The organism is Sphingomonas kaistensis (assembly GCF_036884275.1).
GTDB lineage: Bacteria > Pseudomonadota > Alphaproteobacteria > Sphingomonadales > Sphingomonadaceae > Sphingomicrobium > Sphingomicrobium kaistense_A.
The window spans coordinates 1023723-1137880 of sequence record NZ_CP145607.1 but is presented as its reverse complement, the minus strand read 5'-3'; the positions used below and the strand labels follow the sequence as shown (position 1 = coordinate 1137880).

General features: G+C 66.4%; 109 protein-coding genes, 2 tRNA genes and 1 pseudogene (2 of these 112 cut by a window edge). 78 read left to right on the top strand and 34 right to left on the bottom strand.

All coding sequences use genetic code 11. The annotated features are described in order from the left end of the window. From V6R86_RS05455 to V6R86_RS05415, 9 genes are all read left to right on the top strand, one after another. A protein-coding gene (locus tag V6R86_RS05455) for a pilus assembly protein TadG-related protein (protein ID WP_338502757.1) crosses the window boundary here: on the top strand, window positions 1-1105 show its 3' portion. Its footprint begins 479 nt before the window's first position; 1105 of the gene's 1584 nt are visible here — the last part of the coding sequence; its start codon lies beyond the left edge, outside the window; its stop codon occupies window positions 1103-1105. Further along, complete coding sequence (locus tag V6R86_RS05450; protein WP_338502756.1) at window positions 1105-1623, top strand: TadE/TadG family type IV pilus assembly protein; 519 nt, start codon at window positions 1105-1107, stop codon at window positions 1621-1623. Before V6R86_RS05455 ends, V6R86_RS05450 begins: the two co-directional genes overlap by 1 nt. Continuing rightward, a complete protein-coding gene (locus tag V6R86_RS05445) occupies window positions 1620-2222 on the top strand; it encodes a TadE/TadG family type IV pilus assembly protein (protein ID WP_338502755.1) in 603 nt (200 codons plus the stop codon). Before V6R86_RS05450 ends, V6R86_RS05445 begins: the two co-directional genes overlap by 4 nt. A gap of 96 nt (window positions 2223-2318) precedes the next feature. Then, window positions 2319-3524, top strand: a complete 1206-nt coding sequence (locus V6R86_RS05440) for a hypothetical protein (RefSeq protein WP_338502754.1) — start codon at window positions 2319-2321, stop codon at window positions 3522-3524. Between the two features lie 3 nt (window positions 3525-3527). Beyond that, window positions 3528-4940, top strand: coding sequence for a CpaF family protein (locus V6R86_RS05435; RefSeq protein ID WP_425335943.1), 1413 nt, complete (start codon window positions 3528-3530; stop codon window positions 4938-4940). Next, a complete protein-coding gene (locus V6R86_RS05430) occupies window positions 4937-5938 on the top strand; it encodes a type II secretion system F family protein (RefSeq protein ID WP_338502753.1) in 1002 nt (333 codons plus the stop codon). The genes V6R86_RS05435 and V6R86_RS05430 overlap by 4 nt, the downstream gene beginning before the upstream one ends. A 3-nt stretch (window positions 5939-5941) precedes the next feature. Beyond that, a complete protein-coding gene (locus V6R86_RS05425; protein ID WP_338502752.1) occupies window positions 5942-6922 on the top strand; it encodes a type II secretion system F family protein in 981 nt (326 codons plus the stop codon). Next, complete coding sequence (locus V6R86_RS05420; protein ID WP_338502751.1) at window positions 6922-7890, top strand: LytR C-terminal domain-containing protein; 969 nt, start codon at window positions 6922-6924, stop codon at window positions 7888-7890. Before V6R86_RS05425 ends, V6R86_RS05420 begins: the two co-directional genes overlap by 1 nt. After that, window positions 7890-8690 carry a hypothetical protein gene (locus tag V6R86_RS05415; protein ID WP_338502749.1) on the top strand — a complete coding sequence of 267 codons (801 nt, stop codon included), beginning with the start codon at window positions 7890-7892 and terminating at the stop codon, window positions 8688-8690. The genes V6R86_RS05420 and V6R86_RS05415 overlap by 1 nt, the downstream gene beginning before the upstream one ends. On the opposite strand, the gene V6R86_RS05410 is transcribed toward V6R86_RS05415, so the two are convergent. Further along, window positions 8676-9185, bottom strand: a complete 510-nt coding sequence (locus V6R86_RS05410; protein ID WP_338502748.1) for a D-Ala-D-Ala carboxypeptidase family metallohydrolase — start codon at window positions 9183-9185, stop codon at window positions 8676-8678. The two genes, V6R86_RS05415 and V6R86_RS05410, sit on opposite strands and share 15 nt — an antisense overlap. Window positions 9186-9423: 238 nt before the next feature. Beyond that, window positions 9424-10629, bottom strand: coding sequence for an FAD-dependent oxidoreductase (locus V6R86_RS05405; RefSeq protein WP_338502747.1), 1206 nt, complete (start codon window positions 10627-10629; stop codon window positions 9424-9426). 99 nt (window positions 10630-10728) lie between these two features. On the opposite strand from V6R86_RS05405, the gene V6R86_RS05400 reads away from it, so the two are divergent. Together V6R86_RS05400 and V6R86_RS05395 are read left to right on the top strand one after the other, a co-directional pair. After that, complete coding sequence (locus V6R86_RS05400; RefSeq protein WP_425335942.1) at window positions 10729-11763, top strand: S66 peptidase family protein; 1035 nt, start codon at window positions 10729-10731, stop codon at window positions 11761-11763. After that, window positions 11760-12965 carry a serine hydrolase gene (locus tag V6R86_RS05395; protein ID WP_338502746.1) on the top strand — a complete coding sequence of 402 codons (1206 nt, stop codon included), beginning with the start codon at window positions 11760-11762 and terminating at the stop codon, window positions 12963-12965. Before V6R86_RS05400 ends, V6R86_RS05395 begins: the two co-directional genes overlap by 4 nt. Window positions 12966-13020: 55 nt before the next feature. Here V6R86_RS05395 and V6R86_RS05390 read toward each other — a convergent pair whose 3' ends face one another. From V6R86_RS05390 to V6R86_RS05365, 6 genes are all read right to left on the bottom strand, one after another. Beyond that, window positions 13021-16023, bottom strand: a complete 3003-nt coding sequence (locus V6R86_RS05390; RefSeq protein ID WP_338502745.1) for a TonB-dependent receptor domain-containing protein — start codon at window positions 16021-16023, stop codon at window positions 13021-13023. Between the two features lie 154 nt (window positions 16024-16177). Further along, a complete protein-coding gene (gene dacB, locus V6R86_RS05385) occupies window positions 16178-17599 on the bottom strand; it encodes a D-alanyl-D-alanine carboxypeptidase/D-alanyl-D-alanine endopeptidase (RefSeq protein WP_338502744.1) in 1422 nt (473 codons plus the stop codon). Then, complete coding sequence (locus V6R86_RS05380; RefSeq protein WP_338502743.1) at window positions 17596-19005, bottom strand: M20/M25/M40 family metallo-hydrolase; 1410 nt, start codon at window positions 19003-19005, stop codon at window positions 17596-17598. Before V6R86_RS05380 ends, dacB begins: the two co-directional genes overlap by 4 nt. A gap of 58 nt (window positions 19006-19063) precedes the next feature. After that, window positions 19064-19831, bottom strand: coding sequence for a flagellin (locus V6R86_RS05375; protein ID WP_338502742.1), 768 nt, complete (start codon window positions 19829-19831; stop codon window positions 19064-19066). A 145-nt stretch (window positions 19832-19976) separates the two neighbouring features. Further along, window positions 19977-22070, bottom strand: coding sequence for a FlgK family flagellar hook-associated protein (locus V6R86_RS05370; protein ID WP_338502741.1), 2094 nt, complete (start codon window positions 22068-22070; stop codon window positions 19977-19979). 14 nt (window positions 22071-22084) lie between these two features. After that, window positions 22085-23383: a flagellar hook protein FlgE gene (locus tag V6R86_RS05365; RefSeq protein ID WP_338502740.1), complete on the bottom strand. Its 1299-nt coding sequence runs from the start codon at window positions 23381-23383 to the stop codon at window positions 22085-22087. 172 nt (window positions 23384-23555) lie between these two features. Between V6R86_RS05365 and V6R86_RS05360 the strand changes: the two genes are divergently transcribed. From V6R86_RS05360 to V6R86_RS05340, 5 genes are all read left to right on the top strand, one after another. Continuing rightward, the gene (locus V6R86_RS05360) at window positions 23556-23960 is read left to right on the top strand and encodes a flagellar biosynthesis repressor FlbT (protein WP_338502739.1); all 405 of its coding nucleotides are present in this window, start codon (window positions 23556-23558) and stop codon (window positions 23958-23960) included. Between the two features lie 5 nt (window positions 23961-23965). Next, window positions 23966-25282: a FliI/YscN family ATPase gene (locus V6R86_RS05355; RefSeq protein ID WP_425335980.1), complete on the top strand. Its 1317-nt coding sequence runs from the start codon at window positions 23966-23968 to the stop codon at window positions 25280-25282. Then, window positions 25279-25680, top strand: a complete 402-nt coding sequence (locus V6R86_RS05350; RefSeq protein ID WP_338502737.1) for a hypothetical protein — start codon at window positions 25279-25281, stop codon at window positions 25678-25680. The genes V6R86_RS05355 and V6R86_RS05350 overlap by 4 nt, the downstream gene beginning before the upstream one ends. Next, a complete protein-coding gene (locus V6R86_RS05345; RefSeq protein ID WP_338502736.1) occupies window positions 25677-26582 on the top strand; it encodes a peptidoglycan-binding protein in 906 nt (301 codons plus the stop codon). The genes V6R86_RS05350 and V6R86_RS05345 overlap by 4 nt, the downstream gene beginning before the upstream one ends. 186 nt (window positions 26583-26768) lie before the next feature. Beyond that, entirely contained in the window at window positions 26769-27755 is a 987-nt protein-coding gene (locus V6R86_RS05340; protein ID WP_338502735.1) for a sigma-70 family RNA polymerase sigma factor, read from the top strand. Between the two features lie 147 nt (window positions 27756-27902). Here V6R86_RS05340 and V6R86_RS05335 read toward each other — a convergent pair whose 3' ends face one another. Continuing rightward, on the bottom strand, window positions 27903-29318 hold the full coding sequence (locus tag V6R86_RS05335; RefSeq protein WP_338502734.1) for a methyl-accepting chemotaxis protein: 1416 nt from the start codon (window positions 29316-29318) through the stop codon (window positions 27903-27905). A 178-nt stretch (window positions 29319-29496) separates the two neighbouring features. Between V6R86_RS05335 and V6R86_RS05330 the strand changes: the two genes are divergently transcribed. Continuing rightward, window positions 29497-30582, top strand: a complete 1086-nt coding sequence (locus V6R86_RS05330; protein ID WP_338502733.1) for an SPL family radical SAM protein — start codon at window positions 29497-29499, stop codon at window positions 30580-30582. Window positions 30583-30757: 175 nt separating this feature from the next. Continuing rightward, the gene (locus tag V6R86_RS05325) at window positions 30758-31024 is read left to right on the top strand and encodes a hypothetical protein (RefSeq protein ID WP_338502732.1); all 267 of its coding nucleotides are present in this window, start codon (window positions 30758-30760) and stop codon (window positions 31022-31024) included. 173 nt (window positions 31025-31197) lie between these two features. Here the strand turns inward: V6R86_RS05325 and V6R86_RS05320 are convergent, their stop codons facing one another. Further along, a complete protein-coding gene (locus V6R86_RS05320; protein ID WP_338502731.1) occupies window positions 31198-31722 on the bottom strand; it encodes a hypothetical protein in 525 nt (174 codons plus the stop codon). Then, window positions 31680-32078: a hypothetical protein gene (locus tag V6R86_RS05315; protein ID WP_338502730.1), complete on the bottom strand. Its 399-nt coding sequence runs from the start codon at window positions 32076-32078 to the stop codon at window positions 31680-31682. Before V6R86_RS05315 ends, V6R86_RS05320 begins: the two co-directional genes overlap by 43 nt. Before the next feature lie 75 nt (window positions 32079-32153). On the opposite strand from V6R86_RS05315, the gene V6R86_RS05310 reads away from it, so the two are divergent. The 6 genes from V6R86_RS05310 (at window position 32154) to hslU (ending at window position 37556) form a co-directional block, all read left to right on the top strand. Further along, window positions 32154-32723 carry a glycoside hydrolase family 108 protein gene (locus tag V6R86_RS05310; protein WP_338502729.1) on the top strand — a complete coding sequence of 190 codons (570 nt, stop codon included), beginning with the start codon at window positions 32154-32156 and terminating at the stop codon, window positions 32721-32723. A gap of 64 nt (window positions 32724-32787) precedes the next feature. Then, entirely contained in the window at window positions 32788-33201 is a 414-nt protein-coding gene (locus V6R86_RS05305) for a holin family protein (RefSeq protein ID WP_338502728.1), read from the top strand. A gap of 115 nt (window positions 33202-33316) precedes the next feature. After that, window positions 33317-34780 (top strand): phospholipase D-like domain-containing protein, encoded by a 1464-nt coding sequence (locus V6R86_RS05300; RefSeq protein ID WP_338502727.1) that lies wholly within the window; start codon window positions 33317-33319, stop codon window positions 34778-34780. Continuing rightward, the gene (locus V6R86_RS05295; RefSeq protein WP_338502726.1) at window positions 34780-35700 is read left to right on the top strand and encodes an alpha/beta hydrolase; all 921 of its coding nucleotides are present in this window, start codon (window positions 34780-34782) and stop codon (window positions 35698-35700) included. The genes V6R86_RS05300 and V6R86_RS05295 overlap by 1 nt, the downstream gene beginning before the upstream one ends. Beyond that, a complete protein-coding gene (hslV, locus tag V6R86_RS05290) occupies window positions 35697-36245 on the top strand; it encodes an ATP-dependent protease subunit HslV (protein ID WP_338502725.1) in 549 nt (182 codons plus the stop codon). Before V6R86_RS05295 ends, hslV begins: the two co-directional genes overlap by 4 nt. 12 nt (window positions 36246-36257) lie before the next feature. Further along, window positions 36258-37556, top strand: a complete 1299-nt coding sequence (gene hslU / locus V6R86_RS05285) for an ATP-dependent protease ATPase subunit HslU (protein WP_338502724.1) — start codon at window positions 36258-36260, stop codon at window positions 37554-37556. Here hslU and V6R86_RS05280 read toward each other — a convergent pair. Next, window positions 37536-38192 (bottom strand): TIGR02117 family protein, encoded by a 657-nt coding sequence (locus V6R86_RS05280; protein WP_338502723.1) that lies wholly within the window; start codon window positions 38190-38192, stop codon window positions 37536-37538. The genes hslU and V6R86_RS05280 overlap by 21 nt on opposite strands. A 133-nt stretch (window positions 38193-38325) precedes the next feature. Between V6R86_RS05280 and V6R86_RS05275 the strand changes: the two genes are divergently transcribed. The 6 genes from V6R86_RS05275 (at window position 38326) to recN (ending at window position 43888) form a co-directional block, all read left to right on the top strand. Next, window positions 38326-38402, top strand: a tRNA-Pro gene (locus V6R86_RS05275). A 108-nt stretch (window positions 38403-38510) separates the two neighbouring features. Continuing rightward, window positions 38511-38783: a preprotein translocase subunit YajC gene (gene yajC / locus V6R86_RS05270; protein WP_425335979.1), complete on the top strand. Its 273-nt coding sequence runs from the start codon at window positions 38511-38513 to the stop codon at window positions 38781-38783. Beyond that, window positions 38783-40375 (top strand): protein translocase subunit SecD, encoded by a 1593-nt coding sequence (gene secD, locus V6R86_RS05265; protein WP_338502722.1) that lies wholly within the window; start codon window positions 38783-38785, stop codon window positions 40373-40375. Before yajC ends, secD begins: the two co-directional genes overlap by 1 nt. Window positions 40376-40387: 12 nt before the next feature. Continuing rightward, window positions 40388-41350 (top strand): protein translocase subunit SecF, encoded by a 963-nt coding sequence (secF, locus tag V6R86_RS05260; RefSeq protein WP_338502721.1) that lies wholly within the window; start codon window positions 40388-40390, stop codon window positions 41348-41350. Between the two features lie 68 nt (window positions 41351-41418). Next, complete coding sequence (locus V6R86_RS05255; RefSeq protein WP_338502720.1) at window positions 41419-42216, top strand: outer membrane protein assembly factor BamD; 798 nt, start codon at window positions 41419-41421, stop codon at window positions 42214-42216. A gap of 19 nt (window positions 42217-42235) precedes the next feature. After that, the gene (gene recN, locus V6R86_RS05250; protein ID WP_338502719.1) at window positions 42236-43888 is read left to right on the top strand and encodes a DNA repair protein RecN; all 1653 of its coding nucleotides are present in this window, start codon (window positions 42236-42238) and stop codon (window positions 43886-43888) included. 3 nt (window positions 43889-43891) lie between these two features. On the opposite strand, the gene V6R86_RS05245 is transcribed toward recN, so the two are convergent. From V6R86_RS05245 to V6R86_RS05235, 3 genes are read right to left on the bottom strand one after another with little or no spacing between them, the layout of a single operon-like run. After that, on the bottom strand, window positions 43892-45199 hold the full coding sequence (locus tag V6R86_RS05245; protein ID WP_338502718.1) for an amidohydrolase family protein: 1308 nt from the start codon (window positions 45197-45199) through the stop codon (window positions 43892-43894). Window positions 45200-45229: 30 nt separating this feature from the next. Continuing rightward, on the bottom strand, window positions 45230-45589 hold the full coding sequence (locus tag V6R86_RS05240) for a ribose-phosphate pyrophosphokinase (protein WP_338502717.1): 360 nt from the start codon (window positions 45587-45589) through the stop codon (window positions 45230-45232). After that, a complete protein-coding gene (locus V6R86_RS05235) occupies window positions 45586-46230 on the bottom strand; it encodes a DUF4893 domain-containing protein (RefSeq protein WP_338502715.1) in 645 nt (214 codons plus the stop codon). The genes V6R86_RS05240 and V6R86_RS05235 overlap by 4 nt, the downstream gene beginning before the upstream one ends. 133 nt (window positions 46231-46363) lie before the next feature. Here V6R86_RS05235 and rarD point away from each other — a divergent pair, with 133 nt between their 5' ends. Continuing rightward, window positions 46364-47263: an EamA family transporter RarD gene (gene rarD, locus V6R86_RS05230; protein WP_338502714.1), complete on the top strand. Its 900-nt coding sequence runs from the start codon at window positions 46364-46366 to the stop codon at window positions 47261-47263. Between the two features lie 43 nt (window positions 47264-47306). Further along, window positions 47307-47531 carry a hypothetical protein gene (locus V6R86_RS05225; protein WP_338502713.1) on the top strand — a complete coding sequence of 75 codons (225 nt, stop codon included), beginning with the start codon at window positions 47307-47309 and terminating at the stop codon, window positions 47529-47531. Here V6R86_RS05225 and V6R86_RS05220 read toward each other — a convergent pair. After that, window positions 47528-49264, bottom strand: coding sequence for a class I poly(R)-hydroxyalkanoic acid synthase (locus V6R86_RS05220; protein WP_338502712.1), 1737 nt, complete (start codon window positions 49262-49264; stop codon window positions 47528-47530). The genes V6R86_RS05225 and V6R86_RS05220 overlap by 4 nt on opposite strands. Window positions 49265-49611: 347 nt before the next feature. Here V6R86_RS05220 and V6R86_RS05215 point away from each other — a divergent pair, with 347 nt between their 5' ends. The 3 genes from V6R86_RS05215 (at window position 49612) to V6R86_RS05205 (ending at window position 51944) form a co-directional block, all read left to right on the top strand. After that, on the top strand, window positions 49612-50244 hold the full coding sequence (locus V6R86_RS05215; protein ID WP_338502711.1) for a trimeric intracellular cation channel family protein: 633 nt from the start codon (window positions 49612-49614) through the stop codon (window positions 50242-50244). 59 nt (window positions 50245-50303) lie between these two features. Continuing rightward, a complete protein-coding gene (locus tag V6R86_RS05210; protein ID WP_338502709.1) occupies window positions 50304-51053 on the top strand; it encodes a DsbA family protein in 750 nt (249 codons plus the stop codon). A gap of 75 nt (window positions 51054-51128) precedes the next feature. Then, window positions 51129-51944, top strand: coding sequence for a hypothetical protein (locus V6R86_RS05205; RefSeq protein ID WP_338502708.1), 816 nt, complete (start codon window positions 51129-51131; stop codon window positions 51942-51944). Window positions 51945-51948: 4 nt separating this feature from the next. On the opposite strand, the gene V6R86_RS05200 is transcribed toward V6R86_RS05205, so the two are convergent. Continuing rightward, window positions 51949-52644, bottom strand: coding sequence for a type 1 glutamine amidotransferase domain-containing protein (locus V6R86_RS05200; protein WP_338502707.1), 696 nt, complete (start codon window positions 52642-52644; stop codon window positions 51949-51951). Between the two features lie 104 nt (window positions 52645-52748). On the opposite strand from V6R86_RS05200, the gene V6R86_RS05195 reads away from it, so the two are divergent. The 4 genes from V6R86_RS05195 to V6R86_RS05180 are packed head-to-tail and all read left to right on the top strand — an operon-like array spanning window position 52749 to window position 55325. Continuing rightward, entirely contained in the window at window positions 52749-53927 is a 1179-nt protein-coding gene (locus V6R86_RS05195; RefSeq protein ID WP_338502706.1) for an LL-diaminopimelate aminotransferase, read from the top strand. A gap of 35 nt (window positions 53928-53962) precedes the next feature. Beyond that, a complete protein-coding gene (locus V6R86_RS05190) occupies window positions 53963-54646 on the top strand; it encodes an META domain-containing protein (RefSeq protein ID WP_338502705.1) in 684 nt (227 codons plus the stop codon). Between the two features lie 41 nt (window positions 54647-54687). After that, complete coding sequence (locus V6R86_RS05185) at window positions 54688-54840, top strand: DUF2256 domain-containing protein (protein ID WP_338502704.1); 153 nt, start codon at window positions 54688-54690, stop codon at window positions 54838-54840. Beyond that, window positions 54837-55325: a DUF2721 domain-containing protein gene (locus V6R86_RS05180; protein WP_338502703.1), complete on the top strand. Its 489-nt coding sequence runs from the start codon at window positions 54837-54839 to the stop codon at window positions 55323-55325. Before V6R86_RS05185 ends, V6R86_RS05180 begins: the two co-directional genes overlap by 4 nt. Before the next feature lies 1 nt (window position 55326). Here the strand turns inward: V6R86_RS05180 and V6R86_RS05175 are convergent, their stop codons facing one another. After that, on the bottom strand, window positions 55327-55746 hold the full coding sequence (locus tag V6R86_RS05175; protein WP_338502702.1) for a hypothetical protein: 420 nt from the start codon (window positions 55744-55746) through the stop codon (window positions 55327-55329). Window positions 55747-55855: 109 nt separating this feature from the next. Here V6R86_RS05175 and glpX point away from each other — a divergent pair, with 109 nt between their 5' ends. The 8 genes from glpX to V6R86_RS05135 all read left to right on the top strand — a co-directional run bounded on the left by glpX (window position 55856) and on the right by V6R86_RS05135 (window position 64038). Then, complete coding sequence (gene glpX, locus V6R86_RS05170; RefSeq protein WP_338502701.1) at window positions 55856-56830, top strand: class II fructose-bisphosphatase; 975 nt, start codon at window positions 55856-55858, stop codon at window positions 56828-56830. A gap of 42 nt (window positions 56831-56872) precedes the next feature. After that, window positions 56873-57382, top strand: coding sequence for a PH domain-containing protein (locus V6R86_RS05165; protein ID WP_338502700.1), 510 nt, complete (start codon window positions 56873-56875; stop codon window positions 57380-57382). A gap of 1 nt (window position 57383) precedes the next feature. Further along, window positions 57384-58928 (top strand): PH domain-containing protein, encoded by a 1545-nt coding sequence (locus V6R86_RS05160; protein WP_338502699.1) that lies wholly within the window; start codon window positions 57384-57386, stop codon window positions 58926-58928. Further along, a complete protein-coding gene (gene recJ, locus V6R86_RS05155; RefSeq protein ID WP_338502698.1) occupies window positions 58925-60676 on the top strand; it encodes a single-stranded-DNA-specific exonuclease RecJ in 1752 nt (583 codons plus the stop codon). The genes V6R86_RS05160 and recJ overlap by 4 nt, the downstream gene beginning before the upstream one ends. A 43-nt stretch (window positions 60677-60719) precedes the next feature. Beyond that, a tRNA-Glu gene (locus V6R86_RS05150) sits at window positions 60720-60794 on the top strand. 78 nt (window positions 60795-60872) lie between these two features. After that, window positions 60873-62402 (top strand): DUF6538 domain-containing protein, encoded by a 1530-nt coding sequence (locus tag V6R86_RS05145; protein WP_338502697.1) that lies wholly within the window; start codon window positions 60873-60875, stop codon window positions 62400-62402. Next, window positions 62351-62878, top strand: coding sequence for a WecB/TagA/CpsF family glycosyltransferase (locus V6R86_RS05140; RefSeq protein ID WP_338502696.1), 528 nt, complete (start codon window positions 62351-62353; stop codon window positions 62876-62878). Before V6R86_RS05145 ends, V6R86_RS05140 begins: the two co-directional genes overlap by 52 nt. Beyond that, the gene (locus V6R86_RS05135; RefSeq protein WP_338502695.1) at window positions 62875-64038 is read left to right on the top strand and encodes a cell wall hydrolase; all 1164 of its coding nucleotides are present in this window, start codon (window positions 62875-62877) and stop codon (window positions 64036-64038) included. The genes V6R86_RS05140 and V6R86_RS05135 overlap by 4 nt, the downstream gene beginning before the upstream one ends. A gap of 19 nt (window positions 64039-64057) precedes the next feature. On the opposite strand, the gene V6R86_RS05130 is transcribed toward V6R86_RS05135, so the two are convergent. Continuing rightward, on the bottom strand, window positions 64058-65512 hold the full coding sequence (locus V6R86_RS05130) for an oligosaccharide flippase family protein (RefSeq protein WP_338502694.1): 1455 nt from the start codon (window positions 65510-65512) through the stop codon (window positions 64058-64060). Between the two features lie 111 nt (window positions 65513-65623). Continuing rightward, entirely contained in the window at window positions 65624-66985 is a 1362-nt protein-coding gene (locus tag V6R86_RS05125; protein WP_338502693.1) for an O-antigen ligase family protein, read from the bottom strand. 177 nt (window positions 66986-67162) lie between these two features. Here V6R86_RS05125 and V6R86_RS05120 point away from each other — a divergent pair, with 177 nt between their 5' ends. The 3 genes from V6R86_RS05120 to V6R86_RS05110 all read left to right on the top strand — a co-directional run bounded on the left by V6R86_RS05120 (window position 67163) and on the right by V6R86_RS05110 (window position 70922). Then, complete coding sequence (locus V6R86_RS05120; protein WP_338502692.1) at window positions 67163-69487, top strand: hypothetical protein; 2325 nt, start codon at window positions 67163-67165, stop codon at window positions 69485-69487. 85 nt (window positions 69488-69572) lie between these two features. Continuing rightward, window positions 69573-70415 (top strand): DUF6492 family protein, encoded by an 843-nt coding sequence (locus V6R86_RS05115; protein WP_338502691.1) that lies wholly within the window; start codon window positions 69573-69575, stop codon window positions 70413-70415. Window positions 70416-70721: 306 nt separating this feature from the next. Further along, window positions 70722-70922, top strand: a complete 201-nt coding sequence (locus V6R86_RS05110) for a hypothetical protein (RefSeq protein ID WP_338502690.1) — start codon at window positions 70722-70724, stop codon at window positions 70920-70922. Here the strand turns inward: V6R86_RS05110 and V6R86_RS05105 are convergent. Beyond that, window positions 70919-71659, bottom strand: coding sequence for a hypothetical protein (locus V6R86_RS05105; protein WP_338502689.1), 741 nt, complete (start codon window positions 71657-71659; stop codon window positions 70919-70921). The genes V6R86_RS05110 and V6R86_RS05105 overlap by 4 nt on opposite strands. A gap of 751 nt (window positions 71660-72410) precedes the next feature. On the opposite strand from V6R86_RS05105, the gene V6R86_RS05100 reads away from it, so the two are divergent. The 5 genes from V6R86_RS05100 (at window position 72411) to pgl (ending at window position 81584) form a co-directional block, all read left to right on the top strand. Then, window positions 72411-75512 carry an Ig-like domain-containing protein gene (locus V6R86_RS05100; RefSeq protein WP_338502688.1) on the top strand — a complete coding sequence of 1034 codons (3102 nt, stop codon included), beginning with the start codon at window positions 72411-72413 and terminating at the stop codon, window positions 75510-75512. Window positions 75513-75762: 250 nt separating this feature from the next. Further along, on the top strand, window positions 75763-77484 hold the full coding sequence (locus V6R86_RS05095) for a type I secretion system permease/ATPase (protein WP_338502687.1): 1722 nt from the start codon (window positions 75763-75765) through the stop codon (window positions 77482-77484). A 9-nt stretch (window positions 77485-77493) separates the two neighbouring features. Then, on the top strand, window positions 77494-78885 hold the full coding sequence (locus V6R86_RS05090) for an HlyD family type I secretion periplasmic adaptor subunit (RefSeq protein WP_338505413.1): 1392 nt from the start codon (window positions 77494-77496) through the stop codon (window positions 78883-78885). A gap of 106 nt (window positions 78886-78991) precedes the next feature. Next, window positions 78992-80797 carry a TolC family outer membrane protein gene (locus V6R86_RS05085; RefSeq protein WP_338502686.1) on the top strand — a complete coding sequence of 602 codons (1806 nt, stop codon included), beginning with the start codon at window positions 78992-78994 and terminating at the stop codon, window positions 80795-80797. Window positions 80798-80882: 85 nt separating this feature from the next. After that, on the top strand, window positions 80883-81584 hold the full coding sequence (gene pgl, locus V6R86_RS05080) for a 6-phosphogluconolactonase (RefSeq protein ID WP_338502685.1): 702 nt from the start codon (window positions 80883-80885) through the stop codon (window positions 81582-81584). Between the two features lie 4 nt (window positions 81585-81588). Here the strand turns inward: pgl and fghA are convergent, their stop codons facing one another. The 3 genes from fghA to V6R86_RS05065 are packed head-to-tail and all read right to left on the bottom strand — an operon-like array spanning window position 81589 to window position 83926. Further along, window positions 81589-82428, bottom strand: coding sequence for an S-formylglutathione hydrolase (gene fghA / locus V6R86_RS05075; RefSeq protein WP_338502684.1), 840 nt, complete (start codon window positions 82426-82428; stop codon window positions 81589-81591). A 1-nt stretch (window position 82429) separates the two neighbouring features. Beyond that, window positions 82430-82801, bottom strand: a complete 372-nt coding sequence (locus tag V6R86_RS05070) for a VOC family protein (protein ID WP_338502683.1) — start codon at window positions 82799-82801, stop codon at window positions 82430-82432. A gap of 12 nt (window positions 82802-82813) precedes the next feature. Then, the gene (locus tag V6R86_RS05065) at window positions 82814-83926 is read right to left on the bottom strand and encodes an S-(hydroxymethyl)glutathione dehydrogenase/class III alcohol dehydrogenase (protein WP_338502682.1); all 1113 of its coding nucleotides are present in this window, start codon (window positions 83924-83926) and stop codon (window positions 82814-82816) included. Window positions 83927-84174: 248 nt separating this feature from the next. On the opposite strand from V6R86_RS05065, the gene V6R86_RS05060 reads away from it, so the two are divergent. From V6R86_RS05060 to V6R86_RS05050, 3 genes are all read left to right on the top strand, one after another. Then, the gene (locus V6R86_RS05060) at window positions 84175-85692 is read left to right on the top strand and encodes a type II secretion system protein GspD (RefSeq protein WP_338502681.1); all 1518 of its coding nucleotides are present in this window, start codon (window positions 84175-84177) and stop codon (window positions 85690-85692) included. Between the two features lie 199 nt (window positions 85693-85891). Further along, a complete protein-coding gene (locus tag V6R86_RS05055) occupies window positions 85892-87001 on the top strand; it encodes a S8 family serine peptidase (protein WP_338502680.1) in 1110 nt (369 codons plus the stop codon). 83 nt (window positions 87002-87084) lie between these two features. Continuing rightward, window positions 87085-87843 (top strand): SDR family oxidoreductase, encoded by a 759-nt coding sequence (locus V6R86_RS05050; RefSeq protein WP_338502679.1) that lies wholly within the window; start codon window positions 87085-87087, stop codon window positions 87841-87843. A gap of 3 nt (window positions 87844-87846) precedes the next feature. Here V6R86_RS05050 and V6R86_RS05045 read toward each other — a convergent pair whose 3' ends face one another. The 5 genes and pseudogenes from V6R86_RS05045 to V6R86_RS05025 form a co-directional block, all read right to left on the bottom strand. Continuing rightward, complete coding sequence (locus V6R86_RS05045) at window positions 87847-89874, bottom strand: acetyl/propionyl/methylcrotonyl-CoA carboxylase subunit alpha (RefSeq protein ID WP_338502678.1); 2028 nt, start codon at window positions 89872-89874, stop codon at window positions 87847-87849. 61 nt (window positions 89875-89935) lie between these two features. Next, a complete protein-coding gene (scpA, locus tag V6R86_RS05040) occupies window positions 89936-92065 on the bottom strand; it encodes a methylmalonyl-CoA mutase (protein WP_338502676.1) in 2130 nt (709 codons plus the stop codon). Between the two features lie 46 nt (window positions 92066-92111). Continuing rightward, window positions 92112-92360, bottom strand: coding sequence for a hypothetical protein (locus tag V6R86_RS05035; protein WP_338502675.1), 249 nt, complete (start codon window positions 92358-92360; stop codon window positions 92112-92114). Beyond that, window positions 92360-92779 carry a methylmalonyl-CoA epimerase gene (mce, locus tag V6R86_RS05030; RefSeq protein ID WP_338502674.1) on the bottom strand — a complete coding sequence of 140 codons (420 nt, stop codon included), beginning with the start codon at window positions 92777-92779 and terminating at the stop codon, window positions 92360-92362. Before mce ends, V6R86_RS05035 begins: the two co-directional genes overlap by 1 nt. Before the next feature lie 256 nt (window positions 92780-93035). Beyond that, window positions 93036-94506 (bottom strand): annotated as a pseudogene (locus tag V6R86_RS05025) (acyl-CoA carboxylase subunit beta). Between the two features lie 243 nt (window positions 94507-94749). Here V6R86_RS05025 and glf point away from each other — a divergent pair. Beyond that, window positions 94750-97125, top strand: coding sequence for a UDP-galactopyranose mutase (gene glf, locus V6R86_RS05020; RefSeq protein ID WP_338502673.1), 2376 nt, complete (start codon window positions 94750-94752; stop codon window positions 97123-97125). A 111-nt stretch (window positions 97126-97236) separates the two neighbouring features. Next, window positions 97237-98265 (top strand): glycoside hydrolase family 43 protein, encoded by a 1029-nt coding sequence (locus V6R86_RS05015; protein WP_338502672.1) that lies wholly within the window; start codon window positions 97237-97239, stop codon window positions 98263-98265. Here V6R86_RS05015 and V6R86_RS05010 read toward each other — a convergent pair. Beyond that, window positions 98262-99419 (bottom strand): hypothetical protein, encoded by a 1158-nt coding sequence (locus tag V6R86_RS05010; RefSeq protein WP_338502671.1) that lies wholly within the window; start codon window positions 99417-99419, stop codon window positions 98262-98264. The genes V6R86_RS05015 and V6R86_RS05010 overlap by 4 nt on opposite strands. A 111-nt stretch (window positions 99420-99530) precedes the next feature. On the opposite strand from V6R86_RS05010, the gene V6R86_RS05005 reads away from it, so the two are divergent. Then, a complete protein-coding gene (locus V6R86_RS05005) occupies window positions 99531-100298 on the top strand; it encodes a histidine phosphatase family protein (protein ID WP_338502670.1) in 768 nt (255 codons plus the stop codon). After that, window positions 100295-101188 carry an NAD(P)H-hydrate dehydratase gene (locus V6R86_RS05000; protein WP_338502669.1) on the top strand — a complete coding sequence of 298 codons (894 nt, stop codon included), beginning with the start codon at window positions 100295-100297 and terminating at the stop codon, window positions 101186-101188. The genes V6R86_RS05005 and V6R86_RS05000 overlap by 4 nt, the downstream gene beginning before the upstream one ends. Here the strand turns inward: V6R86_RS05000 and pyk are convergent. Further along, window positions 101173-102627, bottom strand: a complete 1455-nt coding sequence (pyk, locus tag V6R86_RS04995) for a pyruvate kinase (RefSeq protein WP_425335978.1) — start codon at window positions 102625-102627, stop codon at window positions 101173-101175. The two genes, V6R86_RS05000 and pyk, sit on opposite strands and share 16 nt — an antisense overlap. Window positions 102628-102769: 142 nt before the next feature. Here pyk and V6R86_RS04990 point away from each other — a divergent pair, with 142 nt between their 5' ends. The 10 genes from V6R86_RS04990 (at window position 102770) to V6R86_RS04945 (ending at window position 108774) form a co-directional block, all read left to right on the top strand. Beyond that, window positions 102770-103012, top strand: coding sequence for a DUF2312 domain-containing protein (locus V6R86_RS04990; RefSeq protein ID WP_338502667.1), 243 nt, complete (start codon window positions 102770-102772; stop codon window positions 103010-103012). A 31-nt stretch (window positions 103013-103043) separates the two neighbouring features. After that, a complete protein-coding gene (locus V6R86_RS04985; RefSeq protein ID WP_338502666.1) occupies window positions 103044-103361 on the top strand; it encodes a YbjQ family protein in 318 nt (105 codons plus the stop codon). Window positions 103362-103366: 5 nt separating this feature from the next. After that, a complete protein-coding gene (locus tag V6R86_RS04980; protein ID WP_338502665.1) occupies window positions 103367-103876 on the top strand; it encodes a DUF1003 domain-containing protein in 510 nt (169 codons plus the stop codon). Window positions 103877-103909: 33 nt separating this feature from the next. After that, a complete protein-coding gene (locus tag V6R86_RS04975) occupies window positions 103910-104653 on the top strand; it encodes a YebC/PmpR family DNA-binding transcriptional regulator (RefSeq protein WP_338502663.1) in 744 nt (247 codons plus the stop codon). Between the two features lies 1 nt (window position 104654). Then, entirely contained in the window at window positions 104655-105005 is a 351-nt protein-coding gene (locus tag V6R86_RS04970) for a DUF3147 family protein (protein WP_338502661.1), read from the top strand. Continuing rightward, window positions 105002-105490 (top strand): crossover junction endodeoxyribonuclease RuvC, encoded by a 489-nt coding sequence (gene ruvC, locus V6R86_RS04965; RefSeq protein WP_338502659.1) that lies wholly within the window; start codon window positions 105002-105004, stop codon window positions 105488-105490. The genes V6R86_RS04970 and ruvC overlap by 4 nt, the downstream gene beginning before the upstream one ends. A gap of 85 nt (window positions 105491-105575) precedes the next feature. After that, window positions 105576-106169, top strand: a complete 594-nt coding sequence (gene ruvA / locus V6R86_RS04960) for a Holliday junction branch migration protein RuvA (RefSeq protein ID WP_338502658.1) — start codon at window positions 105576-105578, stop codon at window positions 106167-106169. Window positions 106170-106221: 52 nt separating this feature from the next. Then, window positions 106222-106629: a DUF1622 domain-containing protein gene (locus V6R86_RS04955; protein WP_338502657.1), complete on the top strand. Its 408-nt coding sequence runs from the start codon at window positions 106222-106224 to the stop codon at window positions 106627-106629. After that, window positions 106626-107648, top strand: a complete 1023-nt coding sequence (gene ruvB, locus V6R86_RS04950; RefSeq protein WP_338502656.1) for a Holliday junction branch migration DNA helicase RuvB — start codon at window positions 106626-106628, stop codon at window positions 107646-107648. The genes V6R86_RS04955 and ruvB overlap by 4 nt, the downstream gene beginning before the upstream one ends. 13 nt (window positions 107649-107661) lie before the next feature. Then, a complete protein-coding gene (locus V6R86_RS04945) occupies window positions 107662-108774 on the top strand; it encodes a DUF3089 domain-containing protein (protein ID WP_338502655.1) in 1113 nt (370 codons plus the stop codon). On the opposite strand, the gene V6R86_RS04940 is transcribed toward V6R86_RS04945, so the two are convergent. Both V6R86_RS04940 and V6R86_RS04935 read right to left on the bottom strand, forming a co-directional pair. Beyond that, window positions 108771-108977: a helix-turn-helix transcriptional regulator gene (locus V6R86_RS04940; protein WP_338502654.1), complete on the bottom strand. Its 207-nt coding sequence runs from the start codon at window positions 108975-108977 to the stop codon at window positions 108771-108773. The two genes, V6R86_RS04945 and V6R86_RS04940, sit on opposite strands and share 4 nt — an antisense overlap. After that, window positions 108970-109428: a hypothetical protein gene (locus tag V6R86_RS04935; protein ID WP_338502653.1), complete on the bottom strand. Its 459-nt coding sequence runs from the start codon at window positions 109426-109428 to the stop codon at window positions 108970-108972. Before V6R86_RS04935 ends, V6R86_RS04940 begins: the two co-directional genes overlap by 8 nt. Before the next feature lie 102 nt (window positions 109429-109530). Between V6R86_RS04935 and V6R86_RS04930 the strand changes: the two genes are divergently transcribed. From V6R86_RS04930 to pal, 6 genes are read left to right on the top strand one after another with little or no spacing between them, the layout of a single operon-like run. After that, a complete protein-coding gene (locus V6R86_RS04930) occupies window positions 109531-109992 on the top strand; it encodes a YbgC/FadM family acyl-CoA thioesterase (protein ID WP_338502651.1) in 462 nt (153 codons plus the stop codon). Further along, complete coding sequence (tolQ, locus tag V6R86_RS04925) at window positions 109992-110672, top strand: protein TolQ (protein WP_338502649.1); 681 nt, start codon at window positions 109992-109994, stop codon at window positions 110670-110672. Before V6R86_RS04930 ends, tolQ begins: the two co-directional genes overlap by 1 nt. Window positions 110673-110719: 47 nt before the next feature. Next, the gene (gene tolR, locus V6R86_RS04920) at window positions 110720-111109 is read left to right on the top strand and encodes a protein TolR (protein ID WP_338502646.1); all 390 of its coding nucleotides are present in this window, start codon (window positions 110720-110722) and stop codon (window positions 111107-111109) included. Then, on the top strand, window positions 111106-111990 hold the full coding sequence (locus V6R86_RS04915) for a cell envelope biogenesis protein TolA (protein ID WP_338502643.1): 885 nt from the start codon (window positions 111106-111108) through the stop codon (window positions 111988-111990). Before tolR ends, V6R86_RS04915 begins: the two co-directional genes overlap by 4 nt. A gap of 9 nt (window positions 111991-111999) precedes the next feature. Next, window positions 112000-113307 (top strand): Tol-Pal system beta propeller repeat protein TolB, encoded by a 1308-nt coding sequence (gene tolB, locus V6R86_RS04910; RefSeq protein WP_338502640.1) that lies wholly within the window; start codon window positions 112000-112002, stop codon window positions 113305-113307. A gap of 14 nt (window positions 113308-113321) precedes the next feature. Next, entirely contained in the window at window positions 113322-113849 is a 528-nt protein-coding gene (gene pal, locus V6R86_RS04905; RefSeq protein ID WP_338502638.1) for a peptidoglycan-associated lipoprotein Pal, read from the top strand. Window positions 113850-113942: 93 nt separating this feature from the next. On the opposite strand, the gene V6R86_RS04900 is transcribed toward pal, so the two are convergent. Next, window positions 113943-114158, bottom strand: partial view of an SEL1-like repeat protein gene (locus tag V6R86_RS04900; protein ID WP_338502636.1) — the 3' portion only. It continues 93 nt past the right edge of the window; 216 of the gene's 309 nt are visible here — the last part of the coding sequence; its start codon lies beyond the right edge, outside the window; the stop codon is at window positions 113943-113945.

The window sequence follows — 114158 nt, the reverse complement described above, 5'->3', positions numbered from 1 at the left end:
TTCCGGGGACTTGTCGGCGCGGGCCCGCGCCGGGCTCGGTACCGCCTTGTGCAAGGTTCCGCCGCTGATGATATGCCCGCCCAGCGGAAGCGCCTCGACCGACTGGAACGCCCTTCGCGGCGTGGGTATCCGGGCGGTGTCGAACACCGGCCCGAACTGGGCACCGGGCGCTTTCGGCTTCATCGGTCCGAACGATGCCGGCTCGACACAGATCGGGATGGCGTTCGAAAATCCGGTCTTCCAATGCCAGGAAATCAACAGCGAGCAGCCGGTCGATGCGGGTCAACCGGCGCCGGCGATTGTCGCCCTGAATACCCGCTTCGACATGTACGGCATGAGCGGCGGTGCGGGGAACGTCCTGACGCCATGCCTGGGCAGTTCGTGCCCGCCCGCGCTCAACGTCACCAAGGATTATATCAAGAAGGACGGGGCGAGCTGCGGAGTTCGCAATGGCCACAACGATTCCAACGATGCGTGGCATCTTCCCGATGCGACCCAGCGCTTCTGGCCGCGCGCCAAGCTGGCGACCGACACCGCGCTGACCCCCATCCACGACACGTCGCGCTCGTCAGCGCCGCAGGCGATGGGCCTGCCGCGCGATAATTGCCATTACACCAGCTACAATTCGGCCTGCACCGGTGGCCGGTTCGGGAACGGTGCCTGGGCACGCGGCGACTATTTCAACAAGTATCACGCAGGCCGCATCCCGACGAGTTCGACCGATCCCAGCCGCAACGCCGCCACCATGACGCGCTACGAAACCTACCTGTGGGAGATCGAAAACAGCTATTTCGCGCCGGCGGGAAGCGCCACGGACAAGCAGCACAGCCAACCGGTCTGCAACATGACGACCCCCGATCCGGCGCGGGACCGTCGCGTGCTTCAGGTCGCCGTGGCCAGCAACTGCTCGTCGCTGCGCGGTTCGTCGCGGCCCGTCGAGGTCGGCAAATGGGTCAACATGTTCCTGGTCGAACCGGGATCGAGCCCGGCTCGCGGCAATGGCGACGGGGGCAATGAAATCTATCTCGAAGTCATCGGTGAAGTCGAAGCGGGCGGGGCGTCGGCACAGGTGATCCGGCGCGACACGCCGTTCCTGGTGCGCTGATGAAGGTTTTGGGGCGCTTTCTTGCGTGTGAGCGCGGCGCCGCCGCCGCCGAGATGGCGATGGTCACGCCCTTGCTGTTGATCCTGATGTTCGGCGCGCTGGAAACCGGCAAATTCTTTCTCGACGAACATGTGGTGGTGAAGGCCGTCCGCGATGGCGCGCGGTTTGCCGCCCGGCAGAACTTTGCCAGCATGCCGTGCGACGATGCGGCGGTGAACGAACAAGCGATCAAGAACCAGGTCCGACTGGGCGAACCCGCCGTCACCGACACCAGCCGCCCGCGCCTGTCCTACTGGACCGACGACAGCACCATCGCGGTCACCATCGAATGCCATGACAACGAGGCCGATGCGGACGGCGTTCGTACCTATGCCGGACTGTACAATGGCCGCGACGACGTCCCCTATGTCACCGTTTCCGCAACGGTACCGTATCAACCGCTGGCGAGGCTGATCGGGCTCGACTTCGCCGGATTGAGCGTCACGGCATCCAACCAGGCACCGGTGGTCGGGATATGAGCCGCGCCACCCTGTTCCGATCCGAAACCGGCGCCACGGCTGCCGAATTCGCGCTCGTTGTTCCGCTGCTGATCCTGTTCCTGTTCGGGATCATCGATGTCGGCCGGCTGATGTGGGAATTGAACCAGGCCGAGAAAGCAACGCAAATGGGCGTTCGCTATGCGGTGGTCAGCGATCCGGTGGCGAGCGTCATCAACACCGATTTCGTCGGCGACTTCTCCATTCCCGGCGGCGACCCGGTGCCATCCGATGTGTTCGAAAAGGCGGTCTGCGACAATGCCGCCTGCGAGGTCTCGGGCGAGGCCACCAGCGATCACGATTCGACCGCGTTCGGAAACATCGTGAGCTGGATGCAGCGCTTCGACGGGCGGGTCCAACCAGCCAATGTTACGGTGACCTACACCAATGTCGGTCTTGGCTATTCGGGCAATCCGACCGGTCCTGACGTCTCGCCGCTGACCACCGTTGAAGTGAGCGGGCTCAGCTTTTCGCCCATCATCCTGTTCGGAGGAACCCTGCCGCTGCCGTCGGTCCGGGCCTCGCTGACGATGGAAGATGGGGAATGCTCGGTCACCGGAGATTGCAATGGGTCAAACTAGAACAGCAGCCATCACGGCTGTTCCACGCCATTCCCCCGAGAGGCATGCTGCGACGGGCGCTGCGACCGCGGCGGCATCTTGGGCGAGGACGAAGACGTGACCGTCATGAACCAGCAGGAAACAGTCAGGGCCTGGCGGCTCCAGGGCCGAGAGGCTGAAGTCCACCTATATCTGAGCGCGGCTGAAGGCGACGTTGGCGCCTTGTTGGGCGCGCGCGTGCTTGGCCTGCCGCTAGCGCTCAGCATCGTTCCGGTGTCCGACTGGATCGACGCGGCCGATCTCAATCGCGCCGCGGTCGCCGTGGTCCAGGTCAATGCGGATTCGCCGGCATCGCTGAAACGGTTCGAGCGACTGGTCGCCACCGCCGGCGACACGCCGGTGATCGCCGCCGCCTTTGAGCCGCCGCTCGCCCTGGTCCGGTCGCTCCTTCGCAGCGGCGCCCACGACGTTCTTCCGCTCCCGTTGTCGCTAGGCGATCTTGAAGCGTCTCTCGCTCCGCTTGCCGCACAGGTTCAGCAAAAGGATGTGCAGTCGCTTGCCGGGTCGTCTCGCCTGATCACCTTCTGCAAGGCACGCGGCGGCAGCGGAGCGACGGCGATCGCGAGCCAGCTTGCCTGCCGTTTCGCTGCCCGCGAAGCTGCCGCCGGGCGCCATGCCTGTCTGATCGACCTCGACGTGCAGTTCGGTGATGTCGCCTTTCAGCTCGGCCTCAATCCAAAATTCAGTCTCACGGATGCGATCGGGGCGGGTGCCAGGCTCGACGGCGAACTGTTGCGCTCGATCGCGACACCGCATCCGAGCGGTCTGGCGGTGCTGTCGGCGCCCGAGGAAATGCTGCCCCTCGAAGCGCTTAACAATGACCAGATCCTGGGTGTCGTGGAGCGTGCCCAGCGCGCTTACGATACCGTTTTCGTCGATCTTCCCGCGAATTGGACGCATTGGTCCTTGTCGCTGGCGGCCCGGTCCGACCTCATCCTGATGATCGCCGATCTCAGCGTCGTCGGGTTGCGCCAGGCGCGTCGCCAGCTCGACCTGTTGCACGAACAGGATCTCGGTGACGTTCCGCTCGAAATCGTCATCAACCGCTATGAGAAGAGCCTGTTCGGGTCGGTCAAGCAGGCGGATGTCACCAAGGTGCTGAACCGCGACGCGCGCTTCACCGTGGCCAACGATCCGGCCACCGTGACCGGCGCGATCGAGCGCGGGGTCACGGTCGACGAAATCAAGCGCAAGAGTGCGTTCGGCAGCGATCTCGACCGCCTCGACAAGGCGCTTGTCTCCCTTCTCGGATTGGAGCGCTGAGCGATGTGGCAGATACGCAAAAGGGAACAGCAGGCCGCACCGGCGGAAGCGGCAGCGCTGGCGCCGGAAGAAGCGAGGGTTGCCCCGTTCGCCGAACGGCGGCTGATGAATGTCGGCGATGCCGGCGCGTTCGCGAACCGCGATTCCAACACCGAACTCAAGGTCGAGCTTCATCAGCGGCTGCTCGACCTCATCAACCTGGCCGCGCTCGAAAGCATGTCGCGCGCGCAGATCGAGGATGAGATCGGCGAGCTCATCCAGGAAGAAATCGCCAAGCAGAACCATGCGCTGAACCAGATCGAACGGCGGCAACTGGTTGATGACGTCCTTGATGAATTGCTGGGCCTGGGTCCGCTAGAACCCTTGCTCAAGGATCCGACGATTACCGACATCCTCGTCAACGGTCACAACCGTATCTTCGTGGAACGCTACGGTTCGCTCGAAGCGAGCTCTGCGCGATTCAAGGACGACCGGCATCTGATCCGGATCATCCAGAAGATCGTTTCGGCGGTCGGCCGGCGGGTGGATGAAAGCTCGCCGCTGGTGGACGCTCGGCTGGCGGACGGCAGCCGAGTCAATGCGGTGGTCCCGCCGCTCGCCATCGACGGCCCGCTGCTGTCCATCCGCAAGTTCGCCAAGGTGCCGATTTCGATGGACCGCTTGGTCGAGATCGGATCGGTTCCCCAGGCAATTGCCGAAGTGCTGCAGGCGATCGTCAAATCGCGCCGCAACGTGCTCATCTCAGGGGGCACGGGGTCCGGCAAGACGACCATGCTCAATGCGATGTCGGCCTATATCGACGGCCGCGAACGCATCGTGACCATCGAAGACAGCGCCGAACTGCAGCTTCAGCAGGCGCATGTGGCGCGGCTCGAAACGCGCCCGCCCAATACTGAAGGCAAGGGCGAGATTGCTCAGCGCGACCTCGTCAAGAACGCGCTTCGCATGCGGCCCGACCGGATCATCGTCGGCGAAGTCCGCGCAGGCGAAGCCTTCGACATGCTGCAGGCGATGAATACCGGCCATGACGGGTCGATGACGACCGTCCACGCCAACACCGCGCGCGACGCGGTATCCCGCATCGAACAGATGATCGGCATGTCGGGCATCGACATTCCGGCCCGCTCGGCCCGCGCGCAAATCGCCTCGGCGATCAATATCGTCCTGCAACTGGTGCGCCTGTCAGACGGCCGCCGCCGCCTCATCAGCGTGTCGGAGATCACCGGCATGGAAGGCGAGGTCGTGACCATGCAGGAAATCTTCCGCTTCCGGCAGACCGGTCGCGCGGCTGACGGCGAGGTTCTGGGGCGGTTCGAAGCGACGGGTATTCGCCCGCGGTTCCTCGACGATGCCATCAGCCACGGCATCATGCTGTCGCCCGATCTGTTCCGGCCCGAAGTGAGCTTCGAGCCATGACCGACGATCTGCTGCGCGTGCTGATCTTGGTGCTGGTGTTCGCCGCCGTGCTCCTCGTCGTCGAGGTGTTGCTTGGCGGTTATCTGCGGTCGCGCAGCAAGGACCGGTCGGTCAACCAGCGTCTGCGGATGATCAGCCACGGCGTGTCGCGCGCCGATACGATGAGCACGCTGCGGCGGCACAATCTGGATATGGTCGGCAAGGTCCCCGCCCCGTTCCAGGCGATCGTCCGCAAGCTCGAGCGGACATTGCTCGCCGCCGGGCTTCTCATCCCGACGGGCCGCCTCTTGGCCCTGATCGTGCTTGCACCGGTGCTGGTCATGGCCGTCATCATCTTGGCCATGCTTGCGGCCGGCGCGCCGATCGGTTTCGGACGGCTGATGCTGGTCGGCACGTTCGCTGCGGTCGTCGGCTCCCTGATCCCGCTGATGCTGCTGAGCCGCCGGGCCCAGGCGCGGCGCAAGAAGATGCAGGAGCAATTTCCCGTTGCGCTTGATGTGTTCGTTCGGGGTCTTCGTGCGGGGCATCCGGTCGCCGCCGCGCTCGACCTATTGACGGTGGAAATGCCCGATCCGATCGGATCGCAATTCGGGCTCGTGGTCGACGAAGTGACCTATGGCGCCGAGCTTCGCGATTCCCTCGCCGCGCTGGCCGAACGCTGGGACCTCGACGACATGCGCATGTTCGTGGTCAGCTTGTCGGTGCAGCATGAGACCGGCGGCAACCTGGCCGAAATCCTGGAAAATCTCTCACGCGTGATCCGCGATCGCCACTCCATGCTGATGAAAGTGCGCGCGCTGTCGAGCGAAGGGCGCATGACGGCGGTCATTCTGACCCTTCTGCCGGTCCTTACGTTCGGCGGGCTCTTCCTGCTCAATGCCAAATTCTACCTGCAGGTGGCCGACGATCCGATGTTCGTGCCGGGCTTCGCGGCGCTAGTCCTCCTGTATTGCATCGGGTTCGTCACGATCCGGCGCATGGTCGATCTGAAGGTCTAGGCGATGCTCGAACTTCTGGCGCAAAACCCGATCGCGCGCATCAGCCTGCTGGTGCTGCTGTTCTCCGCGGTGGGCACGGCCGCTTATGCGATGGTGAACTGGACATCGGCACGGCGTGATCTGCGCAGGCGGCTTGAACCCGCAGGAGGACCGCTGCCTTCCGTCCTGGCGCAAGGCCACAGCCTTCGCGGGGATCAGACGCGAAGCGCGTGGAACAAGATCATCGAAAGGGTCGAGCGCTCCGGTCTCAGCCTCGCCGACACCAACGACCGGGAGCTTCGCCAGAAACTCGCGGCGGCCGGCTTCAGCAATCCGGTCGCGCCGCGCGTTTACACGCTGGTCCGGCTGATGCTGGTGGTCCTCCTCCCTGCCCTCGTGCTGTTCGTGCACTGGATGGCCGCCGACGGGGCCGGCATGATCGCGCTGTACGTGCAGGCGATGATCGCGGCCTTGCTCGGGCTTTACGTCCCGGCCCTGGTGGTGCGGGCCAAAGGCGATCGCCGCCGGCAGGCCCTGGTGAACGGGTTTCCCGATGCCCTCGACCTCATGCTGGTGTGCGTCGAGGCCGGATTGGGGCTCGAAGCCGCTTTCACCAAGGTCGGTCAGGAAATGGTTCACTCCCATCCGCTGATCGCAGAACAATTGAGCCAGCTGGTGCTCGAACTCAGGGCCGGACGAAGCCGCGAGGATGCGCTTCGCCGTCTTGCCGACCGCGCCGGGGTGGACGAGATACGAGCCTTTTCGACCCTGTTGATCCAGTCGACCAAACTCGGCTCGTCGGTCGGCCAAACCCTGCGGATCTACGCCGCCGAGATGCGCGAAAAACGTCGCATGCGCGCTGAGGAGAAGGCGCATCGCCTTCCCGTTTTGCTGTCGATCCCGCTGGTCGCCTGCATGCTTCCGGTGATGATCGGCGTGCTGATGCTGCCGGCGGCCATTCGGGTCATTCGCACGATCATTCCAGCGATGCAGGGGGCAAGCTGATGAAGACACCGGCGCTACCGCTCGCCGCGGTTCTTCTTCTGCCGGCGTGCGGCGCGAACCGGACCGTGGCCGTCAGGCCGCTTCCGACCGCGCTCGCGGCGGGCGCTCATCCGGCTTCGTTTCGGATCGCCGAAGCCAACGGGCACCTCGCCCTCGGCAACGTCGCATTGGCGCTGGAGGGATTTCGCCGGGCCTTGCGCGAAGATCCGGAAAACGCCGCCTCGCTGGTCGGCATGGCGAATTGCTATGACCTGATGGGCCGCAACGACCTGTCGCGCTCGGCCTTTGAAAAGGCGCTGGCGCTGCAGCCGCGTGATCAGACGATCCTTGCCGCCTTTGCCCAGTCGCTAACTCGTGCCGGGGCAACCCAAGAAGCGGCGCAGGTGCGGCGCGAAGGAACTCTTCAGGCTGGCAAGGCCGCGGCCCCAGGACCGTCGCTGGCGGAAAGCATCCTGGCGGCAAGCAAGGCTGGCGCCTCCTTGCTGTCCGCTGGCGGCGTTTCCTTCGCGGCCTCGCACGCGCCCCTCGCACAGCGGCACTCGCCGCGCGGCGCCGCCTATCTGGAGCGGACCGCCCTTGGCGAGACCTTGCTGGTCACAGGCAAGGCGCCCCACTGGAAACCGCTGCCTGTGATGGCCGCAAAGGGTTCTGCGATGCCAGCGAAACCCTCTTCGCGTATGGCTGCCGCACCAGTCGTCAAACTCACCATCCACAACGCCGGCTCGACCGATGGCGCGGCGGCACGCGCCCGCCTGTACTTGCAGAAGCTCGGTTGGTCGAAGATCGCAATCGCCAATGGCACTCATGCGCTCGAGCGGACTGAGCTGCTCTACCCCGCCGCTTTGGCCAAGGCTGGCGAACGATTGGCGCGACAGCTGCGGATTCCGGTCGTGACGCGGCAAACGGAGACCCTTGATCGCATCGTCTTGCGGCTGGGCCGCGATGCGGCCTCCGCCAAGCGTAGCTGATGCTTGCCCTTGCCCTGTTGCTCGCGGTCTCGGCGCCCACCGTCGATGAGGTGGCGGAGGCGAGGCACGCCCTTCGGCAAGGCCGGCCCATCCAGGCGCGGGAGATGGTCCGCAAGGCCATGGGCGAAGGGGCCTCGGGACCAGCCCTCGATCACCTGCTTGCCGATCTTGCCTTTGCCGAAGGACGCTGGGCCGAAGCGACGGCGCGTTACCAGGCGCTCATCCTCGGCGGGAAGCGAAGCGGCAATCTCTTCGAGCAGGCTGCCATCGCCGCGTTGAAGCAAGGCCATGACAAGGAGGCCATGGCGTTGCTCGATTCCGGCGCCGCCTTGCCCGATGCGGGACCGCGCTTGTTCAGCCTTCGCGGCGTTCTTGCCGACCGGCGAGAGGATTGGTCGGCCGCGGACGCCGCCTATCGGCACGGCCTGAAGCTCGATCCGACCTCGCCGCAGCTTGTCAATAATTCTGGCTGGTCGCTGCTCTTGCGCGGCCAGTGGTCGGAAGCGCATCGGCTGATCGGCAAGGCGGCCGCGCTGGCCCCGGACGACAAGCGGATACAGGCGAACCTCGAACTCGCGGCCTCGGCGCTCGCTGCCGACCTTCCCCGCCGCCGCGAAGGGGAAAGCAGTTTGTCCTTTGCAGCACGGCTGAACGACGCGGGCGTTCTCGCACTTCAGGCTGGCCAGAACGAAAAAGCGCAAGCGGCCTTTGCAGGAGCTCTCGAACAGAGCGAATTCTGGTTTACGCGGGCCGCCAACAATCTCGCGCTTGCCGCGCCATCGACGTCAACGAAGCGCTGACTTGCGGCTTTGCTGGCGGGGGGAAGGCACCTCGATGAAGCGGAAATAGTCCGCCTCGCGCTTGATCTCGGCCATCTGCTCCGCGCCGCTCCGGCGGGGAGCCACGCGTAAGCCGTTACCGAACGCAAAGTGGCTGTGATCGCCTTCGTCGAGCGATTCGAGGAGATGATAGCCGCGCTGGCGAAGAGAGGCGGCAAGACTTGCATGGCTCACGCCTGAAGAGCGCACCACGTCCACGGCGCGGCCGTGCAGGTGCCAGCTGTTCGACGCCCCGCCGACCCGGCGATTGTGATCGGGCGACCGCTTCAGACTGGTGACCCGCCCGAACTGAGCGACAAAGCTGGCCGCCGAGGAAAGGCGGAAATCGCCCATGCTTTGCTCGGTATTCCTGATGACAGGCCGGACAGATAACACCTCGGCCCTGACCGGGCGAATACCGAAGTCGGTCTCGGGAACGGTGCTGATGATAAAAGCCAAGGCCGACAACAGAATCACTGTCACTCCCCCAAGCGAACCGGTCTGCCGGACTTTACATCATTAGCCGATTGCGCGCAGCATTAACCTGCATTGCCTTGAGAAGATTGAGCACTTTCTGCGCTATCGACACTATGCAAAAGAGAGAGGTGCATCTTCATCGCGTGAATAAGGGTCGCGCGAGAGAAATTGCCCAATGATGTGAGTGCCCATCTTTGTCGTCTGTGGAGCACCACGGCTGAGCTGGCCAACCCCATTTTCAATTGTCCTGCCCGACCAGCTTCCCGGCGCGCTCTGCCGTGGCGAGCGCATAGGTCCAGCCGAGGCCGCCGTGGCCGACATTGACGGTGATCGCACCGCGCCGCGCGACGATCGGCAGGCTGCCGGGGGTGACGGGTCGTAGGCCGGCCCACGCGTAGCCCCCAACCGCATAGTCGGCGGCTTCGGGCAGGCTCTGCCGGGCTGCCTCGCGCAATGCCGCTAGCCGAACAGGATCGACCGCGCGGCTCCCAAACCCGACATCGGCCAATCCGGCAATCCGGATCTTCTCGCCAAGCCGGCAGAAGACGAGCTTGCGGGCGACGTCGGTAATGCTGACCCGCGGCGCTCGCTCTCCCGGCGGCAGGGTCAGCGAGTGCCCTCGCACCGGCATGATCGGCACGCGCCAGCCGAGCGGGCGGAGGAGCGTTGCCGCTTGCGGACCCGCCGCGACGACGAGGTACCGTGCCGCGATGCGCTCGCCGCTTGTCAGGTGAAGCGCGGGCTCGGCTGACCCCTCAATCCGCTTGACGGTCGCGCCGAAACGGGTCTGTAATCCTTGCTGCTGCAGCTTCTCGACCAGCGCCAGGCAAAACAGATGCGGGTCGCCGACCGCATCGCCCGGCGCAAAGATGGCGCCGGCAAGTCGGCCTGCGACAGATGCCAGCGCCGGCTCCACCCCAACCGCCTCGTCCGGCGACAGCGCCCGCACCTCGATCCCGCGCTCCCGCTTCGCCGCGGCAATAGTGCTGGCAGCGCGAAAGGCGGCCGCCTCCTCGTGCAAGAGCAGCTTGCCCGGCACCTGATGCGCAAACTCAAGCGGCAGGCGACCGAGCAACTCTTCCATCAACGCCCGCGACCGAAGCGCGAGGGTCAAGCCGGCGAGGCTGTTGGCCGCAAACCGCCCGGCCCGGCCTTGCGCAAAGAAAGCGAGGCACCAGCGCAGATAATTGGGATCGAACCGCTTCGCGACGCGAAAGGCAGGATCGGTCGCGGCAAGGATACCGGGCAGGCGTTTCAGCAGGCTCGGTGAGGACAGGGCGTCGGTATAGGAATAGCTTAGCTGCCCGCCATTGGCGAAGCTCGCGCCCGCCCCCGGTCCGGTGGCGCGATCGACCAGCATCACCGACAGTCCGCGCCGCATCAGCGCTTCGGCGGTCGCCACGCCAACCACGCCCGCGCCCAGCACGAGGACGTCGGCGGTCATGCGCGGCGGACAGTCGGCAACATCACGCCGCCATCCTAGCAGCCCCGCGCTCGGTTGCACTCTCGGCCCGCCTGCTTATCCTCGCCGCCCATGATCAGCATGCAGCGACGTGAAGCCCTTGCAGCCCTCGGCGCGGTGGGAGCGGCGATGGCCCTCCCCGCCCGGCTGCCCGCCGCCGCAACCTCACGCGCCAAGCCCCCGCGCCTGCGCACCGGCGACCGGGTGGCGCTAGTCGCTCCGGCTGGCTTCTACGCCGACCAGCTCGATTTCCAGCTGGTCACCGAAGCGATGGTCGCGATGGGGCTGGTGCCCGTCCCCCAGCCGCACTGGAAAGACCGCTTCGGCTATCTCGCCGGAACCGACAAGAACCGCGCCGCCGACCTGAACGCCGCCTTTGCCGATCGCAGCGTCAACGCGGTCATGGCGCTGCGCGGCGGCTGGGGCTCGCAGCGGATGCTGCCCTATCTCAACTGGGCGACCATCCGCGCTAATCCCAAGCTGCTGGTCGGCTTCAGCGACATCACCGCACTGCACCTCGCGATCCAGGCCCGCGCCGGTTTCCCGACTATTCACGGACCGACTGCCGGGAGCAGCTGGAGCAAATACAGCTATGCCGCCTTTCGCGACCTGGCGTTCGACGGCAAGCTGCCGCTTTATCGCAACCCGATCGCCGAGCAGGACCGGCTGGTGCAGCGCCAAGGCCGAACCCAAACGCTGCGCCCGGGCAAGGCGAGCGGCAAGCTGCTCGGCGGCAATCTCACCGTGCTGACCAGCCTCGTCGGCACCCCCTGGCTGCCCGACTTCAGCGGCGCAATCCTGTTTCTCGAGGACACCGACGAAGCGCCCTACCGGATCGACCGCATGCTGACGCAGATCGGTCAGGCCGGAATCCTGCGCCGGGTCGCCGGCGTGGTGTTCGGGCAATGCACCAACTGCAAGCCGTCGGACGGCTCGACCAGCCTGTTCACGCTCGACGAAGTGCTCGCCCAGCACCTCACCCCGCTCGGCGTACCCGTCTACACCGGCGCGATGTTCGGCCACATCGACAATCAGTTCAGCCTGCCGGTCGGCTGCCGCGCCGAGATCGACGCCGACGCGGGCACCATCCGCCTGCTCGAAGCGCCGGTGGCGTGACCCGCCGTGCCCTCCTCGCGCTCGTGGCCTTGCCGCTGGCCGGCTGCATGACCGCCGAACGCTCCGCCCCTTACGCCCCGCCGCCCGAAGTCGCCTGGGCCTGGGCACGCTTCGATGCTGGCGCGATCCGCGCGTCGGGCGCCGGCGGGATCGCCGATCGCGTCACCGGGAGGCAGATCACGCCCGACGATCCGATCCGCGTCGCCTCGGTCTCCAAGATCGTCACCGCGCTCACCGTCCTAAGGCTGGTCGAGCAGGGCAAGCTCGACCTCGACCGCGACGTCTCGACCTGGCTCGGCTGGCGCCTGCGTAATTCCGCATTTCCCGATCGCCCGATCACCCTGCGCATGCTGCTCAGCCACACCGGCAGCGTGCAGGACAATGGCGAGAATTACGTCGTCCGCCTTGGCAAGGCGATCCGCCCCCAGGCCGAGGACGCCGGCTCATTCGATCCCGATCACGCGCCGGGCAGTTTCTTTCGCTATTCCAATCTCAACTTCGGTCTCGTCGGAACGGTGATCGAGCGCGCGACGGGCGAGCGCTTCGACCGCGTCGCCCGCGCGGAGGTGCTGGAGCCACTCGGCCTCGACGCCTGCTTCAACTGGGCGACCTGCAGCGATTCCGCCGCAGGCAAAGCGGTCGTGCTCTACGACCAGGACGGCTCGGCGATCCTCGACGATCTGCGCGGCAAGCGCCCGGCCTGTCCGGTGTTTGTCGAACCGGGCGTCGAATGCACCCTCGATGACTATGTACCCGGCACCAATGGCGCGCTCTTCTCGCCGCAAGGTGGCCTGCGCATCTCCGCCGCTGGGCTGACGGTGATCGGCCGGATGCTGCTGAACGACGGCAGGCATGCGGGGCGCGCATTCCTGTCGTCGGCAAGCATCCGCGCGATGACCAGCCCGGCGTGGACGTTCAACGGCAACAATGGGGCCACCGACGAAGGATTTTACTGCTCCTACGGCCTCGCCATTCAGCTTATCCCCGCGCCGGGCACCAACTGCCGCGACGACCTCAGTGGCACCGGGCGCCGCCTCCTCGGCCACGCCGGCGAAGCCTATCGCGTCCGCTCGGGCCTGTGGTTCGACCCCGTGCGCCGGACCGGCATCGCCTTTGTCGCCGCCAACAACGGCAAGGACCCGCCCGCCGGCCGCTCGGCCTTCAAGGCGATCGAGGAATGGTTCGCCGCCAACTTGCGCTAGACAAGAAAAAGGGCCCGGCCACCGGCCGAGCCCTCCTCCCCCTGCATCCGGTGACTTAGAACAGTTTCCAGTCGAGATTGAGCGTGAACGCCCGCCCGCGCGGGTCGGCCACGCGCGGCTCCCAGCTCGAGCCCGCGCCGGTGTTGCTGTCGTAGGTGATCGCGAACGGCGGATCCTTGTCGAACAGGTTCTTGACGCCCGCAGTCAGGCGCAGGTCCTTCCACGGCTCCCAGCTCACCGCCGCATTGTAGATCACGTAATCCTTGACCCGCGGATTGTAGAGCGGCCGCGCGGCGCTGCCCGGCAGCGCGAAGTTGCGATAACCGTTGCGGAAGATCTGCGAGAGGGTGAAATTCCACGCCCCGGTGCGGAAGCCGACAAAGGCATTGTGCTTCCACTTGAGACCGAGGTCGCCGGTCAGGCTGAACACCCCGACGAGATCGGTGTAGGCAAGGTTCGGAAGCAGCTTTTCCTTCTTGGTCAGGATCCGCGTGCCGTCGAGGCCCGCCGTCAGCTGACCGCCGAACAGGTCGGCACCCGCGCGGGCGGCGACTTCCAGGCCCTCGGTCCGGCGCGAGCCGAAGTTGCCGGTGCGAAGATCGACCCCGGTGATGATCCCGTTGGTCCGCGCAATGCGCGCCGGGAAGGCGTTGATGTTGGCGAGGAGCTGGGTCAGCGTGATCGACCCGATCGTGTCGTCGACGGCGATATTCCAGTAATCGAGCGCCAGGCTGAACTGCCGCGCCGGCTCGATCACTACACCCACGGTCCACTGCTTGCTGGTTTCCGGCCCGAGCGCGAGATTGCCGCCCGTCAGCGAATCCGGAGTGATCGGCGCACAGCCCGGTTGCGGACCGTTGACGGATCCTTGCGGGCAGAGCGTCGGGTCCACCAAAGTATTGCCCGGGTTGGGCGAGATGGTGGTGCCGTTGAAGATCTGGTTGAACGACGGCACCCGAAAGCCGGTGTTGTACGAGCCGCGGAACATCACCGGATCAATCGGGCGGAATTTGGCCGAGATCTTGGGATTGGTGGTGGTCCCGAAGCCGGTGTAATCGTCGACCCGCACCGCGCCGGTGATTTCGAACCGGTTTCCCAGCGGTACCAGCACTTCGGCATAGGCCGCCTTCACCGTCCGCTTCTTGGGCGTCAGCGCGTTGACGTTGTCGAACGCCGCCAGGAAGATGACGGGCGCGGTCGCGGCGCCTGCATCCGAGCCATTGAACGAATAGGTTTCGCGGCGATAATCGACACCGACCGCCGCCTGCACCCGGTTGCCGAATAGGTCGAACAGCGGACCCGACAGCGAGCCGTCGAACTGCTTCACCTCATACTGGCCGCCATAAAGCGTCGCGCCTTCGGCCGAAACCGATTCCAGCGCGGCAAGGCCGGCTTCGGTCTGGGTCAGGCTGAACGGATTGAGCAGGCCGCTATTGAGCGCCCCGACCAGGCCGCGGAAGCCTGCCGGTGCACCCGCGGCCTGCGGCGCCGCCGGATCGTAGGTGCCGTTGGCCAAGGTGCCGCGATAATAATAACCCGACCCCAACACCGATTTGCTTTCGCTCTTCGCATAGGACGCGCCGGCGCGATAATCCCAGCCGGTGAACAGCGGACCGTCGACGCCGACCGTGGCGCGGATGGTATCAGTGCTGGTCTGATATTCGCGCGGACCGCAGGCGATGCAGCGCCAGCGGAAGGCGATCGGCCGTCCGTAGCGTCCGTCGAGCGCGGCGGCGCTGGCCGGGAAGGCCGCTTTCAGCCGGTTGAAGACGTCGTTGTAGGTCGACGTGGTCAGCGCATTCAGCGGATAGAAGAACGGGCTGTTCGTGGTGTTGCCCGACACCTGCGCGTTGGAGAATTGCTTGGAGCTGTCGGCGCTCGACCCGGTGACTTCGGCGAAGATCTCGTGGCCGCCACCGACCCGCACCACGCCGCGGGTGTAATAGGTCAGCGTGTCGATCGGCTGCTGGATGACGGCGGCGCGGCCCGTGTCCCAGGCGCAGGCATATTGCGCGCTGGCATTGGCCCACAGCACTTCGTCATAGGCCATCCCGCCATCGACCGAGTCGCAGCCCGCGCCGCCCGGCAGGTCGAGGATGTTGATCCCGCCGCCGGCCCCGTTGGCACCGTTCGGAAGGGTCAGCGTCAGCCCTTGGGTCAGCGTGCCAGTCGGCGCCTGCAGGGCGGTGATGGCGGTGTTGAAGATGGTCGCGATCGGCGTTCCGCGCGTATCGATCGACAGGCCGCGCTCGGGTTGGTTGCCGTTGACGAAATCGCGCTGCGAGCCACGCAGGATGCGGTTGGAGCTATACGCCACCGCGCCCATAATATTGAAACCCTGCTCATTGAGGTCGCCGTAGCCGGCGATCCCCGAGACGCGGTAGATGTTGCCGCCGCCCGCTTCGGTCACATCGGCGAAGCCCTGGACGCCGAGGCCCTGATAATCCTTGCGCGTGATGAAGTTGATCACGCCGCCGATCGCATCGGTGCCGTAGATGGCCGACGCGCCGTCCTTGAGCACTTCGACCCGCTCGATCGCCGCGAAGGGGATCTGGTTGACGTCCACCGCCGAGCCCTGAAGCCCGTGGGCGGCGACGCGGCGGCCGTTCAGCAGCACCAGGGTCGAAGCGCTGCCCTGCCCGCGCAGGTTGGCCGACGACAGCCCGTTGGTACCGCGCTGCGCGCCCGACACGACGTCCGAGTTGGACGCGAGATTGTCGGCGCCGTTGCCGTTGGTGCTGAGGTAGCTGATCAACTGCTCGGGATTGGAAATGCCCTCGCGCGCCAGTTCCTGGGTGGTGATGATCTGCAGCGGCAGCGGGCTGTTGTTGGGATCGCGGCGAATGCGCGATCCGGTGACGACCACTTCGTTCGACCCATCGTCGCCGCTGCTGGTGTTGGCTGGCGCGACCGGGGTCTCGGCGCCCGTCGGTGTCGCCGCCGGATCAGTGGTATTGCCCGTCGTGCTTTGCGCCGCAGCCGGTGTCGCCAGCATTAGCGCTACTGCAAACGCGCTTCCCATCGACAGCAACCCTGCCCGTGCCCCCAATTGACCCATGTTCGTCGTCCGCCCCCGGTTATGATGTTGTTGCGGCGGAATAGGAGGCAAAAGCCCGGTTTCTGACTAGTCTTTTCTTTGTCACACAGGCCGCCGGGCCAGCGATTTTCCGCCAGCGTGGCGCGCTTGTTGCGCGGGTGCCACAGGGACACGCTCAGCGAGCGGCGGCGATCATCTCCAGCGCCCCGTCCATGATCGCGGTTGCCCGCACGTCCTCGGGCACGTCGCTGGCCAGCGCGGAGAAAACCAACGTCTCGCCACGCGCGGTGAGGAGATAGCCCGACAGTGCGCTTGCCGCGGTCAGCGAGCCGGTCTTGGCGAACACCCGCCCCTTAAGCCCGCCGTCGCGGAAGCGGTTGCGCAGCGTCCCATCGACCCCGCTGATCGGCAGGCTGGCGCGGAAGTCGGCGCCCCACGGCCGGCCCGCTGCCCAGCGCAGCATGGTCACCACGCCGCGGGGGCTGACGCGGTTGTAAGGCGACATGCCCGACCCGTCGGCCAGCGTTGCCGCGCGCTCGGGCACGCCGGCCTGCGTCAACATCGCCCGCACCGCCTCGAGCCCGCCGGCGACGCTCGGCTTGCCCCGCGCCGCGCCGATGCGCCGCAGCAGCAGCTCGGCATGAAGGTTCTGACTCGACTTGTTGATGGTGACGATGTCCTCGCCAAGCGGCGGCGGCGTAAGCGCGGCCAGATCGGCGCTTAGCGACGGAGGCGGCGGCAGGTTTGGAAAAGTGCGATAGCGGGCAACGCTGTAGCCGTTCACGCGAACACCGCGTTCTTTCAACATCTGATCGAAGCGCCAAGCCGCATAGTCGGCGGGGTCATCGACGCCGAGCCGGATCAGCTCCTCCGGCGCTCCCGCTTTGATGGTTCCGGTCAGCACGACCCGCTTACTGCCTGGAAGGCGCTGCACGCCGAGGTCGGTCTTCCCTTCGCTGACGGTCTTGGCGAAGTTTACCACCTGCACATAGGCCGGGGCCGCGACTGTCGGTGCCTGGTCCGACCCGCCTGGCGTGACGCGCAGGGCAATCTCATTGTCGTCGATTACGAGAGCCGCGATCGCTGTGCCGGAACGGGTCGGGATGTTGTTCCAGCTCATCCCGAAGCTCCACCGTTCATCGGCAAAGGCTTGAGCATTGCCGATGACGGTGCGAACGCGCTTGGTTCGAGCCGCTACGGCATCGGCGAGCGTTGATAGGCAATTCACCTTGCAGTCCGGCGCACTCGACAGCCGTGCGTCACCACCGCCCTCCAGCACGACGTTCGGCTCTCCGGGCAACCCCTCTTCCAGACGGACCCGCGCACCGCCGGCCGCATCCGGCTGATCAAGCCCCGGCAGAAGCTCATAGGCGGTGATGGTGGTGAACAGCTTGGTGTTGGACGCCGGGACAAAGCGGCCGTCCGGGTTGATCGTCAGCAGCTCGCGCCCGTCCAGCGTCGCGACCACCAGCCCGAACCGCACTCCCGGTCCCGCCTCGGCAAACTTGGCTTCGACCTGCTGCTGGAGCGTCGGCTGCACCTGTGCCGCAGCAGCCGGAGCGGCGGCAAGCAGCGCGGCGAGGAACGCGGCCTTCACTGGCCCGCTCCCGCATCGCCGCCGGCAAGCGTGCGCATCAGCCGCGGCCAGAAGTCGAAGGCGTCGTACAGCGCGCGCTCCGGAATGCGCTCGTTCAGGCCATGCACCCCCGCCACCTCGCCCCCCACGGTAAAGTCCGCGCTGAATCCGTAGGTCGGGATCCCGCGCGACCTGAAATGCTTTCCGTCGGTCGCGCCCGGGGTCATGTAGGGGACGATCGGAATGTCGCGCGCGGCGGGGTCGAGCGCCCGCCGGATCGCCGCGAACAGCGCCGGATTGCTGGGCGAAGCGGCAGCCCCGAACGGGTCGCCGTCGATCGTCCATTCCGCCGCCGGATTGCCGCCGACTTCCGCCAGCTTGGCGCGCACCGTTTCGATCTCGACCCCGGGAAAGATGCGGCAATTGATCGTCGCCGTCGCGCTTTGCGGCAGCGCATTGTCGGCGTGGCCGCCTTCCAGCAGCGTCGGCACGCAGGTCGTTCGCACCGCATAACCCAGCCGCGGCTCCTGCCCGATCTCGGCCAGCAGCGCCGCGTCGCCCGGGGCCGCCTCGAACGCCGCGACCTTGGCGCGGAACGTCTCGCTCGCGCTCGGCAGGGCCGCCGCATCGCGCAGCATCGTACGGGTCAGTTCGCCGTCGACCAACGGAAAGACATAGCCGCGCACCCGGCCCAGCACCTCGGCCAGTTCGTAGATCGCATTGTCGGCGCGCGGCCGGGCGCTGTGCCCGCCGGGGTTACGCAGGGTCACCTTGATGTTGGCGAAGGTCTTTTCCGCCACCTGCACCGCGAACGAGATCGGCTTGCCCGACGCGTTCGCGCGCCCGCCGCCCGAATCCGAATTGATCGCATAGTCGGGCTTCAGCGCCGCCAGCCGTTCGGCCAGCACGCGACTCGACGCCATGTCGGTTTCCTCGTCCCCGGTGAAGCCGAGGATCAGGTCGCGGTCGGGGCGGAAGCCCTGCTTTTTCAGCGTGATGAACGCGGCGACCAGATGCACGACGCCGAGCTTGTTGTCGCTCGTTCCCCGGCCGTAGAGAAAGCCGTCGGCCTCATACAGCTTGAACGGATCGCGCTCCCAGTCGGCGCGCTTGGCTTCGACCACGTCCATGTGGGCGAGGAACAGGAGCGGCGGTTTTGTGCCCGTGCCGCGATACCGCACGGTCATCGCCGCGGTCTCGCCCACCGGCACGATTTCGATGTCGCGTGCGGCGAACCCCGCTTGCCTGAGCTTCGCCGACAGTGCGCGCGCCATCTTCGGGACCTGCCCCCGCCCCTTGACGGTGGGGATCTCCACGCTGGTCTTGAACAGGTCGTGGAGCAGCCGGCCTTCGGCGCTGTCGCGGGGTGCGGCGGCAGCCGGCGCGGCAAGCGCAAGCAGCGCCAGGCCGCCTAGAAATTGCCTCAACATGGCCCCTTCAAGACAGGAGGGGGCGCGCAAAGTCCACCTCGGACGCGGCGGACGGTTAGCGCATGAAGTTGATCAGGCTGAGGTTCGAAAGCCGCGCGAACAGGGCGTAGCTTGCCTCCAAGGTGGTCTGGCGCTGGACCAACTGGCTCGCCACTTCGGCAAGGTCCGCATCCTCGTTCTTGGACACCATCTTTTCGAGGATCAACGTCCGCTCCGACGCCCGCGACGCCAAGTCCTCGACCTGCGCCTGCCGCCGCCCGTTTTCGGCATGGGCGGCACGCAGGGTCTTGAGCCCGTCGTTGAGCTGGCTCACCGCTTCGTTGATGGCGGTGATCTGCGCCGGGGTCGGCGCCGGGCCGATGGTGCCCGCCTCGGCCAGCGTCCGGAACGCGCCGAACAGCTCGGACCCGATCGCGCTGGCGGTAGTGCCGTAGGTGAGGTCGAGCCCGTCGGCGACCCGTGCTTCGGCGGTCACCCCGTCGTTGCGAAACGCATTGACGGTCGGCACCCCGGCGCAGGCGGCAAGGCTGGGCGGGGCGAACGGCGCGGTCGCGGTCTGCGATCCGGCGAACAGGAACTGCCCCGCCTCGTCGCTGTTGAGCCCAGTGCGAAAGCGCTGAAAGGCTTCCTCGATCACTTCCTGCAAGCCATCGGCGCGCCCGGTGCCGCTGGCCGACAGCAGCCCGTCGCGCAGCTTGGACAGCGACTCCTCCATGCCCGCCATCTGCGAATCCATGATCGACAAGGTGGTGCCGATCCGCGCTCCGACCACGGCATGCGCTTCCTGCCGGACCAGCATCGTGCGCGCCGACAGGTTGCGCATCGTCTCGATACCGAGCGAGGCGAAATCGGGCGCCTTCTTGCCGGTGCCATCTGCTGCTGGACCTCGCCCAGCTTGCGCTGCGAGACCGAGATGCTCTCGAACAGGCTGCGCTGCATCGGCACGGTCGCCACCCGGTTCCAGCCGCTCATCGTCCCACCATCCCGATCAGAGTGTCGTACATCTGCGTCGCCGTGCTCATCACCCGCGCTGCGGCCGAATAGCTGTTCTGCAAGGTGACGAGGCTCGCCAATTCCTCGTCGATGTTGACGCCCGAATAGCTGTCGCGGCGATTGACCGCATCCGAGCGGCGGGCTTCCATGTCGGCAAGGCGATCCTTCGCCCCGGCGGCGTCGAGCCCGGTCTGGCCGAGCACGAAGCTTGCATAGCTCTCCATGCCTGACACCCGCCCACGGCCAAGATCCACCGCGGCGCGCAGTTGGTCAACAAAGGCATTGGCGCCCCGGCTGTCGCCCGGACCGATCGCCCTGGCGCCGACCGCCGCCGCGGTGTCGATCCGGGCGAGGGGCAGCGCTCGGCCGCTCGCGGCGATGTCCGGCCGAATGGCGGCGCCCGCTAGCCCCGTCTCGTTGCCCAATGGCAGCAGCAGCGAGGACAAGGAGCGGCCGGTCCCGAACCGGCTGGTGGTGTCGGACACCACCGACAGGTTGGCGGTCGGCAGGTTAACGACGGGGGTGAAGGCGATGCGGCCGCGCGCGTCCAAAGACGCGGTCCCGAACGCGCTGAGCGGCCCCGCATTGAGTGCGGTGACGAGATCGCCGATCGTGCCGCCGGCGGCCGGCACGAGGCTGTCCTCGGCCAGCACCCGGCCGTCGGGCCCGCGCAGCACCATCTTCACCGCTTCGCCCGTTCCGCAGCCATGCGGATCGGCGGCGGTGAAGCCGGCCGGGCCAAAGGTCCGCGGGCCGCTGACGAGATCGTTGAGACCGAACAATTGCGCAAAGCCGATGCCGGCGCGGCTACTCGGTGCGGAGGGGTCCTGCGCCACCGCGACCCTCAGCCCGCCCGCGCCCGCGATACTGAGCTTGCCGTTGGTGAGACTGGCGCTCGCCGCGCCGCCCAGCCCGGCATTGATCGCGTCCACCGCGTCCAGGATCGTCGCGCCTGCGCCCAGCGCGCCGAAATCGAGCGTGAACTTGGCCGCCAGCGTGCCGTCCGTTTGCAGCGCGGCGAATACCGCCTTGCCGCTAAACCCCAGCCGGTCGCTCGCCGCAAAACCGGTCAGCGCGCCATCGAGCCGGGCCGGCGCGGGGACGGTGGTCCCGGCATTGCTGACCGCGTTCAGGCTTTCGGCAAGCCCGCCGAACAGGCTTCCGATCTCTTCGGCAAAGGCCGGCAGGCGGCGGTCGCGAAGGTCGATCAGGCCGCCCAGCCGCCCGCCCGCCGCCAAGCTGTCCAGCCGTTCGCCCGTTTCGGGGCCGAGGCTGCCATCGTCCGCGGCAAAGCGCAGTTTGACCGCCGGATAGAGCGGCTGCAGCGACCCCTCGCTCGGCGGGTAATCGAGCAGCCGCAACCGCCGGTCGAGCAGGGTCGCCCCGCCGGCAGTGTCGATCGACAGTCGCCCGTCCACACCCTGCCGCACCTCGATCTTGATCAGCCCGGCCAGCTCCTCGACCGCGGTCATTCGCTGGTCCACCGCGCCATTGGCGGCGCGCCCGCCGGCCGCCTGGCGGGCGACGCTGTCGTTGAGGCCGTCGATCCGGCGCAGCAGATTGTTGATGGTGTCGACCGTGTAGCTGACCTCGCGCTCGGCATCGATGCGTAGCGCGGCGACATCGCCATCTAGCGTCTGCAAGGCGGACAACGCCTGACCGACGGAGGTTACGAAGCCGCGCACGGTCGGCTCGCTTCCCGCCGCCCCGGTCATCGCCACTGCCGCCGCGCCGATCGCGTCGAGCCGTGCAGGGAGGCCGCTGTCGTCGCCGGGCGCGCCGAGCAGCGCCTGCAAGCGGTCGAGCGATCCCGCGACCGCTTCGGCCTGCCCCCAGTCGCTCGCCCGGCGATAAACGGTGGATTCGAGGAATCGGTCGGCGACCCGGATCGCTTCCAGGGCGCGAACCCCGCTGACCCGGCCGGCGGTGACCCCCGTTTCCAGCGGCACCCGCTCGCGGGCGTAACCGGGCGTATTGACGTTGGCGATGTTGTTCGACGCCGAACGCAGCCCTGCCTGGGCCGCGTTCAGCCCCGACAGGGCCGAACCGAGAATGTCGGACAGGCTCATCGCCTACGCGCGCCTCACCGCTTCAGGTTGGAGAGTTCCTGCAGCATGTCGTCGACCGTGGTGACGATCTTGGACGACGCGCTGTAGGCCCGCTGGAAGCGGATCATGTTGGTGAATTCCTGCGCCAGATCGACGTTCGATCCTTCGAGCGAGGAGCTGGCGATCATGCCCGACCCAAGCGCGCCCGGCGGATTGATCGCCACCGCGCCGCTGGCGTTCGACAAAGCATAGGCATTGCCGCTGAGGCGGGTCAGGCCGTCCGGGTTGAGGAAGGTCGCGACCGGCAGCTGGAACACCTTGCGCGAGGTGCCGTCGTCGAAGATCGCGCTGACCACGCCCTGCTCATCGACCTCGATCGAGGCAAGGTTGCCGGCAAGACCGCCGTTGACCGCCGAACTGATCACCGCGCTCGCACCGCTGAACTGGATCAAGCCGTCGAGCTTGCCGTCCGAGCCGAGCTGGAGATTGATCGGCTCCGACCCGGCGCCGTTGGTCCAAGTCGGGGTAAGGTCGGCGAAAAAGGCCGCGGTCGAGCCGGCAAGATCGAGGCTGCCGTCCGGATTGAACCGGACCGTTCCGCTGGTCAGCAGGCCATCGGCCGCGGTGACGTCGGTCGCCGGCACGGCGAAGATTTCAGCCTGCCATTCGTTGGGCGCGGTCTTGACGAAGCCCATGCTGATCCGGTGCGCCGACCCTTGCGCGTCATAGATGTCGAAGCTGCGCTGGAACTGCGGGGTGACCGTGCCGGTCGCCATGTCGCCGGCGGCATACGCCCCTGCCAGCACCGGCGCGTCCGACTGGAGATTGGCGCGCAGCTGAATCTGCGAGGTGGCGCTGGCCGAGCCGGTCAGGTCGCTAGCCCGCACCGCCTGCAGCGAGCCGAGCCCGGTGTCGGTGTAGTTGCCGGCGGCGTCGAGCTTCCAGCCTTGGAGATAATAGCCGCTGGTATTGCGGAGAAAGCCCATGACGTCGGGCTTGAACGCACCCGCCCGGGTGAAGGCGAGATCGCTGTCGCCGCCGGTGCCTGAGCGGACCACGAAGAAGCCCGCCCCGTCGATCGCGAGATCGGTCTGGCTGCTGCTCGCCTGGATCAGTCCCTGCTTGCTGATCAGCGCCTGCGGCGCCGCGGCAACCCCGCCCGCCGAATATTGGCTCTTGGTGCTGCCCGGGGTGACCAGCGTCCGGAACTCGGTCGACACCCCCTTGTAGCCGATGGTGTTGATGTTAGTGATATTGTCGGCAACCCCCGCCATGGCGGTCGATTGCGCGTTCAGGCCGGACGCGCCGGCATAAAGGGCGGAATAAAGGCTCAAGGGTCGCTTGCTCCACTTCGGACGCGGCCCGCTGCCGCTCCTTTCCCTCACCTTATAGGACGCCTCGGCCCACCGGCCCGGACACGGCAAGATTTGCCGCGCCGCGCCCCGCCCGGCCCGTCGTCCCTCTAGGAAGAAGGCAACAGCCAGCCAGGCAGAAGGAGTGGCATTGATGACGCTGAGGATTTCCCTTCGCGACGGCGAAAAGGTGGTGATCAACGGAGCGGTGATCCGCGCCTCAGGCCGCACCGACCTCGCGATCGAAAGCAAGGTCACCATCCTGCGCGGCCGCGAGATCATGACCCCGGCCGACGCCACCACCCCGGCCCGCGCGCTCTATTTCCACACCATGATGGCCTATCTCGATCCCGACGGCATTGCCGGCCACCACAGCGCCATCCTGGCGACGATCCCGGCGGTCGCGACCCTCTCCGCGTGCGAAAGCGGGCGCCAGGCCATCGCCAAGTTCGCGACGCGCGCGGCGAGCGCCGATTATTATCGCGCGCTGGGCGAATGCCGGACACTGATGCGGCTCGAAGAACAGGCTCTTGCTACTGTCGAGGAGCAGGCAGCCTGAGCGGGATCGCCGCCCTTGCCGCGCTCGGGGAACGGGTCCGCGCCGCCGATCCACATCGCCGCTTCGGCAAGCTGACGCGCGTCCAGGGTGCCTGCCTGTCGATCTCCGGCCTCGGCGGCGCGGCGCGGATCGGCGCGCGGCTGCACCTTGCGGGCAGCGACGGCCCCCTCGCCGCCGAAGTCACCGCATTGGACGGTGAGACGGCGACCGCCATGGCCTTTGCCCCGACCGAAAGCCTTGTCACCGGTACGCTCGCCGAACTGGTCGCCGCCGAAGCCGCCTTGCGCCCTTCGCCCGCCTGGCTCGGACGTGTCATCGACGGCCTCGGCGCACCGCTCGACGGCCTTGGCCCGCTTGAGCAGGGCCTCGCGCCAGCCCCCTTGCGCGCGCCGCCGCCGCCCGCCGCCGAACGCGCGCGTGTCGGGCCGCTCCTCGCCACCGGGGTCCGCGCGCTCGACCTGTTCGCGCCGCTCTGCGAAGGGCAGCGCCTGGGCCTGTTCGCCGGCTCGGGCGTCGGCAAGTCGGTGCTACTTTCCATGCTCGCGCGCTGGGCCGACTGCGACGTCGCGGTGATTGGCCTCATCGGCGAACGCGGCCGCGAAGTGCAGGAATTCATCACCGACGACCTCGGCCCCGATGGCCTCGCCCGCTCGGTGGTCGTGGTCGCGACCTCCGACGCCCCCGCGCTGATGCGACGCCAGGCCGCCTTCGCCACCCTTGCCGTCGCCGAGCATTTCCGAGCCCAGGGCCTGCGCGTCCTCTGCCTGATGGACAGCGTCACCCGCTTCGCCATGGCCGCGCGCGAGATCGGGCTGGCCGCCGGCGAGCCGCCCGCCACCCGCGGCTATCCCCCGTCCGTCTTCGCCGACCTCGCCCGCCTGCTCGAACGCGCCGGCCCCGGCCGCGTTGGCGAGGGCAGCATCACCGGCCTGTTCACCGTGCTGGTCGACGGCGACGACCATGACGAGCCGGTCGCCGACACCGTGCGCGGCATCCTCGACGGTCACGTGGTGATGAGCCGCCGCATCGCCGAACGCGGCCGCTACCCCGCGATCGATCTCCTGAAATCGGTCAGCCGCACCCTCCCCCACTGCCTTCCGCCGCAAGACAATGCGCTCCGCCTCGAAGCGCGCCGAATCCTTTCGACCTACGCCGACATGGAAGAACTGATCCGCCTCGGCGCCTACGCCCCCGGCGCCAGCCCCGAGCTCGATCGCGCCATCGCCGTCGCGCCCGGCATCGAAGCGTTGCTGACCCAGACCAAGGCCGACCGCGGCCATCCCGCCGAAGCCTTTGCCGCGCTGGCCGGGCTGGTCGCATGACGGGCTTCGCCGCCGCCATTCGTCTGCGAAAGCGGCAACTCGACGCACTTGCCATGCGCCTCGCGGGCGAGCAGGCGGTGGTGAACGCCATCCTTCATCAACGCGACGACCTGACCCGCGCCCGCGCAGCCGAGCGCCACGTGGCCGCCGCCGTGCCGCTACCCTGCGATCCGTGGTTCAAACATGGCGAACGCCGCCTCACCGCTATCGGCAAGGCGCAGGCCGCCGCCGAGCAGCGGCTCGACGCGCTTCGCCAGGAAGCTGTGCAGGCCCGCGCCCGGCTGCAATTGCTCGAAGACGCCGCCGCTAACGCCGCCCGCGCCGCCGACCGTCGCCGCGACGCCAAGGCCGCAGCCGCGCTCGACGACCGTATCGCTGCGGCCTGGGTGCGCCGGTGAGCACGTCCCCGCTGGCGCCGCTGCCGCCCTCGGTCCGCGCCGATCTCCTTTACCGCGCCGCCCGGTTCGAGCTCGACAACCGCCTGTGGCAAGCGGCGCTCGGCGGTACCGATCGCGCGAGACCCGATGCCCTTACCGATCGCCCGACCGGCGGCCTGCTCCGCCTCGATACCTTGATCGAGGCGCTTGCGGCCGAGGATCGGCTGCAACCCACCCTCAGCCCCGACACGCCGCCGCCACCCTCGGCTCCCTCGGCACCGCTCAGCCTCGGCGCCAACCAGCACCTCGCCCCAGCGCTCGAGCGCGCCGCCGCCCGCACCGGGCTCCAGCCCGAAGTCCTCGCGTCGATCGTCGATGCCGAATCCGCCCGCCGCCCCGACGGCAGCTGGAACCCCGCCAGCCGCAACCCGCGCTCCAGCGCCACCGGGCTCGGCCAGTTCCTCTCCGGCACCTGGATCGACGAAGCACGTCGTCCGGGAAGCTGGCTCAATGCCACCGCCGAAGCGCGCGGCTGGCTGGCAAGCGACGGATCGATCCGCCCCGAAGCCCGCTCGGCCCTGCTCGCCCTACGCACCGATCCCGCCGCCTCGATCGAGGTCATTGCCGACCATGCCGCGGCCAACCTCCGCACGCTGCGCGCCCGCGGGATCGCGCCGTCGGACGAAGCCGGCACCGCCCGCGCCGCTTACCTCGCCCATCATCTCGGCCTCGGCGACACCCTGCGCTATCTTGGCGCTGGCCTCGGCGAGCAGCGCGCCGGTCATCTCCTCGCCGCACAGGTCGGCGGAGCGGCCGCCGAACGCCGCATCGCGGCCGCCGGCAACGCGGTTTCCGCGCATCGCGCGTGGCTCGACACCTATGTCGACAAGCGCATTCAACCGGCCCGTTTCCTGTCAGCCTGACGCCAGGATTTACCTCCGTTTTTGACGGGTATCGCGCACATCCCCTCTACGCACCTTGCGGCGCACCCCGCATTAAATCCGCTCCGGACGAACAGGTTTACGCCGGTTAACGCCGCCGGCCGCTTTCTCCTCTCACCGGGCGAGCAGGGATGGTCCCTTCGCCCAGACCCGGGGGGGTTTGATACCATGTCCAAGACCACTGCAGCGCTCGAAGTCGTCGTCGCCGAGATCAAGGCGATCCACGCCGCCGCCGACGGCAAGCCGTCCGCCCGTCAGCGCCGCGACACCGATGTCGCTTTCATGCGCCTGCTGCGGCTGCTCAGCCCGCGCTTTCGCCACTTCATCCGCCAATATGGCCTTGGCGGGCATTGGGACGATGCCGAACAATGCTGCGCCATCGCCGTCCACCGCGCGATCGAGGCCTACGACCCCGAAAAAGCGCAGTTCACCACCTTCGTGAACTGGCAGATCCGCGGCGAGCTGCAGTCGCTCCGCTTCCGCGTCATGACCGACCAGCGCCCCTCGGCGCAAAAGGTCTCGGCGACCACCGTGTCGCTCCACAGCGTCACCGCCAGCGCCGACGGCGAGGAAGCCTCGCTGGAATCGCTGATCGAGGACGAAGACGCGCTGGCCCGCACCGAGGCCTCGGCCAGCGACTACCTCGCCCGTGCCGCCGCCCAGTGCCTGATCGAGGAATTCGTGCAAAAGGGCCGCCACGCGGCGCTCGAGGGGCTGCGACGCAAACAGCCGAAGCGCGAACTTGCCCGTGCCCTCAAGGCCGGCGGCCGCGCCGGGCTGGACGAGGAAGCGGTGGAGGCGATCGAAACCAGGCTCGAACGCGACCGCGAGATCCTTTCGGCCCGGGTGTTCGGCGAACTCGCCGACTATGACGCGCCCGAAGGCAGCGGCCTCAGCCGCGAGCAGGTCCGCCAGATCGGCAAGCGCGCCGCCAAGGTGATGGCCGAATTGGCCGAAGTGAACCCACGCTTCCAGGTCATGGCCGACTACGGCCCGACCATCGCCAGCCGCAAGGCGGACAAGGCGGCGAGCCTGCTCCCCGACGCCGCCTCGGCCAGCGCCACCCGGGTGGTCGCGGTGCATGACCTCGACGCCGACGCCGGCGTGGTCCCCATCCGCCGTCCCGGCGCCCGTCCGGGGCGTATGGCCGCCTGACCTTTTCTTTCGCCAAGCCACCGACCCGCTGCCCATCCCAGGCGGCGGGGTTTTCCTTGCCCGGTCGCCTCAAACGAAAATGGCCCAGCAGCATTCACGCTGCCGGGCCAAAGCCAGCCCTCCTTGGGGGGCCTTTGAGCCGGCCCTTTAAAACTCGTTCCAGTCCGCCTCGACCGGGCGGGTCAGCGCGTGAATTGCGGAGGCCGGAAGCGGCTTCACCGGGGACTGATAGGCCCCTTCCTTGCCGCGCTTCGGCAGCTTGGCGGGGGCGGCAGCCGCGGCCGAACGCCCCGCCCCGCCCGCTTCGACGCGGAAGCGCGCCGCCTGATCGGCAAGCCCGCTCACCTCACCGAGCAGATTGCGCGCCGCGGCCGAGGTTTCCTCCACCATCGCCGCATTCTGCTGGGTCGACTGGTCCATGCTCGCGATCGCCGAATTGATCTCGGTGATCGCCAGCGCCTGCGCCTGATTGTCGCTGGCGATCTGTCCGACCAGCTGATGCACTTCGCCGACATCGACCGAGATATTCTCGAGCGCGCCGTCGACCTGGCCGACGGCCTCCACCGCGGTCACGATATCGGTCTGGGTCACGGTCAGCTGATCGCGCGCCCGCTTCGCTTCTTCCTCGGCGCGCATCGCCAGCGCGCTGACGAGATCGGCGACGACCGCGAACCCGCGCCCCGCTTCGCCCGCCCGGCCCGCTTCGACCGCCGCATTCATCGCCAGCACGCGGGTCTGGAACGCGATCTTGTCGAGGCCCTCGATCACGCTGTCGATGCCCTTGGCGCTGTCGCTGACCCGGCCCATCGCCTGCACCGCCTGATCGGCAAGCCCGCGCCCGCCGCTGACGGTGGCGATCGCCTGATCGGCGCGCCCGACGGTCTGCGTCGCCGCCCCGGCCGTCGCCTTCAACCGCTCGTCCATCTGCACGATCGCGGCGCTGGTTTCCTCCAGGCTCGCGGCATTGCTTTCGGTGCGCCGGGCCAGATCCTCGCTCGCCTGCGCAATCTCGCTGCTACCGGTGCGGATTTCTACCGTGCTTTCCGCGACCGAACGGATCAGCTCCCCGATCGCCGCCACCGCCTCGTTATAGCCCTGCTTCAGCGCTTCATAAGCAGGCGGCGCGTCGGCGGTGATCCGCACCGTCAGATCGCCGCTCCGAAGCGCCTTCAGGGCATCGCCGAACAGATCCACCACGGCGGCCTGCTCGTCCGCCTGCGCCACCAATTGCTTCTTGGCCGTATCGCGGAACACGAACATCGCCTTGGTCAAGCGCCCGACGCAATCGGCGTAATGGGTGAACTCGATCGGCGAATCGAGATCACCCGCGGCAAGCGCTTCCATGCGCACCACCGTGCTCACATAAGGAAAAGCGATGGCCTCGCGATACCAGGCGCCGAGCGCCGCGGCAGTGACCGCCGCCGCCCCGCCGATCGCTGCCGTCACCATGTCCCCGCGGATCAGCGCCGCGATTGCGGGCACGCTGACCAGCGCCGTCATCGACGCCGCCACCGTCAACAGCTTGGACCGGATCGGCGCGTTCTCGCGGAAGGATGTCATCATGTTTTCTCTCCTTGAGCCTTTGGCAAAACCCCCGCGCACAAGGCATCCCGTCCCGGTCGCGCGGTCGTTGCTTCCCTTGTAGAGGGTTGCCGACCCGGCCCGGCGCGGGGGCGGTTTGATAAGCGGCGCTGAGCTGGCGGCCGGCACAAGCGAGCAGACCGAATCGTTCAACCTTTCAATGGAGCTTCACACCTCTCGGCCAGAGCGCCTGCGCACCTGGCGCCCCAGCCGCGCGCTGATCACCCGCGCGGCGCGGGATCATGACCACGGCCGCGCCATCGCGCAGCGCGCCGCCGCGCTCGGAATCCCGGTCGTCGAGCTTGCAGGCAACCAACTCCGCCTCGGCCTGCCCGAGGACGAGCGCCGGGCCTATGCCGAGGCCAAGTCCACGCTGGCCGTGGTGGTCGCCCCGCCGTCCAAGCTTCGCCTCCAGCCGATCGCGCCCAGCGCTGACTGGCGGGTCGATCTTGCCGAAGGCTGCCCGGCGCATTGCGCTTATTGCTATCTCGCGGGCTCGCTCAAAGGGCCGCCGATCACGCGCGTTTACGCCAATCTGGATGAGATCACCGCCGCGCTCCCCGCCTACCTCGGTCAGGGTCAGGTGACGTCACGATCGCGCACCCGCGCTCACGAAGGCACCACCTTCGAGGCAAGCTGCTATACCGACCCCCTCGCACTCGAACCGCTGACCGGCAGCCTTGCCGCGCTGATCCGCTTCTTCGGCGCGTGGGACGCCGACGTGCAGTTGCGCTTCACCAGCAAGTTCGCCGACGTGTCCTCGCTGCTCGACTTGCCCCACGGCGGTCGCACCCGGATGCGCGCATCGATCAACCCGCCCGCCTATCATCGCTTCGAAGCCGGCACCGATCCGGTCGCCGCCCGCCTCGCCGCGCTCCGCCGGATGGCCCTAGCAGGCTACAAGGTCGGCCTCACCATCGCCCCCATCATCGCCGCCGACGGCTGGCGCGACGCTTATGCCGAGCTGATCGCCGCCGCGGCCAATCAACTTCGCGGCATCCCGAACCTCGACCTCACCGCCGAGCTCATCACCCACCGCTTCACCCCAGGCAGCCGGGCGGTGCTGAGCAACTGGTATCCGGGATCGGACCTTGAGATGGATGCCGACCAGCGCGCCGAAAAACGCACCAAATTCGCCGGGACCAAGTTCGTCTATCCGCCCGAGCTGATGAAAATGCTCAAAGACTTCTTCTACGACCGACTTGCCGCCGCCCTTCCCGAAGCCCGGATCCTCTACTGGACCTGAGATACTGGCCAAACGCGGCCCCATTTCGCCTCGAAAGAGGCCGGGCCCGCCACCCTCGCAAAGCCGATATTCTGCACCCTATCGATCGCGCATGGCGCGAAGGCTTAAACCTCACGATAGAACAGACGGCGTTAAACTGGCATAAGTCGAGTCGGCGATTGGAAGGAGATGTGTTGTGATCGGAATTGCGCTGCTGCTTCTGGCCGTCGATCCGGGCACGACCACTTCCGCCCAACCCGCTCAGATCTGCAAGAAGATCCAACGCATCGGCTCGCTCGCCCGACCGCAAAAGCGCTGCATGTCGGCTGAGCAATGGGACGAGTTTACGCGCACCAACAAAGATTATGTCGCCAGCATGCAGGGACAGAATTGGAGCGCGGAGAACGAGGCGGCGCGGCAGGGTCAGCTGCAGAACCCGATGACCAACGGGTCACCGTTCTAGGCAACTTCGCGACCACATCCCCTTCGAACGAATCATCGCGCACTTTTGCGGAGTGCGAAGCAGAGCGTCGCTGCGACGCACGCTCGGAATGGTTGGTGGCAACAAGGCCTGCCCACTCATCACCTGCTTGAGGCGACGCGACGCGAACGAGACGCCCGCGACGCCTCGGGCGATCAGCGTTGCGCCGTCGCTTCCCCGCTCTTCAGCTTGGCATAAGCGTCGTTGATTTCGCGCCAGGCTTGCTTGCACGTCTGGCGATCGCTGCGCTTCTCGCTGCTGCAGATCTTTTGCAGCCGCTGCATCGGCGATTTGCCGGCGTACGGATACAAGGATGTCGCCGTCGGATTTTCGTTGCTCGTCGCTGGCGGGACGAGGTTGTTGAATTGATCCACCGACTGCGCGGCAGCGACACTCGGAAGAGCGATGGCAAGTGCGAGAAAAACGCCGGTTGTCTTGCGAATCATGATCGGTTCCATCTTCGGCCCGCGAAGACTATAGAATGGCTGATCGGCAGGCAAGTTGCGCGAACAATGGTGAACTCGCGCGATAGGATGCGTCGCAAGAAGCAGATCTATCCAGATCATATCCGCTATGAAGTCATTGCTTCTGCAAATGCCGAACAATTGCCTAGATGTGTCGAAATAGATCGTGACGATCAGCGCACCAACCAGCCTTTCTGCTGCAACCCCCGCCGCCATGCTTTCTCGAAGCAGCCGGTGCCGGCCGACGGGCCGATGTTGGAACAGCTGCCGATCCCGCTGTCGCCCTCGCTGATCCAGCCCATGCGCTCGGTCATCGCGCCCTTGAAGTTGCCCTTGGGATCGTACGGCGCGGCGGGGTCGGTGACCTGATAGCGGTTTTTCTGCGCACGGCCGCCGCACACGGTGACGTCGGCGGCCTCGTCCTTCAGCCGGCATTCCTGGCGCAGCACTTCCTGCCGCGCCGCGTCGGCGAGGTCGGGACCGATCAGCACGGCGAACAGCAGCAGCATTGCCCGCACCATGCGCCCCGCCGCCCCCGCCTGCAAGTCGCCCGCCCCGGCAACGACCGGCAAAGAAAACACTGTCCTACAGCAAACCATATGGGTTAGCTTTTTTCGACTCGGAAACGCCATCTGCCGGAGCCGCCCATGCCAGACGACGCACCCTCCCACGACATCGACCAGTTGATCGACGACTTGATCGCCCGGGAAGGCGGCTATTCCAATCATCCGGCCGATCGCGGCGGTCCGACGCGATATGGGATCACCGAAGCGGTTGCGCGTGCGCATGGCTATACCGGTCCGATGGCACTGCTTCCACGCGACGAAGCGGCCGCCATCTATCGCCGCCTCTACTGGCTCCGTCCCCGCTACGATCAGGTCGCTAGGCGCTCTCCCAAAATCGCCGCCGAATTGTTCGACACCGGGGTCAACATGGGGCCAGGGGTCGCCACCACCTTTCTCCAGCGGGCCTTGTCCGCGCTCAACCGGCAGGCAAAGGATTTTCCCGATCTGGTTCCCGACGGCCGCGTCGGGCCGGCCACGCTCGGCGCGCTCGACAAGTTTCTCGCGCTGCGCGGACCCGGCGGAGTCACCGTTCTGATGCGCGCGCTCGAAGCTTTACAGGGCGAACGCTACCTCCGCCTGGCCGAAAAGCGTCCGGCCAACGAAGCCTTTCTCTACGGCTGGCTCGCGAACCGGATCGGTCAAGCCGACTGACATCTCGCCACCGGTGACCTTTGTGACCTTGTTCATCTTCACGACCCCAATCAGGAGCCACCCCATGCCTCTCATCGAAGCCATCGTCGGCCCGCTCGGCAAGCTCATCGACAAGATCATTCCCGACCCCCAGGCCCGCGATCGCGCCAAGCTCGAACTGCTGAAGCTCGAAGGCGACCAGGAAGCCGCGCAGATCGGTCAGCAGATGCAGGCGATCATCGCCGAAGCGAACAGCCAGGATGTCTGGACCAGCCGCGCCCGGCCGAGCTTTCTCTACGTCATGTATGCGCTGATACTGTGGTCGGTGCCGATGGGGCTGATCGCCGCGATCGACCCGGCCAAGGCCAATGCCATCGCGGTCGGCATGACGTCCTATCTGCGCGGCCTTCCCGACGAACTCTACACGCTCTTCGGAACTGGCTACCTCGGCTACACCGCGGCCCGCACCTGGGGAAAGGTCAAGGGCGCCGAACGCTGACCGGCGCGTAATGGCCCCCGGCGGAGCGATGACTTAATCCCCTTGCATCGCTTCGCTTGTGGAACGATCCTTCCCGTCCGCCTTTTGATAGGGGCGGACAGGAGGGATCGTTTTCGTGGGGCCACAGCTCGAACCGGGACGCAATTGCTGGCGGATTGAGCAGGCGGGACGCGCGTCGGTCATCATCGACGCCTGCGATTATTATCATATCGTCCGCCAGATGATGGAACGGGCCAAGCGCCGGATCCTGATCATCGGCTGGGATTTCGACCCCCGCATTCTGATCGACCGCGACGATAATGACGAAAGCCTCGGCGACTTCCTGCTGGCGCTGGCCAAGAAGAATCCGAAGGTCGACATCAGGATCCTGAAATGGGATCTCGGCGCGTTGAAGCTGCTGTTTCGCGGCAAGGCGCTGGCCTGGCTCGCCCGGCTGGCGTGGCAGAAGTCGATCACCTTTACCCTCGATCACGCCCATCCGGCGGGGTGCAGCCACCACCAGAAGATCGTGGTGATCGACGACAGCTTCGCCATTTGCGGCGGGATCGACATGACCGGCGACCGCTGGGACCGCCCGGCCCACCATGACGACGAGCCCAAGCGCGTACGACCCAACGGCGAACCTTATGGTCCGTGGCACGACGTCACCATGGCGGTCGACGGTCCGCTTGCCCGCGCGCTCGCCGAACTCAGCGGCGATCGCTGGCGGCGGGCGACGGGCGAGGAATTGCCCAAGCTCGAACCGCGTGACGACCTGTGGCCCGACGAGCTCACGCCGCATTTCACCGACGCCCGCTTCGCCATTGCCCGCACCCAGGCCCCCTACAAGGAGTGGGAGGAGGTCAAGGAGGTGGAAGCGCTGTTTGTCGATGCGATCGAAAGCGCCCAGCGCTTCATCTATATCGAGAACCAGTATTTCACCTCGCCCAAGATCGCCGCCGCGATCATGCGCCGGCTGGAAGCGCCCAACCCGCCCGAGATCGTGCTCGTCACCCCGATCACCGCCGACGGCTGGCTCGAACAGGTAGCGATGGACGCGACCCGGCTGCGGTTGATGAAGATCATCGGCGCGGTCGATCCGGGAGATCGCTTCCGCATCTTCACGCCCAAGACCGCCGGCGGGCAGGACATCTATGTCCATGCCAAGGTGATGATCGTCGACGACGCTTTCCTCAAGATCGGCTCGGCCAACATAAATAACCGCAGCCTCGGCCTCGACAGTGAGTGCGATCTGGCGCTGATCGACGAACCTCAGCACCGCGACTGCGTCCGCCATGTCCGCGAGCGGCTGATGGCCGAGCATCTGGCCGCCAGCGAAGAGGAAGTGCGCGACGTGTTCGAGCGCACCGGCTCGCTTCGCGCCACCATCGCCGAGCTGACCAAGCCCGGCGACCGCCGGCTCGAACCGCTGCCCTACGAGAAGCCCGACGACACGGCCTGCTTCATTGCCGAGACCGAGCTGCTCGACCCCAAGAGCCCCGACGCGATGTTCGAAGGGATGACCCGCCGCACCCTGTTCGATCCCCTGCGCGGCCCGTTCAAGCGGCTGCGGCGAAGGGGCAAGAAACTGCCGGTCTGATGGTCCGGTCGAAGCGGCGCCGCCGCTGGCCGAACATTCCCCGTGCCGCCGCTGAACTAGTGGACCGCTTCGGCTGGAGCCCGGTCGCCCTGCTCAACACCATCGACCGCCTGACCCCGGGTCGCGGCGACCGCGCACGCAAGGTCGGGGATGGGATCAGCTACGGCGCGCTTGGCCGCCAGAAGCTCGACATCTGGGCGCCGACCCACCCCGATAGCGCCCGGCTCCCGGTGATGATCTTCTTCTACGGCGGCGGCTGGCACGCGGGGGAGCGCGGCGATTACGGTTTCGCCGGCGCGGCCTTCGCGGGTCAGGGCTTTCTTGCTGTTGTACCCGATTATCGGCTGGTGCCCGAAGTTCGCTACCCGGCCTTTCTCGAAGATGCCGCCATGGCGGTTCGCTGGGTCGTCGCCCACATTGCCGAATATGGCGGCGACCCGGCCAAGATCACCGTCGGTGGCCATAGCGCGGGCGCCTATATCGCCGCGATGCTCGCGCTCGATCCACGCTGGTTGGGCGCAGTCCAGCTCGAACCTGACCTCATCCGCGCCGGCGTATTGCTGTCGGGCCCATTCGATTTCGCGCCCTTTCGCGAGTGGCGCGGCCGCGCGACCTTCGGCGCTCATCACGACCCGGCCGAAACCCAGCCGATCAACCATTGCCGCGCCGACGCGCCGCCGCTGCTGCTTCAGCACGGCAGTTCCGATCACCTCGTCTACGCCAAGAACAGCCGCAACCTCGACGCCGCGCTGAAAGGCATCGGCGCGGCCAGCGAGCTGATCGTCTACAAGGGCTGCGACCATGCCGGCACGGTGGTCGCGCTGTCCCGACCCTTTCGCGGCCGCCATTCGGTGCTTGCCGATGCCGTCCGTTTCTTGCGCTCGGTGCTCGGGCTTCCCACCTCCCCGCCAACAGCATGAGCGGGACACATATGGAACAATGGCACGGCACCACGATCATCGGGGTGCGCAAGGAAGGTCGCACGGTAATCGCCGGCGACGGTCAGGTCAGCATGGGCAATACGGTGATGAAGCCCAATGCCCGCAAGGTCCGGCGGCTGGGCAAGGACGGCAAGGTGATCGGCGGGTTCGCCGGCGCGACGGCCGATGCCTTCACCCTGTTCGAGCGACTGGAAAAGAAGCTCGAAGCGCATAACGGCCAGCTGCTCCGCGCGGCGGTCGAGCTCGCCAAGGACTGGCGCACCGACAAATTCCTGCGCAATCTCGAAGCGCTGATGATCGTCGCCGATGCCGACGTGTTGCTGGTCATCACCGGCAACGGCGATGTGCTGGAGCCCGAAGGTGGGATCGCGGCGATCGGCAGCGGCGGCAATTACGCGCTGTCGGCCGCCAAGGCACTGGTCGATTACGAACCCGATCCCGAAAAACTCGCCCGCAAGGCCATGGCGATCGCCGCCGAAGTTTGCGTGTTCACCAACGACCGCGTGGTCGTTGAGACCGTTTAGGAAATTCCCGAAGTGAACGAAGCCCTGACTCCCAAGACCATCGTCGCTGCGCTCGACGATCACATCATCGGCCAGGCCGACGCCAAGCGCGCGGTGGCGGTGGCGATGCGCAATCGCTGGCGCCGCCAGCAGCTCGGCCCCGAGCTGCGCGAGGAAGTGACGCCCAAGAACATCCTGATGATTGGGCCGACCGGCTGCGGCAAGACCGAGATCAGCCGCCGCCTCGCCAAGCTCGCCGACGCGCCATTCGTGAAGGTCGAAGCGACCAAGTTCACCGAAGTCGGCTATGTCGGCCGCGACGTCGAACAGATCGCCCGCGATCTAGTGGAAGAGGCCGTGCGTCTCGAAAAAGAACGCCGCCGCGAGCGCGTCCGCCAGGCCGCCGAGGAAGCCGCGATGGAGCGGCTGCTCGATGCGCTGACCGGCAAAGGCTCGAGCGAAGCAACCCGCGCTTCCTTCCGCCAGCGGTTCAGCGACGGCAGCCTCGATACCGCCGAAGTCGAGATCGACGTTGCCGAGGCGCCTTCCATGCCCTTCGACCTGCCCGGGCAGGGCGGTGTCGGGATGATCAATCTCAGCGAGATGATGAGCAAGGCGATGGGCGGCGCGCCCAAGAAGCGGCGCAAGCTCGCCGTCCCCTCGGCCTTCGCCAAACTGACCGAGGAAGAGGCCGACAAGCGCCTCGACCAGGAAGACGTCACCCGCGCCGCGCTGGCCGATGCGGAAGCGAACGGGATCGTCTTCCTCGACGAGATCGACAAGATCGCGGTCAGCGACGTGCGCGGCGGATCGGTCAGCCGCGAGGGCGTCCAGCGCGACCTGCTGCCGCTGATCGAAGGCACCACCGTCGCGACCAAATACGGCCCCCTCAAGACCGACCACATCCTGTTCATCGCGTCGGGTGCGTTTCACGTCGCCAAGCCGTCCGACCTGCTGCCCGAGCTTCAGGGCCGCCTGCCGATCCGGGTCGAACTCAGCGCCCTGACCGAAGACGATTTCGTCCGCATCCTTTCCGCGACCCGCGCCAGTCTGGCCGATCAATATCGGGCCTTGCTGGCGACCGAAGGCGTGACGATCGAATTTGCCGAGGACGGCATCCGGGCGCTCGCCAAGATCGCGGCCGAGGTCAACGAAAGCGTCGAGAACATCGGCGCCCGGCGATTGCAGACGGTGATGGAGAAATTGCTCGAAACCATCAGCTTCGAGGCCGAGGATCGCCGCGGCGAGACGCTGCTCGTCGATGCCGCCTTTGTAGAATCGCAGCTCGCGAGCCTTGCCCGCAACACCGACCTATCGCGCTACGTTCTCTAGGCCCGCATCGACCGTGCGATACCGCCACATGAGGCCCGGTGCGAACGGGGTCCAGGCGCTCGTCCGGACCCCGGCGAGGCGCAGCTTGTCGGCGACCCACTGGTTGCAGGTGTTGACGGCGCTGGCCCGGCCGCGACTTTGGTAAAAGGCATCGTCGGGGCCGTAGCCCGAATGATCGATGAGACGCGGCTGGCCATCGAAATCGGCGCGGATGGCGGCCCACAGCCGGCGATACTCCTCGGGTCGCAGGCGGATCGCGCGCAGCTCGAAGCCGGGCCGGTCGGTCTGATCGACATGCAGCACGCGCTCGCCTCCGGTCAGCGCCGACCACAGGGTCTTGAGCGTGATATCGCTCCACGTCGGCGTCTCGAGATACACCCGCCGCTCGCCCGCGCCGAAGCCGTACCAGCGCACGTCGGCCGGGGCCTCGCGCACATGGCTTGGCGGCAGCACGGCGCTCCAGTCCAGGCCCCCGGCCTGCGCGGGCATGACGATGTCGACGTGAATGCCGTTGGAGCGAAGATAGATCGTGGTGCCGGCCGCCGGCTCATCCCAATCGCGATTGAGCGGCAGCAGGCTTCCGGCCAGCGCGGCGAGCAGGACCAGCCCCGGAAGGGCAAGCAGTGCGACCAGCACTCGCCTTCCCAATCCGCCCTTGCGACGCCTTCTGCCTGTGTTCCGTCTCCCCGCCACCAATCCCTGCCTTGCCTAATCGGTCCACCCCAACTATCTGCGCCGCACGTCGCCTGCTAGCCAGCGCGGCACCGGTCGGGGCGTAGCGCAGCCTGGTAGCGCATCACACTGGGGGTGTGGGGGTCGCAGGTTCGAATCCTGTCGCCCCGACCATTTTTCTTTCCTTGAAGCTGGAAAAGAGCCGCGACGCCGATGCACGAGATGAGCCTGACCCTCGCAGCCGCTGCACCCGCAGCGCCCGGCGGAGCCACCGCCTTCATCATGCAGATCTTCCCGTTCCTGCTGATCTTCATCATCTTCTATTTCCTGATGATCCGCCCGCAGCAGAAGCGGGTGAAGGATCACCAGGCGATGATCGCGGCGGTCAAGAAGGGTGACGAAGTGATCACCGCCGGCGGCATTCGCGGCCGCGTCACCCGCGTCGTCGACGAACGCGAAGCCGAGGTCGAGATCGCCCCGGGCGTCAAGGTCCGCGTGGTCAAGTCGACCCTCAGCCAGGTCCTGAATGCCACTCCCAAGGGCGCGAACGACTGATGTTCGATCCGCCGAAGTGGAAGATCTGGGGAATTTTCCTCGCCATCGCGCTCGGCGTCGCCTTCGCCATCCCGAGCTTCTTTCCGAAGTCCGAGGTCGCGACCTGGCCCAGTCTGGCCCCGCGCACCCAGATTGCGCTCGGCCTCGATCTGAACGGTGGTAGCCAGCTGCTGCTCGAAGCCGATCTTGCCGATGCTCAGAAGCAGCGGCTCGCGGCGATGGAAGACAGCGTGTCGCAGGAGTTGCGCCGCGATCCGCGGATTCAGACCGGCGACATCTCGACCGCCGATGGGCGGGTGAGCTTCATGCTGCGCGATCCCTCGCAGCTCGACGCGGCGGTGGAGCGGCTTCGCACCCTCACCGCCGGGGTAGGCCTGACCGGCACCCGCACTTGGAACGTCAGCACCGTGGACGGCAACCGGGTCATCATGACCCCGACGCCCCAGGGCGCCGAACAAGCGGTCAAGGATGCGATGACCGTCGCCCGCGACGTGGTGCGCCGCCGCATCGATCCGTCGGGCACCCGCGAGGTCACCGTGATCAACCAGGGCGGCAACCGCATCCTGGTCCAGGTGCCGGGCGTCGACGATCCTGAAGCGCTGAAGCGCCTGATCGGTCAGACCGCGCGCCTGGAGTTCAAGCTGGTCGATCAGCGCGCCGATCCCAATCAGGTCGCCCAGGGCCGTGCGCCCGCCGGCAGCCAGGTGTTGCAAATGGCCGACGGTTCGGGCCCGATCGCGGTGCAGCGCCGGGTGATGGTCGCTGGCGATCAGGTCAGCCGCGCGCAGCAGACCTTTGATCAGCAGACGGGCGCGCCGAACATCACGCTTGGCTTCGACACCGCCGGTGCGCGCCGTTTCGCGCGCGCCACCACCGAGAATGTCGGCAAGCCGTTTGCCATCATCCTCGACAACAAGGTGCTGTCGGCGCCCAACATCAACGAGCCGATCATCGGCGGCACCGCGACCATCTCTGGCAATTTCACCGTCGAAACCGCCAACGAGCTCGCCGTCGCGCTGTCGTCGGGCAAGCTGCCGGTGAAGCTCGATGTCATCGAAGAGCGTACCGTGTCGGCCGAACTCGGCCGCGATTCGATCAGCAAGGGCCTGGTCGCTTCCGCCGTGGCGGTGCTGGCCGTGATGCTCTTCATGATCATCACGTATGGCCGGTTCGGAGTCTACGCGAACATCGCGCTGCTGGTGAACGCCTTCATGATCCTTGCGATCATGGGCATCTTCGGCTCCGCGCTCACCCTGCCCGGAATCGCCGGCTTCGTGCTGACCATCGGTGCGGCGGTCGACGCCAACGTGCTGATCAACGAGCGCATCCGAGAAGAGCAACGGCGCGGCCGCAAGCTGCTCGACGCGATCGACACCGGCTACAAGGAAGCATCCACCGCCATCTTCGACGCCAACATCACCAACACCATCGCCGCGGCGATGATGTGGTATTTCGGCTCGGGCCCGGTGCGCGGCTTCGCCATCGTGCTGCTGATCGGCATCATCACCTCGGTGTTCACCGCGGTGAACTTCACCCGCCTGCTGGTGGCCCTGTGGGTCAAGCGCAAGCGGCCCCGCGAACTGCATATCTGAGGCCGCTGACCCATGAAGCTTCTGAAGCTCGTTCCCGACAACACCAACATCGACTTCATGAAGGTGCGCAACATCGCCCTTCTGCTGTCGATCCTGGTCACCGCCGCAAGCCTGGCGCTGGTCGCGGTGAAGGGCCTGAACCTCGGCGTCGACTTCATCGGCGGCCAGGTGGTTCGCACCACCTTTGCCCAGCCTGTCGCGATCGAGGATCTGCGCAGCCGGGTCGAAGCGCTCGACGTCGGCGAAGCCAGCATCCAGGAATTCGGCGACGGCAAAACCTACCAGATCCGCCTGCCCCGCCCCGAAGGCCCGCAATCGCAGGCCGCCGCGATCACCGACAAGGTGCGCGGCATGCTTCAGGCGCAATATCCGGGCGTCACCGTGGGAGCCGCCGAAGCGGTGTCCGGCAAAGTCTCGGACGAGCTTGCCAAGGACGGCTTGCTGGCGATCACGCTCGCCATGCTTGGGGTTGCGATTTACATCTGGTTCCGGTTCGAATGGCAATTCGGCGTCGGGGCGCTGGTCACCCTGTTCCACGACGTCGCGCTGATTCTCGGTTTCTTCGCGCTGACGCAGTTGCAGGTCGACCTCAACATCGTCGCCGCCTTCCTCGCGGTGGTCGGTTATTCGCTCAACGACACGGTGGTGATCTACGACCGCATCCGCGAGAACATGCGCAAGTTCCGCAAGATGCAGACGGTGCAATTGCTCAACCTGTCGTTGAACGAAACCCTGTCGCGGACCATCGTGACCTCGGGCTCGATCATGCTCGCGCTCGCCGTCCTGCTGCTGCTCGGCCCCGACGTCATCTTCGGCCTCACCGCCGCCATTCTGCTCGGCACCTTCATCGGCACCTATTCGTCGATCTACATCTCGGCCCCGATCCTGGTCTGGCTGGGGGTTAAGCCCGACAGCTTCCTCAAGGTCGAGGACAAGGCCGCCAGGGTCACCGGCGGCGACGGCGCGGTGGTGTAAGCCGCGGTTCAGCCACACCCGCTCAAGAGCGCTTGGCCTGCCCCTCCGACTGCCCTAGAAAGGCATCCATGCTGAAGCCCAATCGTCTGTTTCTCCTCGCTCTCGGCGTCGCGGTCGTGCTGCCGGCCGCCGGCTGCGCCGGTCGCGGGCGGACCAAGGCCGACACCGCCTATGTCGCGCGCGACGTGAACACGCTTTACGCGCTCGCCAAGAACCGCCTCGACCGCGGTGAATATGAGCAGGCGGCGAAGATCTTCGACGAGGTCGAGCGCCAGCATCCTTATTCGGTCTGGGCCCGCCGCGCGCAGCTGATGAGCGCGTTCAGCTATTACATGGCCAAGACCTATCCCGACGCGATCAGCTCGGCCCAGCGCTTCCTGACCATCCATCCGGGTAACAAGGACGCGCCCTACGCCAATTACCTGATCGCGATGAGCTATTACAATCAGATCGGCGACGTCACCCGCGACCAGAAGATTACGCTTCAGTCGAGCGATGCGTTTAACGAACTCATCCGCCGCTATCCCGAAAGCCGCTATGCGGCCGATGCGCGGCTGAAGCTCGATCTCATCAACGATCAGCTCGCCGGCAAGGAAATGGAAATCGGCCGCTATTACCAGCGCGCGGGCAACTGGCTGGCCAGCGTCAACCGCTTCCGCGAGGTGGTCGATAAGTATCAGACCACCACCCACACGCCCGAAGCGCTGATGCGTCTGACCGAAAGCTATCTTGCGCTCGGCACCCCGGACGAAGCGGTGAAGGCGGCGGCGGTGCTCGGTCGCAACTACCCCGGCACCGTCTGGTACGAGCGCGCTTATACGCTGGTGCAGCGGCACGTGCCGAACGCCCCTCGCCAGGCGGCTTGAGGAACAGCGCCGGGCCGGCATGCTGAGGCAACTCGTCATCCGTGACGTGGTGCTGATCGACCGGCTCACCCTCGATTTCGGCGACGGCCTCGGCGTTCTCACCGGCGAGACCGGCGCGGGCAAATCCATCCTGCTCGATTCGCTCGGCCTCGCGCTGGGTATGCGCGCCGACAGCGGGCTGGTGCGCTCGGGCCAGGACGCGGCCTCGGTCACCGCCGAATTCGACCTTCCCGCCGGCCATCCTGCGCTGGCGTTGCTCGACGAGGCCGGGCTCGAACAGGAAGCGGGCGAGCCGCTGATCTTCCGCCGCACTTTGAAGGCCGATGGCGGCAGCCGCGCCTTTCTCGGCGGCGGACCGGTCCCGGCGGCGACGTTGCGCGAAGCGGGAAGCAGCCTGGTCGAGATCCACGGCCAGCATGACGATCGCGGGTTGCTCAACCCCAAGGGCCACCGCGCCTTGCTCGACAGCTTCGGGCGGGTCGATGCCGCGCCCGTCGCGCGCGCCTGGCGACGCCTGTCGGACCTGCGCGCCGAGCTCGAACAGCTACGGTCGAAAGCCGCCGACGCCGACCGCGACCGCGAATTTCTCGACCACAGCATCGCCGAGCTGGAGAAGCTCGAGCCCGAGGAGGGCGAGGAACAGGCCCTCGCCGACAAGCGCGCCGCGATGAAGCAGTTCGCGCGGGTGCAGGACGATCTCGACGGACTGGCCGGCCTGTTCACCGGGTCGGACGGCGGGCTGTCGCAGTTGCGCCAGGCGGCGCGGCGGCTGGAGCGCATTGCCGACACCCACCCGCTCCTTACCGAAGCGCTGACCGCGCTCGACCGTGCCCTGATCGAAGGCGGCGAAGCCGAGGAAAAGGTGATGGCCGCCCAACGCGACCTCGCTTTTTCGCCCGAGGAACTGGACGAAGCGGAGACGCGGCTGTTCGAGCTTCGTGGCCTTGCCCGCAAGCACCGGGTCGAGCCCGATCAGCTCGCCGAACTGCTCGACCGGATGCGCGAGCAGCGGCAGGCGATCGATGCGGGCGAAAGTCGGATCGGCGAGCTTGAGCGGTCGCTGGCAGTGGCTGAAAGCGACTACGCCGCCGCCGCGACTGCTCTGAGCGAGGCCCGGCGCGCCGCTGCCGAACGGCTGGATCGCGCGGTCGCGGGCGAGCTTGCACCGCTCAAGCTCGAAGCTGCGCGCTTTCGCACCGTCGTTGCCCCCGGCGAGCCCGGACCGACCGGTACCGACCGGGTCGAGTTCGAAATCTCGACCAACCCCGGCGCTCCGTTCGGCGCGCTGACCAAGATCGCTTCGGGCGGCGAATTGTCGCGTTTCATCCTAGCCTTGAAGGTCGCGCTGGCGGAAGAAGGCGGCGCGTCGACGATGATCTTCGACGAGATCGATCGCGGCGTCGGCGGCGCGGTGGCGAGCGCGATCGGGGAGCGGCTGGCCCGGCTCGCGACCAAGAGCCAGCTCTTGGTCGTCACCCACTCGCCGCAGGTCGCGGCGCGGGCGAGCCGCCATTATCGGATCGAGAAGAGCCACGGCGACGAGGGCACCCGGACCACCGTGCGCCTGCTCGACGCCGACGAACGGCGCGAGGAGATCGCCCGGATGCTGTCGGGCGCGGCGGTCACCGAGGAGGCGCGCGCCCAGGCCGCGCGCCTGCTCGAGACCGCCTGACGCTCAGTCGGCGGCGGTCAACTGGCGCTGGCCGCCGGCCTTGTAGACCTGACCCCACTTCATCACGAACCCGACATTCTCCAGCAACCGGATATTCGCCAACGGATCGCCTTCGACCGCGACGATGTCGGCGTCCTTGCCAGGCTCGATGGTGCCGGCGATCGCCGATACGCCGAGGAGGTCGGCGGCGCTGACCGTGGCGGCCTTGATGGCGTCGGCCGGCGCCATTCCGTTTTTCACCATCAGCGCGAATTCCTCGGCATTCTTGCCGTGGGGGCTGACCGCACTGTCGGTGCCGAACGCGATCTTCACCCCCTCGCGCACCGCGCGGGCAAAGCTCTTCTCCGCATTGCCGCGGGCGGCACGAGCTTTCTCGAACTGCGCCGGGGTCAGCGCACCGCGCTCGCCGTCGCGATAGGCGGCGGCCGGGGCGAGCAGCGTCGGCACATAATAAGCGCCGGTCTGCTTGTAGAGCCGGAAGGTCTCGTCGTTGGTGAAGGTGCCATGCTCGACCGAGGCGACCCCGGCGCGCAGCGCGGCGTTGATGCCGTTGGCGCCGTGGGCGTGCGCCGCGACTTTGCGGTCGAAGGAGCGGGCGGTTTCGACGATCGCCTTCATCTCGTCGTCGGCCATCTGCTGGTTGAGCCCGCCCGCGACATTGCTGAGGACGCCGCCGGTGGCCGCGATCTTCACCACGTCGGCGCCGTCGCGGATCTGCTCGCGCGTCGCGCGGCGGCAGTCGTCGGGGCCGTTGCAGACGTTGGTCTGATGGTTGTGCCCGATCTCGGCGAGCTCGCGGTTGACGCCGTTGACCGGGTCGCCGTGTCCGCCGGAGACCGACACCATGCGGGCGGCCATGATGATGCTTGGGCCAACGAACGCGCCGCTGTTGATCGCGCCCTTGAGCGCGCGAATGGCGGGCGGATCGCCGCCCAGGTCGCGGACGGTGGTGAAGCCCGCGGCCAGCGTTTTCTTGGCGTTGGTCAGCGCGGTGTAGGCTTCGTCCTCGCTGTTGCGCACCGATTCCTGCAGCCGCGCCTGGATCCGGTCGTCGAGCCCGCCGAGGTGGACGTGGGAATCGATCAGGCCCGGCATCACGGTGCTGTTGCGCAGGTCGATGACCCGGGCGCCGGGCACGTCGGCGAAGCCGTTGCGGACCTCGGTGATCTTGCGGCCCTGAACGAGGATCGAGACGTTCCGCTTCGGCGCGCGGCCGGGGACGTCGATCAGCGTGCCGGCGTGGATCACGGTGACGGGCTGAGCGGCGGGTGCCGCCTGCACGATGGCGGCGGCGGCAATGAGCGTGAGCATGTCTGATCCCCCTGGGCTGTTTGCCGCAGCTTAGCTCGGCCCCCGCTCCTGCCAATAGCGAAAGGCGTCGCGCTGAAGCCGCTCGACCAGGCGGCGGGCGGCGGGTCCGGTCCATTCCCCGGTAAAGCGATGTTTCTCCCAGCTACCGGTCCACCAGCCCTGCCCCGGCAAACCGTCCGACTGGCGCACCACCAGCACCGCAAGCTCGGGCTCGCCATCGGCTTCGGCAGCTTCGTCGATCGCCGACAGCGTCTTGCACAAGGCGCGCATCTTGGGACGGGTGAAGGCATGGCCCAGACGTTCGAGCAGTTCGGAATAGGTCAGCGGATGGCCGGCGGCCGCGGCGACAAGCAGATGCTCGCGAACGGTGGCCGGATCGGCGATGCTCACGCCGCCGGCTGCACCGCCACGGGGGTCAATTCATAGACCTCGAGCTTGGCGCCGGAGCGTGGGAACGGGAGGGCGAGCCGCCAGCGCATCGGGCCGACGCGTTCCAACACGCCGGCCATGTCGCGGCTGGCGTCCTCGCCATAAGGCTTGTTGCGCTCTTTCTCTCCCAGCGCGATGCTGCCGAGGAAAATCAGACGGGAGGCGTCGTCATCTTCCCACAGCCGGCCGGCGGGGCGTTCGGTGCCGGTCTGCTTGACGATGGTAAGCAGGTCGTTCTCGACCTCGACATAGCAGAAGAAGGGCTTGAACTTGACCAGTGCCGGCGTGCGGCGGTCGGTCTTGCCGAGACGGATGAGGCGGCAATTGTAGCTGCCGGGCGTCGGCGCGGGACGAGCTAGGCCGGCACCGGCTTCGAGCAAAGGTCCTTCCTCACGCAGCGCGGAGGTCGAACGGGCGGCCCGCACTTCGGCCAGCGCCTCGCTCCACGCCATCGGCAAGCGGCGCACGCGCTCGGTATCTTCCTCGGTGGCGACGGCGCGCCAGCGGTCGGCCTTGGTCGGCTGGATGATCACGGGCGCGGGCGCTGCGACCTGCGGGCGTTCGGGGACGGTGCAGGCCGCGAGGGCCAGCAAGCTCGTCATGATCAATCCGAAACGCGCGCGTGTCATCTCGTCCTCTCGCTAGCACAGCCCCGACGCCGGTCCACCCGACCAAAGGCCGGGAGTGGTTAACAAATCCTTGCGAGCGGGCCGTGTCGGCCCCAAGGCGCGGCGAATGAACGCGCCCCTCCCCCCTCGCGCCCCCGCCCTGTCCCGTACCGGCCTCGGCCTTGGGATCGGCGCCTATACGGCGTGGGGCTTGATGCCACTGTATTTCAAGCTGCTGCTGGGGGTGCCGGCACTGGCGATCGTGGCGCACCGGATCGTCTGGTCGTTCCTGCTGCTCGGCGGCCTGATCACCCTCCAGCGGGCCTGGCCGGCGATCCGGGCGGCCCTGGGCGAGCCGCGGACGGTGCGGTTGCTGCTGGCGACCTCGGGGCTGATCGGGGTCAACTGGCTGCTCTACGTCTACGCGGTCAACAGCGGGCACATCCTGGCCGCGTCGCTCGGCTATTACCTCAATCCGCTGGCCAACATCCTGCTTGGCCGGTTCGTGCTGGGCGAGCCGCTGAGCCGGCCGCAGTGGGTGGCGGTGGCGCTGGCGGCGGTGGGTGTCTCGATCCTCGCGGTCGGCGCCCTGTCGCACCTGTGGATCAGCCTGGCCCTGTGCGTCTCCTTCGCGCTCTACGGCCTCCTTCGCAAAGTCGCGACCGTGGACGCGACCGCCGGTTTGGGAATCGAAACCGCCCTGCTGCTGCCCGTCGCGACCCTGTGGCTGACCTGGGCGACCCTCGCCTCCAGCCAGCCCGTCTGGGGCACCAACAGCACCGACACCTTCCTCCTCGTCCTTGCCGGCGCGGTGTCGACCGTGCCGCTGCTCCTGTTCACCGCCGCCGCCCGGCTGCTGCCTTATTCGACCCTCGGTATCCTCCAGTTCATCGCGCCCACCCTGCAATTCCTGGTCGCCGTGTTTCTTTTCGGCGAGCCCTTCACCACCGCCCATGCCGCCGCTTTTGCCTGCATCTGGAGCGCGGCGCTGATCTACCTTGTCGCCGCGCTACGCAGCAGCCGGTGACACGCCACTGGAAATCGGGCGGCGGCGAAACGACATAAGAGGCATGTTGAACCTCATTTCGCTGCTGATCGGGCTCGTCGCCCTGATTAGCGCCGCCGTCGCCTTCCTGCCGCTGCTCGGCTGGGCCAACTGGCTGATCCTGCCGCTGGCCGTTGTCGGCGCCGGGATTGGGCAATTGAGCCCCGTGTCCAAGGCCGGGCGCAACCTCTGCATCTTCGTGATCATCGTCGGCGCGCTGCGGCTGATGCTGGGCGGCGGGATCCTCTAGCGGGTTTTCACATAGCGACCGGGGGCATCCTCGATCGCCTTGCGCTTACCCTTGCCGGGCACCCGCGCGCCCTTGGCGTCGACCTTCTTGGGCGCGCGCTCGGTCAGCCATGACAGCCAATCGGGCCACCAGCTGCCCTTATGCTCGGTCGCGCCGTCGATGAAGGCGTCGAGGTCCTTTGGTTCGCCCTCGTTCAGCCAATACTGATATTTGCCCGTGCTGGGCGGGTTCACCACACCGGCGATGTGGCCCGAGCCCGCGAGCACGAAGCGCTTCGGCCCTGGCACATGATCCATGATCTTCCACACGCTTTGCGGCGGGGCGATATGATCCTCGCGCCCGGCCTGGATGTAGAGCGGGGTGTGGATTTGGCGGAGGTCGATCGGGGTGCCGTCGACGCTGATCGCGCCCGCCTCGACCAGCTTGTTCCCCTTGTAGAGCGTCTCCAGATAATCGCGGTGCCAGCCGGCCGGCAGGTTGGTCACGTCGCCGTTCCAGTGGAGGAGGTCGAACGGCGGCGGTTCTTTGCCCAGCAGGTAATTGTTGACGACGTAGTTCCAGATGAGGTCGCGGCCGCGCAGCAGGTTGAACGTCGAGGCCATCACCCGGCCGTCGACGATGCCGGTTTCGGCCGAGAGCTGTCCCAGTAGCCCCATCGTCTCGTCGCTAAGGAAAAGGCGAAGGTCGCCGGCCTCGGCAAAATCGACCTGCGCGGTGAAGAAGGTGGCCGAAGCGACCTTATCCGCCTCTCCCTGCGCCGCCAGCAGCGCCAGCGTGGCGGCAAGCGTGGTGCCGGCGACGCAATAGCCAATGGTGTGGACCTGTTCGACGCCGAGCAGGTCGCGCACGGTGTCGATCGCGTCGACCTGTCCGCGCAGGACGTAATCGTCGAGGGTGACATCCTTGATGCTCTCGTCGGCCGATTTCCAGCTGACCATGAACAGCGTGATGCCCTGTTCGACGCACCAGCGGACGAAGCTTTTCTCCGGCGTCAGGTCGAGAATGTAGAAGCGGTTGATCCACGGCGGGAAGACGATCAGCGGCGTTTCCAGCACCTTGTCGGTCGTGGGCGTGTACTGGATCAACTGGTAGAGCGGAGTTTCGTGAATGACCTTGCCCGGCGTGGTGGCGAGGTTGCGACCGACCTCGTACGCGCCCTTGGGTACGTGACTGAGCTGTCCGCCCTTCATGTCGTCGAGCATGTGGCGAAGCCCGGTGAGGAGGTTCTCGCCCCGGCTTTCCATGGTCGCCTTCAGCACCTGCGGATTGGTGAGCGCGAAATTTGACGGGCTCATCGCGTCGACGAAGCTGCCGGTCAGGAACTTGAGTCGCGTGTGCGCCTCCTCGTCGAGCCCGTCGGCCTCGTCGACCGACTTCATCAATTGGTCGGAAATGGCGAGATACGACTGGCGGATGGTGTCGAATACCGGGTTGTCGCGCCATTCGGGGGCGGCGAAGCGCTTGTCCTTGCGGTCGGCCGCGGCGCTCATCCCGCCGAGCATCTGACCCCAGGCTTCCATGCCCTTGCCCCACGCCTCGGCCCCGGCGGTCAGCATCGCCATCGGATCGGGCGCCTGCGGAAGCTTGAGGCCCGGCGCGGGATCGCCCGCCTTCCAGCTGTCGGCCCAGGTTTCGAGCAGCATCTGCTGCGCCCGGCCCATGACCAGGGTCCAGTGCTGCCAGTCCTCCAGCGTCGGAAAAGCAGGCGTGGCAGTGTCCGTTTCGGTAGTCATCGAGGGTCTCCCGGCAGGCTGCGAACCTGAACAAGGTCACAAAGGTCACCGGTCGCGGCCTGCCGAACCAACGCGCGAACCTGAACAAGGTCACAAAGGTCACCGGTGGCGGGGGTAAGCGCGGGTGGCCTGCTGTTGTCGGTTCGGGAGATCGTGGCAGGAAGGGAAAGCGTCATGCGGGCACCATGACATGAAGTGGGCGGTGTAGGACAGCCTCTCCCCGTCACCCCGGGTCGGGCCAGGGGTGACGAGGGGCGTTGGGTCAGGTCGTCGTTGCGAGCGAAGCGAAGCAATCCAGCGCCGGTGGATTGCTTCGTTGCTCCGCTCCTCGCAATGACGGGGATGAGATGACGCCCGAGCTTGCCGTGCCCGTCCTGCCGCTGGCGATCCAGGCGATCGATCTGTTCGGCATCGCGGTGTTCGCCGTGTCGGGCGCGCTGCTGGCGGCGGAGCGGCGGCAGACGTTCGTCACCTTTCTGTTCTTCGCGGTGGTGACCGGGGTCGGTGGCGGGACCTTGCGCGATCTGCTGATCGGAGCGCCGGTGTTCTGGGTGCAGGGCAACGAGGTGTTGCTGATCTGCTTTGCCGCCGCGACCCTGGTGTGGCTGGTCAGCCGGCGCTGGTTCGCGGGATCGGCCTTGTTGTGGTTCGATGCCGCGGGGCTTGGCGCTTATGCGACCTATGGCGCGGCCAAAGCGCTGGCGTTCGGGATCGCCCCGGTCCCGGCGTTCGCGATGGGGGTGCTGACCGCCTGCGCGGGCGGGATCATCCGCGACGTGCTGGCGGGCGAGCCGTCGATTTTGATGCGGCCCGAGCTCTATGTCACCGCCGCGGCGCTGTCGTCGGGACTGCTGGTCGGCCTGGCGCTGCTCGGCATGAGCGGCTGGGCGGCGGCGCTGATAGCGGCGCTTGCCGGCTTTGCACTGCGCGGCCTCGCGATCGCGCGGGGGTGGAGCCTGCCGGCCTACGATCACAAATGATTGCATCGGCGGTGCCGGCTTGCGAGAAGCAGCGCCGCATCTTTCGAAGGGAATATCCCGTGCGTTTTCGCCCCGTCGCCATCGCTTTTCTGGCCCTGTCGATCGCCGCCTGCGGAAAGGGCGGGGCCGACTCCGGTGCCGCTGGCGGAGCGGTCTCGACCAACACGGCTGCCAATGTCGCGCCGCCGCCGGGCGGGGACTGGACGACGGTGGTGAGCGGCAGCGGCGACGGGATCGTGATGGGCAATCCCGATGCCAAGGTGAAGCTGCTCGAAATCGCGTCGCTCGGCTGCCCCTTCTGCAAGCGCTTCGAGGACGAGGGCGTGCCCGAGGTGATGAAGCTGGTGAAGGCGGGGCAGGTCCAGTGGGAATTCCGGCCGTTCATCATTCACGGCCCGGTAGATGTCGCGGCCAATCTGATCGCTCGCTGCAACGGGCCGCAGGGCTTTTTCCCGATGAGCGCGGCACTGTACCGCGAGCAGGAAAGGTGGATGGGCCGGTTCGAACAGGCGCCGCCGGAGCGCGTGGCACGGCTGCAAGGCTTGCCGCCGACCCAGGCCTTCGTCGAAGCGGCGACCCTTGCCGGGTTGCAGGGGATTGCGGCGCAGAACGGCTTGCCCAGCGCCAAGGCCAATCAGTGTCTGGCCGATGAAGCGGCAATCGAGCGCGAGGTCGCGGTGACCGCCAATGCCCAGAGCGAATTCCCCGTGTTTAAGGGAACGCCGGGTTTCGCGATCAACGGCCAGTTCGTGCCCAACGCCAGTTCGTGGGCGGATCTGAAGCCCGCGCTGGAAGCCGCGCTCCGCTAGTCGAATATATCGCTATCTCCGCAGGATAAGCGGGATGTGCGCGGGCCGAGGTTCGGCTAAGGGCGGCGGATGGGCGTGGCCTTTCCTTCTCCGGCGATCAAGGCCGACTTGCCGGTGCGCAGTCGGCAGGGGCGCAAGACGCGGCAGCAGCGGATCGGCGGGCTGGTCGCGGCGCTGGCGCTGGAAGCGTTGGTGGTGCTGGCGCTGCTGACGCTCGGAAGCGGGCGTTTCGCGGAGATGGCCAAGGAGGGCCAGCCGCTCAAGACCTTCGATCTGGCCGCGCCGAGCCTCGAGCTGGTGGTGGAAGCGGTTCAGACGCCCGAGACCAAGAAGGTCGTCACCGAGACCAAGCCGCAGCCGGGGGCGGAGGTCGCGCCGGCGCAGCCTGCGCCCGATGTGCCATCGATCCAGCCGCCGACCCCGGCCCCGCCGCGCCCGTCGCCGCTGGTGGAATTGTCGCGCGACGATCTGGCGTCGGCCGACCTTCGCTCACTGCCCTCGGCGCCCAAGGCCGCTCGGACTTATGGCCCCGCCGCGCCGAGCAGCGCGGCCGATACGCCGCTGGTCGACGGCACCGGGCCCAATGGCGAGAAACTCTACGCCGCTGCCTGGCAGCGCGAGCCGAGCGAGAGCGAGCTGCGCGGGTATCTATCCACCGCGCAGCCCGGCTGGGGGATGATCGCCTGCCGGACGGTGGCCAATTTCCGGGTCGACGATTGCGTGCCGGTGAGCGAATCGCGCGGGTCGCGATTGACCCGCGCGATGCTTGCCGCCGCCTGGCAATTCCGCGTTCGCCCGCCGCGGATCGGCGGCCAGTTGCAGGTCGGCGAATGGGTCCGCATCCGCATCGACTACGGTGTCAGACAGCGGGCGGCGTGGGAGAAGGACTAGGCGATCAGGCTTCGGCCGGCTCCTTAGCCAGCGCCTTCAAGAGCGCTTCGGCGGTCGGTTCGCTCGACGGCGGGTTCTGGCCGGTAATCAGCAGGCCGTCGGTCACGACATAGGGCTTGAAGGTGTCGCCCTTGCTGTAGTTGCCGCCCAAACGCTGCAATTCGTCCTCGAGGAGGAAGGGCACCACGTCGGTGAGCCCGACCGCTTCTTCTTCCTCGTTGGTGAAGCCGGTAACCTTGCGGCCCTTGACCAGCGGGCTGCCGTCGGGCGCGGTGACATTCTTCAAGGCGGCGGGCGCGTGGCAGACGAGACCGACCGGCTTGCCGTCGGCGAGCGTCTTTTCGATCAGCGCCTTGCTGTCGGCATCGCTCGCCAGATCCCACATCGGGCCATGGCCGCCGGGGTAGAAGACGGCGTCGAAATCCTCAGCATTTACTTCCGACAGCTTCTTGGTCGCGGCGAGCTGGGCCTGGCCGTCCTGGTCGGCCTTGAAGCGGCGGGTAGCGTCGGTCTGCGCGTCGTCCTCGTCGCTCTTGGGGTCGAGCGGGGGCTGGCCGCCCTTGGGGCTGGCAAGCGTGATCGTGTGGCCGGCGTCTTTCAGCACATAATAAGGGCCGGCGAATTCCTCGAGCCAGAAGCCGGTTTTCTTGCCGGTGTCGCCGAGCTGATCGTGGCTGGTGAGGACCATCAGGATGTTCATGGGGTGCGTGCCTCCAGTGGGTTGCGTTTCGAGACGAACCACGCCCGCGCGACCTTGTTCCGCCTGCCCTTGCCGCAGTGCAGCAGGGGCGGCACAATCGCCCCATGCACACCGACTTCTACCGCATCGAGCGGCTGCCGCCGTACGTCTTCGCCGAAGTGAACGGGATGCGCGCGGCGATGCGGGCGGAGGGGCGCGACGTCATCGATCTCGGCATGGGCAATCCCGACAGCCCGCCCCCGGCGCATGTCGTCGCCAAGCTGTCGGAAGTCGCGGCCAAGCCCGATGCGCATGGCTATTCGGCGTCGAAGGGCATTCCGGGCCTCCGGAAAGCGCAGGCGGCTTATTACCAGCGGCGGTTCGGGGTCACGGTCGATCCCGATAGCGAAGTGATCGTGACCCTCGGGTCGAAGGAGGGGCTGGCCAACCTCGCGCAGGCGATCACCGCGCCGGGCGACGTGATCCTGGCACCCAACCCGTCCTATCCGATCCACAGTTTCGGCTTCATCATCGCCGGCGCCGCGATCCGCTCGATCCCCGCTGCACCGGGCGAGGAGTTCTTCGAGCGGCTGCGCATGGCGATGCGCTATACCGTGCCGCGGCCCAAGGTGCTGGTGATCGGGTATCCGTCGAACCCGACGGCTTATGTGGCGGACGTCGCTTTCTACGAGAAACTGGTCGCCTTCGCGCGTGAGCATGAGATCTGGATCATCTCCGACCTTGCGTATGCGGAGATCTATTTCGGCGACGTGCCGACGCCGTCGATCCTCGCGATCGAGGGCGCCAAGGACGTGGCGATCGAGTTCACCTCGATGAGCAAAACCTATTCGATGGCGGGCTGGCGGATCGGGTTCGCGGTCGGCAATCGGGAGCTGATCGCGGCGTTGACGCGGGTGAAATCCTATCTCGATTATGGCGCCTTCACGCCGGTTCAGGCCGCGGCGGTGGCGGCGCTGAACGGGCCGCAGGACTGCATCGCCGACACCCGCGCGCTGTATAAACGGCGGCGCGACGTGCTGGTGGAAAGCTTCGGGCGCGCCGGGTGGGAGATTCCGGTGCCGCAGGCGAGCATGTTCGCCTGGGTGCCGATCCCCGAGCCGTTCCGACATCTCGGCAGCATGGAATTTTCCAAGCGGTTGCTGGCCGAAGCGGGGGTCGCGGTGGCGCCGGGTGTCGGCTTCGGCGAAGAAGGCGAAGGCTTTGTCCGGATCGCGCTGGTCGAGAACGAACAGCGCCTCCGGCAGGCGGCGCGCGGGGTGAAGAAGCTCCTGAAATCCGCCTGAAACGAGCTTTTCCGCCGCTGGGGCGTTGGGGCCGTATGAACAACAAACTCATCCCCCTTGCCGCCTCTGCCCTGCTTGCCGGCTGCGCGACGAGCGGCAGCGTCGGCGGGCCGGCTGTGGACCCTTTGCTCGCGCGGGGCGAAACCCCGGCCTGGCAATTGACCGTGACCCCGGCGCGGATCGTCTTTTCGGGCCCCGGCGGCGCGCCGGCGGTGGACGAGGCCAATCCGACCGGCACGGTGCCCAAGAACGGCCGCCTGCAAGGCCAGCGCATCCTGATCGACAGCCGGACCCAGGCCTGCGCGCTGACCTCGACCACCACCACCCAGACGGTACGGGTGACGGTGGACGGCCGGACCTATGAAGGCTGCGGCGGCGAGCAGTCGCAGGGCCTGAGCCTCGGCGCGGGAAGCTGGACGGTGCTGTCGGTCAACGGCCGCCCGACCCCGCTCGACCGCCCCTTTACCGCTTCGTTCGAGCGCGGACGGCTGAGCATGGTGCTCGGCTGCAACCGGCTGAATGCGCCTTTTGCGCTGGCGGACCGGGTGCTCAGCGTTGGCACCATCGCCAAGACCCGCATGGCCTGCGCCGATCCGAGCTTCGAGGAAGCAGGCGAAAAGGCGCTTGCCCTACCCTTCGTCGTCGAGGCCATCGGCAGCGAGCAGGTGGTGCTGCGCAATGCGGTCGGCACGCTTAACCTTGCGCGGACGCGGACCTGAGGCCGTTTGACTGCGTCACCGGCCAGCGTCAGGAAGGCGCGATGCCCAAGATGCGCAAAAAGGCCGATCTGCCGAGCAAGCTTTGCGCGTCGTGCGGACTGCCGTTCACATGGCGCAAGAAATGGGAACGGGACTGGGATCAGGTGAAGTTCTGCTCTGACAGATGCCGCTCAGCCGGAGCGGCCAAGGCATGACCCTGCCGGTCACGCCCGACAGCGCGTCGGCGGTTGCGCATATCATCGGCCAGGCGGTGGCGCCGGTGTTCCTGCTGGCGGGGATCGGGGCGTTTCTCAACACGCTGACAGGGCGGCTGGCGCGGATCGTCGATCGCGGCCGGGCGATCGAACCGCGCCTGCTGGAAAGCGTCGGGGCCGAGCATGACCGGCTGGTGCGCGAGATCAATACGGTGGATCGGCGGATGCGCCTGGTCAGCAGCGCCATCACCTCCACCGTCGCCAGCGCGGTGCTGGTGTGCGCGGTGGTCGTGCTGCTGTTCGCCGCCGCGCTGGTCGATCTTCATGCCGGGCAGGCCATCGCCCTGTTGTTCATCGGCGCGATGGTGACGGTGGCGGTGGGCTTCTTCATCTTCCTGATCGAAACCCGCGTCGCGGCCCGTGCCATCCGGGTGCGCAAGGCGCTGCTGACTCACGAAGTGGACGAGGCGGCGGGCGACGAGTGAGCTAGCGTGGCCGGGGCACGTCGGTGCCGGCGGTCTGCCATTCCTCCAGTCGGCCGTTTCGGATCAGCCCGGCGCGGAAGGCATGGCCTTCGGGGTCGAGCACCAGCCAGGCGTTGGGGCCCTTGGACACCAGCAGATTGCCCTGGCGCGTCAGCGGTCCGGCGGTCATCATCGCGTCGCGAAAGGCCTTGGCCGAGGAACCGAGCCGGGCATTCAGGTCCACACTGATCGGACTGCTGTCGATAAGCCCGCTTTCGGACGGGCGGCGGCCGATCATGCCGTTCAATGCGGTCCAGTCGCCCGGGTCTTCGCTCATCTGTTCGAGCGGAGGCGCCGCCGCATTATTCACCGGAGGCTCGTCGTTCGAGCAGGCGGCGAGGAGCGACAGGGCGACGAGAAGGGGAGCGGCGCAGCGGTTCATGACGGGACAACGCGCCGAAACCGCGAAAAGGGTGCGCCCCGCTTTGTTGCCGGACCCGGCTGCCCCCGGTAGGGACGATCTCAAGAGCGAACAGGAGGAAATCTACCCCGTGATCCAGGCATCCAATATTCTCGACCGCGTCCTTGTCCTCGAGATGGTGCGAGTCACCGAAGCGGCCGCCATCGCCGCCTCGACCCTGATCGGGCGAGGCGATGAAAAGGCGGCCGATGCGGCGGCGGTGGAAGCCATGCGCGCGGCGCTGAACGAACTGCCGATGGACGGCACCGTGGTGATCGGCGAAGGCGAGCGCGACGAGGCGCCGATGCTCTATATCGGCGAAAAGGTCGGGTCCGAGCAGGGCACGGGACCCAAGATCGACATCGCGCTCGATCCCTTGGAAGGCACTACGATCACCGCCAAGGCCGGTCCCAATGCGCTGGCGGTGCTGGCGATCGCCGAAGCCGGGTGCCTGCTCAATGCGCCTGACGTCTATATGGAGAAGCTGGCGATCGGGCCGGGCTATGCGCCGGGCACCGTCAGCCTCGAGCGGTCGGCGACCGAGAACGTGCAGGCGCTGGCCAAGGCCAAGGGCGTCCGGCCCAACGAGATCATCGCCTGCGTCCTCGACCGGCCGCGTCACGCCAGCGTGATCGCCGAACTGCGCTCGATCGGGTGCGGCATCATGCTGATCCCCGATGGCGACGTTGCCGGCGTGATCGCGACCACCAACCCCGACACCACGGTCGATATCTACATGGGCTCGGGCGGGGCGCCGGAAGGCGTGCTGGCGGCCGCGGCGCTGCGCTGCGTCGGCGGGCAGATCGAAGGCAAGCTCCTGTTCCGCAACGACGACGAGCGCGGTCGCGCGCGGCGCTGGGGGATCGAGGATCTCGACCGCATCTATCGACTCGAAGACATGGCCAAGGGCGACTGCATCTTCGCCGCGACCGGGGTCACTGACGGGTCGCTGCTGAAGGGCGTCAAGCGCCGCAGGAATTGCATCACCACCGAAAGCATCGTGATGCGCGCATCAAGCGGCACCGTGCGGCGGATCGCGGGCGAACATCGCAAGGCGGACGCTTGAAGCCACGCCGCGCTGCTGTATTATGCGCGTATGACAGCTGAGGTGATCGAGGGGGACGCGGCGTCCGTGTACGTCGCCGGCCGGCCGGCCGGGACCGAGCCGGTCGAGCGTTCCTATGTCCAGGTGATCCGGGTCCGCACCCTGCTTGCCTGGGTGCCGTTCGTGATCGGCGCGGTGGTGCTCGACCGGCTGGTCCTGGCCGAGACGCCGGTCGGCGGGCTGCTGCTGGTGCTGGTGCCGCTGCTGGCGGTGCTGGCGACGGCGCTCGCCCCGCCGCGCATCTGGGCCCGCCTCGGCTACGCGCTGGAGCCCGCCATGCTGCGGGTGGTGCGCGGGTGGATGTTCCACACCGACACCCTGGTGCCGCTGGTCCGCGTCCAGCATCTTGATGTCGCGCGCGGGCCGCTCGACAAGATGTTCGGCACTGCCACGCTGGCGATCCATACCGCGGGCACCCACAACAGCATCGTCACCCTGCCCGGCCTGTCGCCGGCGCGCGCGGCCGAGCTGGCGGCGGCCATCCGCACGCATATCAAGGCGGACCTCGACTAGGGTGAGCATTCCCCTCACCGCCGACGACGCGCGGCCCGAGCGGCTGCATCCGCTCGCGCTGTTGAGCGGGCTCGGGCGCGCGGTGCGCAATGCCATCGGCGGCATCGCGGCGGGCGGTTACTTCGCATTTCAGGGGCGGCCCCTCATTGCCTTCATCCTTGTCGGCAGCCTGCTGGTTATCGCGCCAATCGTGATGTTCATTCACTGGCGGCGCTTCTCCTTCCGGGTCGGCCATGATGCGATCCGCATCGACAGCGGCATCCTCAGCCGCAACCAGCGGACCATTCCGTTCGACCGGGTCGCCGATGTTTCCATCGCGCAAGGCCCGCTGCAGCGCGTCGTCGGCATCGCCCGCGTGACCTTGGAAACGGGGGGCTCGGCGGCGGGGCAGGAGGAAGGCGTACTCGACGGCATTGCGCTGCACCGCGCGGAAGCCTTGCGCGAGCATGTCCGATCGATGCGGGCGGCGGCGCGGGGTCCTATCGCGGCGGACAGTGTTGCCGTGGCCCAGGCCGACGAAGAGGCGGCGCCCTTGTTCGCGATGGATGCGCGCCGGGTCCTGACGCTTGGCCTGTTCAATTTCAGCCTGGCGCTGTTCGCCGGCCTGTTCGGCGCGACGCAGACCTTTGGCGACGTGCTCAATATCAACCCGTTCGAGCGCACGTTCTGGCGCCCGATTCTCGAGCAAAGTGGCCTCGGCGATTGGCTGCTTGCGCATCGCATCGGCCTCGCGATCGCGGGGGCCGTGGTACTGGTGATCGCCGGCACCGTCACCGGCCTCGTCCGCACCGTGTTGCGCGAGTTCGGCTTCCGGCTCGACCGCACCGGCAACGGCTTCCGCCGCCGCCGCGGGCTGCTCACCAAGACCGACGTTTCCTTGCCCACGCGGCGGATCCAGGCCGGGCTGATCGTCACCGGCCCGGTGCGCAGTCATTTCGGCTGGCGCGCGCTCAAGGTCCTGAGCCTTGCCGGTGAGGCGAGCGGCGGCAAATCGGGGGAACAGGGCCGCGACGATCATGTGCTGGCGCCGCTCGCCACCGACGCGGAGATCGCGCCGATCGTGGCCGGGATGGGGCTGGCCCTGCCCGGCGCGGCGACCCCGTGGCAGCCGGTCGCGCGCGCTTATGTGACGAGCTTCCTGGTCGTGATCGCCGCGGCCATGGCACTGGCCGCGATGGTGGGGACGATCGTCCTCGCCGTCCAAGATGCCGATCCGCTGGCCTTCGCCGGTCCGCCGCTGCTTGCGCTTGGCGGGTTCGCGGCGCTGGGCGCGCTGCGCTGGTTCGAGTGGCGGCACACGGCGTTCGCGACCGAGGACGGCCGCCTCCTCATCCGCAGCGGTTGGTGGAGCCGGCGCACCCTCCTCATCCCCTTGCGCAACGTCCAGAGCGTCACCCTGCGCGAAAGCAGCCTCAGCCGCCGGTTCGGCATCGCCGCGCTTGCGGTGGATGTCGCCGGGGGCAAGTCGGGCGGACAAATCGTCCCCGCATTACCGCGAGATCGCGCGAGTCTTCTGCGAGCGGAGCTGCTATCGGCGCAGCCATGAACGCAGCGCTTGGAGTTACACAGTCGTTGTCGGGCCAGGCTTGGCGCTGGCGCCGGCCGCAGGGGGACGAGAAGCTGGGCACCGCGCTGCTCGACGAGCTGCTGCTCGGCCGCGGGGTGAGCGAGGCCGAGCTCGACCGCTATCGCAACCCCACGCTGCGCGACCTGCTGCCCGATCCCAGCTTGTTTCGCGACATGGACGCGGCGGCCGAGCGCGTCGCGGCGGCGGTGCTGGCCGGTGAGACGGTCGCCATCTTCGGCGATTATGACGTCGACGGCGCGACCAGCAGCGCGCTGCTCGTGCTGTTGCTGCGCCAGCTCGGCACCGAGGCGCTGGTCCACATCCCCGACCGCCAGGCCGAAGGCTATGGTCCCAACCTTCCCGCTCTGCTGTCGCTGAAAGCGCGCGGGGCGAGCCTGATCGTCACGGTGGATTGCGGCGCGCAGGCGTTCGAGCCGCTGGCCGGCGCGCGCGAGGCCGGGCTGGACGTGGTGGTGGTCGACCACCACCAATGCGCCGCCGCGCTCCCCCTGTGCCATGCGCTGGTCAATCCCAATCGCCTCGACGAGGGCGAGACGGGGATGAGACACGGGCATGTCGCGGCGGTGGGCATGGCGTTCCTGCTGGCCGTGGCAGTGGTGCGGACGCTGCGCGGGCACGGTTATTTCGCCGGCCGGCCCGAGCCCAAGGTGATCGAATTGCTCGATCTGGTTGCGCTCGGCACGGTGGCGGATGTCGCAAAGCTGCACGGCCTCAACCGGGCGTTCGTAACGCAGGGGCTGAAGGTGATGGCCGCAAGCCGCAACATCGGGCTGGTGGCGCTGGCTCAGGCCGCGCGGTTGAAGGGCGCGCCGAACTGCCGCGACCTCGGCTTTGCGCTGGGGCCGCGGATCAATGCCGGTGGGCGGGTCGGGCGGGCCGATCTCGGGGTGCGGCTGCTCACCACCACCGATCCCGAGGAAGCGCACGCCATCGCCGAGGAACTCGACCGGCTGAACGAGGAGCGGCGCGGGATCGAGCAGGGCGTGCTCGACGAGGCGATTGAGCAGGCCGCGGCGCGCGAGGGCGACCCCGTCATCACCGTTGCCGCCGAGGGCTGGCATCCCGGCGTGATCGGGATCGTTGCCGGGCGCCTCAAGGAACGGTTCGGCAAGCCCGCCTTCGTGATCGCGGTCGGCGAGGATGGGATCGGCAAGGGCTCGGGCCGATCGATCGGCGGGGTCGATCTTGGCGCCGCGGTACTGGCGGCGAAGGACGAAGGCCATGCGGTCGGCGGCGGCGGCCATGCGATGGCGGCGGGCGTCACGCTGGCGCCGGGCGGGGTGGCCAAGTTCCGCGAGTATCTTGGGAAGCGGCTGGCAGCGGATGTCGCGCGGGCCACCGCCAACCGGGCGCTGGTGCTCGACACCATGTGCGCCCCGCGCGGGATTGGGGCGGGCCTCTGTGATTCGCTCGACCAGGCCGGGCCCTACGGCGTCGGCTGGCCGCAGCCGCGCGTCGCGGCGGGCGAAGCGCGGCTGATGCGGGTCGGCGTGGTCGGCAACGGCCATGTCCGGGGCATCGCCTGCGGCGCGGACGGCGCCAGTTTCAAGTGGATCGCCTTCCGCGCCGCCGACACCGCGCTCGGCCAAGCGTTGCTGTCCATGCCGGGTGACCGCAAGCTGTGGCTCGCCGGAACGGTGCATCGCGACACTTGGAACGGCGGCGATGCGGCCGAACTGCATCTTGAAGATGCCGCACTCGCTTGACCGGGTGGCGCGCTTCACCTAGGGACCGCCTCGCCTCACCGATGGCCCCTTCGTCTAGTGGTTAGGACGCGGCCCTTTCACGGCTGAAACACGGGTTCGAGTCCCGTAGGGGTCACCATCCGAGCCTAAGGCTCGGAAAGCGGTGGATTTACGGCCTCTTTACCCATCATGTGTACAGAACATGGGTACAGAAATCGTGAAGAAGTCCAGCATGGCCACTCCATTCGCCGACCCCCGAACGGGCCAGCTTTACTTCCGTCGCGCCATCCCGCAGCCGCTTTGGCCGGCCTTCGGCGGCAAGCGCGAACGCAAGATCACACTCGGCACCAAGGACCCGCTCGCAGCGAAGGAGCCATTCGCCCGGCTGAATGCCGAGTTCGAGGCTGACCTTGCCACCGCCAGGCGCAAGCTTGCCGAAGGAACGCTATTGCCTACGCCGGGCGCGGTCGTCAGGCGCTGGTGCGAGAGCCCTCCGTCAAATGGCGGCTTGTCGGGTCAGCAGCGGTTTTTGCTTACCCTCATGGAGCTGGACGCGGGCGTCGGCGGCCGCTTCTCGGCCAGCCCGAAGCAGATCTACCCTTCCGCAATCACGGGACCGGCGGTGAACACCGATTGGAACGCGGTACTTGGCGACTGCTCGCGTTTCGAAAGCATCGTCACTCACGTTTACGGAAGCGAGTCCGAGCAGGTCGGGACCAATTGGATTCGGTCGCGGTGGCACGAGCCCGAGAAGGTCTGGCACCCTCATCTGCTCAAGGCCGCCGACCGGATCCGGCACTTCGTTACTGAGGCTGATCGCTTCTCCGCCGAAGAAATCGCCCGAGCCCTGCTAGCCGTGCTCGACGAAAAGCGACCGGCAGACGAAGATTTCAATCGCGCCCGCTTGGCCAAGAGGCGCCACCGGCCCAACCGGTCACGGCTTCGCCCCAACCTGCGCTTGAAGCAGCTGTTCAATGAATGGCAGGACGGCAACAAGCCACGTCCGCAAACAGCGCTCGAGTTTGAGGCGTCCATAAATGACTTCATCGACTTTGCCGGCGATGTGCCTGTGTCCGAGATCGATGCTGATATGCTCTATGACTATCGGGATGAAGCATCAAAGCTCCCCAGCACCATGCCGCGTGCGGATCGTGCCCTCCCTTTTCGGGCTCGAGTGGAAAAGCACGGCGCCGGTACGCCCAAGTGCTCGCCGGCAACCCTGAAGAAGCGGGTCGGTGCCCTCCAGGCCTTGCTAACCTACGCCTTCCAGCAGCGCTGGACGTCGAGCAACAACGGTGCGGGCATCACCATCATCGGTTATTCCAAGAAGAGAAAGATCCGCCGCAGCTTCGAGGATCATGAGCTAGCCCTGCTGTTCACCAGGCCCCTCTTCGTTGATCCGACGTCCTGGAACTCGCCGTCGCGAATCAGCGATGTCACCATCTTCTGGCTGTTTCTCATCGCTGCCACGACCGGTGCTCGACTGGAGGAGGTCGGGCAGGTCGCGCTGGCTGACGTCCGCCGCGATGGCGACATCGTCTATCTCGACATAAGCGACCATGTGCTTTTGGAGGACGGAGAAGATAAAAGCGTCAAGAACGACGAGTCGAGGCGACTGGTGCCGATCCATGCCAATTTGGACATCTTTACGAGGAAGCCGATCTTAGCCTCTGCGACAGCCGGATCATCGCGCACTTGGCCCGCGCCCGCGGCCTGTCGCTGCCGGTCGTGCCAGGAAGCGACCTGACGCTGAAGCTTTTCGAGCAGGTGATTCGGCCGGGCGACCGAATTGCCATTGTCGGCGGCGATCGCGAGATGGTGGCCGATCTTGCCGGTCGTTATCCTGGCCTCGATCTCCTCCATTACGAGCCGCCGATGGGGCTGCGCCGCAACGCCGTCGCGCGCGAGGAAGCGGCGCGGTTCATCGCCGAGGCGCATGCCCGCTTCACGTTTATCGCCGTCGGCTCGCCCCAGCAGGAAATGATCGCCGGCGCGGTGCGGGCGTTTCCGCAAGCGACCGGCATGGCGTTGTGCATTGGGGCCTCGCTCGATTTCATCACCGGGCGGCACCGCCGCGCGCCCAAGCTGATGCAGAAGCTCAGCATCGAATGGATGCACCGCCTCGCCTCCGATCCCAAGCGGATGTGGCGGCGCTATCTGGTCGAAGGCCCGCGCATCTTCCTGCTCGCCGCCCGCCATCGCAAGGGCGCCGCGGTACGTTGATCGAGACCATCACCCTGACGGGCGCGCGGCACATCACCCTGCCGGGCGCGGCCCCGGGCCGCCCGTCGGCGGGCAAGCGCCGGCGGACGATGCTGTTCGCCGCGCTCGGCCTGCTGCTGCTGGTGGCGGCTGCGATCGGCGGTCTGTATCTGTATCGCAGCCAGCCGGGATGGGGCTCGACCGACGCCGCTGCCGACGCCCAAACGGCGGCGGGCGGCAATGCGGTGGCCGGCACCGAAGCCCTTCCCGAGCTTCCGCCACCCGACCTGTTCCGGCCGCTCACCCCAGAAGAAGCGCAGAAGCTCAATGCCGAGCGCCCGGTCGAAGCCGTCGCGGCGACCCCCGCCCCGCCTTTCAAGCTGCGCGCGGACGAAATCAGCCGGCTGCGCGCGATCGACTGCATGACCCAGGCCGTTTATTACGAAGCGGCGTCCGAAGGCGTCGACGGCGGCCGCGCGGTGGCGCAGGTGGTGCTCAACCGGGTCCGTCACGGCGGCTATCCCAACAGCGTCTGCGGCGTGGTCTATCAGGGCAGCCAGCGCGTGACCGGGTGCCAGTTCACCTTCACCTGCGACGGCTCTCTGGCGCGCACGCCGGTGGCGTATCTGTGGCAACGCTCGAGGCAGATCGCGAGCGAGGCGCTGGCCGGCCGGACCTTCGCGCCGGTCGGGTTCGCGACCCATTATCACGCCGATTATGTGGTGCCGTACTGGGCCGCTTCCCTCGACAAGATCGCGGTGGTCGGCCGCCATATCTTTTACAATTTCCGCGGCTCGGCTGGGTCGCGCGGCGCCTTCCGGCAGGGTTATGCCGGGGTCGAGCCGGCGGTGCAGGTCACTTCCGCCGAGGTGATCGCCGAAAGCCTCGACACACTGGAAAACGCCACGGCGCCCAGCGAATTGCCGCCCGAGATAAAGGTCGAGGAAGACCGCGTCGAAGCGCTCGCTCCCGCCGCGCCGGTCAAGGCGCAGGATAGCAGTCCGCTCGAGGCGGACCTTGCCCGCGGTTCGCTGATTCTTGGCGAGGCAGCGCCTGCCAAGAGCGGCAAGCCCAAGGCGTCTGCTGCTGAGGACGTTTGCAGTACCGGCGGCAGTGATCAGTCCATGCGAGCAGCCCAATCCGCGGTGACGCGTGTGGGTGCGCCTAAGGCTGGATGCTGAGCGAAACGGGCGCGTTGACCTAGGCGGTCGCTGAGTGCGTAGCGGCATGTGGCCGCCCAAGTAGGCGTGAGAGCTCCAGATAAAGTGGGTGCCGACGAGAGACGAGCAGAACGGCCCAGCACAACACCCCAATCGCCACCGCCGCGATGATGTAGGGAAGCGGTGTGTCCGGCGAATTGTCGAACCACAGCATCAGGACGCCAGCCGGAAACACTGCGGCAAGAGTAGCTACCAAAGCTTCGACATAAGTATCGCGTAGTGCGCCCGTCGGTCCTCCGACGAGTTCCATCAGCGGCTTTCGATAGAGGAGAAAGGCGAACACAGCTTCTGCAACCTTGGCCGCCGCAGCGAGGGTCAGGCTGACGGTGGTCGCCGCCGCGAACGCGGCATAGCCGAAGATCGCTCGAACCAATTCGATGCGAACCTGCTCCTTGGTCCGGTGGCGCAGGATGTGAACCTCCGCAGTCAGTCCCACGGTGGCCGCGATGGCTGTGGCGACCATCAGCAAGCTCAGAGGCATCGCAGCGGCCTGCCACTTAGCGCCGTAGAGAATGGCAATGATCGGCTGCGCGAGCACCGCAATTCCGATCATCATCGGCCATAGCAATCCCAGCAACAACCGCATGAAATAGAGGTAATTCTGGTGGATTTCCCCGCGCTCGCGAAGATCGGCCGACAAGCGACTGAAGATGACATTGCTTCCGGCGCCGAATACAATTCCATTGAGTTGCCCGGGAAGCCCCGAGGCACGGCTGTAAAGTCCTAGCGCCCCCAGACCCAGCATGGACCCAAGCGTCATCTCGCCAACACGGTTATTGATTTGCGTGATGCCGCCGATTCCAACCATCTGGAATCCGAAATGCGCTATCTTTCGAACTCCGACCAGACGCGGCTTCCAGACGTCGGGCCTCCAAATCGCGAAGTTGAAAGCGATGGATGTCACGGTGAAGGTCAGCACCTGTGCCCAAGCGAAGCTCATATACTCGAAGCCGAGGAGCGCGAAACCGACGGTAGATGCGGCGAGCACCACTGCACGGACGATCGCCATCGCCGAAATCAGCCCAAACCGCATGGCGCGCGCAGCAAGCGCCCCGGGAATGAACTCAAACATCGCGATGAGTGGGAAAAGGGCGAAGACGAGCAGGAAGCGACCAACTTCCCTCGACCCAAAAAGGTATGAAGAAAGCGCCGAACCGGCGAGGATGATCGAGCAGTACAACAAAGTCATCAGTAGGTTGACGGTAAACAGCGACCGCAACAGATCGCGGCTGACTTCCTCTTCTCGCATGATATATTTGGCGAGCCCGAGCTGCATGAAGACATTGATGATCGTCGTTGCAGCGACAGCCATCCCATAGATGCCGAAGTCGCGGGGCGTGACAATGCGCGCCACGATGATGGTGGAGAGAAAGATAAGGACAAACGAAACGATCTGCGCGCCGTAGGTCCAGATTAGAGAGCGACGGACCGACATTTCAGCGGTTCGACAAATTTCGATGTGTTTGCATGACGATGCAGCCCCGGTGCGTGGCGTAATGTGAATTGGCGACCGTTGGCGTTTGCGAGTCCGGTGCGCAATGATGGCCTAGGCCGATTGCATCGCCGAGGCCAATGTCGGTTGTGGGCGACCAACTCGTGCGCTCTTCGGACTTTTCCGGCTGTCCTTAGATCCCGCGATCAGCCGGCTTCGTAATCCGACAATCAGTCCGAGGCTTCCAGCCAAAGCATATTGCACAACGTAGACCGCGAACATCCATTCCACGAGCGCATGGAGGCAGATCGCAACCAATCCACAGCCAAGGCCGATTAAGACATCTGCTTCCGGGTTTTTGCGAAAGCGAAAAGCGGTGCTGAATGCATACCATAAGGCACTTGCGAGAAGGGCAATAAGGGTCAGCAGCCCCAGGTAACCCGTTTCCGCGGTGACCAGCAGGTAAGATTGGTGGACATGCGCCGAACGGTTAGCGGACGACCAGTTGACGCCGCCTCGCTCGGCATAGCCCTCGGTAATTGAGACAAAGACATAATGGTTGGGTCCAATCCCCAACGGGTGCTCCCTTATCATCATGTGTGCCGCTTTCTCGAAGGCGACACGTTGTTCGTCCTTGGCCATCACGCCGCCGATTTGACCCGACGTACGCCGCTCGATGGTGGAATATGCAAGAGGTACACTGGCGGCCAGGAGAAACAGACCGCCCACGGCATAGGCGATCTTTTGGCCGCTGAAACGCAAGGTTATTGACAGCAGCAAGGTCAGGATCACTCCCGTGCCGCCGAGTAGGATCGTGGCTCGCGAACCGGTCAAAATAACGACGACTAGGCCGCAGGCGATGCCGAGGGCGGCGCGAACAGGCCAACGGCCGGCAAGAAACATGCCGCACAAGGGCATGAGCGCAAGATGCGAGACGAACCCAAGCAGATTTTGGTGGCCTAACGAGCCGCCGGTCTGGAAAATGCCATGCGCACGATCCGAGATGGCGTAACCCGCCTGGACCGCGATACCCAAGACCAGGCCCGTCAGGAGCGCTTTCTCACCATCTTCTTGCTGGGCGACCCGGGCAACGGCCAGAAACACCAGCATCATCCGGACGAGCTGTATCGGATAGGAAAGGGCGTAGGACGGAAAACGCGCCTGCATTACGGCGAGTAAAACCGCACCGAGATATGCCAGCAGCGGCCACAGGAGCGCCATTCGCGGCCATCGCCCGCGCGTGCCGAAAATGACTCCGAACGCGACAGCGTCGAGCAGGCTGATTTCCCAGCCCTTGACGTATCCCGACCACATCGGAGTGGCGTAGGGGGCGATGATAAGGTGAAGGGGATCGAGTACGAAGGGCAGCAAGGTCAGCGAACCCCACGCCCATTTGGCCCCACGCGGATTGGTTCTCAGCCAGCCAATCAGGGCAATGGCCGTGAAGAGGATGAATGCCAACCCCGCCCACTTCAACCTGCTATTCCTTCCTACTGATTGCTGCTGCGTCGCCGACGCATGAGCCATTTAAGGCGCTTTTGCGAGCCCCTTCGCTGATTATGCTCTTCTTATGGCACGATAGTTCTAAAGGAATGCTAGCATGGTAGCTGCCTGCAGCACGCGGTTGCCGCCCCAGAGACGAGGAATCTGATTGTGGATCGACGCACGGCCCTCAAAGGAATGATCGGAGCCGCTGGGGCGGGAGCGACGTTCGGATGCGGCGAAGGCATGCTCACCGCCGGCAATGCGGCCGATCTGCAGCCGGCTGCGCCCGCCCAGCCGCCCCTGCAATTAGGACCGGTTGCAGGCTTTAAAGCCGTTTCCCTCGCGCAAGTTCCGATCGGCGCTGGCGGTTTCGTGACGGGGATCGAGATCAGCGCCGACGGCGAATTTTTTGCCTGCCGGACCGATGTCGGCAACGCCTATGTCCGGCGTCGCTCCGATAAGTTCTGGATGCCGCTGTTCACCACGGACAGCATGGAAGCGAAGGAATATGATCCGCTTCCTGACGCCAAGGACAAAGCCGACGGCCTAGGCGTCGCGGGCATCCGCTTGGCTCCGTCCGACAAGAATGTCATCTATGCGAGCTTTCAAGGCAGCATTTGGAGGTCGGCGGACGGGGGCAGAACGATCCGGCGAACCGCGCTGAGGCCGGTGAAGATGCTGGCGAACACCGGCTGGCAGCGCTTGTTCAACCCGGCAATCGATGTTCACCCGAAGATTCCGTCTTCAGTCATCGTCGGCACCTGGGGCGAGGGGGTTTGGTACACGGCCGATAGCGGCGTTACCTGGCGCAGCGCAGCCGTGCCGGCTGCTGGCGCAGCGCAGGATGGCGCGCCCGGCCTCTATCTCGTGCTGTTTGACCCAGGTTCGCCAGATACGGTGTATGTCTTTGTGACAGGTCTTGGCCTGTTCCGATCTACCACCGGCCCCGCAGGGCAATTCGAAAGCCTTTCTGGCGGCCCCCGCTACAGCTCCAATATCGTCGCCAGTGCCGACGGCAGCATTTACGTTTGCGAATTCACCAAAGAGACAGTCGGCGGACTTCTATGGCGCTTCAAGCCGGGGGCCGGCTGGTCGTCGGGCAAGGGGGAGCAGGAAGCGTTCGTCGTTGCAGTCGATCCCGCCCGCCCGGAACGCCTGCTCGCCATCGCGCCCTATGGCGCGACCATGCAATCGGAAGATTATGGGGCCACTTTTTCGAAGGCCTTCATGGGGAAGTGGGCCGAGGGCGGCGGCGAAATTCGGTGGATGGGCGGGCTGACAATGCTGTTTCCGGCCCAGGTCCGCTTCGACCCCCGCGAACCGAACAGGGCCTGGATCGCGCAAGGTGTTGGCGTCGCCAGGGCGGACGTCGACCGGTCGCGGGGCTCTTTGACCGACTGGTCGGCCGGTATCGAGGAATTGTGCACGACCTCAGTGCTTTGCGTGCCAGGCGGAAAGACCTACCTGTCGGCCTGGGACAAGTCCTTCTGGCGGGTCGATAGCCTAACTTCGTTCAGCAACGACTTCCGCTATCCCGTTACAGCCGGTGGCAAGCACACCACCGATCTCGTCGCTTTCGCTTCCTCGATCGATTTTGCGCCCGAAGATCCGAACTTCCTCGTCGGAGTGATTGCGCCAAGCGATAAGAGCGCGCCGGGCTACACTGCAGATGGTGGTCGTACCTGGCAGGCATTCAGCAACGCGCCCGATAGCGGCTGGGGCAACGGCGGCTGCATTGCGGCCGGATCACGAACCAACATCGTGCTTCTGCCCTCGAACAATGCGGCGGGCGTATTCACGCTCGACGGAGGGCGCAGTTGGTCGCCCATCAAACTCGACGGGAGCAATCCCACCACCAATTTCGCCAATGCATTCTACGTAGCCCGAAAGAATATTTCGGCGGACAAGACCAGGCCGGGAACGTTCGCTCTGGTCTACACCACCGTTAAGGACAACGAATACACTAATCCTCTCGGGGGACTCTGGCTGACGCGTGACGGCGGAAGGAGCTGGACCAGGCAGGCGACCGGCGTCATTGGCGCACCGAACATTCCAGCTTCGGAGATGATGCTCCTTGGCATGGACCCCCGCCAATTCTGGCAATGCCAGCTGGAGTATGTACCGGGACGCTCCGGTGAACTCGTCTACACACCGCACGCCGATTTTCCGGGCGACCGCTTCTATTGGTCGAAGGACGATGGAAAGACCTGGAGCCAGCTCCACCCGTCGATCCGTAACGTGACAGCGTTCGGCTTCAGCAAGGCCGCACCCGGTCAATCTCGCCCAGCCCTATTTTTTTGGGGCGAAGTCAAGAAACAGAAGGGCCTTTTTGTCAGCATCGACTGGTTCGCTACCGAACCCAAGCTGCTGACTAGATTTCCAAGTCGGATGCTGGCTGGGGTTACCTGTATTGCGGGCGACCCCGACCGCTTCGGACGAGCCTATGTCGGCACCAACTGTGCCGGGTGGGTACGGGTAGACCTGGTGGTCTGATCTGGGCATCGTCGGCGGCGATGCATTGCCGTGCTGTCCCGCCGGCGTCACGAAAAGGCCAGCGGGCCGTCATCAGGAGCTTGCATTGCAGTCTGTCGCCTTTGTCACGCCGACCTTTCTTCCTGATCTGGAGAGATGCGAGATACTTGTCCGCTCGCTGGACCTGTTCGCGCCGGATATTCGCCATTACCTGATTGTGGATTCCTTCGAGATGGCGGCATTCCGGCATCTTGCCTCGTCGCGCACGATCCTGCTGGCCGCCGAAGACGTCATCGGGATCCGACAGTTACGGCTTCCGCTTCGCCAGAATTTTTGGCTGCATTGGCGCACCCTCCCGATGCGCGGGTGGATCCGTCAGCAATTGCTCAAGATGGCCGCCACCTCGTCGCTCGACCACGAGGTTTTGGTCTGCATCGATTCAGATGTCGCTTTTGTTCGCCCTTTCCAGCCCGGAATGCTGATGATCGACAACAAGATCGGCCTGCTGGATGTGAACTACACCGATGCGATGGTCGAACGGTGGACCGGGGTCGCAGAAGATCTGCTCGGGTTGGAGACGGGCAGCGCAGCACGGCGCGGTCATGTCGGCCATTTAATCAGCTGGTCCCGTGAGGACATGCGTGGGATGCAACGGCACGTTGAAAAAGCCACGGGCAAACCGTGGCAGATTGCGATCGGGCAGCAGCGCACCTTCTCAGAATATATATTGTACGGGGTCTATATCCGGGAAGTGATGGGCTATGAGAACAGTCGTCACGCTCCTTCGACCGTGGCGCTGGTGCGCCAGCCTTGGGATCATGATCTATCCACCCCGGAGGGACTGCGCCGCTTCATCGTTGAGCCCGAAAAAGATAACATTGCAGTAATGATACATTCGAAGTTTGATATTGCGCCAGCCGACGTCGATCGCGTCCTAAAAAACGCTTGATGGCAGGAAATTAAGTTTCTGAATACATACTAGGGCAGACAGGACGTATGTAAGGCGATGTGACGGATGATGCAGGCCCATTCTATGTAGTCGAAATGCCGTCAAAGCCCGAACAGGAACACGCCACCAACTCCAGCAAATTCGATTCGCATGAGGATGCTGTCACCAGGGTTAAGGCCAAGGCAAATCCATACTTTCCGGTAGGCTATTTTCGCATTGCCAGCGATGGCCTAGAGGGCGCGACTGGCGGACCCGCCGCATAGCCAAAGCCTCACGAACTAACCTGTTCATAGTGCAGCAAGCGTCTTGACCGAAGCCTTGGCTCACCTTCGGGCAACAGTTAAGGAAATTACTATGTTCGCACTAGGGTTCCTGGCCGGTCTGATCTCGGCACCGTTTGTAGGTCTGGCCGTGTTCGCCGTGATCAATGCCATTCTCAAAAATACGCCTGCGCCTCGAAACGGGAAAGGCACGCTGATGCAACGGCTGATCTGGCCAAGTAACTAGAGCCAGAGCGCCGGGGCTACGCGCCTAGTGATCTTGCGGGCATTATGCGCCGCAAGGTGCTTCCCGCTTAGATAGGACTTCATTGTGTTGCCTGACTGCCCTTCGTAGATGGGCTGGCAGCGAAAGCGCGGCACGATCATTGCTCCATTCTTTTTCAGGAGGGGATGAGCAATGTCAAAGAAGCCTTCCTCGATGGTGTAGTTGCAGCCGAACTGCCCTCGCAAATGCTTGTCGTAGAATGGCACGTTGAAGGCGAACAGCCGCGTATCCATCCAGTGGCCCCAGACTGAGGACGGGACGAGCGGAACGCGGCGGAGGTCGCAATAAAGGCTTGGCCGCTCATCGAAGGCGGGCGCGGTGGCGATGATTTCGGAAAGGTTCTTGACGATCAGCCTGCCGGTGATCTTCCAGACACGGGCGGTAGGCTCGATCTCGACTGACGCCAGCCCCTCGTCATACATCCGGAATTCGCCGTACCCCTTCCCCCTCGTCGGGTCATAATCCGGGCTGGTAGAGACGAATGTCACCTTGCCCGATACTTGCCCGATGAGGATGCGGAGGGTGGTAAAATCGTAACCGGAATTCTCAAAGACGAAGATCTGGTCGACCTGCGGCAACCTCAGATAGAAAAGCAGCGCGCTGAGGTATTGGGTGAGCCTTGTTCCCGCATCGTTGAGGGAGCTTTGGGTCATCCCCGCCGGGGGCTGCACCGTCCATGAAAGGGCGAGAATGTCCATAGTCCTCAGGCGGTAGGCTGATGGCTTGGCGCAGTCCAGTCTTACTCCGGCGTCTTTCAAGTATTGGCACGCCCGATCGATGATGCCGGCGTTTGCGCGGCCCTAGGCAAGCTTAGCATCACGCGAGCGTTCGAAGCTTTTTCGCTGGTCACGGCCTCGGTCGGAGTGGCGGGCGCGGCCTGCCGCGAAAGCCGGTCAGCAGAGGCTTATAGCGCGACCAGTGACCCTGGCTTCGGCTCCGAGGCTGATACAGGCGCGAGCACACCGGCGAGCAGTAGAAGCCTAGTCAAGAAGGTTGCGGGATGCATCGTCGATTTTACTGACTACAGATAACCCAGATGACGTCGCACAACTTCACAAAGCGATAATTATCGGAGCCTCCATAAGTATTTAATCAGGGATGAAGGGTTGATCCTCCGCTGCAAACTGTCGTCAACAATAAACGCTTCGACGATTACATCTGTAACGCCTGTAGAGTTTTCTAGCGCGATCTTGCACTCGACACCGGTCGGCGCGGGGGCGTTTGGACGTAACGTTTTGATTCGATTGTGAAAACCGGCGCGTGATGAGATCATGTCTTCACGCGATTAGCTGCTCCGAACGCTCTTTTTCGGAGACGGGATCTTAACCAATTCGGCCCAATTTTCCCGCTCGGCAAGGCGGCTACGCGACTGATCGTGCAGCCGAGAGCAAGAATAGCTGGGAGGGTTGAATGGGACTTACGTTCCCGGGAGATAGTGCTTGGAAGCCTGTGGCCATCGGTGCGGGTGGTTGGCTGACCGGCATGGATATCGCCAAAGACGGCACCATGGTCGCCCGCGCCGATACGTACGGTGCATACATCTGGAATGGAAATGCCTGGCAGCAGCTCGTTACTGCCGCCTCCATGCCCGACCTCAACAGCGGCAAGACCGGCGTCTACGAAATCCGCATAGCGCCCAGTAATTCGCAGGTCCTCTACATGGCCTTCGATAAGTCCGTGTATAAGAGCACAGACCAGGGCAAAACCTGGACCAAGACGTCATTTGTCGGAACGGGTTTCGATCCCAACAGCCCCAACCGAATGGACGGCCAGAAGATGGCCGTGGACCCGACCAATCCGAACATCGTCTTCGTCGGTAGCCAGAAGGACGGCCTGTGGGTGACCCGCGACGGCGGCGCCAACTGGCAGAAAATCAGCGCTGTCGCGCAAGGTGCGAACACCGTCGATCCCGGCATGACCGGGATCATCATTCAGGGGACCACCGTCTTCGTCGGCACGGCTGGCGCCGGCGTTTATCAGAGCAAGGACGGTGGGTTCACCTGGTCGGCGATCGGTGGCCCTGCCGATATCGGCCATGCTGCCATCGCTCCCGACGGCACTTATTATGCGACCGGCAATAGCGATAAAGCCCTGTGGAAATTTGCCAACGGCGCGTGGACGAAACTTCTCGCCAGCAGCGCTCACGGCATAGCGGTTGACCCATTCAACTCGTCGCATCTTGTGGTCAGTGACGATGGTGGCAATCTGATCGAGAGCAAGACGGCGGGCGCCGATTGGGGCAACGGCTGGAACTGGGGCAAGGGGCTCGAATCCAGCAATGATGTGCCTTGGCTCGAGAATAGCGGTTACTACATGTCCACTGGCGGGTTCATGTTCGATCCGACCACGCCGGGCAAATTGTGGCAGTCGGCCGGTGTCGGGGTGTGGAACACCCAGCTTCCCAGCAATCTTGATTGGAACACCCCGGTCGTCTGGAATTCCCAAAGCAGAGGGATCGAGCAGCTCGTCGCCAACGATATCATCGGTGCGGTCGGCGCGGACCCGCTCTTCGCGTCCTGGGACCGCGCGTTCGTGTCCATGCCCGATGTCGATCAATATGCCACGAATTACTCCGGCGGCGCGTTCTCGATGGGCTGGTCGGTGGATTACGCGTCGTCGAACTCGAGCTTCATGGTCGGTGTGTCGGACTATTGGGGCACGGAAAATAGCGGTTACTCGGTCGACGGCGGCAAGACTTGGAACAAGTTCGCCGGACTGCCGAGCTGGGCAACGTCGACTGTCGGCGGAAGCATCGCTGCCAGCACCACGACCAACTTTATCTGGGTCGCGGCCGGCAATCAGCCTCCTGCCTACACGCTCGATGGCGGCAAGACCTGGTCGAACGTCTCCATCGCGGGGATCACCGACTGGAACATGGTTCACGCCTTCTATTATCTTAACCGGACGTCGATAACCGCCGACCGCGAAGCGCCGAACACCTTCTATCTCTACGACTCCAATACCGGCGTCTATCGTACCACCGACGGCGGCGTGAGCTGGAGTAAAGTCTTCAGCGGGCAGGTCGCAGACTGGTCCTACTGGAACGCGAAAATCGAAGCGGTTCCGGGCCAGGCGGGCGCACTCTATTTCACCTCGGGAGCGCTCGGGAACGATCCGAGCAATCCCTATTACACCGGGCTCATGCACTCCACCGATGGGGGCGCAACGTGGAAGGCCGTCCCCGGCGTCAACGCCGCCTCATTCGGCTATGGCGCGCCGGAAAAGGCCGGCGGACCGGCCACGATCTACATCGTCGGCCAAGTGAACGGCAACAACGGCATCTTCTATTCGGCCGACAACGGGGTGAACTGGACCAAGATCGGCGAGCGGCCGATGAACAGCCTTGATCACATCAAGACGATTTCGGGCGACATGGACAAGTTCGGTCTGGTCTATGTTGGTTTCGCCGGCTCGGGTTATACTTACCTCGACTTCAGCGGATCGGCGCCCTCCACGCCGCCCGCGCCGACCCCGCCCCCGGCTCCTGCCGGACCGCCGACCCAAACCGCGCTGATCACCTCGGCGCTCGACGATACCGGCACGGCGGCGACCGTCGACAATGGGGCGGTTATCAACGATGGCACCCCGACCCTGTCGGGCCAGCTGTCGGCGGCGCTGCTGTCGGGGCAGAAGCTGGCGGTCTATCGCGATGGCGAGCTGATCGGGCAGGCCGCAGCCACCAATACCAGCTGGAGCTTCACCGATCCCGGTGCGAGCGATGGCAAGCATGATTATGTCGTCAAGGTAGTGGACTCGCTCGGCCAGGCCGGCGCGGCGTCCGGCAGCTTCTCGCTGGTGATCGACACCGTTGCGCCGAACCAGGCGGTCGTCGTGGTCGCCGCCGATCTCTCGAGCAGCACCGGCCTCAAGACCGCCTCCTTGTCCGCCTCGTCGAGCGGAAGCACGCTGGTGACCGGCAATATCACGGGCACGCTCGCCGCCGACGAAACGGTGGTCGTGTTCCGCGACGGCGTGAAGGTCGGCACCGCGCTCGTCTCGAACGGCAGCTGGTCGTTCAACGACGCGGTCACTTCGGGGACCTTCAAATACACCGCGCAGGTGCAGGACGCCGCGGGCAACATCGGCCAGATGTCGAGCGTGCTCGCCGTCACGTTGGGCACCTCCCTCGTTGAGGGGACGACCCGCAACGACGTGCTGATCGGTGGCGGCGGCGCGGATGTGCTGGTCGGCGTCGGATTAACGGGCAAGAGCCTCGGCAAGGGCACGATCGACGTCCTGACCGGCGGGGCCGGCAACGACGTCTTCGTGCTCGGCGACAGCCGCGGCCGGTTCTACGATGACGGCAACAGCAAGAGCTCGGGATCCAACGACTATGCGCGGATCACCGACTTCGACACCGGCGACAAGGTGCAGTTGAAGGGCAGCGCGGCCGAGTATCTGCAGGGCTGGATCCACAACCTGCAGGGCGCGTCGGGCACCGGCATCTATCACGACACCAACGGCAACGGGCAGATCGACAGCCGGGACGAGCTGATCGCCCTGGTCCAGAACCACGGGCCGCTGGATTCGGGCGACTTCATCTTCGTCTGAGATCACTTCCAGCAAGCACTGACGCTCTCGTCCGACCGGGACGGGAGCGTCTTTGCGTTGCAGCGCCAAGCTCGCGCTGTGGCGGGCGGGACACCTCTTGGCTTCGATCACCTCCGAACCACATTTAGGTTTGGGTCGCGAAGCTAAGCTCCTATTAACCATCCCCGCCGAAAAGCGATCGGGCGTGGGTTGGCGGCGAGGAAAGCGTTGGAAAAAAACGCCTCGCTGTTCCAAAGGGTTAGGAATGGGAATGAACGACACGATCAGGAGCGCGCTGCAAGCCTGCCGGCGGCACTTCACCACGGCCATCGTTTTCAGCGCGCTGGTCAACCTGCTCTTCATCGTGCCGATGCTCTACATGCTGCAGGTCTACGAGCGGGTGGTGCCGACGCGCGGGCACACCACGCTCTACATGCTGACATTGGTGCTGCTGGTCGGCCTGGTCACCATGGCCGCGCTCGACACCCTGCGCTCGCGCCTGCTGGTGCGGGCCGGTGTTCGGCTCGACGCGCAGCTTGCCCACACGATCCTTGAATCGACCCTCGGCCGGCCAAGCCAGCGGGGGCAGCGCGGCGCGTTGCAGGCGATGCGGGAGTTCGACACCCTGCGTCAGGCGATGACCGGGCCAGCGATCCTGGCCGTGCTCGATGCGCCGTGGGTGCCGGTCTACATCCTGATCGCGTTTCTGCTGCATCCGTGGATCGGGGTGCTGTGCGTGGTCGGCGCCGTGCTGGTGGTGCTGCTGGCGGTCCGTAACGAAAACGTCACCCGCGCCCGCCTTCAGGAAGCCAACCAGGCCGCCGGCCTCGCTTATTCCGACTTCGAGACCATGGTCGCGGCGGGCGACGTGGTCCGCGCGCTCGGCATGCGCGACGCGATGGTCAGCGGGCATCTTGCGCAGCGCGCGCAGATGATGCGGCTGCAGACCGAAGCCAGCCTTGCGTCGAGCGGCGTCACCGCCACCTCCAAATTCGTCCGCCAATTCCTGCAATCGCTGGCGCTCGGTGTCGGTGCCTTGCTGGCGATCGACGGCAAGATCAGCCCCGGCGCGATCTTCGCGTCGATGTTCATCGTCGGCCGTGCGCTCGCCCCGATCGATCAGATGGTCGGCAACTGGCGGAGCATCATCCAGGCGCGCGGCGCGTGGACCTCGCTCAACGACCTGCTCGACCAATCGCCGCCCGACATCGCGCTGACCCAGCTTCCGCGGCCGCAGGGCCGGATCGAAGTTGAAGGCCTGCACGTCGTGTCGGACGACGGGCAGCCAATCCTTCAGAACATCAACTTCTCGGTCCAGCCGGGTCAGGTCATCGCCATCGTCGGCCCGAGCGGCGCGGGCAAGTCGACCCTCGTACGCACGCTCGCCGGCGCGACCATTCCCAATCACGGTGTGATCCGCTTCGACGGCGCCGATCAGCGCAACTGGGACCCCCAGCGCCTGGCCGAGCATGTCGGTTACATGCCGCAGGAATCGGCGCTGTTCAGAGGGTCGATCAAGGAAAACATCGCCCGCTTCCGCAACCGGATGGGCGAAGACCCCGGACAGATCGATACCGATGCCATTGCCGCCGCGCAGATTGCCGGCGCGCATGAACTGATCCAGCGTCTGCCGGGCGGCTACGACCAGCAGCTCGGCCCGGGTGGCCGCGGCCTGTCGGCGGGGCAGATGCAACGCGTTGCGCTTGCCCGGGCGCTGTTCCGTGGCCCCTCGATCCTGATCCTCGACGAGCCCAATTCCAATCTCGATGCCGACGGCGATCAGGAATTGCTGCAATGCCTGCATCAGGCCAAGGCGCGCGGCACCACCGTTCTGCTGGTCGCGCACCGGATGAGCATGATGCCGATCGTCGATGGGTTGCTGATCATCCAGGAAGGCCGTGTCGCGGCCTACGGCCCGCGCGATGAGATCCTGCGCAAGATCAACGCCCAGAAAACCGTCAGTGCGCCGACGCCGCAGCCCGGAGTTGCCTAAGTGACCGCCATGAATCTCGATCTCAAGGCCACCGCCCTTCCCGCTTCCTTCGGCGGCTTCGGCAGAGGTGGCGGCGGTCAGGCGCCCAAGGGAGTGGACGACCCCGGTTCCGACATGCGGATCGGCTACATCATCGCGTTCCTGTTCTTCGTGGTGCTGATCGGCTGGGCCGCCGTGGCACGGCTCGATGCGGCGGCGATGGCGCCGGGCAAACTGGTGATCGACGGCCAGCGCCAGGCGGTTCAGCACCGCGATGGCGGCGTGGTCGGCGCGATCCATGTGCGCGAAGGCCAGAAGGTGCAGCGGGGCCAGATCCTGCTGACGCTCGCGGCTGCCGACGTTCGTGCCCAGGAACGCGCCCTTGCCTCGCAGGCGATCACCTTGCTGGCCCAGCGCGCGCGGCTTCAGTCCGAGCAGCTTGGCCGCCCAAACATCGTCATGCCTGCCGAATTTGCGTCCATGACCGATCCGCAGGACCGCGCCGAGATCGCCCGGGCGATGCAGGTGCAAGGCGTTCAGCTGCGCACCCGCCTCGCCGTTCTGCAGGCCCAGCGTGGGGCCCTGGCCCAGCGCCGGTCGGGCGCCGGCAACCTCGGCCGCGGCTACAGCGAGCAGGTCGCGGCGCTGGAGCAGCAGATCCGCTCGCTCGACCAGGAGCTCGAAAGCCTGCGCGGAGTGGCCGAGGAAGGCTTCGTTTCGCAAAGCCGTATCCGTGCGCTGGAGCGCGCCCGGGCCGAATTGATCGGTCAGCGCGGCCAGTCCAGCGCCACCGTCGCCCAAAGCCGCGACCAGGCGGGCGAAACCCGGCTGCAAAGCCTCGAAGCGCAGAGCGACTATCTCGCCCGCAGCGCGACCGAGCTGCGCGATGTCGAATCCGCTCTCAACGAAGTGGTGCCCAAGCTCGCTGCCGCCCGCGACCAGCTGGCCCGAACCGAAATCCGCAGCCCGGCGACCGGCACCGTGGTCGGGCTCGAAGTCTTCACCCCAGGCGGGGTGATCGGGGCCGGGCAGCGGCTGATGGACGTGGTTCCCGACCGCGCGGCGCTTCATGTCGAGGGCCGCCTCACGGTCAACGACGGCGACGACGTGATGCCGGGCCAGACCGCCTTCGTCCGCTTCGATTCGCTTCACGAACGCTCGCTTCCGCCGCTCGAAGGCACGGTGACGCGCGTGTCGGCCGACAGCTTCACCGACGAAAAAACGGGTGAAAGCTATTTCACCGCCGCGATCGACGTGAAGCCCGACCAGCTCGCGCTGTTGAAGCAGGTGCGCGGCGATGACTTCGAGCTTCGCGCCGGCATGCCGGTTACGATCGAAATCCCGGTCCGCCGCCGCACCGCGCTGCAATATATGCTGGAGCCCATCACCGCGGCCCTGCGCCGCGCTGGGCGGGAGCATTGATCCACAAATAATTCATCACCTGCGTGGTTAATCGCGTTAACCTTACTTGCCCTTGCCGTCAGTCCGGTTCACGCTGCAGAACGGGATAGCATTGGGGAGCGAAGCGGTGGGGGCTGCGACGGCGTTAGGCAGTAGCGGTCGGTCCTTAAAGCTGCTGGCCGGTGCGGCGCTGGCCGCGGCGCTGGTGCCGATGGCCACCGCGGCTGACACGCTTCGGGACGCGCTGGTCGCAACCTATGGCACCAGCCCCACGCTCAATGCTCAGCGAGAGGCACTCAAGGGCTCGGACGCTGCGGTGGCGCTTGCCAATGCACAAGGCCGGCCGCAGATTGCGGCGCAGGTCGGGGTCAATCGCGACCTGACCCGCTCGGGCGTGTTGCTGACCAATCGCTCCAAGGGACCGATCCTATCGGGCGGGCTCGACGTCAATCTGCCGCTGTTCGCCGGCGGCCGGATCCGCAACGCGATGGACGCCGCCAAGGCGCGGGTCGAGGCCGGGCGCGCTGCCCTGCGCGCGGTCGAGGGCGATGTCTTCGCCGAAGCGGTCGAAGTTTATATGGATGTGCTGCGCGACCGCGCGGTGCTCGACCTCAATCAGAACCAGGTCCGGGTGCTGACCGAAAATCTGCGCGCGACAAAGCAGCTCTACGAGGCCGGTGACCTCACCCGCACCGATATCGCCCAGTCCGACGCGCGGTTGAGCAGCGCCAAAGCGCAGCTCGCCCTCGCCCAATCGCGGCTGTCGGTCAGCGAGGAAAGCTTTCTTCGGGTGGTCGGCAAGCGGCCGGAGACCCTTGCCTCCCCGCCCCCGCTTCCGCCGCTGCCCGCCACCGCGACCGAGGCGACCCGCATCGCCATCGCCCGCAACCCGCGCCTGACGGCCGCACTGCAGCAGGCGCGGGCGGCGGGGATGGACGTCAAAGGGACCTTTGCCGACCGGCTGCCCACACTGTCGGGGACGGTGGGCGGCGATTATATCAATTATGTGGGGGACGAGCCGGGCATCGGCGTGCCGCGCTCGGGCGTGCAGACCAGTGTCGGCCTCACCACCCGCATTCCCCTTTACCAGGGCGGCGCGCCCGCCGCGCGCATCCGCCAGGCGCGGGCGGCGGAAGGCCAGTTGCTCGAACAGACGGTCGCGACCGAGCGCCTGGTGGTCGCCAACGCCCGTTCCGCCTTTGTCACCTATCAGGCGGCGCTGAAGGCCATCGGCTCCAATCGGGATGCGGTGAGCGCCAACGAGCTGGCCCTGCGCGGCACGCGGGCCGAACGCAGCGTCGGGTCGCGCACGGTGATCGAAGTGCTGAACGCCGAGCAGGAATTGCTCGGCAGCCGGGTCGAGCTGATCGCGGCGCGGCGCGACGCTTATGTCGCGGGCTTCCGGCTGCTTCAGGCGATGGGCATGGCAAGCTCGGAAGAGCTGGGACTGAACGGCGGCGCGCTCTACGATCCCACCGGCAATTACGACAAGGTCGCGGGCGACTGGAGCGACTGGGGCGGCGCCGGGCAGCACAAGGTCCGCTCGACCTCGACGGTCGCGCTGGCGGAAGCGGCGCCCGACCGGCTGGCGGAAGAGCCGCGGCTGGCGGCCGTCGAACCGGCGCCGGTTCCCACCGCTGCCAAGCCAGCGCCCCCTGCGCTGCTCGCGGCGAAGCCGGTTGCGCCGCAAGCCAAAGCCAGCGGCACCAGCGGCGGCTGGGTGATCCAGCTCGGCGCCTTTGCCCGGCCCGGCGCGCCGCAAGCGTTGTTCGCCAAGGTTGCCAGCCGGGTCGGCGGCAAGGAACCGATCTACCTCCCCGCCGGCCGGGTGACGCGCCTGCTGGTCGGCACCTATGCCAGCCGCGCCGAGGCCGAGGCGGCGTGCAGCAGCCTTGGCCCCGCCACCCCCTGCCTCCCGCTCCGCCGCGATTGACGCAATCCTCATCCGCACGGCCTTGACCCCGCCCGGCGAGGAGACGAAGGCGCACGCCTGATTGGACTTGAGAAGGATTGCCCCGATGATCGAAGCCGAATGGTGGGAATATGACAGCGTCGACGAGATGGCCGATGCCGTCGCGGGCGATGTCGGCTTCATCATCGAAAGCGCGATCGACGCGCGCGACGCTTCCTTGCTCGCGCTGCCGGGCGGCAAGACGCCGCTGCCCGTGTTCCAGAAACTCGCTGCCCAAAAGCTGGCGTGGAAGAAGGTGACCATCGTCCCTACCGATGAGCGATTGGTCGAGGTCAGCGACGAGCGCAGCAACGCGCGGCTGTTGGCGCAAAGCTTCATGCGGGCGGGCGCCCGGGTCATTCCGATCGGCGGCGAGAATGCCGATGTCGCGGCGGCGGGCAATATCGCCGACGCGCGGCTTCAGGACCTGCCCTGGCCGCCCGATCTCGTCTGGCTCGGCATGGGCGGCGACGGGCATACCGCGTCGATCTTCACCGGGCCCGACATGCAGAATGCGCTGGACGCTCCCAAGGCCCGGCGTGCGGTGGGCGTGCGGCCCGATCCGATGCCCGCCGACATGCCGGTGGCGCGCGTCACGCTGACCCGCGCGGCATTGCTCTCGGCGAGGACGCTGATCATCACCATTACCGGCGAGGAGAAGAAGGCGTTGCTCGAGCAGGCGATCGCCGACGGGCAATCGAGCAAGCTTCCGATCGGCCGCGTGCTGGCCGAGGCCGAGCAGCCGATCGACATTCACTGGGCGCCCTGAGCGCCTAGCGGAGCCGCTCCGCGTGCCAGGCCAGGTGGTCGGGCAGGAAGGTCGAAACGAAATGGTAGCTGTGATCGTAGCCGGGCCGGATCGCCAGTTCGAGCGGCTGGCCGGCGGCGATGCAGGCTTGCTCGAGCAGTTCGGGCTTCAGTTCGCGCTCGAGGAAGCTGTCGGCGCCGCCGACATCGACCTTCAGCGCAGGTAGCCTCGCCCCGCTTTCGATCAGTGCCACCGCATCGTGCGCGCGCCATGCGTCGCGGTCGGCGCCAAGATAGGCGGTGAACGCCTTCTCGCCCCACGGCACTTGGCTCGGTGCGACGATCGGGGCAAAGGCCGAGACGCTGCGGAAGCGGTCGGGGTGACGCAGCGCCACGGTCAGCGCGCCATGCCCGCCCATGCTGTGCCCGGTAATCGCCTGGGCGCCCATGTCGAGCATCGGGAATTCCGCCTCGACCAGCGTGGGAAGCTCGTCGGTGACATAGCTCCACATCCGGTAGTTGGCCGACCACGGCGTCTCGGTCGCATCGACATAGAAGCCCGCGCCGAGCCCGATGTCCCACCCGTCGGCGTCCGCCACCCCCTCGCCCCGTGGCGAGGTGTCCGGGGCGAGGAAGGCGAGGCCGAGTTCGGCGCAGGAGCGGCGATATTCGCCCTTGTCGGTGACATTGGCGTGGGTGCAGGTCAGGCCCGACAGATAGGTGACCAGCGGCACCCGCCCCTGCTCGGCCTGTGGCGGCAGGAACAGCGAAAAGGTCATGGGCGTGGCGGTGGCCGCGCTGTCGTGGGACAGCACCAGCTGCCGCCCCCCGTGGCTCAGCGCCTCGCTCACGACCTTCAGCGCCATCTTATTGCGCCGGCCGGTGAACGGCGCACAGTTTGTTGCCGTCCGGATCGCGCAGGTAGGCGAGGTAGAGCTTGCCGAGCGCATTGGAGCGGATTCCGGGCGGATCTTCGATCGACGTGCCGCCGGCTTCGACGCCGCGCACGTGCCAGGCATCGACCTCTTCCGGTGTATCGAACGAAAAGCCGATGGTGGAGCCGTTGCCGTGCGTCGCCGCAGCGCCGTCGATCGGCGGCGAGACCATGAACAGCGCGCCCTTGCGGCCGTACAGCAGGCGGCCCTTGTCGTCGCTGCGCGCCGGCTTTTCGAACAGGCCATCGTAGAATTTCTTCGAGCGTTCGAGGTCGTTCGAGCCGACCATCATGTGCGAATACATGGCTTCTTCTCCCTAGTAGACGACCACGGCCCGGATGCTTTCGCCCCGGTGCATCAGGTCAAAACCCTTGTTGATTTCATCAAGGCTCAGCACGTGGGTGATCATCGGGTCGATCGCGATCTTGCCGTCCATGTACCAGTCGACAATCTTGGGCACGTCGGTCCGGCCCTTGGCCCCGCCGAACGCGGTCCCGCGCCAGTTGCGGCCAGTGACAAGCTGGAATGGCCGGGTGGCGATTTCCTTGCCGGCTTCGGCGACGCCGATAACGATCGACGTACCCCAGCCGCGATGGCAGGCTTCAAGCGCGGTGCGCATCACCTCGGTGTTGCCGGTGCAGTCGAAGGTATAGTCCGCGCCGCCGTCGGTCATCTCGACGATCCTGGCAACGGTCTCCTCACGGCTCATGCCACGCGTGTTGAGGAAGTCGGTCATGCCGAACTGGCGGCCCCAAGCCTCGCGGTCCGGGTTCAGGTCGACACCGATGATCCTGTTCGCGCCCGCAAGCCGCGCGCCCTGCACCACGTTAAGGCCGATGCCGCCAAGCCCGAACACCACGACATTGTCGCCGACCTGGACCTTGGCGGTGTTGACCACCGCGCCGACGCCGGTGGTGACCCCGCAGCCGATGTAGCAGCTGGTCTGGAACGGCGCGTCCTCGCGGATCTTTGCCACCGCGATTTCCGGCAGCACGGTGAAGTTCGAAAAGGTCGAGCAGCCCATGTAATGAAAGATCGGTTCGCCCTTGTAGCTGAACCGCGTCGTGCCGTCAGGCATCAGCCCCTTGCCCTGCGTCGCGCGGATCGCTGTGCACAGGTTGGTCTTGCCGGACAGGCATGACTTACACTGGCGGCATTCGGGGGTGTAGAGCGGGATGACGTGGTCGCCCGGCTTCACCGACGTGACACCGGCCCCCACTTCGCGGACGATACCGGCGCCTTCGTGACCCAGCACCGAAGGGAAGATGCCTTCGCTGTCGAGCCCGTCGAGCGTGTAGGCGTCGGTGTGGCAGATGCCGGTGGCCATGATCTCGACCAGCACTTCGCCGGGCTTCGGGCCTTCCAGATCCAGCTCGACGATCTCAAGCGGCTGCTTGGGGGCAAAGGCGACTGCGGCACGGGTCTTCATCGAACAGGTCTCGCGAATGGCTGGGTTTCGCGGACCAAGTGGCACAGCGCCCCCGGCTTGGCAAAGCCGTGCAGCTTAGCGACAGGGCGTTGCAAATCGGCGACAATAAGTTCTTGCAAGAGACTGATCTGTCCGTAAGCTGCCGCGCTTCAACGATTTTTCTGGTCCGACACCGGGGGGTGAGCGGACGGGGGAGAGCCGAACTGATCACCTTCCGACGCGCTTCGGCGCGCCTTGGCCTGCTTTTTTTGCTCGGTTCGCCGACGAGCCTTGTCGCGCAAACCGTGCCGTCGGTGGTCGAGGAAGTGAAAACCGTCACCCTCGACGAGAATCGCGCGGCCTTTCTGGTTCGCTTCTCCCCCGCCGAGCCGCAAAGCGCGGCGCTCAACAACAATCCGACCCGGCCCGAACTGCTGCTGCGTTCGACCCTGCGCGCGCCGCGGGTCCCGCCGCAGGGAAGCTATCGCGGGCTGGTCCGGTCGAGCACGTTCGAGACCACCGACAGCGGCCTTCTGTGGCGATTCGATACCGCCGCTCCGGCGCAGGTCAGCGTCCAGCCGGCGGGCGACCGCACGCTTCAGGTCATCGTCCAGCGCCTGTCGGGCGACGAGGCGATCGGTGCCCGTCCGATCGGCTCCGGCGGCGAAGCGGTCGCTCCCGCCAGCGAGTTGCCCGCTTATGTCGAGCCCGGAGTCGATGGCGACAGCTACGAGCTGGTGCCCTTGAAATATGCCGACGTCAGCGAGGTCATCGGCCTGCTGGTCGAAGGCGAGACGATCCAGCCCAACAACGTCTTCATCCGGCGGGAACCCGGTTTCGGGTCGATCGCCAACAGCTCGACGCAATATCAGTATCAGCAGCAACAGCAGCAACAGCCGCAGAACCAGCAGCCGCTGGGCCAGAGCTTCCCCGGCCGCGGGCTGGCCATCGACCGGCGCCTCAATGCCATCTGGATCACCGGGACGCCCGAGCGGATCGCCCGGGTCAAGGCGCAGATCAACGCCATCGACGTGCCGGTCGACAGCGTCATCCTCGAAACCCAGTTCGTCGAGCTGACCGAGCAGGGCGTCAAGAACCTCGGGCTCGACCTCGCCAATCGCGACGGCCAGATCGCGTCCGGGCAGATCACGCTTGGCGCCAATACGACCTTTGGCAACGATCCGCTGACCCCGTTCAAGTCGGGCGTGCTGCAGGCGGCGATCTACGCGCAGGTCCAGCGCGGCGAAGGGCGGATCGTGTCGCGCCCGCGAATCGCCGCGCAATCCGGTTCGACCGCCAAGATCATCACCGGCGACGCGCTGCCGATCCTAACCTCGATCACCCTGTCAGGTGTCAACGGGGTCAGCCAGCAGGTCCAATACGTCAACGTCGGCGTGACCCTGCAGATCGCGCCGCGGGTGTCGACCGACGGCTTCGTCACCAGCCAGATCTATGGCGTGGTGTCGTCGGTTACCGGCTACAGCCAGGGCTATCCGACGATCAGCCAGCGCGAAGCCGAGACCAGCGCCAGCGTGCGCGACGGCGAGACCTTCGTGATCGGCGGCCTGACGCAGGAAAACAATCTCAGGACCAAGGGCCGCCTGCCGATCCTTGGCGACATCCCGATTCTCGGCACCGTGTTCCGCAACGAGCGCAGCACGCGGGCCAAGACCGAGCTGTATATCGTGATCACACCTCGGATCGTGCGCCACCGGCGCAACGAGGTGCCGGTCCAGCCGGCCCCCTCGCCCGCCGTTCCCGGCCTGACGGGAGGCTTGCCCGGCTAGCCGCGACCCTGCGCATCCGGACCGTCGCGCTCCGCTGCCGGCTCACCGGCGCGAATGCCACGACTCATACCTGCCAAGCCCTGTTTAACTCGTTGATTTAGCGCGATTTTTCTTCTTTACAGCGGGCGAATCATCGGTCAGCTTTCGTTCACCATACCGGCACCGATGGGGGTTTCCGGGGAATGATCGAGGGGAAGATATGCGAGCATTTCTGATGACTGGCGCGGCGGCGATGGCGGTAGCGCTGGCGGCCACTCCGGCTGCTGCGCAGCAGCGCGGCGAGAAGATCCAGAACAGCTATATCTGCGTGTTCAAGGCCCGCGAAGTGAACCGTGGCCAGGCCCAGGCCGAAGCCAATCGCGCGGCGCAAAGCGTCGGCGCTCGGGTGACCCATGTGTATTCGGTCGCGATTCGCGGCTTTGCTGCAGAGCTTCCGGCGCAGGCCGTCGAGAACATGCAGAAGAACAACCCGAACATCGAATATTGCGAGCAGGACCAGGTCGTCACCGCCGGTCCGATCGAAGCGCAGGGCAAACCCGAAGTCGGCACCATGGCCGAGGAAACCCCGTGGGGCATCGCCCGCGTCGGCGGCGGCGCGGCCTACACCGGCAGCAACACCGCCTGGGTGATCGACACCGGCATCGCGCCGCACGCCGACCTCAACTTCGACACCTCGCGCTCGCGCAGCTTCTTGCGCGACAGCTCGCCACTCGACCAGAACGGCCACGGCACCCACGTCGCCGGCACCATCGCGGCGCGCGCCAACGGCTCGGGCGTGGTCGGGGTTGCCGCTGGCGCTCCGGTGGTCGCGGTCCGCGTGCTCGATCGTCGCGGCTCGGGCAGCAATTCGGGCGTAATTGCCGGCGTCGATTACGTCGCCGCGAACGGCCGCGCCGGCGACGTCGCCAACATGAGCCTCGGCGGCGGTGTGTCGACCGCGCTTGACCAGGCGGTTATCAACGCTTCGGCCGGCGGCGTTCGTTTCGCGCTCGCCGCGGGCAATGAAAGCACCAATGCCAACAACAGCTCGCCGGGCCGCGCCAACGGCGCGAACATCTTCACCGTGTCGGCTTTCGCCATCGGTGACAAATGGGCGAGCTTCTCGAACTTCGGCAATCCGCCGATCGATTATGCCGAGCCCGGCGTTTCCATCAAGTCGACCTGGCTGAACGGTGGCTACAACACCATCAGCGGCACCAGCATGGCGACCCCGCACCTCGCGGGCCTGCTGCTGGCCGGCGCGGTCCGCAGCGGCGGCACCGTCGCGGGCGACCCGGCGGCGCCGGCCGACGTCATCGGCGTCAAGTAAGGCCCACGGCCACGCAAAGAAGGGGCGGCTCGGGAAACCGGGCCGCCCTTTCCTTTGCCCGCGCCCCGGCTAGGGTGAGGCCCATGACCTTCGCAACTGGCAAGCATGCCCTCATCACCGGCGGCGGAACCGGCATCGGCGCCGGCGCCGCCCGCGCCCTTGCCGCCGCCGGCGCCCACGTCTCGCTGCTCGGCCGCCGCCGTGAGCCGCTCGAGGCCGTCGCGGCCGAAACCGGCGGGCGGGCTATCGTGTGCGATGTCACCGACCCGGAAGCACAGGCCCGCGCCTTTGCCGAAGCGCGCGAGGCGTTCGGGCCGCTCGACTACGTCATCCTGAACGCCGGCATCGGCGACAGCCGTCCTTTTCTGCGCACCAGCCGCGAAAGCTGGAACGCGATCATCGCCACCAATCTGACTGCGTTGTTCGACGGCGCACAGCTCGCGCTTCCCGATCTTCAGGCGGCCAGCAAACGGCTGGTGATCGTCGCTTCGGTCGCCGGGCTGAAGGGCGGCGCGATGGCGGCGCCTTATGTCGCGTCCAAGCATGGCGCGGTCGGGCTCACCCGCAGCCTGGCGCTGGAATTCGCCCGCACCGGCCTCACCGTCAACGCGATCTGTCCGAGCTTTGTCGACACCCCGATGGTCGACGACAGCGCCGCCCGCATCGCCGGCGCGACCGGCAAGAGCGTCGAGGAAGCGCGCGCGCTGCTCGCACGGACCAACGGCAACGGCCGGCTGATTACCGTAGACGAGGTCACCCACGCGATCATGCAATTGCTTCACCCGCAGGCAAGCGGCGTCAACGGCGCGTGCGTGACGATCGACGGCGGGACGAGCGCCTGACGCTTATTCGAATTCGACGATGACCTGATCCACCGCGACGCTTGTCCCCGCGTCGACCGGCGTCGCCTTGACCGTAGCGCTCTTCTCGGCGCGGAGGATGTTCTCCATCTTCATCGCTTCCATCACCGCGATCGGCTGCCCGGCCTCGACCTTGTCGCCGACCGCGACGTCGAGGCGGGTGACGAGGCCGGGCATCGGCGCGAGGAGGAAGCGCGACAGGTCGGGCGGGATCTTTTCGATCATGTGGCGGGCAAGCTCGGCGACCCTGGGCGTCATCACCGTCGCCCGATGGCTGCCGCCGCGCGTCGTCATCTTGAGCGCACGGCCCTGCTTTTCGACCAGCACGGTCCGGCTGCGATGGCCGATGCGGGCCCGAAGCAGGCGCTGGCCCGGCGCATAATCGGCTTCGAAGGCAAGCGGCTCGCCGCCGTCCACCACCACCTTGTCGAGGGTGAATCGAACGTGATGCTCCGCCCCGCCGTCCAGTCGCACCACATGCTCGCGCGCGGCGGGCGACGGGCCGCCCAACTGCTGGTCGATCAGCAGCGCCCGGCTTTCGTGCACCGTGCCGATGAAGGCGGCGAGCGCGCTGAGGTCAGCGGTCAGCGCGTCGTCCAATGGCGCGCCGGTAAAGCCTTCGGGATATTCCTCGGCGATGAAGCCAGTGGTGAGCTCGCCCGACCGGAATCGCGGGTGCTGCATGATCGCCGACAGAAAATCGACATTATGGCCGAGCCCTTCGATGCGGAAGGCGTCGAGTGCCTCGACCTGCTTGTCGGCGGCTTCGTCGCGGGTCGGGGCCCAGGTGACGAGCTTGGCGATCATGGGGTCGTAGAACATCGACACTTCGCCGCCCTCGAACACGCCGTCGTCGACGCGCACGCCGTCGAGGCCGCGGCGGCCGTTGGCCTGGCCATCGTCGGTCCAGCCCGGCACCGGCGGCCGGTAATGCGCCAACCGCCCGGTCGAGGGGAGGAAGCCGCGATAAGGGTCTTCGGCATAGACGCGGTTTTCGATCGACCAGCCGTCGATACCGATGTCGTCCTGCGTGAAGGGCAGCTTCTCGCCGGCCGCGACGCGGATCATCTGCTCGACCAGGTCGATGCCGGTGATCGCCTCGGTCACCGGATGCTCGACCTGGAGCCGGGTGTTCATTTCGAGAAAGTAGAAACTCTCGCCCGTCGGGTCCTTGCCCGAGACGATCAGCTCAACCGTGCCGGCGCTGTAATAGCCGACCGCGCGGGCGAGCGCGACGCATTGCTCGCCCATCGCCTTGCGCATCTTGGGCGTGACGAACGGCGAGGGGGCTTCCTCGACCACCTTTTGGTGGCGGCGCTGAATGCTGCATTCGCGCTCGTTGAGATACAGGATGGTGCCGTGCTGGTCGCCGAGGATCTGGATCTCGATGTGGCGCGGGTCCTCGATGAATTTCTCGATGAACACGCGGTCGTCGCCGAAGCTGGCGAGCCCTTCGCGCTTAGTCGCTTCGAAGCCTTCGCGGACGTCCTGTTCGGAGTAAGCGAGGCGCATGCCCTTGCCGCCGCCGCCGGCCGAAGCCTTCATCATCACCGGATAGCCGATTTCGCCCGCGATGCGGACGGCATGCTCGGTATCCGCGATTTCGCCGACGAAGCCGGGGACGACATTGACCCCGGCGGCCTTGGCCAGCTTCTTGGATTCGATCTTGTCGCCCATCGCCGCGATCGCGTTCACCGGCGGGCCGATAAAGGCGATGCCCTCGGCAGCGAGCGCTTCGGCGAAGCTGGTGCGTTCGGAGAGGAAGCCATAGCCCGGATGAACGGCCTCGGCGCCGGTCGCCTTGCAGGCAGCGATGATCTTGTCGGCGAGGAGATAGGATTGCGCCGCAGGCGGCGGGCCAATGTGCACCGCCTCATCCGCCATCCGCACGAACGGCGCGCGCGCATCGGCATCGGAATAGACCGCGACGGTCTTGATGCCCATGCGGCGGGCCGTAGTTATGACCCGGCAGGCAATTTCGCCGCGATTGGCGATAAGGATCTTGGAGAACATCAGGCGACCCTATTGGGATAAGCTTCGAAAAGGCAAACGCCACGCAGCGAAAAGCGAAGCTTCATTCGGCGGCCTCATCCATCGGCGGCTTGTTATGACCCAGCAAGCGCAACACTTCGTCGGCGGCGTCGGCGAGATTGGTGCCGGGGCCGAAGATCGCCTGCACGCCCGCGGCGCGGAGTTCGGCATAATCCTGCGCCGGGATCACGCCGCCGGCGACGACCTTGATGTCGGCGCGGTCCATGTCCTTCAGGTGGCCAATCAGCTCGGGGATCAGGGTCTTGTGCCCGGCTGCGAGGCTGGAGGCACCGACGACGTCGACGTCGGCGATTACCGCCAGCTCGGCGGCTTCGCGCGGGGTCTGGAACAGGGGGCCGGCGACAATCTCGAAGCCTAGGTCACCGAAGGCCGAGCTGACGAGGTTGGCGCCGCGGTCGTGGCCGTCCTGGCCCATCTTGGCGACCAGCATGCGCGGCTTGCGGCCGAGGCGCTGGCCGACCGCGACCGTGCCTTGCTTGGCTTCTTCCCAGCGGAGGTCGGCGCGTTGGCCGTAAATGCCGGAGACCGGCTCGGGCTTGGTTGCATAGCGTCCGAACACGCGTTCGAGCGCGTCCGAAATCTCGCCCAGCGTGGCGCGGGCGCGGGCTGCCTCGACGCTGAGCGCGAGGAGATTGGCATCGGTGCGGGCGCCCTCCTCGAGGGCCTGCAGCGCCGCCTGGACCGCCGCTTCGTCACGGGTCGCGCGGATACGCTGCAACCGCTCGATCTGCCCGGCGCGGACCTTGGCGTTGTCGACTTCGAGGATGTCGAGCTCGGCTTCTTCCGGCAGGCGGTAGCGATTGACCCCGACGATCACCGTTTCGCCGGTATCGACCTTGGACTGGCGCAAGGCCGCGGCTTCCTCGATGCGGCGTTTGGGCAGGCCCTCGGTGACCGCCTTGGTCATGCCGCCGAGCGCTTCGACCTCCTGGATCAGCGCCCACGCCTTTTCCTCGAGCTCGCGGGTCAGCGCCTCGACATACCAGCTGCCGCCCAGCGGATCGGCGACCGCGGTGACGCCGCTTTCCTCGGCGAGGATCAGTTGGGTGTTGCGCGCGATCCGGGCCGAGAAATCGGTCGGCAGCGCGATCGCTTCGTCGAAGCTGTTGGTGTGAAGCGACTGCGTGCCGCCGAGCACCGCCGCCAGCGCCTCGATCGTGGTGCGGACGATGTTGTTGTACGGGTCCTGCTCGGTGAGGCTCACCCCGCTGGTCTGGCAGTGGGTCCGGAGCAGCTTCGACTTTTCGGTTTTGGCGCCCAGATCGGTCATGATCCGGCCCCACAGGGTGCGCGCCGCGCGCATCTTGGCGACCTCCATGAAGAGGTTCATGCCGATGCCCCAGAAGAAGCTCAGCCGCGGCGCGAAGGCGTCGATGTCGAGGCCCGATTTCACCGCGGCGCGGACGTATTCCATGCCGTCCGCCAGCGTGTAAGCCATCTCCTGCACCGCCGTCGCGCCGGCTTCGTGCATGTGATAGCCCGAGATGGAGATGGAGTTGAACTTGGGCATCTCGCGGCTGGTGAAAGCGATGATGTCGGACACGATCCGCATCGAGGGGCTGGGCGGATAAATGTAGGTGTTGCGGACCGCGAATTCTTTCAGAATGTCGTTCTGAATGGTGCCCGACAGCAGGTTGCGATCAACCCCCTGCTCCTCGCCCGCGACGATGTAGAAAGCGAGCACCGGCAGCACCGCGCCGTTCATGGTCATGCTGACGCTCATCTCGCCGAGCGGGATGCCGTCGAACAGCAGCTTCATGTCCTCGACGCTGTCGATCGCGACGCCCGCCTTGCCGACATCGCCCGTCACGCGCGGATGGTCGCTGTCGTAGCCGCGATGGGTGGCGAGGTCGAAGGCAACCGAAAGTCCCTTCTGCCCGGCGGCCAGGTTGCGGCGATAAAAGGCGTTGGATTCCTCGGCGGTCGAGAAGCCGGCGTACTGGCGGATGGTCCACGGCCGGCCGGCATACATCGTCGCATAAGGCCCGCGGGTGTAGGGCGCGACGCCGGGATAACCGGGGTCGATGTCGGCCGCATCCTCGGGGCCGTAGACGGTCTTGAGGGTGATCCCTTCGAGCGTCGTGCGGCTGAGGTCGGCGCCGCGCGATTCCTTGGCGGCGAGGGTCTTCCAGGCGTCGTGTTGGTCGGACATAGGGCCGTGCCCTAAACCCAAGCGGCCCGCGCGCAAACCCTTGGCGCTAGCGTCCGCTGCGGAAGCCGAGGCCGAGCAGCAGGTCGGCGGCGATGAAGAACAGCAGCACGAAGATGACGCTGTTGACCAGCACGAGGCCCCAGAACCGCGCTTCGCCCGCTTCGGCGCGCTTCAACCGCATGCGGTAAAGCGGCACCTCGCCGGTGCGCAACGCGCCTGCGATCCGGCGCAGGATCAGCAGCGCCAGTATGGCGCACAGGCCGCCGATCAGCAGTTCTTCCCCGCGCCCGCTCATCAGTGCGATTGGCTCGGGCTTTCCATGATTTCGGTCAGGGTGCCGCCGGTGTCCTTGGGGTGGAGGAAGAAGATCGGCGTGCCGTGGGCGCCGATCCGGGTGGGGCCGAGGATGCGCGTCCCGATGCCTTCGAAATGCGCGCGGGCGGCCTCGATGTCGTCGACTTCGAAGCAGACGTGATGCTGCCCACCCTGCGGGTTTTTCTCGATGAATTTGGCGACCGGGCTGTCGGCGCCGAGCGGTTCGATCAATTCGATCTGGCTGTTGGGCGCATCGACGAAGCAGACGCGGACGCCCTGCGCGGGGAGGTCGAAAGGGGGCGACGACGGCTCGGCGCCGAACAGGGTGCGGTAGGTTTCGAGGCTGCGCTCGATCGACGGGGTGGCCACCCCGACATGGTTCAGGCGTCCGAATTTCACGTGTTATCCTTACTTATTCCGACGATCATCAAGACGAGAAAACATGCTGCCAGAAACAAGGCTGCAGCCAATATGCCTGTGCAGAAAAGCTTCAAGGATGATGGGCTGCGCCTCTCGTCAGCTGTGCGTGAAGTCGGCGGCTTCCGTATGCTTGCAACAAGTCTCCGGGCCCCACAAAGAGTGCTGACAAAACACCAAATAGAAGCGGCCAGGAAGACCGCCGACAACGCAAAGAGACACGCGAGAACGGTGTGCATCAAAGTGGGATGTTGTCGTGCTTCTTCCATGGGTTCTCGAGTTGCTTGTCCCGCAGCTTGCGAAGCCCGAGCGCGACCTTCCGGCGCGTTTCCTGCGGCTGGATGACGTCGTCGATGAATCCCATGCTCGCCGCCACGAAGGGGTTGGCGAAGCGCTCTTCATATTCGCGGGTCTTTTCGGCGATCTTTTCGGCGTCGCCGCGGTCTTGGCGGAAGATGATCTCGACCGCGCCCTTGGCTCCCATCACCGCGATCTCGGCGGTCGGCCAGGCGTAGTTGAGGTCCCCGCGCAAATGCTTGGACGCCATGACGTCATAGGCGCCGCCATAGGCCTTGCGGGTGATGACGGTGATCTTGGGGACGGTCGCTTCGGCGTAGGCGAACAGCAGCTTCGCACCATGCTTGATGATACCGTTATGCTCCTGCCCGACGCCGGGGAGGAAGCCCGGCACGTCGACCAGGGTCAAGATCGGGATGTCGAAGGCATCACAGAAGCGGACGAAGCGCGCGGCCTTCTTCGATGAATTGATGTCGAGCACCCCGGCCAGCACCATCGGCTGATTGGCGACCACGCCGACGGTGCGGCCTTCGATCCGGCAGAAACCAATGATGATGTTGGCGGCGTGGGCGGGCTGAAGTTCGAAGAAATCGCCCTCGTCGGCGACCTTCCGGATCAGCTCGTGCATGTCGTAGGGCTGGTTGGCGCTCGGGAACCGAAACCCGGTTCGACAGCGGCAGGAAGTCGAAGAATTCGCGCGCCGCCAGCAGCGCGTCGATGTCGTTTTCGAGCGCAAGGTCGGCGACCGACGACTTGGTGGTGTGGGTGACCGCGCCGCCCAATTCTTCCTGCGTCACCACCTCGTTGGTGACGGTCTTCACCACTTCCGGGCCGGTGACGAACATGTAGGAGCTGTCCTTCACCATGAAGATGAAGTCGGTCATCGCCGGCGAATAAACCGCGCCGCCCGCGCACGGGCCCATGATCAGGCTGAGCTGCGGCACGACGCCCGAGGCGAGGACGTTGCGCTGGAACACCTCGGCATAGCCGGCGAGGCTGGCGACGCCTTCCTGGATTCGCGCGCCGCCCGAATCGTTGAGGCCGATCACCGGCGCGCCAACCTTCATCGCCGCGTCCATGATCTTGCAGATCTTCTGCGCGTGGCGCTCCGACAGCGAGCCGCCAAACACGGTGAAATCCTGCGCAAAGACATAGACCAGGCGGCCGTTGATGGTGCCCGAACCGGTGACCACGCCGTCGCCGGGGATGCGCTGCTCGGCCATGCCGAATTCGGTCGCATTATGCTCGACGAAGGCATCGACTTCCTCGAAACTGCCCTCGTCGAGAAGGACGTCGAGGCGTTCGCGGGCGGTCAGGCGCCCCTTGGCGTGCTGGGCATCGATGCGCTTCTGCCCGCCCCCCATGCTGGCGGCGGTCCGGCGGCGGTCGAGTTCGGCGATGGTGCTGCTCATGGGATGAGGCTCTTCGGACCAAGAAAGCGCCTCGTCAACGTGGTGAGGATTTCGCCTTAACCTTTGTTAGCCGCCCGGAACAAAGGATCGGGACGGTCGGTTCTATCGATTGGTGCAGTGCGGCAAATCCGTTTTGCGGTGCAGCATTATCGGCCCGAGGTTTCCGCCCGTCGCGGCGGAACACGACTCGGTCCACTTTTGTTCTGTGGAATACCACCATCTCTCTCAAGGGGTTATCTTCGCATGTTCGACAAAGTCGGCGTCTCCAGCTCTGGCTCTTCCAAGCTTCCGGCTTCGCCGAACAATCGAACCACCCTTCTTTGCTTCTCGCACCTCCGGTGGGATTTCGTGTTCCAGCGGCCGCAGCATTTGATGAGCCGCTTTGCCAAGACGATGCCGGTAACCGTCTGGGAAGAACCGCTGCCCGCGCCGGCCGGCGATGCTCCCTCGCTCGACATTCGCCCGGCCAAGGGCATGGACAATGTGACGCTGATCACCCCGCGTGTTCCTGAAGGGCTCGACGTCGATGCCGAGCGCACCGTGCTCAAGGGCCTGCTGGACCAATATGTGTCGGGCACCGAGGGCCGCCTGATCCGCTGGTATTACACCCCGATGATGTTGCCCTTCTCGCGGCATCTCGATGCGGTGGCGACCGTCTATGATTGCATGGACGAGCTGTCGGCCTTTCGCTTCGCCCCGGCCGAGCTGCTCGATCTTGAGCGCGAGCTGCTGGACGCCGCGGACATCGTCTTCACCGGCGGCTATTCGCTCTACGAAGCGAAGAAGAAGCGGCACGGCAACGTCCACCCCTTCCCCTCGTCGGTCGATCGCGCCCACTTCGGCGCCGCTCGCGCCGGGATCGCCGATCCCGCCGACCAGGCCGGCATCGGTCGCCCGCGCTTCGGCTTCTACGGCGTGATCGACGAACGGCTCGACATCGAGCTGCTCGACAAGGTCGCCGAACTTCGCCCCGACTGGCAGCTCATCATGGTCGGTCCGGTGGTGAAGATCAGCGAAGACGATTTGCCGCGCCGCCACAACATCCATTACCTTGGCGGCAAGAGCTACGACGAGCTGCCGAGCTATCTCGGCAACTGGGACGTGGCGATGATGCCGTTCGCCATCAACGAAGCGACCCGCTTCATCTCGCCGACCAAGACGCCCGAGTATCTGGCCGCCGGCAAGCCCGTGATCTCGACCCCGATCAAGGACGTGAAGCGGCACTACGAGAAATTGTCGGGCGTAATGATCGCCGGCACCGCCGAGCAATTCGTCGAAGCGGGCGACCGCGCGCTCGACCTTGCCCGCGGCGAAGGCGGCGACTGGCTGGCCGAGGTCGATCTCGCGCTGTCCGACATGAGCTGGGACACGACTCAGGCCCGTATGGCGGCGCTGCTCGCCGACGTGACCGAGCAGGGTCAGAAGATCGAGCGCCCGGCGTTCGGCCAGGGCCACCTGACGCACACGCGCAATCGCAAATATGATTACCTGATCGTGGGCTGCGGCTTCGCCGGTTCGGTCTTGGCCGAGCGGCTGGCGAGCCAGCACGGTGCTCGCGTGCTGATGATCGACAAGCGCCCGCACGTCGCGGGCAACGCCTATGACGAATATGACAAGAACGGCATTCTGTATCACAAGTACGGGCCGCATATCTTTCATGCCAACAGCGACGAGATCGTCAGCTACCTGTCGCAATTCACCAAGTGGCGCCCGTACGAGCATCGCGTGCTCGCCCACGTGCGCGACAAACTGGTGCCGATCCCCATCAACCGCACCACGCTGAACGAACTGTTCGATGCCGGGCTCAAGACCGACGAGGACGCCGCGGCCTTCCTGGCGGCGCGGGCCGAGCCGGTGGAGCATATCAAGACCAGCGAGGACGTGGTCGTCAACGCCGTCGGGCGCGAGCTCTACGAGCTGTTCTTCCAGGGCTATACCCGCAAGCAATGGGGCCTCGACCCCAGCGAGCTCGACAAACTGGTGACGGCGCGGATCCCAACCCGGACCGACACCGACGACCGCTATTTCACCGACACGCACCAGATCATGCCGCTCGAAGGCTATACAAGGATGTTCGAGCGGATGCTCGACCACCCGCTGATCGACCGGCAGCTCGGCACCGATTTCCGCGATGTCCGCAACGACATCGATGCGGCGCACATCATCTACACCGGGCCGATCGACGAATATTTCGACTGGCGGTTCGGCAAGCTGCCCTATCGCTCGTTGCGCTTCGTCCATTCGACGATCGACAAGGAGTGGTTCCAGGAAGTCGGAACGGTCAATTATCCGTCCGCCGACATCCCCTACACCCGGATCAGCGAATACAAGCATCTGACCGGACAGCAGCATCCGCGGACTTCGATCACGCTTGAATATCCGAGCGCCGAGGGCGACCCTTATTACCCGATCCCGCGGCCGGAAAATCAGCTGCTCTTCAAGAAGTATGAAGCGTTGGCCGACGCGACGCCGGGCGTGACCTTCGTCGGACGGCTGGCGACCTATCGTTACTACAACATGGACCAGATCGTTGGGCAGGCGCTGGCGACCTTCCGCCGGATGGACGAATCGCGCAGCCGCAACGGCGCGAGCAGCCGCGAATTGCGGCTCGCGATCTAAGCGGTTCGGGAACGACGCTTCGAGGCTTCCGGCACGCCGCCGGAAGCCTCGTTTCGTTTAAAAGGGGGGCCCGCGCTTTCGCTGGGCCGAATTCGGCCTACATGACAGGTCATGCCCGACCTGCCGCGCGCCCGCGCCGTCATTGATCCGGCGGCCGACGACGCGCCGCCCCGCACCTATTGCAACCCGATCCTCGATCGGGATTTCCCCGATCCCGCCGCGCTGCTGGCCGACGACGGCTATTATTATGCTTATGCGACGCAAAGCCGTGATGAGCATGGCTGGATCAACATCCAGGTCGCGCGCTCGGCCGACCTCGTCGCTTGGGAGCATCTCGGCGATGCGCTTCCGGTGAAACCCGACTGGGCGGCGCACACCCAGGATTTCTGGGCGCCGTCGGTGGTTCGCGACCAGAATCGCTTTGTGATGTTCTATTCGGCCAAGCCCGACACGCACGTCGGCGAGCCGGGCCACAGCTTGGGCATCGCCATTGCCGATCGTCCGGGAGGACCTTTCATCGACATCGGCCGGCCGTTCCTCAATGGCGAAGGGTTCGAAGTGATCGACCCCATGGTCCTGCGCGATCCCGCAAGCGGCCGTGCTTATCTCTACTGGGGTTCGGGCTTCCAGCCGATCAAGGTGCAGGAACTGAGCGAGGACCTGCTGTCCTTCGCGCCAGGCACGAAGCCGACCGACATCGTCTGGCCTAATCCGGTCGAAGGCGCCTTTCCTCGGCTGGTCGAGGCGGCATGGGTGAGCGCGCACGAAGGTGCTTATTATCTGTTCTATTCGGGCGACAATTGCTGCGGGCCGCAGGCGGAATATGGGGTGATGGTCGCGCGGGCGACGAACCCGCTCGGGCCGTTCGAGACGCTCGAACAGGCGCGCGGGGTCGAGCACAGCCTGATGCTGACCCGCAATGACAAGTGGCTGGCGCCCGGGCACAATGGCATCGTCACCGATTCCGAGGGCATTCACTGGATGCTCTATCACGCGGTCGACATCGAACGTCCGCGCCAGCGGCAGGAGGATGAGATCAACAGCCGGCGGGTGCTGCTGATCGATCGGATCGAGTGGGAAGACGGTTGGCCGGTGACGCGCACGCCGTCGACCGGGGAAGAGACCGCGCCCGCGGTCTAGACGGCTTCGAGAACGCGTTCGGGCTTGCGCGTCGCCCACGCCGCGAATCGTTCCTGTTGCTCGCGCAGTTCGGCCAGCAAGCGCGCGTCGACCTGGCGCCGGCCGTCGGCCATCACGGTGGAGAGCAGCCCCGCCTCGGCATGGCGGCTGTTGTCCCACCCGGGATAAGCGGTGATCGGGAACCAGCAGATCCCCTGCAAGTCGGCGCCGCGCTCCATCGCCTCGCGCGCTTCGGCGCAGACATGGTGCAGCCACGCCGCCCGGCCGCTGCCCTCGGCCCCCGTTTCGGCGAGGAACAACGGCTTATCATAGCGCTCGGACACTTCGATCAGCATATCGGCGAGCGAACGATATTCGTGGTGCCCCATCGGAATGGTCGGCCCGTCGAGGTACCATTGGTTGTGCGGGTAATAATTGAGCCCGATGAGGTCGGCGAAGGACGGATCGCCGCCAAGCTCGGGCCGGGCGCGGCCGGTCAGCCAGTCATAGGCTTCGAACTGGCCCTGCCGTTCGCGCTCGGCGGCTTCGATCGACTTGCGGCGATGATCGCGCGGGGCGACGTGAACGAGGGGCTCGGCCCAGACCAGCAGCGCGTCGGGATAGTCCGCACGGATGGCCGCGGCGGCGGCGATGGCGGTGCGCGCCAATTGCTCCTTGAACCAGCCCTTCCGTTCAGCCCCGGCCGGGCGGGGAAAGTAATTCACTTCGACCGCCCAGGCCATGAAGCTCATCTCGTTGACCAGGCACAGCATGGGGCGTCCGCCAACCACCTGCTGATGATGCTCGACTGCCGCCAAGGCAAAGTCGGCGAAGCGCCGCGGGAAATCTTCCCCGCCCTGGTCGACATGATCGGGGGAGCCGTAGTGGAACAGGTCCCAAATCACTTCCATCCCGATGTCGGCGCCAGCTTCCAGCGCGGGGGTCCAGCTCGACCAATCGTAGCGGCCGGGGGACTTCTCGATCAGGTGCCAGCGGACCCCGTCGCGGATGGTGCGGAGGCCAAGGTCGCGCAATTGGCGATAATCGCTCGCGACGTGCCGGTCGTGCCCCGTGGCGCGCAGCAGGTCGAGACGCACCCCGTCGCGGCGGCGGTGCGACGAGCATTCGAACCCGCCCTGGAAGAAGCTGGCAAAAATCGTTTCGGGGCCGTGCATAACGACCCTTCAACACATGAGGACGGGATTCGAGCCACGGACGGCGGGCCGCGCCGGTTGAACCTTCGCGCTCCCTCGTGCTTTGACGGCGGGAGAAGAGGGAGGATCCGCTTGCCGCCGACCAGCCACTGGCCTCAGCGCCTTTATCTCGTCCGTCACGGCCAGAGCCAGGGCAATGTCGCGCGCGATCGGTCGGAAGCCGAAGGGCTGGCGACCATCGGCATCGACATTCGCGACGTGGATGTGCCGCTGTCGGACCTGGGGCACCAGCAGGCCGATGCAGCCGGACGCTGGTTCGCCGCGCTGCCCGAGCACGAGAAGCCCGAAGTCATCCTGTCCTCGCCCTACCTCCGCGCACGCCAGACCGCCCGCGCGATCTGCGAAGCGGGCGGCCTCGCCGGTGGTCGCGCCCGGACCGTCATCGACGAGCGCCTGCGCGAGCGCGAATTCGGGGTGTTCGACGGCCTCACCGCGCTCGGCATCCGCCAGAACTATCCCGAGGAAGCCGCCCACCGCGCCCGGCTCGGCAAATTCTATCATCGCCCGCCCGGCGGCGAGAGCTGGGCCGACGTCATTCTGCGCCTGCGCTCGGCGATGAACTCGATCAACCTCCACTACAATGGCCGGCGGGTGCTGATAGTCTGCCATCAGGTCGTGGTGCTGTGCATGCGCTATGTGCTGGAAGAGCTGGAGGAAGCCGACATCCTCGCCATCGACAAGGCGGCGGATATCCTGAACTGCGGCATCTGCGCGTTCGATTTCGAGGTGCAGGAACTCGATTGCGCACCGAGGCTAGCCTTGTGGAATCACGCCGCGCCGCTTGAGGAACAGGGCGCCCCCGTCACCGCGGCGCCCGACCAGATGGTGGGAAGCCGGTGAAAGCCGCGGTCGAACTTAGCCTCGACACGTTGACGCGGCATCCGCTGCCGCCGATCGCCGGGGGCGACAAGGATGCGCGCGGCTCGATCCTGATCATCGCCGGAAGCCGCGAGGTGGCCGGCGCGGCGCTGCTGACGGCACTCGGCGCGATGCGCGCGGGGGCTGGCCGGTTGCAGATCGTGACGGTGGACAGCGCCGCGGCGGGCCTGTCCATTTCCATGCCCGAAGCCATGGTCACCGGTCTTGCCGAAGGCCGCGACGGCGGGTTCGCGCCCTCGACCGTCAAGACGCTGGCCGATCGGGCCGCCGCTGCCGACGTGGTGGTCGCCGGGCCCGGCATGCGCGGCAATCGCTCGACCGAGAAACTGGCCGCCGCCCTGGTCCACCGCGACAAGCCGCTGGTGCTCGACGCCGCCCTCCTCCACGCGCTTCCCGCCCGGCGCGACGAAGTCAATGCGTCGGGCTGCCCGACCATCCTCCTGCCCCACGCCGGGGAGATGGCGAGCCTCTTGGGCTGTGAGGAGGACGAGGTCGAGGCCGACCCCGCCGCCGCCGGTCACCGCTGCGCCACCTGCTACGACACCATCACGCTGGTGAAGGGCGTCAGCAGTCACATCGTGACGCCCGATGGACAGGTGTTTCGCTATGAAGGCGGCGGGCCGGGGCTTGGGGTGTCGGGCTCGGGCGCCACCCTGGCGGGGATCGTCGGTGGTCTGCTGGCACGCGGCGCCGATCCGCTCACCGCTTTGCTGTGGGGCGTGTGGTGTCACGGCGAAGCCGGGCGCCGGCTGGCCGAGCGGATCGGTACCCTGGGCTTCCTTGCGCGCGAGATACCGGACGAGCTGCCCGGCATTTTGCGCGACGGCGGAATGCTTCAGCTCACTCCGTAATCGTCGAGTTCGTCGCCGACCACGCGCACCACGTGCAGCACGTTGGTCGAACCCGCCGTGCCGAACGGCACGCCGGCCATGATGATGACGCGTTGCCCGCCCGCCGCAAGCTTGTGGCGCAAGACCATCCGCTTGGCCTTGCCGACCATTTCCTCGAAGCTCGCGACATCGCGGGTGTGGACGGCGTGGACCCCCCAGACGAGGCCCATGCGCCGCGCGACCTGACGGCTGGCGGTCATCACCAGCAGCGGCACCGGACCACGCTCGCGCGCGATGCGGCGGGCGATCGAGCCGGTCGAGGTATAGCAGACCATCGCCGCGACCTTGACGGTGTTGGCGATATTGCCCGCGCTTTCGGCCAGCGCGTCGGCGGTGTTGGGCTCGGCCGGAGTGGCGGTGAAGTGAACGCGCTCGGCATATTTGGGATCGGCTTCGACCGAGCGGCCGATCCGATCCATCATGTGCACCGCCTCGGTCGGGAACTGCCCGGCGGCGCTTTCGGCCGAGAGCATGATCGCATCGGCGCCGTCGTAGATCGCATTGGCGACGTCGCTGACCTCGGCCCGGGTCGGGGTCGGCGAGGTGATCATGCTTTCCAGCATCTGGGTCGCGACCACCACCGGCTTGCCGAGCTCGCGGGCGCGGGCGACGATCATCTTTTGGAGCGGCGGCACCGCTTCGGCCGGAAGCTCGACGCCGAGATCGCCGCGCGCGACCATCACCGCGTCGGCGAGCGCCAGAATGCCCTCGATCCGCTCGATCGCCGCCGGCTTCTCGATCTTGACCAAAAGCGCGGCCTTGTCGCCGATCAGCGCGCGGGCTTCCTCAACGTCCTCGGGCCGCTGGACGAAGCTCAGGGCGATGTAATCGGCCCCCTGCGCCAGCGCGAACTGAAGGTCGTCGCGATCCTTTTCGGTCAGCGCCGGGATCGGCACCAGCACGTCGGGGACGTTGACGCCCTTGTTGTTGCTGACCTTGCCGCCGACTTCGACGATGGTTTCGATCCGGGTCGCGGTGACCGCCGCCACGCGCAGGCGGATCTTGCCGTCGTCGATCAGCAGCTGGTCGCCTTCGCGCACCGCTTCGAACAATTCCGGGTGCGGCAGCTCGACCCGCTCGGCGGAGCCGGGGGTGTCGTCGGCATCAAGAATGAAGCGGGCGCCGGTATCAAGCTGCGCCGAACCGTCGGCGAATTGCCCGACCCGGAGCTTGGGCCCCTGAAGATCGAACAGGATGCAGCTCGGCCGCTTATGCTCGACCTCGAGCGCGCGGATGGTCTCGACCAGCTTTGCCTTGGAGGCCTGGTCGCCATGGCTCATGTTGATGCGGAACGCGTCGGCCCCGCATGCCATCAGCTTGGCGATCATCTCCCGGCTGCTCGAACTGGGCCCGAGGGTGGCGAGAATCCTGACCTTGCGCTCGCGCGGTCCAACCGACATCGCCACCTGTACTCCTGCTGTTGAATTGCGTGCTGTTGCTATCGCGCCATAGCGGGGACCGCAGCTTGTTCAACCGCTTGGCGGGCTTCGATCACTGCCTTAAGGGCCCCCGCGCATACCTATTCACCGGGGAGAGGGAATCATGGCCGACGATAATGTCGCCGCCGATCAGCTGCGGCTTTTGATCGAACGCATCGAGCGTCTGGAAGAAGAAAAGAAGGGCGTCGCCGACGACATCAAGGATGTCTACGGAGAGGCCAAGGCGACCGGCTTCGACACCAAGACGATGCGTCAGGTCGTGCGGCTGCGGAAAATGGAAAAGCACGCCCGCGACGAAGCGGACGCCTTGCTCGAAACCTATCGCAATGCGCTGGGTCTGCACTAAGGTCGGCTTCTAAACAGGGGGAAACCGAAGTATGATCATCACCACCACCTCGTCGCTCGATGGACGGCCGGTCCGCGATTATCTCGGGCTGGTCGGCGGTGAGGTCATCGTCGGCGCCAACGTCATCAAGGACGTGTTCGCCTCGGTCACCGATTTCCTCGGCGGCCGGTCGGGCGCGTACGAATCCTCGATCCAGGAAGCCCGCGCCCAGGCGATGGCCGAAATGGAAGCCTCCGCGCGCCGCCTCGGCGCCGACGCGATATTGGCGGTCGATTTCGACTATGAAGTGATCGGCAAATCGGGCTCGATGCTGATGGTATGCGCCTGCGGCACGGCGGTGAAGCTTTAAGCGAGATGGCCGACCGGGTTCCCTCGGTCGCCGAGCTCGCCAGCGAGCTGCTCGATCGCATCGGCGAGGAATGCAGCCCGGCCGAACGCGACGTGCTGCAAAGCCTGGCTTCGGGTCAGCATAGCCATGTCCACACCGGGCTCGGCGCACCGACCACCGGCGAGCGGCTGGCCGACAAGGTCGCGCGGGTCGGCGGCAGCTGGGCGTTCATCATCAGCTTCACGCTGATCCTGCTCGCGTGGATGCTGCTCAACACCGATGTGCTCAAGCATTGGGGGCTGGTATTCGACCCCTACCCCTTCATCTTCCTCAATCTGATGCTTTCGACCCTCGCGGCGATCCAGGCGCCGATCATCATGATGAGCCAGAACCGCCAGAGCCAGAAGGACCGGCAGGACGCGGCGGTCGATTTCGAAACCAACATCCGCGCCGAGCTCGCGATCGCGCAGCTTCACCGCAAGGTCGACCTGCTGCTCGACCGGGCGGACGTTGAGCCGGACGGGCGGCGCGGCTAAGGCGCCGGCAACCACCTATTCAACAGGACCCCCATGGCCGGCCATTCCAAATTCAAAAATATCATGCACCGCAAGGGCGCGCAGGACAAAAAGCGCTCGGGCATGTTTTCCAAATTGAGCCGCGAAATCACCGTTGCGGCCAAGATGGGTCTGCCCGATCCCGACATGAATCCGCGCCTGCGTGCAGCGGTCAATGCCGCCAAGGCGCAGTCGATGCCCAAGGACAATATCCAGCGCGCGATCGACAAGGCGTCCAAGGGCGACGCGGAGAATTATGAGGAAGTCCGCTACGAGGGCTATGGCCCCAACGGCGTCGCGATTATCGTCGAGGCGCTGACCGACAACCGCAATCGCACCGCCACCAACGTCCGCACCGCGTTCAGCAAGAATGGCGGCAATCTCGGCGCCAGCGGCAGCGTGGCCCACGGGTTCGAGCGTCTCGGCCTGATCGAATATCCGGCGGGCGCCGGCGATGAAGACAAGGTGATGGAAGCCGCAATTGAGGCCGGCGCCGACGACGTCCAGAGCGACGAGGACGGCCACCAGATCTGGACCCAGCAGGACGGCATGCACGATGTTGCCAAGGCGCTCGAAGCGGCGCTGGGCGAAGCGAGCGCGGTCAAACTGGCGTGGAAGCCGACGCTGACCACCGAGGTGTCGGGCGACGCGGTCGCAAGCCTGATGAAGCTGGTCGACGCGCTGGAAGACGACGACGACGTCCAGACCGTGTGGGGCAATTACGACATTTCGGACGACGAGCTGGCGAAGCTCGGCTGAGATGCTGTGGCTGGCGATCAAGGCGGCCGTGTCGGGAGTCCTGATCGCGGCCATTTCGCTGGTCGCCAAGCGTTACCCCGGCTTCGGCGCGCTGATCGCGTCGCTGCCGTTGGTGTCGGTGCTGGGGATGCTGTGGCTGTGGAACGAGCGGCCTGACACCGCCAACATGGCCGCGCATGCCGAAGCGACCTTCTGGTTCGTGCTGCCGTCCCTGCCGATGTTTGTGCTGATCCCGGCCCTGCTGCGAAACGGGGTCGGTTTTCACCTGTCGCTCGCCGCCGGATGCCTGCTGACCTTCGTTCTCTACTTACTGATGATCGGGATCGGTCCGCGCTTCGGCCTGCGGTTGTGATCATCCTGGGTCTCGACCCCTCGCTGTCGTCCTGCGGGTGGGGGATCGTGCGGGCCGAGGGCAATCGCCTGGCGCATGTCGCCAACGGGCAGATCAAGACCAGGGCAAGCCTGCCGCTCGCTACGCGACTGGCCGAGCTTGCCCTCGCGCTGGAGGCCATCGTCGCAGAGCATCGACCCGCCGCCGCAGCAGCCGAGGAAGTGTTCGTCAACAAGAACCCGGCCTCGACCCTCAAGCTTGCGCAAGCGCGCGGCGTGGCGCTGATGTGCGCGGCGCGGGGCGGGCTCGAGGTCGGGGAATACGCCCCTTCGGTGGTCAAGAAAGCCGTGGTCGGCACCGGCGGGGCGTCCAAGGATCAGGTCCACGCCATGGTCGCGATGTTGCTGCCGGGCACGACGATCGCCGGCGAGGATGCGGCGGATGCGCTGGCGGTGGCGATCACCCACGCCCATCATCTGGCGAGCCGAAGAAAAGGTATTCGATAACTTCGTCATTGCGAGCCGAAGGCGAAGCAATCCATCGCCGCGCAACTGGATTGCTTCGCTTCGCTCGCAATGACAGAGGTAGGCCATGATCGCCCGCCTTGCCGGCACCCTTGCCGAACTTTCCGCCGACAGCGCCGTGATCGACGTGCGCGGGGTCGGTTATCTCGTGCTGGCGAGCGGCCGGACCCTGTCGGCGCTGCCGCCAGTCGGCGGCGACGTCATCCTGCTGACCGAGCTTCAGGTGCGTGAAGACAGCATGACCCTGTTCGCGTTCGGCGCGGCGGCCGAGCGCGAAGCGTTCCGGCAGCTGACGAGCGTGCAGGGCGTCGGCGGCAAGGTTGCGCTGGCGATCCTCACCATCCTCTCGCCCGACGAACTGGCCCGCGCGGTGTCGGCCGGCGACAAGGCGATGATCGCGCGCGCGAGCGGCGTCGGCCCCAAGCTCGCCCAGCGCATCGCGCTCGAATTGCAGGGCAAGCTCGGCCTCGCCCCGGCGCTTGGGCCCGGCACCCCGGCCGCCGCCAATCCGGCGACCAACGACGCGCTGTCGGCGCTTGCCAACCTCGGCTTCAAGCCGGCCGAAGCGGCCAAGGCGGTCGCCGCGGCGGCCGAAGAACTGGGGCCCGACGCGTCGCTCGATGCTTTGGTCCGAAGCGCCCTCAAGAAAGCCGCCCGCTAGCAACGCGCCTCCTCGCAGAACCCGCGGCGCGCACACATTGGAGTATCGAGGCATGTTCGAAAGCTGGCTGATCGATCTGGTTCGTATCACCACCCGGGTGGTCGAGATCGCGGGCGTGGCGATCATCGTCCTCGGTGCCTTCGCCACCCTGTTCCTGTTTCTCGTCCGCCTGGCGAAAGGGGAGAACCGCGACCAGGCGACCACCGATTTCCGCTCCAGCCTCGGCCGCGCCATCCTTCTCGGGCTCGAATTCCTGGTTGCCGCCGACATCATCAACACCGTGGCGATCGAGCCGACGCTCAACAGCCTCGCCATCCTCGCCGGCATCGTCGCCATCCGAACCTTTTTGAGCTTCAGCCTCGAAGCGGAGATCGATGGACGCTGGCCGTGGCAGCGCGCGGCGAGTGAACGGCAGCCCGCTCGACAGGCGCGCCGCGAGGCCGCTACCAGCAGCGAGTGACCGACCCCGACCGCATCACCACGCCCGAGCGCACCGCCGAGGACGTCGACGCCGCGCTTCGCCCCAAGCGGCTCGACGAATTCGTCGGCCAGCAGGCAGCGCGCGAAAACCTGCGCGTGTTCATCGCCGCCGCCAAGGCGCGGGGCGAGGCGCTCGACCATGTGCTGTTCTTCGGGCCGCCGGGGCTGGGCAAGACCACGCTGGCGCAGATCGTCGCGCGCGAGATGGGCGTGGGTTTCCGCGCCACCTCCGGGCCGGTGATCGCCAAGTCGGGCGATCTTGCCGCGCTGCTGACCAATCTCGAGGACGGCGACGTCCTGTTCATCGACGAAATCCACCGCCTCAATCCCGCGGTCGAGGAAGTGCTCTATCCGGCGATGGAGGACCGCGCGCTCGACCTCGTGATCGGCGAAGGACCCTCGGCGCGCTCGGTCCGGATCGACCTGCCGCGCTTTACCCTGGTCGGAGCGACCACCCGGCAGGGACTGCTGACGACGCCGCTGCGCGATCGCTTCGGAATTCCGGTGCGTTTGAATTTCTACACCGTGCCCGAGCTCGAGCGGGTGGTCCGCCGCGCCGCCAGCCTGCTTGGTGCGCCGGTGACCGAGGACGGCGCGCACGAGATTGCGCGGCGCAGCCGGGGCACGCCGCGCATCGCCGGGCGCCTGCTGCGCCGGGTCCGCGATTTCGCCCATGCCGCGGGGGCCGACAGCATCGACATGGCCGCCGCCGACCGCGCGCTCAGCCGCCTGGAGATCGACAGCCTCGGCCTCGACGCGATGGATCGCCGCTACCTCCACATGATTGCCGACCTCTATGGCGGCGGTCCGGTCGGGGTGGAAACGCTCGCCGCCGGTCTCAGCGAACCGCGCGACACCATCGAGGACGTGATCGAGCCTTATCTCATTCAGCTCGGCCTCATCGCCCGCACCGCACGCGGGCGCTGCCTCAACGGCAAGGCCTGGACTCACCTTGGCCTGACCCCGCCGGCGGGCACTGCCAACGGCCTCTTCGACTAGGGACTAACCGCGTATGTCGCTTCTCCTTGCCCTCGCCGCCCAGGCCGCCGCCGCCCAGCCCGCACCCGCCGCGCCCGATTATCGCAAGGACGCGACCTGGCTGTGCCTGCCGGGCCGCGCCGACACCTGCTCCGCCCCGCTTCCGACGACCGCGCTGACCAGAGCGGGCTACGGCTCGAACGGACAGGTCCGTCCGGCCACCGGTGCGAAGATCGACTGCTTCTACGTCTACCCCACCGTCAGCCAGGATCGCGGGCTCAACAGCGATCTCGTCGCCAATGAGGAAAAGGGCGCCGCTGCATCGCAGTTCGCGCGCTTTTCCAGCGTTTGCAGGCCCTTCGCGCCCGTCTACCGTCAGATGACCAGCGCAGCGATCGGCGCCGCCGCACTCGGCCGCGACATCCGGCCCAATTTCGACATCGCTTACGGCGACATCCGCAGCGCTTTTCGCGATTTTCTCGCCACGCGGTCCAAGGGGCGGCCGTTCGTACTGGTCGGCCACAGCCAGGGCAGCTGGCTTCTCCAGCGGCTGATCGCCGAGGAAATCGAGGGCAAGCCGGTCGCGGGGCAGATGGCCCTGGCGATCATTCCCGGGTTCAACGTGCTGGTTCCGGCCGGCAAGACCGTCGGCGGCACCTTCAAGTCGACCCCGCTCTGCACCCGGACGGGGCAGCGCGGCTGCGTGGTGACTTATGTCTCCTATCGCACCAACAATCCGCCGCCGCCGGGGGCGTTGTTCGGTTACGCACCCGCTCCAGGGATGACGGTCGCCTGCACCAATCCCGCCGCCCTCGGCAGCCGCGGCTGGACCAACCTCGACAGCTATTGGCCGACCCGCAGCAACTTGCCGGTGCCGGGCGGACCGATCCGCTGGTCGACCGCAGGCGCGCCGCCAACGCCGTTCGTGCGCACCGAAGGCCTGGCGTCGGGCCGCTGCGTGCAGGACGGGCAGCGCGGCTATCTGGAGATCCGCACCAACGTGACGCCCGGCGCCAAGTGGACCGACCGCATCGGCGGCGAAGTCGGGATCGGCGGACTGTTCATTCCCGGTTGGGGCATGCACCTTGCCGATGTGCCGGTGGCGCAGGGCGACCTGCTGCGGCTGGTCGAAGCGGTCAGCCGCTAGGGCTCGACCCAGAACAGCTCCTCGACCCGCCGGTCGAGGGCGGCGGCAAGCTTCAGCGCGAGCAGGGTCGAGGGGACGAAAACGCCGTTTTCGACCGTGTTGATCGTCTTGCGACTGACCCCGCAGCGTTCGGCGAGCTCGGCCTGGGTAAGGCCGAGTTCGCTTCGCCGTTCCTTGAGGCGGTTGCCGAGCGCCTCAGGCATCGGCCTCGTCACCCGCGTCACTCCGCTCGAGCATGCCGAACCGGAGCAAGGCGAGACCGAGGCTGAGCGAGACGATCAGGTGGATCGCCCCGCGGGCCGAGATGGGGGCGACCGCGCTCGCGAGATAGATGAAGATTGCGATCCCGATGGCACCGATGAAGCCTGCCCTGATTCCCTCCATCCGGTTGGCCGCGGTGCGCTCGTCGTCGAGCAGCGCGCGCACCGCCGCGGGCTGAAACCAGCCGCCGCGGGTGAGCAGCATCGCGAGCAAGGCCGCCGACAGGAGCACCCAGGCGCCGATCATGAGATAATCGACCGGGCGGGTTCCATCGACCGCCGAGAAATAGATCGCCTGCTGCGAGAAATAGAGGGCAGCCATCGCCGGGAGCATCTGCGTGCGCCGGCGGCTCAGCGCCTCGGCGCGTTCGTGATCGGTCTTGCCCTGAGTCATCGTCATCCACCCTTGTAACCTGTAGGTGACATGTAACCTTCGGGTTACTTCGGTGTCAAGCGGGGTTCACGCCTGAGTCCCGGACGGCTAGAGCCCGCTGCGATGACCTCATCCTTCGACCAGCCCTATCGCGGCGGCTTTGTCGGGCCGGAGCACCATTTCGCGCTGACGGTCTATTTCGAGGACACCGACACCGCGGGCATCGTCTATTACGCCAATTATCTGAAGTTTATGGAGCGCGCCCGCTCCGACATGCTGCGCGCCGCCGAAATCGACCAGCGCGGCACGCTGGAGGCCGGCACCGGCGTCTATGCGGTGGCCGAGGCGAACGTCCGGTATCTTCGTCCGGCCAAGCTTGGCGACGACCTTCAGATCGTGTCCACCGTCGAAGAGGTGCGCGCCGCATCCGTCCGGATTCAGCAACGAGTCATCCGTGATGGCGAGACTTTGGCCGAAGGGCGGATTACCGCCGCTTTCCTGACGCTCGACGGTCGCCCCACCCGGCAGCCGCGAGCCTGGGTCGAGCGGTTCGAAACGATCCGCGCCGCAACAAAGGAGACGTGATGACGGCCCCCGCCGCCGATTTGATGAGCCCGCTTGCCCTGTTCCTTCACGCCGACATCGTGGTGAAGGCGGTGATGATCGGGCTGTTGCTCGCCAGCGTGTGGACCTGGGGGATCATCATCACGCACGCCCGCCGCCTGAAGCAGATCAACCGTGAAACCGGAGTCTGGGAACGCGACTTCTGGGCAGCCAAGGACATCGACGCTTACCACGACGCCCGCGGCAAGGACGACGTGCCGAGCGCGCGGATCGTCACCGCCGGATTGAAGGAATGGCGTCATTCGGTGGGGCTTGCGACCAGCGACCGCAGCGGCGCGCGGGAGCGGCTGACCACCGTCATGTCGGCCGAGGTCGAGGGCGAGCTCGATCGCTTGTCCGACCGCCTCAACATCCTTGCCACCGTGGCCAGCTCGGCACCCTTCATCGGCCTGTTCGGGACCGTGTGGGGGATCATGCGCAGCTTTACCGCGATCGCGGGCGCCAACAACACATCCCTCGCGGTCGTCGCGCCGGGGATTGCCGAGGCGTTGTTCGCGACCGCCATCGGCTTGTTCGCCGCCATCCCAGCGCTGATCGCTTATAACCGGCTGACCCACGGCCTCGACCGGCTGGAAGCGCGCTTGAATCGCTTTGCCGATCGTTTCCACGCCACGCTCAGCCGCGAGCTGGAGCGCGGCTAGTGGGCGGGTCGGTCGGGAGCAGACGGCGCGGGGGCCGGCGGGCGCCGATGGCCGAGATCAACGTTACGCCGCTGGTCGACGTGATGCTGGTGCTGCTGATCATCTTCATGGTGACCGCCCCGCTGCTGGTCGCGGGCGTACCGGTCGACCTGCCGACAAGCCGCGCGGCGCCGCTCGATAACCAGGTGCAGCCGGTGCAGATCAGCCTCGACGGCGAGGGTCGGATCTTTATCGACGAGACCCAGGTCGCCGATACCGCGCTGCCCCAGCGGCTCGCCGCGATCGCTGCCGAGCCGGCACCGGAAGAAGGCCGCCGGATCTTCCTCCGCGCCGATCGCGGGCTCGATTACGGGCGGGTGATGCGGGTGATGGGCGAACTCAATCGCGCCGGGTTGAATCGCGTCGCGCTGGTCAGCACCGCGGCGGGCGGTCAGTGAGGATCGACACGGGCGAGGCCAAGGGCACGGCGGCGGCGCTGCTGCTGCACGTGGTGCTGGTGGTCGCGCTGACCACCAGCCTCGCCCGTGTGCCCAGCCCGCCCGAGCCGCCGCCGGTGCAGGTCGAGTTCGTCGACAGTGACGAGGTGGCGCTGACTGCCGCCGCACCGACGCCCGCCACCCCGCCGCCGGCCGCGCAGGCGCCCGCGCCTTCTGCCGAGCCCACGCCCCTGCCGCCCGAGCCGCAGCCGACCCCGATCGAGCAAGCCCCGCCGCCACCCTTGCCGCAACCGGTGGTTCGTCCTTCTCCCGCCCCCGTGCCGCGCCCGCTGCAATCGCGGCCGGCCCCGCAGCAACGCCCCGCCACGCCCCAGACCCGCGCGCAGCCCCGCCCGACACCGCCCGCCCCACGGGCGCAGCCGGCGCGCCCTGCCCCCGCCCAGCCGCGCCCCGCGCCGCCGCGCCAATCGCGGCTCGGCGACGATTTCCTCCAGGGCATTCCGAGCAATCGCGATCTCGGCCCCCGCGACGCGGCGCCCGGGGCCGTGACATTCAGCGCCGCCGCCAAAGCCAGCGTCGACAGCGCGATCAAGCGCCAGATCCAGCCCTGCGCCGCGCGCCAGGCCACGCTCGGGCCCGGCGCCGACCGCATCCGCGTCACCGTCAATCTCCGCCTCGACCGCTCGGGCCGCCTGTCGCGCCCGCCGGCGCTGGTCCGCACCTCGGGCGTCGACGAGGACAATGCCAAGTTCGAGGATCTGGCCTATGACCAGGCGGTGGCGGTGTTCCGCGCCTGCTCGCCCCTGCGCCTGCCGGAAGAACTATACAGCACCCCGCAAGGTGGGTGGGGTAACATCAACCTGACCTATGCCGCGAAATGAGGACGATCGATGACGCGTAATCTGCTGCTCGCCGTGACAGCGCTGGTCGCCAGCCCCGCGCTGGCGCAAGGCGAGCCGCCGCCGGTCGATGTCGAAGTCACCAGCGGCGGGGTCAATGCCGCGACCTCCATCGCCGTGCCTTCGATGCCCACCGAAGGCGGGGTCGAGATGTCGCTCGGTCGCAATATTTCGGGCGTCATCGCCAGCGGCCTTCGCGCCAGCGGGCGCTTTGCCCCGCTCGGGCCGGCGGGCCTGCCCAACTACAGCATCGCGCAGGCCGATGCGCCGGTGTTCGGCGAATGGCGGGGCTTGGGCGCGCAGCAGCTGGTGACGGGCTTCGTCCGCCCAGCCGGCGCGGGCCAGATCACCGTCGGTTGTTATCTCTACGACGTCGGCGCCGGGCGCGAGCTGGTGCGGCAGGGATATCAGGTCACCACCGACAACTGGCGCCGTGCGGCCAACAAATGCGCCGACGCCATCTATTCGCGGCTGACCGGCGAAGGCGGCTTCCTCGACACCCGCGTGGTGTTCGTTGCCGAGACCGGCCCCAAGAACAACCGCCAGAAGCGCATCGCCATCATGGATTCGGACGGCGCCAACCTGCGCTATCTGACCGAGGGCGAGGCTACCGTAGTCACCCCGCGCTTTTCGCCCGACGGCAGCCGGCTTGCCTACACCAGCTATCAGGGCCGCCGCGCTCGCGTATGGGTGCTGGATATCGCCACGGGAGCCAAGCGCCTGCTGGTCCCCGGCCTTGCGCTCACCAGCGCGCCGCGCTTTTCGCCCGATGGCCGCCGCATCGCTTATGCGCTGTCGGCGAATGGCAACACGGACATCTGGGTCGCCAACGCTGATGGCAGCGGCGCGCCGCAGCGGCTGACCAGCGCGCCCGGGATCGACACCGCGCCGAGCTATTCGCCCGACGGCCGCCGGATCGTATTCGAAAGCGACCGCGGCGGCTCGCAACAGCTTTACATGATGGATGCCGATGGCTCGAACCAGCGGCGGATCAGCTTTGGCGGTCCAGCCGCCTCGCCGGCCTGGAGCCCGCGCGGCGACAAGATCGCCTTTGTCCGCACCGGCTCGTTCCGGATCGGCGTGATGAATGCCGGTGGCGGAGGCGAGCAGATCCTGACCGATGGCTGGCAGGACGAATCCCCCAGCTGGGCGCCCAACGGCCAGTTCGTCATGTTCAATCGTTTCACCCGCGACGGGCGCTCCAGCCTGTTCGCGGTCCCGGTCGGCGGCGGCACTGCCCGTCGCCTGCCCACCCCGCAGGACGGTTCGGACCCGAGCTGGTCCCCGTTGCAGCGCTGACAAGGAGAAGAATTTTGCGCGCCAAGCTGATCGTCGCTTCCACCCTGGCCCTGAGCCTGTCCCTCACCGCCTGCGGTCGCCGCCAGCCCCCCGCGACCACGCCCCCGGCGCAGACCGGTCCGACCGATCCCGCCGCCGGCACCGGCGCGACCGGCGACGAGGTCGGCCTGGTCGAGCTTCCCGGCAGCCAGGCCGCGATGGTCGCGGCGGCGGGATCGGACACCATCTATTTCGGGACCGACAAGTCGGACGTGTCGGCGGATGCGCAGGCGACGCTGACCGCGCAGGCGCGCTGGATGCTCGCGAACCCGAACGTCCGCGCGTCGGTCGAAGGCCATGCCGACGAACGCGGCACCCGCGAATATAATCAGGCGCTGGGAGAACGGCGCGCGCAGGCGGCAAAGCAGTTCCTGATGGCGCAAGGCGTGCCCGAAGCGCGCCTGCTGACGATCAGCTGGGGCAAGGAACGCCCGGTCGCCACCGGTTCGGACGAAAGCGCCTGGGCGCAGAACCGCCGCGCGGTGACGGTGGTGGTGCGCTAAGGAAGGAGCGTCGCCCCGGCGAAGGCCGGGGCCTCGTTCGGGAAAAGGCGCTTCAGTCGCCCGAGATCCCGGCCTTCGCCGGGATGAGGGGAATCAGGCCGCGGCGCGAGCGCTGCTGCGGCCAGTCATCGCCAGCCAGGCGCGGGCGGATTTCTGCGCTTCGGCGATTTCGCGCGCGGTCATCTCGATGCTGATTTCGGCCCGGCAGGCCTGCGCGCGGGTGCAGCCGTTAAGCGCCGCGAGATTGAACCATTTGTGCGCTTCAACGAGATCGACGTCGGTCCCGCCGTTGCCGGTCGAATAGGTCAC

Bases quoted from the DNA above. Each gene is read 5' to 3' on its own strand.
- recN (WP_338502719.1), top strand. From the start codon at position 42,236: ATGCTGAGGCAACTCGTCATCCGTGACGTGGTGCTGATCGACCGGCTC.
- V6R86_RS05405 (WP_338502747.1), bottom strand. From the start codon at position 10,629: ATGACCGCCGACGTCCTCGTGCTGGGCGCGGGCGTGGTTGGCGTGGCG.
- V6R86_RS05255 (WP_338502720.1), top strand. From the start codon at position 41,419: ATGCTGAAGCCCAATCGTCTGTTTCTCCTCGCTCTCGGCGTCGCGGTC.
- V6R86_RS05090 (WP_338505413.1), top strand. From the start codon at position 77,494: ATGAATCTCGATCTCAAGGCCACCGCCCTTCCCGCTTCCTTCGGCGGC.
- V6R86_RS05215 (WP_338502711.1), top strand. From the start codon at position 49,612: ATGACGCCCGAGCTTGCCGTGCCCGTCCTGCCGCTGGCGATCCAGGCG.
- V6R86_RS05045 (WP_338502678.1), bottom strand. From the start codon at position 89,874: ATGTTCTCCAAGATCCTTATCGCCAATCGCGGCGAAATTGCCTGCCGG.
- V6R86_RS05335 (WP_338502734.1), bottom strand. From the start codon at position 29,318: ATGATGACATCCTTCCGCGAGAACGCGCCGATCCGGTCCAAGCTGTTG.
- V6R86_RS04980 (WP_338502665.1), top strand. From the start codon at position 103,367: ATGGCCGACCGGGTTCCCTCGGTCGCCGAGCTCGCCAGCGAGCTGCTC.
- scpA (WP_338502676.1), bottom strand. From the start codon at position 92,065: ATGTCCGACCAACACGACGCCTGGAAGACCCTCGCCGCCAAGGAATCG.
- V6R86_RS05225 (WP_338502713.1), top strand. From the start codon at position 47,307: ATGTTGAACCTCATTTCGCTGCTGATCGGGCTCGTCGCCCTGATTAGC.
- V6R86_RS05220 (WP_338502712.1), bottom strand. From the start codon at position 49,264: ATGACTACCGAAACGGACACTGCCACGCCTGCTTTTCCGACGCTGGAG.
- V6R86_RS04985 (WP_338502666.1), top strand. From the start codon at position 103,044: ATGATCATCACCACCACCTCGTCGCTCGATGGACGGCCGGTCCGCGAT.
- tolB (WP_338502640.1), top strand. From the start codon at position 112,000: ATGACGCGTAATCTGCTGCTCGCCGTGACAGCGCTGGTCGCCAGCCCC.
- V6R86_RS05430 (WP_338502753.1), top strand. From the start codon at position 4,937: ATGACCGACGATCTGCTGCGCGTGCTGATCTTGGTGCTGGTGTTCGCC.
- V6R86_RS05035 (WP_338502675.1), bottom strand. From the start codon at position 92,360: ATGAGCGGGCGCGGGGAAGAACTGCTGATCGGCGGCCTGTGCGCCATA.
- pyk (WP_425335978.1), bottom strand. From the start codon at position 102,627: ATGTCGGTTGGACCGCGCGAGCGCAAGGTCAGGATTCTCGCCACCCTC.
- V6R86_RS05295 (WP_338502726.1), top strand. From the start codon at position 34,780: ATGGTCCGGTCGAAGCGGCGCCGCCGCTGGCCGAACATTCCCCGTGCC.
- yajC (WP_425335979.1), top strand. From the start codon at position 38,511: ATGCAGATCTTCCCGTTCCTGCTGATCTTCATCATCTTCTATTTCCTG.
- glf (WP_338502673.1), top strand. From the start codon at position 94,750: ATGTTCGACAAAGTCGGCGTCTCCAGCTCTGGCTCTTCCAAGCTTCCG.
- V6R86_RS05015 (WP_338502672.1), top strand. From the start codon at position 97,237: ATGCCCGACCTGCCGCGCGCCCGCGCCGTCATTGATCCGGCGGCCGAC.
- V6R86_RS05055 (WP_338502680.1), top strand. From the start codon at position 85,892: ATGCGAGCATTTCTGATGACTGGCGCGGCGGCGATGGCGGTAGCGCTG.
- V6R86_RS05390 (WP_338502745.1), bottom strand. From the start codon at position 16,023: ATGGGTCAATTGGGGGCACGGGCAGGGTTGCTGTCGATGGGAAGCGCG.
- V6R86_RS05010 (WP_338502671.1), bottom strand. From the start codon at position 99,419: ATGCACGGCCCCGAAACGATTTTTGCCAGCTTCTTCCAGGGCGGGTTC.
- V6R86_RS05370 (WP_338502741.1), bottom strand. From the start codon at position 22,070: ATGAGCCTGTCCGACATTCTCGGTTCGGCCCTGTCGGGGCTGAACGCG.
- V6R86_RS04935 (WP_338502653.1), bottom strand. From the start codon at position 109,428: ATGACTCAGGGCAAGACCGATCACGAACGCGCCGAGGCGCTGAGCCGC.
- tolR (WP_338502646.1), top strand. From the start codon at position 110,720: ATGGCCGAGATCAACGTTACGCCGCTGGTCGACGTGATGCTGGTGCTG.
- V6R86_RS05445 (WP_338502755.1), top strand. From the start codon at position 1,620: ATGAGCCGCGCCACCCTGTTCCGATCCGAAACCGGCGCCACGGCTGCC.
- V6R86_RS05330 (WP_338502733.1), top strand. From the start codon at position 29,497: ATGGAGCTTCACACCTCTCGGCCAGAGCGCCTGCGCACCTGGCGCCCC.
- V6R86_RS05310 (WP_338502729.1), top strand. From the start codon at position 32,154: ATGCCAGACGACGCACCCTCCCACGACATCGACCAGTTGATCGACGAC.
- V6R86_RS05200 (WP_338502707.1), bottom strand. From the start codon at position 52,644: ATGAACATCCTGATGGTCCTCACCAGCCACGATCAGCTCGGCGACACC.
- V6R86_RS05175 (WP_338502702.1), bottom strand. From the start codon at position 55,746: ATGAACCGCTGCGCCGCTCCCCTTCTCGTCGCCCTGTCGCTCCTCGCC.
- V6R86_RS05235 (WP_338502715.1), bottom strand. From the start codon at position 46,230: ATGACGAGCTTGCTGGCCCTCGCGGCCTGCACCGTCCCCGAACGCCCG.
- V6R86_RS05180 (WP_338502703.1), top strand. From the start codon at position 54,837: ATGACCCTGCCGGTCACGCCCGACAGCGCGTCGGCGGTTGCGCATATC.
- V6R86_RS05105 (WP_338502689.1), bottom strand. From the start codon at position 71,659: ATGGACATTCTCGCCCTTTCATGGACGGTGCAGCCCCCGGCGGGGATG.
- hslV (WP_338502725.1), top strand. From the start codon at position 35,697: ATGAGCGGGACACATATGGAACAATGGCACGGCACCACGATCATCGGG.
- ruvA (WP_338502658.1), top strand. From the start codon at position 105,576: ATGATCGCCCGCCTTGCCGGCACCCTTGCCGAACTTTCCGCCGACAGC.
- V6R86_RS05400 (WP_425335942.1), top strand. From the start codon at position 10,729: ATGCAGCGACGTGAAGCCCTTGCAGCCCTCGGCGCGGTGGGAGCGGCG.
- V6R86_RS05245 (WP_338502718.1), bottom strand. From the start codon at position 45,199: ATGCTCACGCTCATTGCCGCCGCCGCCATCGTGCAGGCGGCACCCGCC.
- V6R86_RS04975 (WP_338502663.1), top strand. From the start codon at position 103,910: ATGGCCGGCCATTCCAAATTCAAAAATATCATGCACCGCAAGGGCGCG.
- V6R86_RS05195 (WP_338502706.1), top strand. From the start codon at position 52,749: ATGCACACCGACTTCTACCGCATCGAGCGGCTGCCGCCGTACGTCTTC.
- V6R86_RS05305 (WP_338502728.1), top strand. From the start codon at position 32,788: ATGCCTCTCATCGAAGCCATCGTCGGCCCGCTCGGCAAGCTCATCGAC.
- V6R86_RS05070 (WP_338502683.1), bottom strand. From the start codon at position 82,801: ATGTATTCGCACATGATGGTCGGCTCGAACGACCTCGAACGCTCGAAG.
- V6R86_RS05190 (WP_338502705.1), top strand. From the start codon at position 53,963: ATGAACAACAAACTCATCCCCCTTGCCGCCTCTGCCCTGCTTGCCGGC.
- V6R86_RS04930 (WP_338502651.1), top strand. From the start codon at position 109,531: ATGACCTCATCCTTCGACCAGCCCTATCGCGGCGGCTTTGTCGGGCCG.
- V6R86_RS05360 (WP_338502739.1), top strand. From the start codon at position 23,556: ATGACGCTGAGGATTTCCCTTCGCGACGGCGAAAAGGTGGTGATCAAC.
- V6R86_RS05095 (WP_338502687.1), top strand. From the start codon at position 75,763: ATGAACGACACGATCAGGAGCGCGCTGCAAGCCTGCCGGCGGCACTTC.
- V6R86_RS05375 (WP_338502742.1), bottom strand. From the start codon at position 19,831: ATGCGCAACCTGTCGGCGCGCACGATGCTGGTCCGGCAGGAAGCGCAT.
- V6R86_RS05425 (WP_338502752.1), top strand. From the start codon at position 5,942: ATGCTCGAACTTCTGGCGCAAAACCCGATCGCGCGCATCAGCCTGCTG.
- V6R86_RS05350 (WP_338502737.1), top strand. From the start codon at position 25,279: ATGACGGGCTTCGCCGCCGCCATTCGTCTGCGAAAGCGGCAACTCGAC.
- V6R86_RS05065 (WP_338502682.1), bottom strand. From the start codon at position 83,926: ATGAAGACCCGTGCCGCAGTCGCCTTTGCCCCCAAGCAGCCGCTTGAG.
- fghA (WP_338502684.1), bottom strand. From the start codon at position 82,428: ATGGCGCTGAAGGTCGTGAGCGAGGCGCTGAGCCACGGGGGGCGGCAG.
- V6R86_RS05185 (WP_338502704.1), top strand. From the start codon at position 54,688: ATGCCCAAGATGCGCAAAAAGGCCGATCTGCCGAGCAAGCTTTGCGCG.
- V6R86_RS05415 (WP_338502749.1), top strand. From the start codon at position 7,890: ATGCTTGCCCTTGCCCTGTTGCTCGCGGTCTCGGCGCCCACCGTCGAT.
- V6R86_RS04990 (WP_338502667.1), top strand. From the start codon at position 102,770: ATGGCCGACGATAATGTCGCCGCCGATCAGCTGCGGCTTTTGATCGAA.
- V6R86_RS04955 (WP_338502657.1), top strand. From the start codon at position 106,222: ATGTTCGAAAGCTGGCTGATCGATCTGGTTCGTATCACCACCCGGGTG.
- secF (WP_338502721.1), top strand. From the start codon at position 40,388: ATGAAGCTTCTGAAGCTCGTTCCCGACAACACCAACATCGACTTCATG.
- V6R86_RS05340 (WP_338502735.1), top strand. From the start codon at position 26,769: ATGTCCAAGACCACTGCAGCGCTCGAAGTCGTCGTCGCCGAGATCAAG.
- V6R86_RS05435 (WP_425335943.1), top strand. From the start codon at position 3,528: ATGTGGCAGATACGCAAAAGGGAACAGCAGGCCGCACCGGCGGAAGCG.
- rarD (WP_338502714.1), top strand. From the start codon at position 46,364: ATGAACGCGCCCCTCCCCCCTCGCGCCCCCGCCCTGTCCCGTACCGGC.
- V6R86_RS05320 (WP_338502731.1), bottom strand. From the start codon at position 31,722: ATGGCGGCGGGGGTTGCAGCAGAAAGGCTGGTTGGTGCGCTGATCGTC.
- secD (WP_338502722.1), top strand. From the start codon at position 38,783: ATGTTCGATCCGCCGAAGTGGAAGATCTGGGGAATTTTCCTCGCCATC.
- V6R86_RS05450 (WP_338502756.1), top strand. From the start codon at position 1,105: ATGAAGGTTTTGGGGCGCTTTCTTGCGTGTGAGCGCGGCGCCGCCGCC.
- tolQ (WP_338502649.1), top strand. From the start codon at position 109,992: ATGACGGCCCCCGCCGCCGATTTGATGAGCCCGCTTGCCCTGTTCCTT.
- pgl (WP_338502685.1), top strand. From the start codon at position 80,883: ATGATCGAAGCCGAATGGTGGGAATATGACAGCGTCGACGAGATGGCC.
- V6R86_RS04945 (WP_338502655.1), top strand. From the start codon at position 107,662: ATGTCGCTTCTCCTTGCCCTCGCCGCCCAGGCCGCCGCCGCCCAGCCC.
- V6R86_RS05420 (WP_338502751.1), top strand. From the start codon at position 6,922: ATGAAGACACCGGCGCTACCGCTCGCCGCGGTTCTTCTTCTGCCGGCG.
- V6R86_RS05130 (WP_338502694.1), bottom strand. From the start codon at position 65,512: ATGTCGGTCCGTCGCTCTCTAATCTGGACCTACGGCGCGCAGATCGTT.
- recJ (WP_338502698.1), top strand. From the start codon at position 58,925: ATGAACGCAGCGCTTGGAGTTACACAGTCGTTGTCGGGCCAGGCTTGG.
- V6R86_RS05050 (WP_338502679.1), top strand. From the start codon at position 87,085: ATGACCTTCGCAACTGGCAAGCATGCCCTCATCACCGGCGGCGGAACC.
- V6R86_RS04940 (WP_338502654.1), bottom strand. From the start codon at position 108,977: ATGCCTGAGGCGCTCGGCAACCGCCTCAAGGAACGGCGAAGCGAACTC.
- V6R86_RS04970 (WP_338502661.1), top strand. From the start codon at position 104,655: ATGCTGTGGCTGGCGATCAAGGCGGCCGTGTCGGGAGTCCTGATCGCG.